General features: G+C 74.1%; 105 protein-coding genes and 5 pseudogenes (1 of these 110 only partly in view). 60 read left to right on the top strand and 50 right to left on the bottom strand.

All coding sequences use genetic code 11. The features are described 5' to 3' along the window. Positions 1-3,217 carry the 3' portion of a bifunctional lysylphosphatidylglycerol synthetase/lysine--tRNA ligase LysX gene (gene lysX, locus ACQKM2_RS03040; RefSeq protein ID WP_427705929.1) on the top strand. It extends 86 nt beyond the left edge of the window, so 3,217 of the gene's 3,303 nt are visible here — the last part of the coding sequence; its start codon lies off the left edge, out of view; it ends in the stop codon at positions 3,215-3,217. A 91-nt stretch (positions 3,218-3,308) separates the two neighbouring features. Next, on the top strand, positions 3,309-4,178 hold the full coding sequence (locus tag ACQKM2_RS03035; protein WP_427705927.1) for a polysaccharide deacetylase family protein: 870 nt from the start codon (positions 3,309-3,311) through the stop codon (positions 4,176-4,178). A gap of 57 nt (positions 4,179-4,235) precedes the next feature. Here the strand turns inward: ACQKM2_RS03035 and ACQKM2_RS03030 are convergent, their stop codons facing one another. Further along, positions 4,236-4,898, bottom strand: coding sequence for a class F sortase (locus ACQKM2_RS03030; protein ID WP_427705925.1), 663 nt, complete (start codon positions 4,896-4,898; stop codon positions 4,236-4,238). A gap of 353 nt (positions 4,899-5,251) precedes the next feature. Here ACQKM2_RS03030 and ACQKM2_RS03025 point away from each other — a divergent pair, with 353 nt between their 5' ends. After that, positions 5,252-5,752 carry a hypothetical protein gene (locus ACQKM2_RS03025; RefSeq protein WP_362464982.1) on the top strand — a complete coding sequence of 167 codons (501 nt, stop codon included), beginning with the start codon at positions 5,252-5,254 and terminating at the stop codon, positions 5,750-5,752. 80 nt (positions 5,753-5,832) lie between these two features. Here the strand turns inward: ACQKM2_RS03025 and ACQKM2_RS03020 are convergent, their stop codons facing one another. The 3 genes from ACQKM2_RS03020 to ACQKM2_RS03010 all read right to left on the bottom strand — a co-directional run bounded on the left by ACQKM2_RS03020 (position 5,833) and on the right by ACQKM2_RS03010 (position 8,175). Beyond that, positions 5,833-6,573 carry a hypothetical protein gene (locus ACQKM2_RS03020; protein WP_427705923.1) on the bottom strand — a complete coding sequence of 247 codons (741 nt, stop codon included), beginning with the start codon at positions 6,571-6,573 and terminating at the stop codon, positions 5,833-5,835. 189 nt (positions 6,574-6,762) lie between these two features. After that, the gene (locus ACQKM2_RS03015; protein ID WP_427705921.1) at positions 6,763-7,533 is read right to left on the bottom strand and encodes a DUF4239 domain-containing protein; all 771 of its coding nucleotides are present in this window, start codon (positions 7,531-7,533) and stop codon (positions 6,763-6,765) included. A 33-nt stretch (positions 7,534-7,566) separates the two neighbouring features. Next, a complete protein-coding gene (locus ACQKM2_RS03010) occupies positions 7,567-8,175 on the bottom strand; it encodes a hypothetical protein (RefSeq protein ID WP_427705919.1) in 609 nt (202 codons plus the stop codon). A gap of 378 nt (positions 8,176-8,553) precedes the next feature. Here ACQKM2_RS03010 and ACQKM2_RS03005 point away from each other — a divergent pair, with 378 nt between their 5' ends. Next, a complete protein-coding gene (locus ACQKM2_RS03005; protein WP_427705917.1) occupies positions 8,554-9,384 on the top strand; it encodes an SAM-dependent methyltransferase in 831 nt (276 codons plus the stop codon). A gap of 194 nt (positions 9,385-9,578) precedes the next feature. Then, positions 9,579-11,747, top strand: a complete 2,169-nt coding sequence (locus ACQKM2_RS03000; RefSeq protein WP_427706283.1) for a putative bifunctional diguanylate cyclase/phosphodiesterase — start codon at positions 9,579-9,581, stop codon at positions 11,745-11,747. Here ACQKM2_RS03000 and ACQKM2_RS02995 read toward each other — a convergent pair. Next, a complete protein-coding gene (locus ACQKM2_RS02995; protein WP_427705915.1) occupies positions 11,678-12,847 on the bottom strand; it encodes an FAD-dependent monooxygenase in 1,170 nt (389 codons plus the stop codon). The genes ACQKM2_RS03000 and ACQKM2_RS02995 overlap by 70 nt on opposite strands. 119 nt (positions 12,848-12,966) lie before the next feature. Here ACQKM2_RS02995 and ACQKM2_RS02990 point away from each other — a divergent pair, with 119 nt between their 5' ends. Next, complete coding sequence (locus ACQKM2_RS02990) at positions 12,967-13,626, top strand: TetR/AcrR family transcriptional regulator (protein WP_427705913.1); 660 nt, start codon at positions 12,967-12,969, stop codon at positions 13,624-13,626. Between the two features lie 51 nt (positions 13,627-13,677). Next, the gene (locus ACQKM2_RS02985) at positions 13,678-14,223 is read left to right on the top strand and encodes a hypothetical protein (protein ID WP_427705911.1); all 546 of its coding nucleotides are present in this window, start codon (positions 13,678-13,680) and stop codon (positions 14,221-14,223) included. A gap of 457 nt (positions 14,224-14,680) precedes the next feature. Here the strand turns inward: ACQKM2_RS02985 and ACQKM2_RS02980 are convergent, their stop codons facing one another. From ACQKM2_RS02980 to ACQKM2_RS02970, 3 genes are all read right to left on the bottom strand, one after another. Next, on the bottom strand, positions 14,681-14,971 hold the full coding sequence (locus ACQKM2_RS02980; RefSeq protein WP_427705909.1) for a DUF1330 domain-containing protein: 291 nt from the start codon (positions 14,969-14,971) through the stop codon (positions 14,681-14,683). Between the two features lie 68 nt (positions 14,972-15,039). Beyond that, on the bottom strand, positions 15,040-15,630 hold the full coding sequence (locus ACQKM2_RS02975) for an SMI1/KNR4 family protein (protein WP_427705907.1): 591 nt from the start codon (positions 15,628-15,630) through the stop codon (positions 15,040-15,042). A 148-nt stretch (positions 15,631-15,778) separates the two neighbouring features. Next, entirely contained in the window at positions 15,779-16,660 is an 882-nt protein-coding gene (locus ACQKM2_RS02970; RefSeq protein ID WP_427705905.1) for a LysR family transcriptional regulator, read from the bottom strand. 95 nt (positions 16,661-16,755) lie between these two features. On the opposite strand from ACQKM2_RS02970, the gene ACQKM2_RS02965 reads away from it, so the two are divergent. The 4 genes from ACQKM2_RS02965 to ACQKM2_RS02950 all read left to right on the top strand — a co-directional run bounded on the left by ACQKM2_RS02965 (position 16,756) and on the right by ACQKM2_RS02950 (position 20,962). Beyond that, positions 16,756-17,460 (top strand): succinate dehydrogenase, encoded by a 705-nt coding sequence (locus ACQKM2_RS02965; RefSeq protein ID WP_427705903.1) that lies wholly within the window; start codon positions 16,756-16,758, stop codon positions 17,458-17,460. Positions 17,461-17,462: 2 nt separating this feature from the next. Next, the gene (locus ACQKM2_RS02960; protein WP_427705901.1) at positions 17,463-19,415 is read left to right on the top strand and encodes a fumarate reductase/succinate dehydrogenase flavoprotein subunit; all 1,953 of its coding nucleotides are present in this window, start codon (positions 17,463-17,465) and stop codon (positions 19,413-19,415) included. Then, positions 19,412-20,152: a succinate dehydrogenase/fumarate reductase iron-sulfur subunit gene (locus tag ACQKM2_RS02955; RefSeq protein ID WP_007267830.1), complete on the top strand. Its 741-nt coding sequence runs from the start codon at positions 19,412-19,414 to the stop codon at positions 20,150-20,152. The genes ACQKM2_RS02960 and ACQKM2_RS02955 overlap by 4 nt, the downstream gene beginning before the upstream one ends. Before the next feature lie 147 nt (positions 20,153-20,299). Beyond that, positions 20,300-20,962, top strand: coding sequence for a hypothetical protein (locus ACQKM2_RS02950; protein ID WP_427705898.1), 663 nt, complete (start codon positions 20,300-20,302; stop codon positions 20,960-20,962). 16 nt (positions 20,963-20,978) lie between these two features. Here the strand turns inward: ACQKM2_RS02950 and ACQKM2_RS02945 are convergent, their stop codons facing one another. Both ACQKM2_RS02945 and ACQKM2_RS02940 read right to left on the bottom strand, forming a co-directional pair. Beyond that, positions 20,979-23,387 (bottom strand): ABC transporter, encoded by a 2,409-nt coding sequence (locus ACQKM2_RS02945; RefSeq protein ID WP_427705896.1) that lies wholly within the window; start codon positions 23,385-23,387, stop codon positions 20,979-20,981. 10 nt (positions 23,388-23,397) lie between these two features. Further along, on the bottom strand, positions 23,398-24,417 hold the full coding sequence (locus ACQKM2_RS02940) for an MsnO8 family LLM class oxidoreductase (protein ID WP_427705894.1): 1,020 nt from the start codon (positions 24,415-24,417) through the stop codon (positions 23,398-23,400). Between the two features lie 88 nt (positions 24,418-24,505). Between ACQKM2_RS02940 and ACQKM2_RS02935 the strand changes: the two genes are divergently transcribed. Then, complete coding sequence (locus ACQKM2_RS02935) at positions 24,506-25,000, top strand: hypothetical protein (protein ID WP_427705892.1); 495 nt, start codon at positions 24,506-24,508, stop codon at positions 24,998-25,000. 61 nt (positions 25,001-25,061) lie between these two features. Here the strand turns inward: ACQKM2_RS02935 and ACQKM2_RS02930 are convergent, their stop codons facing one another. Beyond that, positions 25,062-25,277 (bottom strand): dodecin, encoded by a 216-nt coding sequence (locus ACQKM2_RS02930; RefSeq protein ID WP_042802362.1) that lies wholly within the window; start codon positions 25,275-25,277, stop codon positions 25,062-25,064. Positions 25,278-25,442: 165 nt separating this feature from the next. Here ACQKM2_RS02930 and ACQKM2_RS02925 point away from each other — a divergent pair, with 165 nt between their 5' ends. The 3 genes from ACQKM2_RS02925 to ACQKM2_RS02915 all read left to right on the top strand — a co-directional run bounded on the left by ACQKM2_RS02925 (position 25,443) and on the right by ACQKM2_RS02915 (position 28,643). After that, entirely contained in the window at positions 25,443-26,705 is a 1,263-nt protein-coding gene (locus tag ACQKM2_RS02925; protein ID WP_427705890.1) for an extracellular solute-binding protein, read from the top strand. Positions 26,706-26,871: 166 nt separating this feature from the next. Next, positions 26,872-27,684, top strand: a complete 813-nt coding sequence (locus ACQKM2_RS02920; RefSeq protein WP_427705888.1) for a GNAT family N-acetyltransferase — start codon at positions 26,872-26,874, stop codon at positions 27,682-27,684. Beyond that, positions 27,681-28,643, top strand: a complete 963-nt coding sequence (locus tag ACQKM2_RS02915) for a lysophospholipid acyltransferase family protein (RefSeq protein ID WP_427705886.1) — start codon at positions 27,681-27,683, stop codon at positions 28,641-28,643. The genes ACQKM2_RS02920 and ACQKM2_RS02915 overlap by 4 nt, the downstream gene beginning before the upstream one ends. Here ACQKM2_RS02915 and egtD read toward each other — a convergent pair. The 4 genes from egtD to egtA are packed head-to-tail and all read right to left on the bottom strand — an operon-like array spanning position 28,535 to position 33,022. Next, positions 28,535-29,500 (bottom strand): L-histidine N(alpha)-methyltransferase, encoded by a 966-nt coding sequence (egtD, locus tag ACQKM2_RS02910; RefSeq protein ID WP_427705884.1) that lies wholly within the window; start codon positions 29,498-29,500, stop codon positions 28,535-28,537. The two genes, ACQKM2_RS02915 and egtD, sit on opposite strands and share 109 nt — an antisense overlap. Next, positions 29,497-30,255, bottom strand: a complete 759-nt coding sequence (gene egtC, locus ACQKM2_RS02905; RefSeq protein ID WP_427705882.1) for an ergothioneine biosynthesis protein EgtC — start codon at positions 30,253-30,255, stop codon at positions 29,497-29,499. The genes egtD and egtC overlap by 4 nt, the downstream gene beginning before the upstream one ends. Further along, on the bottom strand, positions 30,255-31,589 hold the full coding sequence (egtB, locus tag ACQKM2_RS02900) for an ergothioneine biosynthesis protein EgtB (RefSeq protein WP_427705880.1): 1,335 nt from the start codon (positions 31,587-31,589) through the stop codon (positions 30,255-30,257). The genes egtC and egtB overlap by 1 nt, the downstream gene beginning before the upstream one ends. Beyond that, complete coding sequence (egtA, locus tag ACQKM2_RS02895; protein ID WP_427705878.1) at positions 31,586-33,022, bottom strand: ergothioneine biosynthesis glutamate--cysteine ligase EgtA; 1,437 nt, start codon at positions 33,020-33,022, stop codon at positions 31,586-31,588. The genes egtB and egtA overlap by 4 nt, the downstream gene beginning before the upstream one ends. A gap of 109 nt (positions 33,023-33,131) precedes the next feature. Here egtA and ACQKM2_RS02890 point away from each other — a divergent pair, with 109 nt between their 5' ends. Beyond that, a complete protein-coding gene (locus ACQKM2_RS02890; RefSeq protein WP_427705876.1) occupies positions 33,132-33,947 on the top strand; it encodes a TIGR02452 family protein in 816 nt (271 codons plus the stop codon). 76 nt (positions 33,948-34,023) lie between these two features. On the opposite strand, the gene ACQKM2_RS02885 is transcribed toward ACQKM2_RS02890, so the two are convergent. The 4 genes from ACQKM2_RS02885 to ACQKM2_RS02870 form a co-directional block, all read right to left on the bottom strand. Next, entirely contained in the window at positions 34,024-34,488 is a 465-nt protein-coding gene (locus tag ACQKM2_RS02885) for a type II toxin-antitoxin system PemK/MazF family toxin (RefSeq protein ID WP_427705874.1), read from the bottom strand. A gap of 47 nt (positions 34,489-34,535) precedes the next feature. After that, positions 34,536-36,773: a substrate-binding domain-containing protein gene (locus tag ACQKM2_RS02880; protein ID WP_427705872.1), complete on the bottom strand. Its 2,238-nt coding sequence runs from the start codon at positions 36,771-36,773 to the stop codon at positions 34,536-34,538. A gap of 80 nt (positions 36,774-36,853) precedes the next feature. Then, positions 36,854-37,672, bottom strand: coding sequence for a class I SAM-dependent methyltransferase (locus ACQKM2_RS02875; RefSeq protein WP_427705870.1), 819 nt, complete (start codon positions 37,670-37,672; stop codon positions 36,854-36,856). Positions 37,673-37,677: 5 nt separating this feature from the next. Further along, positions 37,678-38,109: an ester cyclase gene (locus ACQKM2_RS02870; RefSeq protein ID WP_427705868.1), complete on the bottom strand. Its 432-nt coding sequence runs from the start codon at positions 38,107-38,109 to the stop codon at positions 37,678-37,680. A 200-nt stretch (positions 38,110-38,309) separates the two neighbouring features. On the opposite strand from ACQKM2_RS02870, the gene ACQKM2_RS02865 reads away from it, so the two are divergent. Genes ACQKM2_RS02865 through ACQKM2_RS02855 form a run of 3 tightly spaced genes read left to right on the top strand, consistent with a single transcriptional unit; the run spans position 38,310 to position 39,927 of the window. Then, the gene (locus tag ACQKM2_RS02865; protein WP_427705866.1) at positions 38,310-38,972 is read left to right on the top strand and encodes a GOLPH3/VPS74 family protein; all 663 of its coding nucleotides are present in this window, start codon (positions 38,310-38,312) and stop codon (positions 38,970-38,972) included. 36 nt (positions 38,973-39,008) lie between these two features. Further along, positions 39,009-39,356: a hypothetical protein gene (locus ACQKM2_RS02860; RefSeq protein ID WP_427705864.1), complete on the top strand. Its 348-nt coding sequence runs from the start codon at positions 39,009-39,011 to the stop codon at positions 39,354-39,356. A gap of 7 nt (positions 39,357-39,363) precedes the next feature. Beyond that, the gene (locus ACQKM2_RS02855; protein ID WP_427705862.1) at positions 39,364-39,927 is read left to right on the top strand and encodes a CbrC family protein; all 564 of its coding nucleotides are present in this window, start codon (positions 39,364-39,366) and stop codon (positions 39,925-39,927) included. A gap of 6 nt (positions 39,928-39,933) precedes the next feature. Here the strand turns inward: ACQKM2_RS02855 and ACQKM2_RS02850 are convergent, their stop codons facing one another. Continuing rightward, entirely contained in the window at positions 39,934-40,629 is a 696-nt protein-coding gene (locus ACQKM2_RS02850) for an alpha/beta fold hydrolase (RefSeq protein WP_427705859.1), read from the bottom strand. Positions 40,630-40,671: 42 nt separating this feature from the next. Beyond that, complete coding sequence (locus ACQKM2_RS02845) at positions 40,672-41,916, bottom strand: MFS transporter (RefSeq protein ID WP_427705857.1); 1,245 nt, start codon at positions 41,914-41,916, stop codon at positions 40,672-40,674. Positions 41,917-42,127: 211 nt separating this feature from the next. Here ACQKM2_RS02845 and ACQKM2_RS02840 point away from each other — a divergent pair, with 211 nt between their 5' ends. The 5 genes from ACQKM2_RS02840 (at position 42,128) to ACQKM2_RS02820 (ending at position 48,440) form a co-directional block, all read left to right on the top strand. Further along, the gene (locus ACQKM2_RS02840) at positions 42,128-43,186 is read left to right on the top strand and encodes a LacI family DNA-binding transcriptional regulator (protein WP_427705855.1); all 1,059 of its coding nucleotides are present in this window, start codon (positions 42,128-42,130) and stop codon (positions 43,184-43,186) included. Positions 43,187-43,686: 500 nt separating this feature from the next. Next, a complete protein-coding gene (locus ACQKM2_RS02835) occupies positions 43,687-44,886 on the top strand; it encodes a thiolase family protein (RefSeq protein WP_427705853.1) in 1,200 nt (399 codons plus the stop codon). Positions 44,887-45,046: 160 nt separating this feature from the next. Continuing rightward, on the top strand, positions 45,047-46,486 hold the full coding sequence (locus ACQKM2_RS02830) for an aldehyde dehydrogenase family protein (protein ID WP_427705851.1): 1,440 nt from the start codon (positions 45,047-45,049) through the stop codon (positions 46,484-46,486). Between the two features lie 81 nt (positions 46,487-46,567). Further along, the gene (locus ACQKM2_RS02825) at positions 46,568-46,960 is read left to right on the top strand and encodes a thioredoxin family protein (protein ID WP_427705849.1); all 393 of its coding nucleotides are present in this window, start codon (positions 46,568-46,570) and stop codon (positions 46,958-46,960) included. A 43-nt stretch (positions 46,961-47,003) separates the two neighbouring features. Beyond that, the gene (locus ACQKM2_RS02820; RefSeq protein WP_427705847.1) at positions 47,004-48,440 is read left to right on the top strand and encodes a dihydrolipoyl dehydrogenase family protein; all 1,437 of its coding nucleotides are present in this window, start codon (positions 47,004-47,006) and stop codon (positions 48,438-48,440) included. A 26-nt stretch (positions 48,441-48,466) separates the two neighbouring features. On the opposite strand, the pseudogene ACQKM2_RS02815 reads toward ACQKM2_RS02820, so the two are convergent. Beyond that, positions 48,467-49,099 (bottom strand): annotated as a pseudogene (locus tag ACQKM2_RS02815) (phosphoribosyltransferase); the annotation flags it as partial. Positions 49,100-49,331: 232 nt separating this feature from the next. On the opposite strand from ACQKM2_RS02815, the gene ACQKM2_RS02810 reads away from it, so the two are divergent. Beyond that, positions 49,332-50,096 carry a metallophosphoesterase gene (locus ACQKM2_RS02810; protein WP_427705845.1) on the top strand — a complete coding sequence of 255 codons (765 nt, stop codon included), beginning with the start codon at positions 49,332-49,334 and terminating at the stop codon, positions 50,094-50,096. Here the strand turns inward: ACQKM2_RS02810 and ACQKM2_RS02805 are convergent. From ACQKM2_RS02805 to ACQKM2_RS02780, 6 genes are all read right to left on the bottom strand, one after another. After that, the gene (locus ACQKM2_RS02805; RefSeq protein ID WP_427705843.1) at positions 50,069-50,404 is read right to left on the bottom strand and encodes a DUF2087 domain-containing protein; all 336 of its coding nucleotides are present in this window, start codon (positions 50,402-50,404) and stop codon (positions 50,069-50,071) included. The genes ACQKM2_RS02810 and ACQKM2_RS02805 overlap by 28 nt on opposite strands. Before the next feature lie 94 nt (positions 50,405-50,498). Beyond that, positions 50,499-51,149: a hypothetical protein gene (locus ACQKM2_RS02800; protein WP_427705841.1), complete on the bottom strand. Its 651-nt coding sequence runs from the start codon at positions 51,147-51,149 to the stop codon at positions 50,499-50,501. Beyond that, positions 51,146-51,583 (bottom strand): DUF6114 domain-containing protein, encoded by a 438-nt coding sequence (locus tag ACQKM2_RS02795; RefSeq protein ID WP_362464853.1) that lies wholly within the window; start codon positions 51,581-51,583, stop codon positions 51,146-51,148. Before ACQKM2_RS02795 ends, ACQKM2_RS02800 begins: the two co-directional genes overlap by 4 nt. Further along, entirely contained in the window at positions 51,574-52,242 is a 669-nt protein-coding gene (locus ACQKM2_RS02790) for a DUF6230 family protein (protein ID WP_427705838.1), read from the bottom strand. Before ACQKM2_RS02790 ends, ACQKM2_RS02795 begins: the two co-directional genes overlap by 10 nt. 106 nt (positions 52,243-52,348) lie before the next feature. Continuing rightward, complete coding sequence (locus ACQKM2_RS02785; protein ID WP_427705836.1) at positions 52,349-53,128, bottom strand: MerR family transcriptional regulator; 780 nt, start codon at positions 53,126-53,128, stop codon at positions 52,349-52,351. A gap of 40 nt (positions 53,129-53,168) precedes the next feature. Beyond that, positions 53,169-54,362, bottom strand: a complete 1,194-nt coding sequence (locus ACQKM2_RS02780; protein ID WP_427706281.1) for a methyltransferase — start codon at positions 54,360-54,362, stop codon at positions 53,169-53,171. Positions 54,363-54,486: 124 nt separating this feature from the next. Here ACQKM2_RS02780 and ACQKM2_RS02775 point away from each other — a divergent pair, with 124 nt between their 5' ends. The 3 genes from ACQKM2_RS02775 (at position 54,487) to ACQKM2_RS02765 (ending at position 57,159) form a co-directional block, all read left to right on the top strand. Then, positions 54,487-55,452, top strand: coding sequence for a pirin family protein (locus tag ACQKM2_RS02775; protein WP_427705834.1), 966 nt, complete (start codon positions 54,487-54,489; stop codon positions 55,450-55,452). Between the two features lie 103 nt (positions 55,453-55,555). Beyond that, positions 55,556-56,023: an NUDIX hydrolase gene (locus ACQKM2_RS02770; RefSeq protein ID WP_427705832.1), complete on the top strand. Its 468-nt coding sequence runs from the start codon at positions 55,556-55,558 to the stop codon at positions 56,021-56,023. 230 nt (positions 56,024-56,253) lie between these two features. Then, a complete protein-coding gene (locus ACQKM2_RS02765; protein ID WP_427705830.1) occupies positions 56,254-57,159 on the top strand; it encodes an ABC transporter substrate-binding protein in 906 nt (301 codons plus the stop codon). Between the two features lie 120 nt (positions 57,160-57,279). Here the strand turns inward: ACQKM2_RS02765 and ACQKM2_RS02760 are convergent, their stop codons facing one another. Continuing rightward, positions 57,280-57,516: a hypothetical protein gene (locus ACQKM2_RS02760; RefSeq protein WP_427705828.1), complete on the bottom strand. Its 237-nt coding sequence runs from the start codon at positions 57,514-57,516 to the stop codon at positions 57,280-57,282. A gap of 385 nt (positions 57,517-57,901) precedes the next feature. Between ACQKM2_RS02760 and ACQKM2_RS02755 the strand changes: the two genes are divergently transcribed. Together ACQKM2_RS02755 and ACQKM2_RS02750 are read left to right on the top strand one after the other, a co-directional pair. Continuing rightward, on the top strand, positions 57,902-58,969 hold the full coding sequence (locus ACQKM2_RS02755) for a permease (protein ID WP_427705826.1): 1,068 nt from the start codon (positions 57,902-57,904) through the stop codon (positions 58,967-58,969). Beyond that, positions 58,966-59,799: a TIGR03943 family putative permease subunit gene (locus ACQKM2_RS02750; RefSeq protein WP_427705824.1), complete on the top strand. Its 834-nt coding sequence runs from the start codon at positions 58,966-58,968 to the stop codon at positions 59,797-59,799. Before ACQKM2_RS02755 ends, ACQKM2_RS02750 begins: the two co-directional genes overlap by 4 nt. Before the next feature lie 118 nt (positions 59,800-59,917). On the opposite strand, the gene ACQKM2_RS02745 is transcribed toward ACQKM2_RS02750, so the two are convergent. From ACQKM2_RS02745 to rpmB, 4 genes are all read right to left on the bottom strand, one after another. Continuing rightward, the gene (locus ACQKM2_RS02745; protein WP_427705822.1) at positions 59,918-61,099 is read right to left on the bottom strand and encodes a GTP-binding protein; all 1,182 of its coding nucleotides are present in this window, start codon (positions 61,097-61,099) and stop codon (positions 59,918-59,920) included. Positions 61,100-61,103: 4 nt separating this feature from the next. Further along, positions 61,104-61,274, bottom strand: a complete 171-nt coding sequence (gene rpmF, locus ACQKM2_RS02740; RefSeq protein ID WP_363176294.1) for a 50S ribosomal protein L32 — start codon at positions 61,272-61,274, stop codon at positions 61,104-61,106. A gap of 239 nt (positions 61,275-61,513) precedes the next feature. After that, complete coding sequence (rpsN, locus tag ACQKM2_RS02735; protein ID WP_427705820.1) at positions 61,514-61,819, bottom strand: 30S ribosomal protein S14; 306 nt, start codon at positions 61,817-61,819, stop codon at positions 61,514-61,516. After that, positions 61,819-62,055, bottom strand: a complete 237-nt coding sequence (gene rpmB / locus ACQKM2_RS02730) for a 50S ribosomal protein L28 (protein WP_427705818.1) — start codon at positions 62,053-62,055, stop codon at positions 61,819-61,821. The genes rpsN and rpmB overlap by 1 nt, the downstream gene beginning before the upstream one ends. 67 nt (positions 62,056-62,122) lie before the next feature. Between rpmB and rpmG the strand changes: the two genes are divergently transcribed. From rpmG to rpsR, 4 genes are all read left to right on the top strand, one after another. Next, positions 62,123-62,287: a 50S ribosomal protein L33 gene (gene rpmG, locus ACQKM2_RS02725; protein ID WP_427705816.1), complete on the top strand. Its 165-nt coding sequence runs from the start codon at positions 62,123-62,125 to the stop codon at positions 62,285-62,287. Positions 62,288-62,329: 42 nt separating this feature from the next. Beyond that, entirely contained in the window at positions 62,330-62,575 is a 246-nt protein-coding gene (locus ACQKM2_RS02720) for a type B 50S ribosomal protein L31 (RefSeq protein WP_427705814.1), read from the top strand. Next, complete coding sequence (locus ACQKM2_RS02715; protein ID WP_427705812.1) at positions 62,575-63,726, top strand: CobW family GTP-binding protein; 1,152 nt, start codon at positions 62,575-62,577, stop codon at positions 63,724-63,726. The genes ACQKM2_RS02720 and ACQKM2_RS02715 overlap by 1 nt, the downstream gene beginning before the upstream one ends. Before the next feature lie 71 nt (positions 63,727-63,797). Further along, entirely contained in the window at positions 63,798-64,034 is a 237-nt protein-coding gene (rpsR, locus tag ACQKM2_RS02710) for a 30S ribosomal protein S18 (RefSeq protein ID WP_427705810.1), read from the top strand. Positions 64,035-64,092: 58 nt separating this feature from the next. Here the strand turns inward: rpsR and ACQKM2_RS02705 are convergent, their stop codons facing one another. Continuing rightward, entirely contained in the window at positions 64,093-64,713 is a 621-nt protein-coding gene (locus ACQKM2_RS02705) for a GNAT family N-acetyltransferase (RefSeq protein ID WP_427705808.1), read from the bottom strand. 122 nt (positions 64,714-64,835) lie between these two features. Between ACQKM2_RS02705 and ACQKM2_RS02700 the strand changes: the two genes are divergently transcribed. The 11 genes from ACQKM2_RS02700 (at position 64,836) to ACQKM2_RS02650 (ending at position 76,885) form a co-directional block, all read left to right on the top strand. Then, positions 64,836-66,110 (top strand): ATP-grasp domain-containing protein, encoded by a 1,275-nt coding sequence (locus tag ACQKM2_RS02700; RefSeq protein ID WP_427705806.1) that lies wholly within the window; start codon positions 64,836-64,838, stop codon positions 66,108-66,110. A gap of 35 nt (positions 66,111-66,145) precedes the next feature. Further along, on the top strand, positions 66,146-66,994 hold the full coding sequence (locus ACQKM2_RS02695) for a Rossmann-like domain-containing protein (RefSeq protein ID WP_427706279.1): 849 nt from the start codon (positions 66,146-66,148) through the stop codon (positions 66,992-66,994). After that, complete coding sequence (locus tag ACQKM2_RS02690; RefSeq protein WP_427705804.1) at positions 66,991-68,124, top strand: PLP-dependent cysteine synthase family protein; 1,134 nt, start codon at positions 66,991-66,993, stop codon at positions 68,122-68,124. Before ACQKM2_RS02695 ends, ACQKM2_RS02690 begins: the two co-directional genes overlap by 4 nt. Beyond that, positions 68,121-69,185 carry a dipeptide epimerase gene (locus ACQKM2_RS02685; protein WP_427705802.1) on the top strand — a complete coding sequence of 355 codons (1,065 nt, stop codon included), beginning with the start codon at positions 68,121-68,123 and terminating at the stop codon, positions 69,183-69,185. The genes ACQKM2_RS02690 and ACQKM2_RS02685 overlap by 4 nt, the downstream gene beginning before the upstream one ends. Continuing rightward, the gene (locus ACQKM2_RS02680; RefSeq protein ID WP_427705800.1) at positions 69,182-70,516 is read left to right on the top strand and encodes an MFS transporter; all 1,335 of its coding nucleotides are present in this window, start codon (positions 69,182-69,184) and stop codon (positions 70,514-70,516) included. Before ACQKM2_RS02685 ends, ACQKM2_RS02680 begins: the two co-directional genes overlap by 4 nt. Further along, positions 70,513-71,340 carry a class I SAM-dependent DNA methyltransferase gene (locus ACQKM2_RS02675; protein ID WP_427705798.1) on the top strand — a complete coding sequence of 276 codons (828 nt, stop codon included), beginning with the start codon at positions 70,513-70,515 and terminating at the stop codon, positions 71,338-71,340. The genes ACQKM2_RS02680 and ACQKM2_RS02675 overlap by 4 nt, the downstream gene beginning before the upstream one ends. Next, on the top strand, positions 71,337-72,911 hold the full coding sequence (locus tag ACQKM2_RS02670) for an ABC transporter substrate-binding protein (protein ID WP_427705796.1): 1,575 nt from the start codon (positions 71,337-71,339) through the stop codon (positions 72,909-72,911). Before ACQKM2_RS02675 ends, ACQKM2_RS02670 begins: the two co-directional genes overlap by 4 nt. Beyond that, on the top strand, positions 72,899-73,855 hold the full coding sequence (locus tag ACQKM2_RS02665) for an ABC transporter permease (RefSeq protein WP_427706277.1): 957 nt from the start codon (positions 72,899-72,901) through the stop codon (positions 73,853-73,855). Before ACQKM2_RS02670 ends, ACQKM2_RS02665 begins: the two co-directional genes overlap by 13 nt. After that, complete coding sequence (locus ACQKM2_RS02660; protein ID WP_427705794.1) at positions 73,852-74,667, top strand: ABC transporter permease; 816 nt, start codon at positions 73,852-73,854, stop codon at positions 74,665-74,667. Before ACQKM2_RS02665 ends, ACQKM2_RS02660 begins: the two co-directional genes overlap by 4 nt. After that, positions 74,664-76,073, top strand: a complete 1,410-nt coding sequence (locus tag ACQKM2_RS02655; RefSeq protein ID WP_427705792.1) for an ABC transporter ATP-binding protein — start codon at positions 74,664-74,666, stop codon at positions 76,071-76,073. The genes ACQKM2_RS02660 and ACQKM2_RS02655 overlap by 4 nt, the downstream gene beginning before the upstream one ends. Positions 76,074-76,195: 122 nt before the next feature. Further along, entirely contained in the window at positions 76,196-76,885 is a 690-nt protein-coding gene (locus ACQKM2_RS02650; protein ID WP_427705790.1) for a DUF6445 family protein, read from the top strand. 264 nt (positions 76,886-77,149) lie between these two features. On the opposite strand, the gene ACQKM2_RS02645 is transcribed toward ACQKM2_RS02650, so the two are convergent. The 5 genes and pseudogenes from ACQKM2_RS02645 to ACQKM2_RS02625 form a co-directional block, all read right to left on the bottom strand. After that, positions 77,150-77,710: a hypothetical protein gene (locus tag ACQKM2_RS02645; protein ID WP_427705788.1), complete on the bottom strand. Its 561-nt coding sequence runs from the start codon at positions 77,708-77,710 to the stop codon at positions 77,150-77,152. An 84-nt stretch (positions 77,711-77,794) separates the two neighbouring features. Continuing rightward, entirely contained in the window at positions 77,795-78,586 is a 792-nt protein-coding gene (locus tag ACQKM2_RS02640) for a GNAT family N-acetyltransferase (RefSeq protein ID WP_427705786.1), read from the bottom strand. Positions 78,587-78,916: 330 nt separating this feature from the next. Beyond that, positions 78,917-79,117, bottom strand: a pseudogene (locus ACQKM2_RS02635) (ATP-binding protein); the annotation flags it as partial. Further along, positions 79,078-79,557 (bottom strand): annotated as a pseudogene (locus ACQKM2_RS02630) (response regulator); the annotation flags it as partial. The pseudogenes ACQKM2_RS02635 and ACQKM2_RS02630, both read right to left, overlap by 40 nt. 76 nt (positions 79,558-79,633) lie before the next feature. After that, entirely contained in the window at positions 79,634-83,002 is a 3,369-nt protein-coding gene (locus ACQKM2_RS02625; RefSeq protein ID WP_427705784.1) for an Ig-like domain-containing protein, read from the bottom strand. Between the two features lie 340 nt (positions 83,003-83,342). On the opposite strand from ACQKM2_RS02625, the gene ACQKM2_RS02620 reads away from it, so the two are divergent. Then, entirely contained in the window at positions 83,343-84,410 is a 1,068-nt protein-coding gene (locus ACQKM2_RS02620) for an NAD-dependent epimerase/dehydratase family protein (protein WP_427705782.1), read from the top strand. An 11-nt stretch (positions 84,411-84,421) separates the two neighbouring features. On the opposite strand, the gene ACQKM2_RS02615 is transcribed toward ACQKM2_RS02620, so the two are convergent. Then, complete coding sequence (locus ACQKM2_RS02615; RefSeq protein ID WP_427705780.1) at positions 84,422-85,540, bottom strand: sensor histidine kinase; 1,119 nt, start codon at positions 85,538-85,540, stop codon at positions 84,422-84,424. Then, complete coding sequence (locus tag ACQKM2_RS02610) at positions 85,537-86,313, bottom strand: response regulator transcription factor (protein ID WP_427705778.1); 777 nt, start codon at positions 86,311-86,313, stop codon at positions 85,537-85,539. The genes ACQKM2_RS02615 and ACQKM2_RS02610 overlap by 4 nt, the downstream gene beginning before the upstream one ends. Positions 86,314-86,429: 116 nt before the next feature. Here ACQKM2_RS02610 and ACQKM2_RS02605 point away from each other — a divergent pair, with 116 nt between their 5' ends. Genes ACQKM2_RS02605 through ACQKM2_RS02580 form a run of 6 tightly spaced genes read left to right on the top strand, consistent with a single transcriptional unit; the run spans position 86,430 to position 91,779 of the window. Then, positions 86,430-87,152 (top strand): glycosyltransferase family 2 protein, encoded by a 723-nt coding sequence (locus tag ACQKM2_RS02605; protein ID WP_427705776.1) that lies wholly within the window; start codon positions 86,430-86,432, stop codon positions 87,150-87,152. Then, positions 87,149-87,778 (top strand): TIGR04282 family arsenosugar biosynthesis glycosyltransferase, encoded by a 630-nt coding sequence (locus ACQKM2_RS02600; RefSeq protein ID WP_427705774.1) that lies wholly within the window; start codon positions 87,149-87,151, stop codon positions 87,776-87,778. Before ACQKM2_RS02605 ends, ACQKM2_RS02600 begins: the two co-directional genes overlap by 4 nt. Then, positions 87,775-88,518 (top strand): class I SAM-dependent methyltransferase, encoded by a 744-nt coding sequence (locus ACQKM2_RS02595; protein ID WP_427705772.1) that lies wholly within the window; start codon positions 87,775-87,777, stop codon positions 88,516-88,518. The genes ACQKM2_RS02600 and ACQKM2_RS02595 overlap by 4 nt, the downstream gene beginning before the upstream one ends. After that, positions 88,515-89,960, top strand: coding sequence for a glycosyltransferase 87 family protein (locus ACQKM2_RS02590; RefSeq protein ID WP_427705770.1), 1,446 nt, complete (start codon positions 88,515-88,517; stop codon positions 89,958-89,960). Before ACQKM2_RS02595 ends, ACQKM2_RS02590 begins: the two co-directional genes overlap by 4 nt. A gap of 32 nt (positions 89,961-89,992) precedes the next feature. Then, positions 89,993-91,261 carry a molybdopterin-dependent oxidoreductase gene (locus ACQKM2_RS02585; RefSeq protein WP_427705768.1) on the top strand — a complete coding sequence of 423 codons (1,269 nt, stop codon included), beginning with the start codon at positions 89,993-89,995 and terminating at the stop codon, positions 91,259-91,261. Next, positions 91,225-91,779 carry a hypothetical protein gene (locus ACQKM2_RS02580; RefSeq protein ID WP_427705766.1) on the top strand — a complete coding sequence of 185 codons (555 nt, stop codon included), beginning with the start codon at positions 91,225-91,227 and terminating at the stop codon, positions 91,777-91,779. The genes ACQKM2_RS02585 and ACQKM2_RS02580 overlap by 37 nt, the downstream gene beginning before the upstream one ends. On the opposite strand, the gene ACQKM2_RS02575 is transcribed toward ACQKM2_RS02580, so the two are convergent. The 9 genes and pseudogenes from ACQKM2_RS02575 to ACQKM2_RS02535 form a co-directional block, all read right to left on the bottom strand. Beyond that, positions 91,739-92,929, bottom strand: coding sequence for a cytochrome P450 family protein (locus ACQKM2_RS02575; protein WP_427706275.1), 1,191 nt, complete (start codon positions 92,927-92,929; stop codon positions 91,739-91,741). The genes ACQKM2_RS02580 and ACQKM2_RS02575 overlap by 41 nt on opposite strands. Positions 92,930-93,293: 364 nt before the next feature. After that, a complete protein-coding gene (locus ACQKM2_RS02570; protein WP_427705764.1) occupies positions 93,294-93,905 on the bottom strand; it encodes a TetR/AcrR family transcriptional regulator in 612 nt (203 codons plus the stop codon). A 101-nt stretch (positions 93,906-94,006) separates the two neighbouring features. Beyond that, positions 94,007-94,894, bottom strand: a pseudogene (locus ACQKM2_RS02565) (3-hydroxybutyryl-CoA dehydrogenase); the annotation flags it as partial. A gap of 82 nt (positions 94,895-94,976) precedes the next feature. After that, entirely contained in the window at positions 94,977-96,149 is a 1,173-nt protein-coding gene (locus ACQKM2_RS02560) for an acyl-CoA dehydrogenase family protein (RefSeq protein ID WP_427705762.1), read from the bottom strand. Positions 96,150-96,190: 41 nt separating this feature from the next. Then, positions 96,191-97,366 carry an acyl-CoA dehydrogenase family protein gene (locus ACQKM2_RS02555; RefSeq protein ID WP_427705760.1) on the bottom strand — a complete coding sequence of 392 codons (1,176 nt, stop codon included), beginning with the start codon at positions 97,364-97,366 and terminating at the stop codon, positions 96,191-96,193. Positions 97,367-97,421: 55 nt separating this feature from the next. Next, positions 97,422-99,491 carry an acetate--CoA ligase family protein gene (locus ACQKM2_RS02550; RefSeq protein ID WP_427705758.1) on the bottom strand — a complete coding sequence of 690 codons (2,070 nt, stop codon included), beginning with the start codon at positions 99,489-99,491 and terminating at the stop codon, positions 97,422-97,424. A gap of 1 nt (position 99,492) precedes the next feature. Next, on the bottom strand, positions 99,493-99,684 hold the full coding sequence (locus ACQKM2_RS02545; RefSeq protein ID WP_427705756.1) for a ferredoxin: 192 nt from the start codon (positions 99,682-99,684) through the stop codon (positions 99,493-99,495). Continuing rightward, positions 99,681-101,003, bottom strand: a complete 1,323-nt coding sequence (locus tag ACQKM2_RS02540) for an NADH-ubiquinone oxidoreductase-F iron-sulfur binding region domain-containing protein (RefSeq protein ID WP_427705754.1) — start codon at positions 101,001-101,003, stop codon at positions 99,681-99,683. Before ACQKM2_RS02540 ends, ACQKM2_RS02545 begins: the two co-directional genes overlap by 4 nt. Then, entirely contained in the window at positions 101,000-101,413 is a 414-nt protein-coding gene (locus ACQKM2_RS02535) for a hypothetical protein (RefSeq protein ID WP_427705752.1), read from the bottom strand. The genes ACQKM2_RS02540 and ACQKM2_RS02535 overlap by 4 nt, the downstream gene beginning before the upstream one ends. A gap of 452 nt (positions 101,414-101,865) precedes the next feature. Here ACQKM2_RS02535 and ACQKM2_RS02530 point away from each other — a divergent pair, with 452 nt between their 5' ends. The 8 genes and pseudogenes from ACQKM2_RS02530 to ACQKM2_RS02495 all read left to right on the top strand — a co-directional run. Then, positions 101,866-103,170: an SRPBCC family protein gene (locus ACQKM2_RS02530; protein WP_427705750.1), complete on the top strand. Its 1,305-nt coding sequence runs from the start codon at positions 101,866-101,868 to the stop codon at positions 103,168-103,170. A 129-nt stretch (positions 103,171-103,299) separates the two neighbouring features. Beyond that, positions 103,300-104,430 carry a polyamine ABC transporter substrate-binding protein gene (locus ACQKM2_RS02525; protein ID WP_427705748.1) on the top strand — a complete coding sequence of 377 codons (1,131 nt, stop codon included), beginning with the start codon at positions 103,300-103,302 and terminating at the stop codon, positions 104,428-104,430. A 1-nt stretch (position 104,431) separates the two neighbouring features. Next, positions 104,432-105,313, top strand: coding sequence for an ABC transporter permease (locus ACQKM2_RS02520; protein WP_427705746.1), 882 nt, complete (start codon positions 104,432-104,434; stop codon positions 105,311-105,313). Further along, a complete protein-coding gene (locus ACQKM2_RS02515; RefSeq protein ID WP_427705744.1) occupies positions 105,310-106,155 on the top strand; it encodes an ABC transporter permease in 846 nt (281 codons plus the stop codon). Before ACQKM2_RS02520 ends, ACQKM2_RS02515 begins: the two co-directional genes overlap by 4 nt. A gap of 5 nt (positions 106,156-106,160) precedes the next feature. Next, a complete protein-coding gene (locus tag ACQKM2_RS02510; protein ID WP_427705742.1) occupies positions 106,161-107,285 on the top strand; it encodes an ABC transporter ATP-binding protein in 1,125 nt (374 codons plus the stop codon). Between the two features lie 25 nt (positions 107,286-107,310). Beyond that, positions 107,311-108,642, top strand: coding sequence for a flavin monoamine oxidase family protein (locus ACQKM2_RS02505; protein ID WP_427705740.1), 1,332 nt, complete (start codon positions 107,311-107,313; stop codon positions 108,640-108,642). After that, a complete protein-coding gene (locus ACQKM2_RS02500; RefSeq protein ID WP_427705738.1) occupies positions 108,635-110,038 on the top strand; it encodes an aminobutyraldehyde dehydrogenase in 1,404 nt (467 codons plus the stop codon). The genes ACQKM2_RS02505 and ACQKM2_RS02500 overlap by 8 nt, the downstream gene beginning before the upstream one ends. Before the next feature lie 10 nt (positions 110,039-110,048). Beyond that, a pseudogene (locus ACQKM2_RS02495) lies at positions 110,049-110,133 on the top strand (FABP family protein); the annotation flags it as partial.

The following is a 110,133-nucleotide window of genomic DNA, read 5'->3' as shown; positions in this document are numbered from 1 at the left end:
CCTGGGCCTGGTGTGCGCGCTGCTGGCGCTCTCCCCGACGCTGCGCAGACTGCTGCGGCCCGTGGTGCGCTTCCTCGACGACTTCGTGGTGCCGGTCAGCGAGAACCTCGCGTACGCCGTCTTCCTCTTCCTCCTCGCCGCCGCCCTCGGCACCCGCAAGAAGATCGCCTGGTGGATCGTCGTCACCTATCTGGCCCTGCTGATCCTGGTCGACCTGCTGATCATCGCCGACGGGGACTTCTGGATCGGCGGCCCCTCGATGGTCCTCGCGGTGGCCGCGCTCGGCGTCCTCGTCGCCGCCCGCAAGGAGTTCTACGCGGCCTCGCGCCCCGGCGCCGTCTGGCGGGCGATGCTGGTCCTGGGCCTCGGGCTGCTCGGCGCCGTGTTCCTCGGCTGGGCGCTCGTGGCGCTCTTCCCCGGGACCCTGCCCAAGGGGCAGTGGCTGGACTGGGCCGCCAAGCAGGTCTTCGGCGGGCTGTTCTCCGCCCGGCAGTTCGACGGCCGCCCGCCCCGGCCGCTCTACTTCCTGCTCGGCCTCTTCGGCGCCCTCGCCCTGCTGAACGCGGCCGCCACCCTGTTCCGCTCGCAGCGGCTGACCGCCGCCCTGCACGGGGACGAGGAGCCCCGCATCCGGGCGCTGCTGGGCGCCTACGGACGGGCCGACTCCCTCGGCTACTTCGCCACCCGGCGCGACAAGGCCGTCGTCTTCGCCCCGAACGGCAAGGCCGCCGTCACCTACCGCGTCGAGGCCGGCGTCTGCCTGGCCAGCGGCGACCCGGTGGGCGACCCCGGCGCCTGGACCCCCGCCATCGACGCCTGGCTCGCCGTCGCCCGCCGCTACGGCTGGCAGCCGGCCGTGATGGGCGCCTCCGAGGTCGGGGCGACCGCGTACGCCCGTTCCGGGCTGAGCGCCCTCCAGCTCGGCGACGAGGCCATCCTGCACGTCGCCCACTTCGACCTCGACGGCCGCGACATGAGGGTCACCCGGCAGGCCGTCAACCGGGTCAGGCGGACCGGCGCGACCACCGTCATCCGCCGCCACTCGGCCCTCACCGAGGAGGAGATGCGGACCATCGTCGACCGGGCCGACCGCTGGCGCGACACCGAGACCGAACGCGGCTTCTCCATGGCCCTGGACCGGCTCGGCGACCCCGAGGACGGGGACTGCCTGCTCGTCGAGGCCTTCGACTCGGGCGGCGAGCTGATCGCCCTGCTCTCCTTCGTCCCCTGGGGCCGGGACGGGATCTCCCTCGACCTCATGCGCCGCGACCGCTCCGCCCCCAACGGGGTCATGGAGTTCATGGTGGCCCAGCTGTGCGCGGCCGCCCCCGGCCTCGGCGTGCACCGGATCTCCCTCAACTTCGCCGTGTTCCGCTCCGCCTTCGAGGAGGGCGGGCGGATCGGCGCCGGCCCGGTGCTCAAGCTGTGGCGCAGGCTGCTGCTGTTCTTCTCCCGCTGGTGGCAGCTGGAGGCCCTGTACCGCTCCAACGTCAAGTACGGCCCCGAGTGGTACCCGCGCTTCCTGTGCTACCAGGACGCCGGCTCGCTGGCCCGGGTCAGCCTCGCCTCCGGCATCGCCGAGGGCTTCGTCTCCGTACCCAGCATGCGCAAGCTCTGGGGCAACGGCCACGCCAAGGGTCTCACCGCCCCCGCCAACACCGCCGGGCTGCCCGCCATCGACTCCCTGGGCCTGGACCTCGTCGGCGAGGACGGCGACCGGGCCCCCGCCGAGCGGATGCCCGAACAGGTCCGGGTCCGGCACGCCAAGCTGGAGCGGATCCGGGCCGCCGGAACGGACCCCTACCCGGTCGGGATCCCGCAGCGCACCCACACCGCCGCCGCACTCCGGGCGGCCCACCCCGGCCGCACCCCCGGCGGCCGCAGCGGCGAGCGGGTCACCCTCGCCGGGCGGGTGATGGTCGTCCGCGACCTCGGCGGCGTGGTCTTCGCCGTGCTGCGCGACTGGACCGGCGACGCCCAGCTGATGTTCACCCGCGACGAGTCCGGCCCCGACGTGCTGGACGCCTTCACCTCCCAGGTCGACTTCGGCGACCACGTCCTCGCCACCGGCGAGGTCGGCGCCAGCCGCAGCGGGGAGCCCTCCGTCGTCGTCGGCTCCTGGCAGCTCACCGGCAAGTGCCTGCGCCCCCTGCCGGACAAGCGCAAGGGCCTGGCCGACCCCGAGGCCCGGGTCCGGCGCCGCTACCTCGACCTCGTCGCCAGCCCCGACGCGCGGGACGTCGTACGCGCCCGCTCCAGCGCCGTGCAGGCACTGCGCCAGGGGCTGCTGGACCGCGGCTACCTGGAGGTCGAGACCCCGATGCTCCAGCAGATCCACGGCGGGGCCAACGCCCGGCCGTTCCGCACCCACATCAACGCCTACGACCTCGACCTGTACCTGCGCATCGCCCCCGAGCTGTACCTCAAGCGGCTGTGCGTCGGCGGCATGGAGAAGGTCTTCGAGATGGGCCGCACCTTCCGCAACGAGGGCGTCTCCTACAAGCACAACCCCGAGTTCACGATGCTGGAGGCCTACCAGGCCTTCGCCGACTACGACGTGATGCTCGACCTCACCCGGGAGCTGATCCAGGGCGCCGCCACGGCCGCCTTCGGCTCGCCCGTCGCGCACAAGGCGGGCCCCGACGGCAAGCTCGTCGTCCACGACATCTCCGGGCCCTGGCCGGTCAAGACGATGTACGGGGCCATCGGCGAGGCCCTCGGCGAGGAGGTCGACGCCGACACCGAGGAGCACGTGCTGCGGGTGCTCTGCGACCGGGCGGGCGTACCGCACGGCCCCGACGACACCCGCGGGGACGTGGTCCTGGAGATGTACGAGCGGCTCGTGGAGGAGCGGACGAAGCTGCCCACCTTCTACAAGGACTTCCCGACCGACGTCTCCCCGCTCACCCGGCAGCACCGCAAGGACCCCCGGCTGGCCGAACGCTGGGACCTGGTGGCCTTCGGCACCGAACTGGGCACCGCCTACTCGGAGCTGACCGACCCCGTCGAGCAGCGCCGCCGGCTGACCGCCCAGTCGCTGCTGGCGGCGGGCGGCGACGCCGAGGCGATGGAGCTCGACAACGACTTCCTCGACGCCCTGGAGTACGCGATGCCGCCCACCGGCGGACTCGGCATCGGCGTCGACCGGCTGGTCATGTTCCTCACGGGCCTGACGATCCGCGAGACGCTGCCGTTCCCCCTGGTGCGACAGGGCTGATCAACGGGGTGGCTGGTCCGAGGGGGTGACGGGGGCGGGGCGCGTCCGCGCCTCTCGACATCTCCGGCGATGTCGTTGATACGTAGTAATAATGAAAAATGACGAGCCGACAGTGGGACGACGCGTGCTCCTGCGTACCGCCGTCTTCCTCGGAATCGCCGCCGCCTCCGGACTGCTCAGCGCCGGCGAGGACGGCCCCCGGGGCGGGTCCACGGCCGGCGCCCCCGCGCCCGGCACCCCCGCTCCCGCCCCCGGAGCCCCGGGCCTGCGCCCCGAAGGGCCCCCGGACAAGTCCTACCGGCTGCGGCCCATGACCGCCGAGGCGCCCGCCCGGCCCCCCGCCGCCAAGCCCGCCGTCCGCACCCGGCCCATCCTGGAACTGCCCGCCGGGCCGGACACCGGCAACGCCATGGTGCTCACCTTCGACGACGGCCCCGACCCCCGCTACACCCCCGCCGTCCTCGACACCCTCGCCCGGTACGGGGTCCGGGCGATGTTCTTCGTCTGCGGGGAGATGGCCACCGAGAACCGCGACCTGCTGCGCCGGATGGCCTCCGAGGGCCACGTCATCGGCAACCACACCTGGACGCACCCGCTCATCCCCAGCCTCTCCCGGTCCGCCCTGGAGGCCGAGATCGGACGCACCAGCGAGGTCGTGCAGCAGGCGGTCGGGCAGGCGCCGCTGTGGTTCCGGGCGCCCTACGGAGCGTGGAACCGGGCCGCCTTCGAGATCGGCGCCGACCTCAACATGGAGCCCTTCGCCTGGACCGTGGACACCCTCGACTGGAAGGAGCCCGGGAGCGCCACGATCGTCTCCCGGGTGCTGTCGGGCGCCGGGCCGGGAGTGGTCGTGCTGAACCACGACGCCGGCGGCGACCGTTCGCAGACCGTCAGGGCGCTGGAGGCCTACCTGCCCCAGCTGATCGGGCGCGGCTACCGGATGACGCTGCCGACCCGCTGAGGCCGGCGGCCCGGCCCGCTCCCGCCGGGGGAGCGGGCCGCGCGGCGAACCGCCGCGTCAGCGGGCCGCCACCATCCGGGCGAAGACGACCACGTTGCCGTCGTAGCCCTTGGCCTTGGAGTAGCTGCCGCCGCAGGTGATCACGCGCAGCTCCGGGTGGCCGGTGTCCCCGTACACCCGGGAGCCGGGGAAGGCCTGCTTCGAGAACACCTCCACGCCGTACACCTCGAACACCGCGGTCCGCCCGTCGTAGCGCTCCACCTCGATGCGGCTCCCCGGCTTGAGCGAGCCGAGGCCGTAGAAGACCGCCGGGCCCTGCGCGTTGTCCACGTGGCCCACGATCACCGCGGAGCCCTGCTGGCCCGGCGAGATGCCGTTGAGGTACCAGCCCGCCAGGTTCCGGTCCTGCGGCGGCGGGGCGTCGATCCAGCCCTGCGCGTCCAGCCCGACCGTCATCACCGGCGCGTCCACGTTGATCGTCGGAATCCGGATGCGCTGCACCGACGAGTGCTCCAGCACCTCCAGGTCCGCCGGCGGCCTGGGCGCCTGGGCCGGCAGGTGCTCCGCGCGCGCGACGGCCGCCGCGGCGGCCGGCTGCGGCGGGCCTTCCCCGGCGTCCGCCCCGTTCCTCATCATGGCGAGGCCGCTGAGCATGACCAGCGCGAGCACTCCCCAGGGGGAGCGTCTCCTCGGCCGCTGCTCGTACTCGTCCTCGGTCATGGCTCTCCCTTCCCGACGCGGGGGTCCCGACCCGCGTTCCAGTCCCTCCCCGGTACGCCCTTCTTCACGCACGCTAAGGGTGCACGCCCGGGACGGCGATCGGGGAAGGGCGAACGGGTGGCCTCGTCCGGTCGGGGTGCGCCCATCCAGGTATTCGTCACATAAATGCCTGACGGCTCATGACCTGCGGATCCGTCAGATGATCAGTGCGCGCTTCGGCGTGTCGCTCAACCGGGCGGCCCAAAGGCGGAAATGCGCTGGTTGCGCCGCGCCCCGAGGGTTCGTGATGGGAGGCGTTCTCGTCGATCTGCCCGGGCCACCGCTCCGGGGCGCTTCCCGCTGGAGGTTCCACCATGCGTGTTCTGCGCGCTCTCACCGTGACGGCGGCCGCCTGCGCCGCCATCGGTCTCAGTGCCCCGTTCGCCGCCGCGAACTCGCCGCAGGGCGGCGGCAACGGGCCCAGCAACGTCACCGTCAACCCGTACTCCGTGCACCAGGGCGCCTCGATGCAGGTCAGCGCCTCGGGCTGCGGCCACGGCGGCACGGTCTGGTCGAACGGCAACTTTCCGCAGACCAACCTCTCGGCCGGCTCCATCGGCTTCGCGACCGTCCGGATCTTCAACCACGCCTCGCCCGGCAACCACACGCTGTCCGTCAAGTGCCACGACAACAGCCTGGTCGCCACCCACCGGTTCACGATCCTGCCGGGCAACGGAGCGCAGGGCGGCCTCGGCGGCTCCTTCGGCCCGTCCACCGCCGAGACGGCCATCGGCGCGGGCCTCGTCGGCGCCGCCGCGCTCGGCGCGGGCGCGCACGTGATCCGCCGCCGCCGTCCGGTCGGCTCCCGGGGCTGACGCACCCGCCGGCCGCGGCCACGGTACGCCCCGGGTCCCGGACCCGGGGCGACCGGCCGGCGGTACGGCTGCGGTGCGGGTCAGTGGCCGCGCGACGGGCGGCGCCGGCGCACGGCGTACGCGGTACCGCCCGCGGCGGCGGCGAAGAGCGCGGCACCCACCCCGAGTTCCACGGGGTCCATCCCGGCCACGCTGCCGCCGAGGCCGCCGCGCACGCCGAGTGCGGCCGGGGTGCTGCGCTGGGCCGAGACCGGGGCCGAGGCGCGCGCGGTGGGCGTGATCCGGGCGGCCGGGGCGGTGCGCACGGCCTTGGGAGCGGCCGTGGCCGTGGCCGTGGCGGTGGCGGTGGGGGCGGTGTCTCGCGGCCGGACACCCGTGGTGGGCTCCGCGGCGGGGGTGCGGCGGACGCCCGTGGTGGAGCTGGTGCTGGGCGTCGAGGTCGCGCCGGCGATGGTGAGGTCGGCGGAGCCGTTCTCCCCGTTGCAGGTGAAGGTGACGGAGTACAGGGCTCCGCGGCGGGCGTCCCGGTCCACCGTGACCCGGACGGTCTGGCCGCGCGGGATGCTCACGGTGTCGAAGACGCCGGAGGAGGCGGTGGCGTACGCGGCGTCGCAGTCGCTGACCGACAGGATCACCTGGCCGCCGGGGGCGACCGTGGACGGGATGAGGGCGAAGGCGAAGGAGGTCACGGGCGCGGCCTGGGGCGCCGGGGCCGCGGGCGCAATGCCGGGTGCCATGGCAGCGGGCGCGCAGAACGCGCCGAGCGCGATGAGGGCGCCGGCGCTGAGCAGGGCGGTGGCGGAGCCGCGTATCGCACCCATGGTCGGTCCTCCGGATCCCCGGGGCGCACTCGCGCAGCGTTTGCGCAGGTGGGGGTCGTGCACCTCGTTGTCCGCCACGCTAGGCGCCGGTCCGGTGACCCGCGATCAGGAGCGGGCGAATGGGGCACGGCCGTAGGCCGAACCGGCGACGGGGGGCCCGCTCCCGGTTTCCGGGGAGCGGGCGCCCGTTCAGCTTTTGAGGTCCAGGTGCGGGAACTGGGCGAGGAACGGCTCCGCGGTGGCGGAGATGCCGCGCCCGAAGGGCGAGTCGAAGTCCCAGATGAGGAAGAGCAGGAAGGCGATCAGCGCGCTGAACAGGCCGGCCAGCAGCATCTCGCGGAAGGAACGGCGGATCTGCAGGGTGAAGATCAGGCCCACCGTGACCAGGGCCCCGGCGATCAGCCCGAACCACACGACGCCGGGCATGGTGGCCCCGGCGCTCTGGCCGCGCGCGTTGCGGGCGTCGTCCACGATCGCGACCTGGTCGACCAGCGGCTGGTAGGCCTGGCCCTCGTGGTCGGTCTGCGGCTCGTAGTCGGTGACGTCGCGGCGGATCTTCTCCAGCAGCTCCCCGCTGCGTTCGGTGACGTCCTCGCCGTCGGCCATCCTCTGCCACTCCGTGTCGACCACGTAGGTCACGTACGCGTCGACGTCGGCGCGGATCCGCCCGCGCACCTCGGCCGGGTAGACCTGGGAGCGGACGCTGATCTCGTGCAGGGCCTGCGCCTCCTGGCGCACGTACTCCTGGGCGGCACCGCGGCCCTCCCAGACGCCCGCGATCGCCAGGCCCAGGACGATCGCGTAGATCACCCCGATCATCATCGTCATGTACTCGATGACGTCCGGGGTCTCGTTCGGATCGTCGTCCTCGCCGATCCTGCGGTGGTTGAAGAAGGCGATGGACAGCACCACGGCACAGGCCGCGGCCATCGCGAGGGACAGGACGAGCCATTCCGACAAGATGACTCCCAATCGATGAGCGGTGAACGCGGCCTAGCGCGGGCGCAGCGCGACGATCGCGAGCACGGCGGGGGCGGCGGTCATGAGGGTGAAGGTGACCGGTGAGATGTGGTGCTCCACCGGCTTGCGGGCGGGGGTGTGGTAGCTGGGGCGGGCGACGGGCTTGGGCTTGGGCGCGGGGGCCGGCGCCGGCGGGGGCGGCGGCTCGGGCGCGGGCGGTGGCGGCGCGGGCGCCTTGTACACCCGGGGCGGCGCGGGCGCCGGTGGCGGCTTCGGGGCCGGTTCGGGCGGTGGCGGCGGGGCCGGGGCGGGCCGGGGCGGCTCGGGGGCCGGCTTCGGCGGCGGTGGCGGAGTGGGCTTGGGCGGCGGCGGCTTCGGCGGCGGAGTGGGCGGAGGTGGCGGCGGCGGTGGCGGCGGTGGCGGCTTGGGGGTCGGCTTGGGCGGGCACGGCGGGGGAGGCGGCGGGCAGTCGTGCGCGTGGCCCTTGCCGCGGTGGCCGCAGGTGTGTCCGTTGCCGTGGCCGCCGTGATGTCCGCCACCCAGGCCGGCCCCGCTGCCGCCGCTGCCGGCGTACGCGTACAGCTCGACGAGGGTCCCGCCGTCCGCGGAGCCGACCGTCGCGTAGGCGCAGCTATCGGCCACGGCCGGCGCGGCGGAAAGCGATGCCCACAGCAGGACCGGGACCGCCAGCAGGCGTCTGGCTAAGGCTCTGTTCACCCCGGGAGCATGGGCCCGCGCGCGCCCACGCACGCGAGGCCCGGTATCGGTTCGCCTGATCGGGTGGAGTGTGGAGCGTAGATGTTTGAGCCAGCTCCGGACCGCTTCCAAGTGTTCGCGGTCGAAATCTCACATCGTATTTGTCGGTTTCTTCTTCGCAGGTGGCGGGGTCCGCACGTGCCTTTGGTGTGTGACCAAGAACGGACCGCCAATTTCCGCTTTTGCTCGCCCTGTTGGGAAATGATCAGTACATTCGGCTCGGACAGCAGTCCGACCACGGCACGACGAGGCTTGGAGACCCCGATGGAACGCCCCGCCTGGGCCCCGCCAGGCATCGACATATCGGTGCCCAGTGTGTCCCGCATCTACGATTACTACCTGGGCGGCTCCCACAATTTCGAGGTCGACCGGCAGGCCGCCCGCCGTGCCATGGAGTTCATGCCGGGTCTGCCCAAGATCATGCAGGCGAACCGGGCCTTCATGCGCCGCGCCGTCCGGCACGCCGTGGCCGAGGGCGTCACCCAGTTCCTCGACATCGGCTCCGGCATCCCGACCTTCGGCAACGTCCACGAGATCGCCCGGGCCGCCAGCCCCGAGGCCCGCGTCGTCTACGTGGACCACGACCCGGTGGCCGTCGCCCACAGCCGCGCCGTCCTGGCCGGGGACGACCGCACCGGCATCGTCCCCGCGGACCTGCGCAAGCCGAAGGACATCCTCGGCTCCGCCGAGGTCGGCCGGCTGCTGGACCTGGAACGGCCCGTCGCGCTGCTGCTCGTCGCCGTACTGCACTTCCTGGAGGACACCGACCGGCCGTACGAGGCCGTCGCCGAGCTGCGCGACGCGCTGGCCCCGGGCAGCATGCTGGTCCTCACCCACGCCTCCTACGAGGGCATCCCGCTCACCGAGGAGGTCGCGGGCGGGGCCGTCGGCGTCTACCGCGACATCCGCAACCCGCTCGTCATGCGCAGCCACGAGCAGATCACCGGCTTCTTCGACGGGTTCGAGCTGCTGGAGCCGGGCCTGGTGTCCATGCCCGACTGGCGCCCCGAGAACACCGGGCCCCTCGCGGACGGCGAGGAGCCGGAGGACCCGTACGCCTTCTCGGGCTACGGCGGCGTGGGACGCAAGGCGTGAGACTCCCCGCCCCGACGCCGCCGCCCGCCGGACCGCGCCCGGCCGGCCCCGCCTCCGCGACGCCCGCCCCCGGCACCCCCGGTCCCGGCTCCGCCCCCGCCCCCGCCGGGGCGGGGACCACCGGGCGCCAGGTGCCCCCGCAGGCCGAGCCGGAACCCGCCCCGCAGCCCGGCCCGCACCAGGGCCGGGCGCCGGTGCGTGAACTGCGCAGCGGGCTGGAGGACCGGATCGCCCGCTTCGCCACCATCTGGGGCCGGGCGATCTTCCCCGTCACGGCCACCTCCCTGACCCGCCCCGAGTTCGAGCGGCACCTCGTCCCCCTCACCCGGACCCTGACCGAGGCCCTGCACGCCCGCCCCTTCGACGCGGGCGTCGCCCAGGGCGTGGGCGCCGAGCTCGTCGCCGTGCACTGCACCGATCCCGAGGCGCTCGCCGGCACCCTCGGCGTGGTCGAGTCCTACCTCGTGCTCTACTGCGGGCCCGACGGCGCCGGGACCGAGGGCAGGGAGGAGTACCGCTCCCGCTGCGCCCGGCTCCAGCACGGCATAGCCGCCGGCTTCGCCCGCGCGCTGCGCGAACGCACCCTGCGGGAGCAGGAGGCCATCGCCCGCTCCGCGCTCACCGCCCGGACCGACGCCCAGCAGGCCCTGCACGCCAGCGAGGAGCGCTTCCGGGCGGTCTTCGAGGGCGCGGCCGTCGGCATCGGCATCGCCGACCTCGACGGCAACGTCCTGGAGGTCAACGACACCCTGCTGAAGATGTTCGGCGGCCTGGAAGGCCACGTCCGCAGCCGCAACGTCAGCGAATGGGGCCACCCCGACGACACCCCGCACGTCTGGCGGATGTACGGGGAGCTCGTGCGCGGCGAACGCGAGCACTACCGCGTCGAGAAGCCCTACTACCGCCACGACGGCACCGTGCTGTGGACCAACCTGACGGTGTCCCTGCTGCGCGACGCCGACGGAGTGCCCCAGTACCAGCTGGCCCTGATGGAGGACACCACCGAACGCCGGCTGCTCAACCTCAGGCTGCGCTACGAGGCCACCCACGACGCGCTGACCGGGCTGCCCAACCGCACCCTGTTCTTCGAGCGGCTGGAGAAGGCCCTGGGCGGCGCCCCCGGCAGCCGCTTCGGCCTGTGCTACCTCGACCTGGACGGCTTCAAGACGGTCAACGACAGCCTCGGCCACTCCGCGGGGGACCGGCTCCTCGTCGAGGTCGCCGACCGGCTGCAGAGCTGCGCCACCGGACCGGGCGAGGTCGTGGCCCGGCTCGGCGGCGACGAGTTCGTGGCCCTCACCACCGGCCCCGCCGCCGGCACCGGCGAAGACCCCGGCGAGAAGGTGACCGACCTCGCGGTGCGCATCCTGTCCGCGCTCTCCACCCCCATCCGGCTGGAGGGCCGGGAGCTGTCGGTGCGCGGCAGCATCGGCATCGTCCAGGGCCGCGCGGGGGAGCGCACCCCCGCGGAGGTGCTGCGCAGCGCCGACATCACCATGTACCGGGCCAAGGCGGCGGGAGGCAACCGCTTCGAGTTCGCCGACGCGGAGGCCGACGCCCGCGCCATCACCCGCCACGGCCTGACCAACGCCCTGCCGGCGGCGCTGGAACGCGGCGAGTTCTTCATCGAGTACCAGCCCCTGGTGCACATGCACGACGGCAGCGTGCACGGCGCGGAGGCGCTGGTGCGCTGGTCGCACCCCCAGTACGGGGTGCTCGGCCCGGACCGGTTCATCCCGCTCGCCGAGCGGACCGGGCTGATCGTGCCGCTCGGGCGCTGGGTGCTGGAGGAGTCCGTCCGCCAGGCCCGCAACTGGCAGCGCCAGCACGGCGGGGCCGCCCTGCGCGTCAACGTCAACCTCTCCCCGACCCAGCTCCACCACCCCGGCCTGGTCGCCGACACCGTCCGGGTGCTGGAGGCCTCCGGGCTCGCCCCGGGCGCCCTGTGCCTGGAGGTCACCGAGTCGGCCCTGATCGGGGCCGACGACGAGCTCCTCGAACCGCTGCGCCGGCTCGCCGCGCTCGGCGTGGACATCGCCCTCGACGACTTCGGCACCGGCTACTCGAACCTGGCCAACCTGCGCCGCCTCCCGGTCAGCGTCCTGAAGCTGGACCGCTCCTTCACCCAGGGGATGCAGCAGCAGCCGGCCGACCCCGTCGACGTCAAGATCGTGGAGGGCATCGTCTCGCTGGCCCACAGCCTGGAACTGGCGGTGACCGTGGAAGGGGTGGAGACCGGCGCCCAGGCGGCCCAGCTCCGCGCCCTCGGCTGCGACACCGCCCAGGGCTGGTACTACGCCCGCCCCGGCGCCCCGGACCGGATCCACGCCCTCTCCCTCTCGGACGCGGTCCCCACCCCCTGAGCCGGCCCCCGGCCGGGGCCGGGTCCGGGCGGGGTCAGCCCCAGGCCGGCCTCCGTCCCCCGGCCGGGCTCGCGCACCGCGGCCAGGACCCGCCGGTGCCGCTCGGTGGTGTCGGCCAGTACCCGCGCGGCCGCCGGCAGCCGCTCGGCCTCGTAGACGTCGAGGACCTGCGCACCGGCCTCCCCGGTCAGGGCCGCGCCCAGGGTCCGGCCGAGGGCCATCGCGTCCTGGATCCCGGTGTTCATCCCGAGCCCGCCGGCCACCGAGTGGACGTGGGCCGCGTCCCCGGCGAGGAAGGCGCGGCCCTCGCGCATGCGGGCGGCCATGCGGACGTTGACCCGCCAGGTGGAGAGCCAGTCCGCCCCGGTGAGCCGTATCCCCTCCATCCGGGCGTGCCGGTCGAAGAGCCGCTGGAAGCCCTCCGGCGAGGGCGGCACCGGGTCGCCGCCGGCGTCCCGCTCGGGTGAGGCCTGGAGCTGGAACACCGGCGTCCCGGGTATCGGACAGAGCATCATGGCCCCGCCGTCCGAGGTGAACCACTGGTGCCAGACGTCCCGGCTCAGGGCCGGGGCCGTCACGTCGCCCAGCACCATCGTCTCGGTCTCCTCCGTGGTCCCCTCGAAGGCGATGCCGAGCAGCCCCCGGGTCGTGCTCCGGCCGCCGTCGCAGCCGGCGAGGTACCCGGCGCGGACCGCGCCGCCGTCCGCCAGCCGCGCGGTCACCCCCTCGGGGTCCTGTTCGATCCCGGTGACCCTGGCCCCGTGCTCCACGCGGACCCCGAGGGAGGCGAGGTGTTCGCGGAGGACCTCCTCGATCTGCCACTGCCCCATGAACAGGAGGTCCGCCGGCCGCGTGTCGTTGACGTGCGTGCCGTCGAAGTACTTGCGCAGCACCAGCTCCCGGCCCACCTCGGAGATCCGCCCGAGCACGCCGAGGTCCGCCATCGCGTCGAGGCCGTCCCGGTTGAGGCTCTTGCCGCGGGACTCGCGGTGCGGACCGGGCCGCTGGTCGAGCACCCGGACCGGGATGCCGCGGCGGGCGAGGTCGCAGGCCAGGGTGAGTCCCGTGGGTCCGGAGCCCACGATCAGTACGTCGCTCATCGGAGTGTCCTCTCGTCGGTGCCGAATCGCTCGATGAACCAAGGAAAGCGCGACCCGGGCAAAAAAGCAATCCGGTTACGAAATTAACCTGGTCATTGTTTTCGTGGTACGGTGGGGGCATGGAGAACACCACGGGTTCGCGCACGGGACTGCGCGAGAGCAAGAAGGCGCGTACGCGGCAGCAGTTGGCCGCCACCGCGCTCGAACTCTTCCTGGAACGCGGCTTCGACGCCGTGTCGGTGGCCGACGTCGCCGCCGCGGCCGAGGTGTCCAAGCCCACCCTGTTCCGGTACTTCCCGAGCAAGGAGGACCTGGTCCTCGACCGGTTCGCCGACCACCAGGACGAGGCGGCCCGGATCGTCCGCGACCGGCCGCAGGGCCTGACCCCGGTGCGGGCGGTCCACGAGCACTTCCTGGCGGCCCTCGCCGAGCGGGACCCCATCACCGGGCTCTGCGACCACCCGGACGTGCTCGCCTTCCAGGAGCTGCTCTACTCCACCGCCGGCCTGCAGGCGCGGATCGCCCACTACACGGCCGGCGAGGTGGAAGCGCTCGCTGCCGTCCTGGAGACGGAGGAGGTCCCGCCGTTCACCGCGCGGCTCGCGGCGCTGCACCTGGTGACCGTCCGCCACGAGCTGGGCCGGGACAACTGGCGCCGGATCTCCGCCGGCCAGAGCGCCGACGCGGCCTACCCCGCCGCCGTCGCCGAAGCCGACGGGGCCTTCGCCATGCTGGCCGACGGCCTCGACCGGACCCTCGGGCCGCTCATACCCTCCTGACACCGGCGGACGGAACCGTCGGGAAGCCGGGTCGCGGAGGCAGGTGAGTGCATGGTCGCCAGGTATGTCACCGAACCGGTCGGGGCGTTGGAGCGCCACGGCGAACGGCCCGCCATCGGCGCCGGCGCCGAGGTCCTGCGGTTCCGCGAGGTACTGGACGCTGTGTACCGGCTGGCCGGAGCACTGCACGACGCCGGCGTCCCGCGGGGCACGGGCCCGGCCTGCGTGACGGGCGGCAACCCGCCACAAGCGCTGCTGGTGCGGCTCGCCGCGCACGTGCTGGGCGCGCGGCTGACCCAGGTCGTGCGCGGTCCGGCCGTGCACGGCGTGGAGTTCATCCTGCGGGACTGCCGCCCCGGCCCGGTGGTGCACGACGTCCCGCTGCCGGACACCGGCGCGCCCCGGCTCGGCCTCCACGCACTGCTCGCGGCGGCGGCCGCCGCCTGCCGCCGCCTGGGCCGGGTGTCCACGTACCTGACGCCCCGATGCTCTACCGGCTGCTGGACGACCCGCCGACCGCCGCGGGGATCCCGGGCCTGGAGGCCGTCTCGTACGGCGCCTCGCCCGTCCTCCCCGGGCGCCTGCGCGAGGCCGTGACCCGGTGGGGCGTGCGGTGGCGGCAGGGCTACGGGATGAACGAGGCCGCGGTGATCTGCCGGCTCACCCCCGACGACCACGACGCGGCGGTGGCCGGCCGCCCCGAGCTGCTGGCATCGGCACGGCTGCCGCCGCGGCCTGCGACCTCGTGGAGCGGGACCTGGCCCCGGCCCACCGCCCGACCGCCGTGTTCTGGGAACGGGAGATCCCCCTGACCGGCCGCGGCAAACCCGACAAACGACTCCTGCGCCGACGCGCGGCGGCCGGGCCGCCGGGACCGGCCCCCGCCGGGGTGATCCGGCCCGGTGCAGGCCGACGAGGACACCGCACGGGACGTGATCCCACCGGTTCGACGAGGTCGGCCGGACGGGGAAGCGGACGGCCCGGCCCGGAGCGTGATGCCGGGCTCAACCCCATGGGGCTTCAGCCGCCGCGACCACACCGCCCCGCGACGCGCTTACAGCCCCTGGACGATCAGCCGCTTGCTGTCGGTGTTGCGGATGCGCAGCGGAGCGATCGCCCGGTACTCCGGCGAATCGTTCCACGCCCGCGCGGCAGCCACGTCCGGGAACTCCACGAGCACGATCTGCCCGGGCTCCCAGCCGCCCTCCACGACCTCGACGTCGCCGCCCCGGGCGAGGTACCTGCCACCGTAGGGCTCCAACGTCGCGGCGACCTGGGAGCGGTACTCGGCCAGTTCCTCGGGGTCACCGGTCAGTTGCACATCGGCGATCAGATAAGCAGTCATGGGACCGACCCTATCCAGGACGGGCAGCGCCGTGATCACCAACCCGGCGAACGTTCACGGTCAGGGCGTCAGGCGTCCGGGAACCAGGAGCGGCCCGCCGCCCAGTGGGCCGCCCAGCCCGTGAAGCCGGGGGTGCCGGGCAGCACGGCGTCGGGGGAGTCCGGGCCGAAGGGCATGGCGCCCTCGCCCGCGATCTGCCAGACGTGGCCGCGCTGCGGGCCGGTGACGACCAGGTGCCAGTACATGCCGCAGCCGTCGGTGCCCAGCAGCAACGAGCCGTGGTCGAAGACCGGGTCCGTCAGGGCCTCGAACTCCTCCTCCGACATTTCGGCCTCGTCGTCCTCCGCCTCCCACAGCCATGCCGCCGTGAGCGGGAAGGGTTCGGCGAGCAGGCGTTCGGGGCGGCCGGAGCCCCAGTCCGGGGGCGTCTGGGCGAGCGGCAGCAGGCCGTAGTACGGCGGTCCGGCGCGCAGCCCGTCGCAGATCTCCGCCACGAACGTGCGGTAGGGCTCCGGCAGCACGATGCCGTGCTCCGCCTCGAAGGACCGCACCGCCTCCCAGCCGGCCGGCGCCGCGGCTCCGGGACGGGAAAGGAAGATCTCCCGGAGGGCGGCGAGCTCCGCGGGATCGGCAGTTTCCGTGTTCATGCCGGCCATCATGCAAGAGCCGCGAGACGGGCCGGGCTCCCGGCCCCGGCCCCGGTCCGCTCCCGGCCCCGGCCCCGGTCCGCTCCCGGCCCCGGCCCCGGTCCGCTCCCGGCCCCGGTCCGGCCCCGGTCCGCTCCCGGCCCCCGCCCCGCCGGGTCGCTCAGTCGCCGACCAGCATGCGCTTCAGTTCGCGCGCCGCCCGCGGGGGCGCCACGTCCGTGCGGTGGGCCAGGGCGATGGTGCGGCGCAGCGGGGAGCCCGCGAGGCGGGTGGCGCGCAGGCCCGGTCCGGCGTGGTCCACGACCATGGCCGGGACCACCGCGATGCCCAGCCCGGCCCGGACGAAGCCTAGGACCGCGTCCATCTCCCCGCCCTCCACCGTGAACACCGGTTCGAACCCGGCGGCCCGGCACGCCGCAACCGTCAGGTCCCGCAGGTCGTAGCCGTGGCGGAACATCACCATCGGCTCCCCGCGCAGATCGGCGATGGCCGGCTCCCCGCCGCCCGCCGGGGGCGGGAGGTCCGCGGACGAGACCACCACCAGGTCCTCCGTCAGCAGCTCCACCGTGGTCAGGGAGGGGGCCGACGGGGGCAGCGGCAGCGCGATCAGGGCCAGGTCCAGCACCCCGCGCGCGAGTTCCCGTACGAGGTCCAGCGACCCGCTCTCCTCGATCAGCAGCTCGATACCCGGGTGCGCCGTGTGGAAGGCCCGCAGCACCCCCGGCAGCAGGCCGGTGCACACGCTCGGGGTCGCCCCCAGACGCACCCGGCCGCGCCGCAGCTGTGCCAGCTCCTGCACCTCCAGCCGCGCCGTGTCCGCGTCCGCGAGGATCCGCCGCGCCAGCGGCAGCAGCGCCTCGCCCGCGTCCGTCAGCGCGATGTTCCCCCGCGCCCGGCTGAACAGTTCGGCGCCCAGCTCCCGTTCGAGCGCCTTGATCTGCTGGGACAGCGAAGGCTGTGCCACGTGCTCCCGCTCGGCGGCGCGCGTGAAGTGCCGGGTCTCGGCGACGGCCACGAAATAGACCAGCTGCTGGAACTGCATGCCTCCAGGCTACCGCCATCCATAGGCGCTGACTATCGCGATCAGCTCCACCATGTCTTGGACCTCTCGGGACCTTGGTCCTTACCGTCGACGGCATGGCTCTGGCAACGCGGACGGATCGACGGCCGTCCACCACGCGCACGCTCTGGGACTCCACCGTCGGCAAGAAGTCCGTGATGGCCGCATCAGGCCTGGTGATGCTCGGCTACCTCGTCGTGCACATGCTCGGCAACCTGAAGATCTTCTTCGGGGCGGACGAGTTCAACGGCTACGCCCACTGGCTGCGCACCCTCGGTGCCCCCTTCCTGCACCACGAGTGGGCCCTGTGGATCGTCCGCGTCGTCCTGGTCGCCGCCGTCGTCGCCCACGCCGTCTGCGCCTACCAGCTCAGCCGCCGCGACATCAGGGCCCGACCGGTCAAGTACGCCCGCAAGCGCCGCCGCGCGAGCTACGCCACCCGCACCATGCGCTGGGGCGGCGTCATCCTCGGCCTCTTCATCGTCTGGCACCTCCTCGACCTGACCACCCTCACCGTCAACGAGCGGGCCTGGGCCGGCCACCCCTACGAGAACGTCCTCTCGACCTTCTCCACCTGGTACGGCAACACGATCTACATCGTGGCCATGGCAGCCCTCGGACTGCACGTCCGGCACGGATTCTGGAGCGCCGCCCAGACCCTCGGCGCGGGCAACGCCCGGCGCGACCGTGCCCTGAAGTCCCTGGCCAACGGGCTGGCCCTCGCCCTCTTCGCGGGCTTCGTGTCCGTCCCCGTCGCCGTCATGACCGGAGTCGTGAGCTGACCATGAGCACCGAGTACGCCGCCTACACCACAGGCGACCCCATCGCCGACACCAAGGCCCCCGACGGCCCCATCGCCGAACGCTGGGACCGCCGCCGCTTCGAGGCGAAGCTGGTCAACCCGGCCAACCGCCGCAAGCACACCGTGATCGTCGTCGGCACCGGCCTGGCGGGCGGTGCCGCCGGCGCGACCCTCGCCGAGCAGGGCTACCACGTGGTCCAGTTCTGCTTCAGCGACTCCCCGCGCCGCGCCCACTCCATCGCCGCCCAGGGCGGCATCAACGCCGCCAAGAACTACCGCAACGACGGGGACTCCGTACACCGGCTCTTCTACGACACCGTCAAGGGCGGCGACTTCCGCGCCCGCGAGTCCAACGTCCACCGCCTCGCCCAGATCTCCGTGGAGATCATCGACCAGTGCGTGGCCCAGGGCGTCCCCTTCGCCCGCGAGTACGGCGGCCTCCTCGACACCCGCTCCTTCGGCGGCGTCCAGGTCTCCCGCACCTTCTACGCCCGCGGCCAGACCGGCCAGCAGCTGCTGCTCGGCGCCTACCAGGCGCTGTCCCGGCAGATCGCCGCCGGCAACGTCGAGCTGCACGCCCGCACCGAGATGCTCGACCTGATCACCGTCGACGGGGTGGCCCGCGGCATCGTCGCCCGCGACCTGGTCACCGGCAGCATCGACACGTACTACGCCGACGCCGTGGTCCTGGCCAGCGGCGGCTACGGCAACGTCTTCTACCTCTCCACCAACGCCATGAACTCCAACGCGACCGCCGTGTGGCGGGCGCACCGGCGCGGCGCGTACTTCGCCAACCCCTGCTTCACCCAGATCCACCCCACCTGCATCCCGCGCACCGGCGACCACCAGTCCAAGCTCACCCTGATGAGCGAGTCCCTGCGCAACGACGGCCGCATCTGGGTCCCGAAGGCCAAGGGCGACACCCGCCCCGCCGCCGAGATCCCCGAAGCCGAGCGGGACTACTACCTGGAGCGGATCTACCCCTCCTTCGGCAACCTCGTCCCCCGCGACATCGCCTCCCGCGCCGCGAAGAACGTCTGCGACGAGGGCCGCGGCGTCGGCCCCGGCGGCCAGGGCGTCTACCTCGACTTCGCCGACGCCATCCGCCGCATGGGCCGCGACAAGGTCGCCGAGAAGTACGGCAACCTCTTCGAGATGTACGCGCGGATCACCGCGGAGGACCCGTACGAGGTCCCGATGCGGATCTACCCGGCCGTCCACTACACGATGGGCGGACTGTGGGTCGACTACGACCTCCAGACCACCGTCCCCGGCCTGTTCGCGATCGGCGAGGCCAACTTCTCCGACCACGGCGCCAACCGCCTCGGCGCCTCCGCCCTGATGCAGGGCCTCGGCGACGGCTACTTCGTGCTCCCCTCCACCATCAACGACTACCTCGCCCGCCACCCCCACCCGGAACCGGTCGACGACAGCCACCCGGAGGCGGCCGCCGCGGTCCGCGAGACCCGCGACTGCCTCGCCAAGCTGCTCGCCGTCGACGGCGACCGCACGCCCGACTCCTTCCACCGCGAGATCGGCGAACTCATGTGGGAGTACTGCGGCATGTCCCGCACCGAGGAGGGCCTGCGCAAGGCACTCGCCCGGATCCCCGAGATCCGCGAGGAGTTCTGGCGCCGCATCAAGGTCCCCGGCAGCGGGGAGGAGTTCAACCAGTCGCTGGAGAAGGCCAACCGCATCGTCGACTACCTGGAGCTCGCCGAGCTGATGTGCCTCGACGCCCTCCACCGCGCCGAGTCCTGCGGCGGCCACTTCCGCGAGGAGTCCCAGACCCCGGACGGCGAAGCCGCCCGCCGCGACGAGGAGTTCGGCTACGCCGCCGCCTGGGAGTACCAGGGCACCGGCACCGCCCCCGTCCTGCACAAGGAAGACCTCGTCTTCGAGTACGTCCACCCCACCCAGCGGAGCTACGCATGAAGCTCACCCTGCGCGTCTGGCGCCAGCAGAACCCCGACGCCCCCGGCGCCATGGCCTCCTACGAGGTCGACGGCATATCGAAGGACATGTCCTTCCTGGAGATGCTCGACACCCTCAACGAGGACCTCATCCTGCGCGGCGAGGACCCGGTCGCCTTCGACCACGACTGCCGCGAGGGCATCTGCGGCGCGTGCAGCCTCGTCATCAACGGCGACGCCCACGGCCCCGAACGCACCACCACCTGCCAGCTCCACATGCGCTCCTTCGCCGACGGCGACACCATCGACGTCGAACCGTGGCGGGCCTCGGCCTTCCCCGTGGTCAAGGACCTCGTCGTGGACCGCAGCGCCTTCGACCGGATCATCCAGGCCGGCGGCTACATCACCGCCCCGACCGGCTCCGCCCCCGAGGCGCACGCTACCGCCGTGCCCAAGCCGGCCGCCGACTCCGCCTTCGAACACGCCGAGTGCATCGGCTGCGGCGCCTGCGTCGCGGCCTGCCCCAACGGCTCCGCGATGCTGTTCACCTCCGCCAAGATCAACCACCTGAACGTGCTCCCGCAGGGCTCGCCCGAGCGCGAGACACGGGTGCTGGACATGGTGGCGCGGATGGACGACGAGGGCTTCGGCGGCTGCACCCTGACCGGCGAATGCGCCACCGCCTGCCCCAAGGGCATCCCGCTCCCGTCGATCGCCGCGATGAACAAGGAGTGGCTCCGAGCCCTGCGCAAGGCCTGACCCGCGAACACCCCCCTGCACCCCCGCACCCCCGTACGGGCCGCCCTGGGCCGATCGGCTGACCCGATCCGCCGACCGGGCGCTCGTACGGGCCGTACGCCGCGCCGCGCCCCGGCCCCATCCGGTGCGTGGGGTTCAGTGGACCCCATGCCCCACGCCCCCGCCGGGTCCGGACCGCGCCGCCGCACCGCGCTGGCCGCCGCCCTCGCCTGCCTGGCCGCGGCCGGCTGCACGGCCGAGGACACCGCCACCCGCAGGAGGACGCCCACCCCCGCCCCAGGCCGGCCCGCCGACAAGGACGCCCTCGTCATGGTGATCCGGCACGCGGAGAAGCCCTTCGCCGGAGCCACCGGCGAGGACGACGAGGGCAACGAGGACCCCGGCTTCCTCGCCGGCCGGGGCCGCCGCCGCGCGGACGAGCTGCCCCGGCTCTTCGGCCCGGCCCACAGCGCCCGGCTGCCCCGGCCCGCCGCGCTGTTCGCGACCGGCGGGCCGCGATCCGCCCCCGCCCGGTCCAGGCAGACCCTGGCGCCCCTGGCCGCCGCCCTGCGGGTCCCCGTACGCTCGCAGTTCGCGCTCGGTGCCGAAGCAGGCCTGGCCCGGGCCGTACTGGAGGCCCGGACGCCCGTACTCGTCTGCTGGGAGGCCGCCGGGATCCCCCGCCTGGTCCACGCCCTCGGCGCGCACCACGTCATCGGCGTCCCCGCCGCCTGGCCCGACCGCTACGACCTCGTCTGGACGCTCACCCGTACGCGCGGCCAGTGGGCCTTCCGCGAACTCCCGCAGGAACTGCTGCCCGGCGACGCCTGAGCCGCCGGGGCGGCGGCTACAGCCCCAGAGCCCGCGCCAGGTAGGGGGCCGTACGGGAGTCCGGGGACGCGGCCACCGCCGACGGCGGGCCCGCGGCCGTGATCCGGCCGCCTTCCGTCCCGCCGCCCGGACCCAGGTCCACGACCCAGTCCGCGCCCGCCACCACCTCCATGTCGTGCTCCACGACCACCACCGAGTGCCCCGCGTCCACCAGCCCGTGCAACTGCCGCAGCAGCACCCGCACATCGGCCGGGTGCAGCCCCGTCGTCGGCTCGTCCAGCAGGTACAGGGTGTGGTCGCGGCGCAGCCGCTGCAGCTCCGTCGCCAGCTTGATGCGCTGCGCCTCGCCGCCCGACAGCTCCGTCGCGGGCTGCCCCAGCCGCAGGTAGCCCAGCCCGATCTCCTCCAGCGCCCGCAGGCTGCGCGCCGCCGCCGGGACCTCCGCGAAGAACCCGGCCGCCGCCTCCACGGTCAGGCCCAGCACCTCCGCGATGGTCAGCCCCGCGTAACGCACCTCCAGCGTCTCGGCGTTGTACCGGGCCCCCGCGCAATCCGGGCACGGGGCGTACGTACTGGGCAGGAACAGCAGCTCCACCGAGACGAAGCCCTCGCCCTGGCAGGTCTCGCAGCGCCCGCCCGGCACGTTGAAGGAGAACCGGCCCGCCTTCCAGCCGCGCGCCCGCGCCTCGGGGGCCGCCGTGAACAGCTTGCGCACCACGTCGAACAGGCCCGTGTACGTGGCCAGGTTCGAGCGCGGGGTCCGCCCGATCGGCTTCTGGTCCACCTCCACCAACCGCCGCACCGGAAAGCCCGGTTCGGCCAGCCGTCCCGCGACCTCGCCCGCCAGCACCTGCCCCACCAGCGTGGACTTCCCCGAACCGGACACCCCCGTCACCGCCGTGAACACCCCGAGCGGGAACTCCACGTCCACACCCCGCAGGTTGTGCCGCTCCACGCCCGACAGCCGGATCCCGCCGGAGGCCGCGCGCGGGGTCCTCCCGCCGCCGGACGCCGGCGGCGCGAACAGGTGCCGCGCCGTCGCCGACTCCGCGACGGCCGCCAGCTCCGCCGGAGGCCCGCTGTACAGCACCCGCCCGCCGTGCTCCCCGGCCAGCGGCCCCACGTCCACCACCCAGTCGGCGCGGCGCACCACGTCCAGGTGGTGCTCCACGACGAAGACGGTGTTCCCGGCCCGCTTCAACCGTTCCAGCACGCCGAGCAGCGCCTCGGTGTCCGCCGGATGCAGCCCCGCCGACGGTTCGTCCAGTACGTACACCACCCCGAACAGCCCCGACCGCAGCTGGGTGGCCAGCCGCAGCCGCTGGAGCTCGCCCGCCGACAGGCTCGGCGCGGTCCGGTCCAGGCTCAGGTAGCCGAGCCCGAGCTCCGCCACCGGAGCGATCCGCGCCCGCAGGTCCCCGGCCAGCACCCGCGCCGCCCCGTCCGCCGCCGGCGCGGCGGCCAGTACGCCGTCCAGGTCGCCCAGCGCCAGGGCCGCCAGCTCCGCGATCGTGCGGCCCGCGAAGGTCACCGCCAGCGCCTCCGGCCGCAGCCTGCGCCCCTCGCACACGGGGCACGGGGCATCGGTGAGGAACTTCTCCGCGCGCGCCCGCAGCGTGGCGCTCCTGGTGTCGGAGAACGTCCGCATCACGTAGCGGTGGGCGCTCGTGTACGTGCCCTGGTAGGGCCGTTGGATCCGGTCGGCCTCCCGCACCGGGTGCACGGTGACCACCGGCTGCTCCTCGGTGAACAGGATCCACTCGCGGTCCTCGGCCGGCAGCTCCCGCCAGGGCCGGTCCACGTCGTGGCCGAGCACGTCGAGGATGTCGCGCAGGTTCTTGCCCTGCCAGGCGCCCGGCCAGGCCGCGATGGCTCCTTGACGGATCGACAGGCCCGGGTCCGGGACGAGGAGTTCCTCGCTGGTGCGGTGGATCCGGCCCAGTCCGTGGCAGGACGGGCAGGCGCCCGCGGCCGTGTTGGGGGAGAAGGCGTCCGAGTCGAGCCGCTCCGCGCCCGGCGGATAGGTGCCGGCCCGCGAGTACAGCATCCGCAGGGAGTTGGAGAGCATCGTCACCGTCCCCACCGAGGACCGCGACCCCGGGGCGGACCGGCGCTGCTCCAGGGAGACCGCGGGCGGCAGCCCGGTCACCGAGTCCACCTTCGGGGCGCCGATCTGGTGGATCAGCCGGCGCGCGTAGGGGGCCACGGACTCGAAGTACCGGCGCTGCGCCTCGGCGTAGAGGGTGCCGAAGGCCAGGGAGCTCTTCCCGGAGCCGGAGACCCCGGTGAAGACGGTCAGGGTGTCGCGCGGGATGTCCACGTTGACCCCGCGCAGGTTGTGCTCCCGGGCACCGCGTACCCGTACGCAGGGATCGGGGGCGTCCGGCCGGCCGGGCTCGGCGGGGGTGTCGGGGGAGTGGTGCATTCGCCCCAGTTTAGAGCCCCGGGCCCCGGGGCTCGCCCCGGCTCAGCCCGGTGATCCGGGCCAGCCGGGTGAAGGAGTCCAGCAGGGCCGTGCGGTCGTACGTGGAGGTGGTGACCAGCAGCTCGTCCGCCCCGGTGGCCTCGGCGGCCCCGGCCAGGGCGGCGGCCACCTGCTCCTCCGTGCCGGCGATGTGCCCGGACAGGGCGCCCTCGTACAGCTCCCGCTCCTTCGTGGTCATCTCCAGCGCCGCGACCTCCTCCGCCGGGAGCAGGGGCGGGAAGCTGCCCCGGGTCCGGGAGCGGGCCAGCGCCCAGGCCTCGGGGAGCAGGATCCGCCGGGCGGCCTCCTCGGTGGCGGCGACCGCGACCGTCCCGGACACCACCACGTACGGCTGCGCCGCCCACGGGGACGGCCGGAACTCCTCGCGGTACCGGCGCACCGCCTCCGCCACCCTGGTGCGGCCCCGCAGGTCGCCGACCACCACCGGGAGCCCGGCCCGGGCGGCGATCCCCGCGCCCTCGCCGGTGGCCAGGACGAACGGCGGGATCCGCAGCCCCTCGGCGGGCCGGGCGTGCACCTCGGGGTGGGCGCGCTGGGTGCCGTCGATCCAGCCGAGCAGCTCGGCCAGCTGCTCCTCGAATCGGTCGGCGTCGGCGGTGTCCCGGCCCAGGGCGCGGCGGATGCCGCCGGTGAAGCCGACGGAACGGCCGAGGCCCATGTCGATCCGGCCGGGGAAGAGGGCCTCCAGGACGCCGAACTGCTCCGCGACGACGAGGGGTTGGTGGTTGGGCAGCATCACGCCGCCGGTGCCGACCCGGATCCGCCGGGTGGCGGCGGCCACGGCGGCGGCGAGCACGGTGGGCGCGGAGCCGGCGACGCCGGGCACGCTGTGGTGCTCCGACACCCAGAAGCGGTGGTAGCCCAGCCCGTCCGCCGCGCGGGCCAGTTCCACGGTGTCGCGCAGGGCCTCGGGGGCGGGGTGCCCCTCGCGGGTGCGGGACCGGTCGAGGATCGAGACTTTTCGGATCACACCCGTCTCAACGCGCGGCGGCGGCGGTGATTCCCCGGCCCGGGGGGTGTGCCGTCCGGTTGTCGTACCGGACGCCTAGGCTGCGGGCATGACACAGACCCCGTCCCGCCCTCCGCTGGCCGTCTTCGACATCGACAACACCCTTGCGGACACCGGTCACCGCCAGCACTTCCTGGAGGGCCGCCCCCGCGACTGGGCGGGGTTCTTCGGCGCGGCGCCGGCCGATCCGCCGCTGGCCCGGGGCGTGGCGCTGGCGGTGGAGAGTGCGGCCGACTGCGAGGTGGCGTACCTGACCGGGCGGCCCGAGCGGTGCCGCGCCGACACCGAGGACTGGCTGGCCCGGCACGGGCTGCCGGAGGGCCGGGTGTGGATGCGCGGCGACCAGGACCGGCGGCCGGCCCGGCTGACGAAGCTGGAGGTGCTCCGGCGCATCGCCCGGGGGCGCGAGGTGCGGGTGCTGGTCGACGACGACGAACTCGTCTGCGAGGCCGCGCGTGCGGCCGGGTTCCGGGTGCGGCTGGCGGACTGGGCGGCGGACGCGCCGGAGCTCAAGCAGGCGCAGGAGGGCGAGGGCCGCACCTGACGGCCCGCCGGCCCCGCGTGCCCGCTCGCGCCCGTCCGCCCGCCGTCGTGCTTGCCGTTCCTCAGTCCTCGCCGTCGAGGCGGAAGCCCACCTTCAGTCCGACCTGGTAGTGCGCGACCTGCCCGTTCTCGATGTGTCCGCGCATCTGCGTGACCTCGAACCAGTCCAGGTTGCGCAGGGTCTGCCCCGCGCGGGCGATCCCGTTCCGGATGGCCTGATCGATGCCCTCGTGGGAGGTGCCGACGATCTCGGTCACCCGGTAGGTGTGGTTGGACATGGGGGTCTCCCGCCAGTCGTCGCTGTTGCCTTGTTCCACGGTGCCCCAGTAAGCCCCGGTCCGCGAACTATGCGTGAACAATCCCGGGCGAAAGGGGGTTGACCCGTCCATTGGTCTATGCCAATTTCAAGCCATCTGAGATCCATCCCCAGAAGGTGACCCCTCGTGAAGATGCGCTTCCTCGCCGTGTGCACGGCCCTCGCGGCCGCGACCGCCCTGACCGGCTGCGGCCAGTCGACGGGATCCGACGGAGGCTCCGACAAGGTGACCCTGTGGCTGATGAAGGGCAGCGCCTCCGAGGACTTCGTCAAGAAGTTCACCGCCGACTTCGAGAAGCAGCACCCCGGCATCGACCTGGAAGTGAAGATCCAGGAGTGGAAGGGGATCGGCGACAAGGTCAACGCCGTCCTCGGCGGCAAGTCCAAGGACCGTGCCGACGTCATCGAGGTCGGCAACACCCAGGTCGCCCAGTACGTCGAGACCGGCGGCGTCTCCGAGGTCACCCTCGAAGGCCTGCGCGAATGGGGCAGCAAGGACTGGCTCAAGGGCCTCTCCGACCCGGGAAGCGTCAACGGCGCCCAGTACGGCGTCCCCTGGTACGCCGCCAACCGGGTGGTGATCTACAACAAGGACCTGTTCGCGGCGGCCGGGATCAAGACCCCGCCCAGGAGCCGCCAGGACTGGATCGCCGCCACCCAGAAGCTCGACAAGGGCGACCAGCAGGGCATCTACCTGCCCGGCCAGAACTGGTACGTCCTCGCCGGGTTCGTCTGGGACGAGGGCGGCGACCTCGCCGTCGAGACCGGCGGCCAGTGGGTCGGCGCCCTCGACGACGAGAAGGCCCTCGCCGGAATGGACTTCTACAAGCAGCTCCAGTCCCTCGGCGACGGCCCCAAGGGCGGCGACGAGGAGACGCCCCCGCAGTCCGAGGTCTTCGCCCGCGGGCAGGTCGCCCAGATCATCGCCACCCCCGGCCAGGTCGCCCAGATCGAGGCCGCCAACCCGGCCCTCAAGGGCAAGCTCGGCTTCTTCCCCATCCCCGGCAAGACCGCCGACAAGGCAGGCGCCGTCTTCACCGGCGGATCCGACCTGATCATCCCCGAGAAGACCGCCCACCGGGCCCGCGCCGTGGACGTGATCACCGCCCTGGTCAGCGAGAAGTGGCAGACCGAACTCGCCCGCACCATGAGCTACGTCCCCAACAAGACCACCCTCGCCCGCGTGGTCGACGGCAACGACGGCGCCGCCGCCATGGCGCCCGGCGCCGCCCAGGGCCGCGCCACCCCGAAGTCCGCGCGCTGGGCCGAGGTCGAGGCCGACAACCCGATCAAGCCCTACATGACGGCCGTGCTCAGCGGCCAGGACCCCCGCCAGGCGGCGAAGGCGGCCTCCGACACCATGAGCCGGGTCCTCAACTCCGACCGCTGACCCCCGCGGGCAGGGGACCCGCCGCGGCGCCGACCGCCGAGTTCAGCCTCCGCACATCCGGGGTCCGCCGGTCGGTCATGTCGAATCCAGCCGGTCACGGAAGAAGTAGAGGAGCCGGGCCCGCCACCTGCGGACCCGGCTCCCCGTGCCCGGATCAGGAGCAGCCATGACCATCGCCCCCCTGTCCCCGTCCCCCCTCGCACACCCAGCCCCGGCCGCCGCCCCCACGGCTCCCGCCGCGGCGCCCACCGCCCCCCGCTACACCGTCCGCCTCGCCCGCGACGAGGACGAGGTCCGCGCCGCCCAGCGGCTGCGCCACCAGGTCTTCGCCGGAGAGCTCGGCGCCCGCCTCGACGGCCCCGAGCCCGGCCTGGACGCCGACGCCTTCGACGCGTACTGCGATCACCTCCTGGTCCTCGACGAGGAGACCGGCCAGGTCGTCGGCACCTACCGGCTGCTGCCGCCGGAGCGGGCCGCCATCGCCGGCCGCCTCTACTCCGAGGGCGAGTTCGACCTCTCCGCCCTCGCCCCGATCCGCCCCGACCTGGTCGAGGTCGGCCGGTCCTGCGTCCACCCCGACCACCGCAACGGCGCCGTCATCGCCCTGATCTGGGCCGGCCTGGCCCGCTACATGGAGCGGACCGGCCACAACTGGCTCGCCGGGTGCTGCTCGATACCGCTGGCCGACGGCGGGGTGCTGGCCGCCGCCACCCGCGAGACCGTCCTCACCCGCAACCTCGCCCCGCAGGAGTACCGCGTCACCCCGCACCTGCCCTGGAGCCCCGGAGGGATCACCGTCCCCGGCCGCACGGAGCTGCCGCCCCTGCTGCGCGGCTACATCCGCCTCGGCGCCTGGGTCTGCGGGGAGCCCGCCTTCGACGCCGAGTTCGGCTGCGCCGACCTCTACGTGCTGCTCTCCCTGCGCCGGACCAACCCGCGCTACCTGAACCACTTCCTCTCGCTCGCCCCGGGCGCATGAACACCTGGCTGCCCACCTCGCCCTGTACCCCCGGGGCCTGCGCGCACCAGCCGGGGAAGCCCGCCGGCGCGGTCCGGGCGGTGCTGCGGCTCGCCACCGCCCTCGCCCTGGTCCTGCTCGCCGTCCCGGCCGCCCCGCCGGTCCGGCTGCTGCCAGCCAGGCCCCGGCACGCCCTGGTCCGGGCCTGGTCCGCCGCGCTCGTCCGGTCCATGGGGATACGGATCACCGTGCACGGCACCCCGGGCCCGGCCGGGGGCAGCCTGGTCGTCGCCAACCACATCTCCTGGCTGGACGTCCCGCTCGTCGCCGCCGTCCTGCCCAGCCGGATGCTGGCCAAGAGCGAGATCGGCGCCTGGCCGGTGATCGGCCCGCTCGCCGCCCGGGCGGGCACCCTGTTCATCGAACGCGACCGGATCCGGTGCCTGCCCCGCACGGTCGCGGCCCTCGCCGGCGCGATGCTGGCCGGGGACCGGGTCACCGTCTTCCCCGAGGGCTCCACCTGGTGCGGGCGCGCCCAGGGGCCCTTCCGGCGGGCCGCGTTCCAGTCGGCGCTGGACGCACGGGTACCCGTACAGCCCCTGCGGATCGCGTACCGGCTGGCGGACGGATCGCTCGCCGGGGCGCCCGCCTTCGTCGGGGACGACCCGCTGACCGCCTCCCTGTGGCGGATCGCCCGGGCGCGCGGGGTGCGGGCCGAGGTGCGGCTGCTGCCGCGCATCCCGCCGGGCCGCCACGCCGACCGCCGCGTGCTGGCGGCGGCCGCGCGGGAGGCCGTACTCGGCACCACCGGGCGGGAACTGCCGCTGCTGACCGGCATACCCGGGCAGCAGCGGCCCGGCGGGGAGCCGGATCAGCCCTCGGCCACCGACAGGGACAGCGCGAAGCGGCCCGCCGCGTCCGTCCACCAGTGCGTCAGTTCGAGCCCGGCTTCCGCCAGTTCCTTGCGCACCCCGTCCTGACGGAACTTCGCGGAGACCTCCGTCAGGATGTCCTCGCCCGCCTCGAACGGAACCAGCAGGTCCAGCGCCCGGACCTTGACCGTCACCGCCTGCCGGGCCCGCAGGCGCATCTCGATCCACTCGTGCTCCCGGTTCCACACCGCCACGTGGTCGAAGTCGGCGGTGTGGAAGTCCGCGCCCAGCTCGCGGTCGATGACCGCCAGCACGTTCTTGTTGAACTCGGCCGTCACCCCCCGCGCGTCGTCGTACGCGGCCACCAGCACGGCCTCGTCCTTCACCAGGTCGGTGCCGAGCAGCAGCGCGTCCCCGGGCGACAGCATCGCCCGTACGGACGCCAGGAACACCGCCCGCTCCGGCGGCAGCAGGTTGCCGATCGTGCCGCCCAGGAACACCACCAGCCGGGGCCCCTCGGAGTCCGGCAGGTGCAGCGGCTTCGTGAAGTCGGCCAGCAGTGCGTGCACCCGCAGGCCCGGATGCCGCGCCGGCAGCGGCTCGCCCGCCCCGACGAGGGCGCTCTCGCTGACGTCCACCGGCACGTACGTCCGCAGCGCCGGCATCGCCTCGATCAGGTGCCGGGTCTTCTCCGAGGAGCCGGAGCCCAGCTCCACCAGGGTGCGCGCCCCGCTCACCGCGGCGATCTCCCCGGCCCGCTCCAGCAGGATCTCCCGCTCGGCGCGGGTCGGGTAGTACTCCGGCAGCCGGGTGATCTCCTCGAAGAGTTCACTGCCCCGGGCGTCGTAGAACCACTTCGGCGGCAGCTCCTTCGGGAAGCGGGTCAGGCCGCCCTGGACGTCGGCGCGCAGCGCCTTGTCGGCGGCGTGCTCGTCCAGGGTCCGGGTCAACTGGAAATCGCTCACGGGGAGGTCTCCTTGAGGGGGGTCAGGGCGACCCGCGTGCGGGTGGCGGTCAGCAGGGTCCGGTCGGGCACCTCGCACCAGCGGGCGTCGTCGTCGTGCGGCTCGGACGCCACGACCACGCGCCCCGCCGCCGGATCGGCCAGGTACCACAGGGAGTCGCCCCAGGCGGTCGCCGCGATCGTGGCGCCGTCGGTCAGCAGCAGGTTCAGCCGGGAGCCCGGGGCCGCCGCGGACAGCTCGCGGACCGGCTCCGCCAGGGCGGTGCCCATGTCGTCGCCCTCCCGCAGCCGGCGCAGCACCAGCGCCCAGACCAGCGCCGAATCCGTGCGCGCCGCCAGCTGGAGCAGCTCCCGCGGCGGCAGGGCGGCGGCGAGCGGACCCGCCGCGTCGGGCCAGTCCCGCACGGCCCCGTTGTGGCTGAACAGCCACGGCCCCGAGGCGAAGGGCGCCGCGGCGGCCTCCCCGTCGGCGCCCGGCAGCGTGGCGTCGCGCACGGCCGCCAGGAACGCGGCGCTGCGCACCACGCGGGCGAGGTCGGCGAAGGTGAGGTCGCCCCAGACCGGCCCGGCGCGCCGGTAGCGGGCCGGGGCCGGGTCGCCCTCGGCGTACCAGCCGACGCCGAAGCCGTCCGCGTTGACGGTGCCGAACCGCTGGCGGCGCGGCTGCCAGGACTGGCGGACCAGGGAGTGCTCGGGCTCGCTCAGCAGCCGCTCCAGCGCCACGGCCGGACCCAGATAGGCGAGATGACGGCACATCAGACGTCCCTCGCGGTGCGGAAGCCGGAGAAGATCTGCCGCCGCACCGGCAGGTCCCAGTTGCGGAACGTGCCCCGGCAGGCCACCGGGTCCACGGCGAAGGAGCCGCCGCGCAGCACCTTGTGCGCCGGGCCGAAGAACACCTCCGAGTACTCCCGGTAGGGGAAGGCGCGGAAGCCCGGGTAGGGCAGGAAGTCCGAGGACGTCCACTCCCACACGTCGCCGATCAGCTGGCGCACCCCCAGCGGGGAGGTCCCGGCCGGGTAGCCGCCCGCCGCGGAGGGGCGCAGGTGGCGCTGGCCCAGGTTGGCGTGGGCGGGGGTGGGGTCGGCGTCGCCCCAGGGGTAGCGGCGGGAGCGGCCGGAGGCCGGGTCGTGGCGGGCGGCCTTCTCCCACTCCGCCTCGGTGGGCAGCCGTCGGCCCGCCCAGCGGGCGTACGCGTCTGCCTCGTACCAGCTGACGTGCAGAACCGGTTCTTCATCGGGTACGGGCTCGGTCACCCCGAAGCGGCGGCGCAGCCACTGGCCGCCCTCGCGGTGCCAGAACAGCGGGGCCCCGATGTCGTGCGCCCGGATCTGCTCCCAGCCCTCGGGGGCCCACCAGCGGCGTTCCCGGTAGCCGCCGTCCGCGATGAAGGCCTGGTAGGCGGTGTTGGTCACCGGGACCGTGTCGATCCGGAAGGACGCCACCTCCCGCACGTGCGCGGGCCGTTCGTTGTCCAGCGCCCAGGGCTCGGTGGAGGTGCCCATGGTGAACGGGCCCGCCGGGACGAGGACTTCCGCCGCCGGCGGCGGCGGCCCCTGCGGCGGGTCCGGGTCCGGGGCGGCCAGCACCGGGGCGCCGGCCCGCAGCTGATGGGTGATCAGCATCGTCTCGTCGTGCTGCTGTTCGTGCTGGGCGATCATCCCGAACACGAAGCCCTCGTCGAGCAGGGCCGTGCCCTCCAGCGGAGTGCTCTCCAGCAGGGCGAAGACGCGGCCGCGCACCTCGGCCGCGTACCGGCGGGCCGCCTCCGGACCCAGCAGGGGCAGCTTCGGCCGCTCGGAGCGGGGATGCTCGAAGGCGTCGTAGAGGGAGTTGATCTCCGGGTGCATGGACTCCCGGCCGGCCACCCGGCCGAGCAGCCACAGCTCCTCCTGGTTCCCGATGTGCGCCAGGTCCCAGACCAGCGGGGACATCAGGGGGGAGTGCTGCGCGGTCAGGTCCTGGTCGCTCACCGCGTCGGTCAGCACCGCGGTACGGGCGCGGGCGGCGGTGAGGGCGGCCGCGGCGCGCTCGCGCAGCAGCTCGGGGTGGATCCCGGGGTGGATTCCCGGGCGGGTCTCGGAGGTCACGGGCGGGGTCCCTTCGCGGCGGTGGGCCGGCGCCGGTGTTCCCCCGCGCCGGGTCCGGCGGTGGCGGTCGCGGTGGCGCGGGCCTTGACGGCCCGGCCCGCGGCTCCGGCTCTGCCGCCGGCCCCGGATTCGGCTCCGGATTCGGCTTCGGCGTCGTCGGCCGGGCAGCGCCCGCGCCGCACGTAGCGCTCCTCGAAGGCGCCCACCGCGTCCTGGACCTCGCTGCCCGCCCCGAGCCGGGGCAGCGCCTCGGCCGCCGCCCGGAAGCACACGGCGGCGGCCGTGCGCAGCTCCGGATCCGCGAGCCCCGACCGGGCGGCGGTCCGCCACAGGGGGTTGCGCGGCGCGCACTGGGATCCGTACGCGTCGGCCAGCGCCTTCACCGCCCGGTAGGCGGTCTCGGCCGCCCCGGGGTCGTCGAAGAGCGCGTGCACGAGCGCGACCGGGACCAGCCAGCCGTCCTCGCCCGGCTGCGCGTCGATCATCCGCAGCTCCAGGTGGCCGCGCGGCCGGACGGGCGGGAAGAGGGTGGTGAGGTGGTACTCCAGGTCCTCGGCGGTGGGCCGCCGCCCGGCGCCCGTACGCGGTCCCGTACGCGGCTCCGTGCGCAGCCAGTCGCGGAAGCTCAGCCCGCTCGGCACCGTCCAGGGGCCGTTACCGGGCGCGCGCACGCACATCACCTCGGTGTCCAGCGCGTGCCGGACCCAGCCGGCCCGGGGCTCGGCCGCCGGCGGGGGGGCGAGCGCGCGCCGCGGGTCGATGTCGCTCCAGATGCCCTGCCGGGCGCACCGCCAGCCCCGGTAGGGGCCGTCGCGGCGGCCGGGGGAGTTGGCGAAGACGGCGACGAGGACGGCGCCCAGCAGGTGGGCGAGGTGCCAGCGCCGCCCGTGGCCGAGCGGGCCGGGCTCCTCGTGGCCGGCGTCCACGCACACCTGCACGGAGGCGGTGGAGCGCATCATGGCGCGCCCGGCGGGGCCGGTCCGGTCGAAGTAGGTCTCCATCGCGTCGTAGCGCGGGCTGGCCAGCAGCCGGTCGAGCGGTGTCCGGGGGTCCTGGCCGAGGCCGCGCAGGACGAGGCCCTGGCCGTGCAGGGCGCCGCGGACGGCGGTGAGGTCGGCCCGCAGGCCGTCCAGGCAGGCGGTGAGGGAGTCGGCGGGGGCCGAGCTGAGTTCCAGCTGGCCGCCGGGCTCGACGGTGAGCCGGGAGTTCAGGGGCAGTGCGCGGGCGGCCGCGTGGGCGGCGGTCAGCCTCTCGGGGGGCAGCGGCAGCCAGGGCCGCTCGGCGTCCAGGACGAGCCATTCGAGCTCGGCACCGAGCAGGCGCGGCGGTCCGGTCTTGAAGCAGATGCCGCGGACGAGGTCCTCGGCGGCCGCTTCGGTCAGGGGGTCGTCCTCGGCGATACGGGCGGATGGAGCGGGCGAGTTCTCGGGCATGACCGGAACCTCGTCTCCTGTCGTCGGCCGTGATGTCACCCGTGCCCTACCCCTCATCGGAGCGCTAATTCCTTTGCCGTCCGGGGTCGCCGGGGCCGAGGATTGCGGTGTGAGCAGCAGATTGCGCGAGATCGCGCGGGAGAACGCACTGATCGCGGCGTCCGGGGAGTACCGGACGCGGTCGGGGCGGCGGGTCTCCCTCGCCGCCGACCTGGCGGAAGCCAAGGCCGGAACCAGGATATACGGGCCGAAGCAGGCCATACCGGGCAAGGAGCCCGTCGGGGGAGGCCGCGAGACGGTCTTCGAGGTCACCGGGGAGAGCAGCACCGTCGCCGCGCGCCGCCTCGCGGGGGAGGGCGGCGTGGCGGTCCTCAACTTCGCCTCGGCCCGCAATCCCGGGGGCGGGTACGTCCGCGGGGCCAAGGCCCAGGAGGAGGCGCTGTGCCGCGCCTCGGCCCTGTACGAGACCCTGCTGGAGGCCCCCGAGTACTACGAGGTCCACCGCGCGGGGAAGAGCACCTTCTACACCGACCGGGTGATTCACTCCCCCGGGGTACCGGTTTTCCGCGACGACCGGGGCGAACTGCTGGACACCCCGTTCCGGGCCGGGTTCCTCACCTCCCCCGCCCCGAACGCGGGAACCATCCTCCGCCAGGAGCCGGGGCGCGCCCACGAGATCCCGGCCGCCCTGGCCCGGCGCGCCGGGCTGGTCCTGGAGGTGGCCGCACTGCACGGGTACCGGCGGCTGGTGCTGGGCGCGTGGGGGTGCGGGGTGTTCCGCAACGACCCGGCGCAGGTGGCGGAGGCCTTCCGGGCGGCCCTGACCGGCCGGTTCGCGGGGACCTTCGAACGGGTCGCGTTCGGGATCCTGGACCGCGACCCCCGCACCCGCGAGACCTTCGCCGCGGCCTTCGCCGTCCGCTGACGGCCACGGAGGATGCCGGCCGCACCCGATGCCGGCCGGACCCCCGATGCCGGCCGGGGCGGGGCGGGGCGGGCGGCTACTGCCAGCCGTAGAGGTCGCGCAGCCGGTCCACCACCAGGCGGAAGCGGGGCAGGTCCAGCGCGCAGGCCTCGCGGCGCATGCCCGACTCGTGGACCCGCAGCACCCGGTCCAGGTCCACCCAGGACTCCCGGCCCGCGCCGTCCCAGGGGCCCGAGCCGATCGCCACCCACTCCCGGTCGTGGTCGTGCCGCTTGCTGGAGAGCTGCACGGCGAGCAGCGTCCTCCCGCCCGCCTCCCGCGCGACCACCAGCACCGGGCGGTCCTTGCCCCGCCCGTCGTTCTCCTCGTACGGGACCCAGGTCCACACGATCTCCCCCGGGTCCGGATCGCCGTCCGGGTCGGGGGCGTACTCGGTGCGGACCGGGCCGATGGCGCGCGGATCGGCCTCGGTGGTGGCGGTCAGGCCGTCCCGGCCGGGCTGCTCGACGTGGCTGCTGCCGTGGTGTGAGAGTGCCGTCATTTCGCGGAGATTACTAGGGTTCGAGGGCTCGTTCTCCGCCCCGGCGCTCAGCCGAGCGTGGCGAGGTTCTCGCGGACCTTCTGCGCGAGCGCCGCCGGCAGCGCCCCGTAGCCGTTCTCGGCGGCAGCGCGCTGCTCCTGCTCGGACACGGCGGAGATGAGGAAGGGGCGGTACCGGGCCAGGGTCTCGCCGTTGTTGCCCCGGTCGCACACCACGGCGTACGCGAGCTGGACGATCGGGTAGGCGCCCGCCGCCTTGGTCCCGTAGTCCAGCTGCACGGTGAGGTCCGCCCCGGTGCCGGTGACTCGGCCGCTCTCCACGGCCTTGGCGGCCGAGTCCGCGCCGACGGCGGCCGCTTCGGGCGCGCCCGTCGCGATCCGGACGGTGGTCAGGCCCGCGGCCTCGCCGCCGGGACGGGTGAAGGAGACGGAGCCGGCGGTCTGCTTGACCGTCCGGGCCACGGCGCTGGTGGCCACGCCGGGCCCGTTGCCGACGGCCGTCAGAGAGGACTGGGGGATGCTCCCCCAGCCGGTGGGCACGACGGCCGAGAGGTACTGGGTGAAGGTCAGGGTCGTGGTGGACTCGTCGGTCGGGGTGACCACCTGGATCTCCGTGTCGGGCAGGAGCCGGCCCGGGTTGACCGCGGCGATCTCCGCGTGGTTCCAGCGGGTGATCTGGCCGTGGAAGATCCGGGCGAGGGCGGGCGCGTCCAGGGTGAGCGCGTCCACCCCGGGCAGGTTGACGACGACGGCCACGGGCAGCACACCGAGCGGCAGCTGGACCGGCTTCCCGCCGGGGCAGCGGGTACTGGCGGACTCGGCCTGGGCCGGCGTCAGGAGCCGGTCGACCACGGCGAAGTCGGCCGAGCCGTCCTTGAACTGCTGGATCCCGGCGCCGGTGCCGGTGGCCGCGTAGTTCGTCCGGGCGTTGGGGCAGGCCGCCTGGTAGTCGGCCACCCAGCGGTCCATGGCCACCTTGACGGAACTGGCCCCGGCAGCGTTGACGGCCCCGTCGGGCCCGCAGACCGGCGTGTCGGGCCGGGGGGTCGACCCGCCGGAGCCGGCGGAGCGGCCCCCCTTGCCGTCGCCCATCATCCCCTTCACCACTGGCACCGCCGCGACCCCGAGCGCCAGTACGACGCCCACGGCCACCGCGATCCCAAGGCGCCGGTTGCGCCGCTTGACCCGGAGCCCCTCGGCCTTGCGCATCGCGTGGACGCGTTCCTGCCGGGAGTCCGGCACCGCGGGCTGCGGCTGCGGCTGCGGCTCCGGCTCGACGGACGGCGGGGGCCCGAAGACGCCTTCCGGCGCCCGGTACGCGTCCGCCACCGGGGTCTGGGCGGGCTCGTCCGGCACGGTTGGGAACGCTGCGGCTGCGGCTGCGGCTGCGGCTGCGGCTGCGGCTGCGGCCGGGGGCGGCGGTGGCGCGGGGTCCGGTGTGCGGTCGGGACCCGGTACGCCGGCCGGGGTCACCGGGGCCGGGCCGGCGGCCAGGAGGGTGAGGAGGCCGGGGACCGTGGGGCGGTCGTCGGGGTCCTTGGCGAGGCAGGACTCCACCAGCGGCAGCAGTTCCGGGGGCAGGCCCGTCAGGTCCGGGTCCTCGTAGACCACCCGGAAACCCACGGCGTGGGAGTGGTCGCCGTCGAACGGGCCGTGGCCGGTGGCGGCGTGGACCAGGACCGAGCCCAGCGCGAACACGTCCGAGGCCGGGCCCACTTCGCCGCGCCGGAACTGCTCCGGCGCCATGAATCGCGGCGTGCCGACCACCACCCCGGTCCCGGTCAGCGCCGTCGCGTCGGCCCCGTCCACGGCCCGCGCGATGCCGAAGTCGATGACCCGGGGCCCGTCCTGCGCGAGCAGCACGTTGTGGGGCTTGAGGTCCCGGTGCACCAGCCCCACCCGGTGGATGTCCCGCAGCGCCTCCGCCAGCCCGGCCGCCAGCAGCCACACCTCGGCCGCCGGCAACGGGCCCCGTCCGTACACCCGTTCAGCCAGTGAGGGCCCCGTCACGAACAGGGTGGCGAGCCACGGCGCCTCCGCGTCGGCGTCCGCGTCCACCACCGGCGCGGTGAACGCCCCGCTGACCTGCCGGGCGGCCGTGACCTCACGGCGGAACCGCCGCCGGAACGCGGGGTCACCGGCCAGCTCGGGCCGGATGACCTTCACGGCGACCTGCCGACCGGACAGGGACCGCGCGCGGAAGACCACGCCCATCCCGCCCTCGCCGAGCCTGCCCTCCAGCCGGTAGCCGCCGACCGTGCGCGGATCACCGTCCCGCAGCGTCACGTTGCCAACCCCCGCCATCCCCACCGACTGCCGTACGGACCGGGATCAGGGTAGCCCCGGCGTTCGGCTTGACATGGGCTTCAGCGGACCCGGGCGAGGAAGAGGTCGCTGAAGTGCTCCATGGCGATGCCGCCACCGTGCGCCTCCAGGACCCGGGCGGTGTCCGCGAGGACCGCCTCCCGCCGGTCGGGGGAGAGGACGCGGTAGCGGGAGAGCGAGGCCAGGTAGCCCAGGTAGCGCTCGGTGTCGTAGCGGAGCTCCTGGCGGTGGCGGACGCCGCGCACGTCGGTGAAACGGCCGTCGCGGCGGCACTCCTCCTCGGGCCAGCCCGGGAGCCCCGCCCAGTTCCCGGCCTCGTCGCCGTACGAGGACGCCGGCTCGCCGTGCGGGGTGCCGGACATGCCGTGGCAGGCATCCACCTCCGCCAGGGCGGCGTGCACCCCGGGATCGCGCACCCCCTGCGGGTTCCAGAACAGGGCCACCGCCCCGCCGGGCGCGAGCGCGGCGTGGGCCAGGTCCCAGCGCCGCCCGGGGTCCACCCAGTGCCAGGACGCGGCGGCCAGCAGCAGCCCGAACCGCCGCCCGCCCGGATGCCACTCCTCGAACCCGCCCACGTGGACGCGGACGCCCGGGAAGCGGGCGGTGTTGCGCCGCAGCAGCGCGGCCATCCGCGGGTCGGGCTCGACGCACACGAGCGGCGTGCCCAGCTCGGCGAACGGCACCGTGGCCTTGCCGGTGCCGGCTCCGACCTCCAGCGCCGTCCGGCCGCCCAGCTCCGCGTAGGCCAGGACGTCCGCCACCAGGGCGTCCGCGTATCCCGGGCGCGCGGCGTCGTAGACCTCGGCCACCTCGCCGAAGACCTGGGCGCGCGCCATGTCGACGTGCTCCGGACCGGTCATGCGCGTCAGCCCGCGTCCGGCCAGGCCCAGCCCAGCTGGACGAACAGGCCGAGCCGGTCACTGACGGCGCGGATCTGCGAGATCCGGCCCCCGGCCAGCGTGAACAGCCAGATGGCCTCGATCTCGAAGTTCCGGCCGGTCGGCTCCGGCATGCGGGGGTGCGCGCCGCCGTGGGTGCCGGACTGGAGGACGCGGGCGACGACGCGGTCGTCCTCCGCCACGAGTTCCTGCACGCGGACGGTCAGCGGGTCGAACGCGTCGAGCTGCTGTCGCAGTCCGTCGAAGGCCGCTCCGGGGACGTCGGCCTCACCGTGGATGATCTGGTTGTGGTCCACGACGTCCGGCGCCATGAACCGGCCCAGGTCCTCGGACCGTCGCTCGCTCACGGCCTGGAAGAACCCCAGTACCGCCTGCTTGTTGTGCTGCTGCACGTCCATTGCCGCGTACTCCCCCTCGGAATCCCGGTCAAGATCCACTCGATCGGCTCGCCGTGAGCATAGGCGGGCCGGGTATGAGGGTGGTCAAGCCACCGTCAACCCGCACCCAAGAAGCCGGGAGGGCCGTGCGGGAACTCCTGCCGGTCGTCCGGCGTCTCACCTGTCGAGAGGACGATCACGGAGCGTGCGGGGGTAGCGGTATGGCGATCACACTGGCGGAGGAGATCGTGCTGCTCTCGCTGGACGACGAGTCCGGCTCCGCGCAGCAGCGGCAGGCGGCGGGCTGGGCCGTCGCCGGAGGGTTCCTGCTCGAACTGGTCCTGGCCGAACGGGTCTCCGTCAACGGCGAGGCGGTCGTCGTGACGGACCCCAGCCCGACCGGAGAGCCGCTCCTCGACGGTCGCGCGGAGCTGATCGGGACCTGGCTGCGGGGACGCGGACGGCACCGTCCGACGGACTGGCTGACGAGGGACCAGCCCAGGGCCGTCACCGCGGCCGTGGAGCGGCTGTGCGAGCGCGGGGTGATCGTGGAGGAGAAGCGCAAGGTGCTCGGGATGTTCCCGGTGCGCCGCTACCCCGAAGCGGACGGCACGGTCGAACGCGAGCTGCGCGCCCGCCTCGCCGCCGTCGTGCTGGAGGGCGCGGAGCCGGACACCCGGACGGCCGGCCTCATCGCACTGATCCACTCCGCGAAGCTGCACGGCCTGGCCTTCCCCGACGGCCCGCGCAAGGCGGTGGAAGCGCGGATGGCGGAGATATCCGACGGCCAGTGGGCGGCCGAGAGCGTCCGCACCGCGATCCGCGACACGCAGGCGGCGATGACCGCGGTCACGGTGGTGACGACGACCACGATCCTCATCTGAGACCGGGGCGGCAGGCCCAGGCCCGACGAGGCGGTGGTGGAGCAGACCCGCGCGCACGCGGAGGGCGCCAGCTGGTACGCGGTGGAGGACCTGGCCCACCTCCTGGCCGGAGCCGGCCGCCCGGAGGAAGCCGCGGCCCTCCTGGAGCCGGACCGCCTGCGGCACCGCCAGGAACTCGCCGAGCTCCTGGCGGACCTGGGCCGCCCGCAGGAAGCCGTCACCCTCCTGCGCACCCCCCTCCCCGAAGTCCCCCCGCCGACCCCCCCCGGGGCTACGACGACCACCCGCCGTTCTAGGCGGAGTCCTGCCGGAGGCAGCGGTCCGGGCGCTCCCGCCGCTCGCGGGGGAGCCCGCTCCTCGGGGCTCCGCTGCCGGTCGGCATGATGGTTCCGTGGCAGAGCCGACCTTCCGTTACCACCCCGACCCGCTGGCCAGCGGGTCCGCGGTGCCCGCCGACCATGTCTGCAGTGTCTGCGGCATGCCTCGACGGATCCGCTATCGAGGCCCCGTCTACGGAGGGCAACCTGACTCCCTCTGCCTGCACTGCATCCACTCCGGGGCGGCGTCACGCGCCCTGGGCGTCACAGGCGGCGGCGATGACGGCTTCGAGTCGCCCGCCGTGTTCAGCGATGCCCTTGACGTACCCGACGACGTGCCGCTGTCCGTCGTCGAAGAGATCACCCGGCGCACCCCCGGCTTCTCCGGCTGGCAGCAGGAGTCCTGGCTGTACCACTGCGGGGACGGGGCGGCCTTTCTCGGCCCCGCCGGATACCGCGAGCTGGAGGCCTGGCCGGAGGCACTGGCCGTGCTCCGCGAGGACCGCCGGCGTCACGGCTGGGCGCCGCCGGAGACCGAGCGGTTCCTGCGGGGCCTGGACCGGGCCGGGGAGCCGACCGCCTACCTCTTCCGCTGTCTGCACTGCGGCGCGGCCCTGGCGTCCTGGGACATCGGCTGAGGAGCGTCAGACCCAGCCCTCCAGCGAGGCCATGAAGCCCTCGAAGTCGTCGCGGTGGATGGTGTGGCCGGCGCCGGGGACCGTGCGGACCTCGAAGCCGCGGGCCTCCAGCAGCGCGGAGTGCTCCGGCAGGACGACGGAGCTCGGGTCGGCGAGCTGGACGAGGGAGGGGACCAGCGGGGCCGCCGGGAGGAGGTCCCGGCCGAGGAGCGGTACGAGGCCCAGTGCGGTGGCCTCGTCCCACAGGGCCAGGGTCTCCCGCTCGACGTCCACGTCCGCCTCCTCCCAGCGCGGGTTCATCGCCCGGATCCGCTCCCGGTCCGCCGCCTTGAAGCCGGCGAGGGCCTCCGGGCCGAAGCCCGGCTCCGGCGGAGCCAGGTGCCAGGCCGGGTCCGAGTACACGGCACGGGCCGGCCGCAGCCGGTCCACGGCCAGGGAGAGGGCCAGGCCGCCCAGCGAGTGGCCGAGGGCCAGCTCCGCGCCGGCCGGCAGCGTCTCGACGAGGTCGGCGGCGAACAGCCCGGGGCCGTAATCGCCCCGCCCGCTGGCGCCGTGGCCGCGCAGGTCCACCGCGATCACGCGGTAGCCGAGCCCGGCGAGGGCGGGCCCGACCCGGCGCCAGGTGCGGTGGTCGGCCATGATGCCGTGGATCAGCAGGGCCAGGCGGTCGCCCTCGCCCCAGGTACGGGTGTGCAGTCGCACGGTGGTGACGCTCCTTCCGGGACCTTCGTCCCACACGACGGGTCAGCGGACGCCGCGGATCGGGCGTACCGCCAGCGCCCCCGCCACCGCCAGCACGGCGGCGACGACGAACAGCGCGGTGTAGCCGCCGCTCACCGAGACGACGACGGAGGCGACGAACGGGGCGACGATCTGCGGACCGGCGTTCGCGATGTTGAGCACGCCCATGTCGCGCGCCGCGTCCTCGGCCGTCGGCAGGACCATCGTCACCAGCGCCGTGTCCACGGCCATGTAGCTGCCGAACGCCAGCCCGTTGACCACGGAGAAGGCCAGCATCGCCGTCCAGCTCGCCGACACGGCCGGGATGACGAGCGCGACCGCCGACAGCAGCGCCGAGGCCCCCACGAACAGCTTGCGCCGGTCCAGCCGGTCCGACAGCCAGCCGCCCGCCACCGTGGAGAAGACCATCGCGACGCTGGTCAGCGGCATCAGCAGGGCCACCGCCGCCTCCGGTTCCATCCCGTCGGGCAGCACGGTGTGGTCCTGGAGGATGTACAGCTGGTACCCGCTCACCGCGAAGTAGCCGAGCACGAGCAGCGCCCGCCCGATGAACGCCCAGCGGAAGTCGTGGTCGCGCAGGGCCCCGGTGAAGGCGGCGAGCTGGGCCCGCAGGGGCAGCGGGGCACGCGCCGGGAGCCGCTGCTCACGGGTGCAGGCGGTGAACACGACCGCCGTGCCCGCCACGATCGCGCCGAAAACGAGGTAACCGGTACGGAAGTCGTCCGAGAACGCCGCCCCGGCCAGCGCACCCAGCACCGACCCGAAGGGCAGGCCGAGTCCGACCGCCGCCGAGGCCTTGCCGCGGGCGCTCACCGGCACCCGGTCGGGGACGACGGAGGTGATGGCGGCCTGGTAGACGTTCATCACGGCCTGGCCGAGGCACCAGGCGATGGTGATCAGCAGGATCGTGTCGGCCAGGCCCAGCAGCAGCATCGCCGGCACCGCCGCGAGCCCGCCGCCGAGGATCCACGGGTTGCGCCGTCCGGTGCGGTCGGACAGGGCACCCGCGACGGGGTTGAACACGGTCGCGAAGACCGCGGAAACCCCCGCGATCAGGCCGAAGTTGGCGACCTTGTCGGCGGGGTCCACGCGCTCCACCTGGAGCGCGAGCAGGATGCCGGCGACGCCGATGTAGAGCGCGTACATCGCGGTGTTGCCGAGCAGCAGCAGCGGCAGCAGCCCGCGGCCGGGGGAGGGTCTGTCGGAGGTGGCGGCGGCGGTGCCGGTGCCGTGGGAGGAAAGAGCCATGGTGCCCTCCTGGGCAGGGGTGGAGGGGTGCGCGCCGCCCCGTCGCGGGTGGCGGGGTGCGACGGGGTGCGAGGGGGCGGCGGCACGTCTGGGAGGGGGCCGGCGAAGAGTGGGTTACACGTGTCACTGAAACGTGTAAGCACTGTCTAGCATCCGTTTCCGGCCAACCGCTAGCCCCCGTGCGCAATCGGTCTGGAAAGATGCCCGGGCCATGTCTGACTCACCGAACCCGCCGGGCCGGCGCACCCCGTCCGCCCCGCCCGCCCCGCCCGCGGCGGCACCCGTGCCGACCAGCGCCGACGTCGCCCGCCTGGCGGGCGTCTCGCGCGCGACGGTCTCGTACGTCCTGAACAACGCGGAAGCCGTACGCATCAGCGAGCCGACGCGGCGCCGGGTGCGCGAGGCCGCCGAGGAACTGGGCTACGTACCGCACGCCGCCGCCCGCAGCCTGCGCGCCGGGCACACCCGCATCGTGCTGCTGCCCACCTCGCACGTGCCGGCCGGGCCGCTCTACAGCAACTTCCTGAGCGAACTCCAATGGGCCCTGCGCCGCCGGGACTACACCGTGGTCCAGTACGGCAGCCTCGGCCTCACCGGCGACGAGGCCGCCCGCGCCTGGGCCGAACTGCGGCCCGTGGCGGTGATCTCCCTCGGGGAGACCGCCCTGTCCCCGCAGAACGTCGCCACCCTCAAACGGGCCGGAGCGCGCGCGGTCATCACGATGGGCCCCGACACGGTCCCGGGCGCGCACGCCCTCGTGATGGACCAGGCGGAGGTGGGCGCCCGCGCCGCCGCGCACCTGGTGGAACGCGGCCGCCGCCGGATCGGGGTGGTCGTGCCGCGGGAGGACGGCCTGGAACTGTTCTCCGCACCGAGGCTGGCGGGCGCCGAATCGGTGGCGGGCGCGGAGGTCGTACGGGCACTGCCGATGGCCTACACGGAGGAGTCGGCGGCGGCGCTGGCCGCGCGGTGGGGGGAACTGGGGCTGGACGGGGTGTTCGCGTACAACGACGAGTACGCGATGCTGCTGATGCGGGCCCTGCAGGACGCGGGGGTGCGGATCCCCGGGGACGCGGCGGTGATCGGCGCGGACGACCTGCTCATCGGGCGGCTGCTGCGGCCGAGGCTGAGCACGGTGCGGATCGAGATGCCGACGGGGGAGCGGTTGGCGGGGCTGGTGGACGCGGCGGTGCGGGATCCTTCGGAGATCACGCAGCGGCACGACCTGATGGCGGCGACCGCGATCCCCCGCGACTCCACCGCGCCCTGACACACCGCCCGCCCCACCAGGCCCTGGCGGGCCATGCCCGGTCCACGCGCGGTGCGCACCAATCGGCCGCCGGCGGGCCACGCCACGTCCGCGCGCCGCTCGGCCGCCGGCGGCCTCACAGGCTTCGCGCCGCTGCGCCGGACTCCGTCCGTCGGGGCCGGGGCGGGGCCGGTTCGGGTGGCCGGGGCCGGTGAGGCGTCTGCGGGTCGGCGGGCCGCTGCGCGGGGCGAGGTCCCCTGCCCTCCCCCAGACTCCGTCCGGGGGGACCCCCACTTCCACCGTTCCTCCCCCAGCCACCGCTGGGAGGTGCCCCCAGGCGAGGCTGAACATCGCCGACCCCGGCCCCACGCCACCGCCCGCCCAGGGTCACCGTTGACACATCCCGACGCCTCGGCGGAGACTGCGGGCGCGCCCCACCGGGCGTGCCCGGGGGTGGTTCCGGTGTCGACGCCGGCAGCCGGGCCGCCGCCGACCGTACGGAGCCGCCCAGGAGAGCTGCCATGAGCATCCGCACCGTCCGCGACGTCTACGTCGTCGACGCCGTCCGCACCCCGATCGGCAAGTTCGGCGGAGCCCTCGCCGGGGCCCGCCCCGACGACCTCGCCGCGCACGTCGTGCGCGCGCTCGTGGACCGGACGCCCGACCTCGACCCCGCCCGCATCGACGACGTCGTCTTCGGCGACGCCAACGGCGCCGGCGAGGACAACCGCGACGTCGCCCGCATGGCGGTGCTGCTCGCCGGGCTGCCGGTCACCGTCCCCGGCGTGACCGTCAACCGGCTCTGCGGTTCGGGGCTCGAAGCCGTCGTCCAGGCGGCCCGCGCGATCGCGCTCGGCGACGCCTCCGTCGCCATCGCCGGCGGCGTCGAGTCGATGTCCCGCGCCCCCTGGGTGGTGCAGAAGCCCGAGCGCGCCTTCCCCGCCGGGCACCAGCAGATGTGGTCCACCACCCTCGGCTGGCGCATGACCAACCCCCGGATGCCCGCCGAGTGGACGGTCTCCCTCGGCGAGGGTGCCGAACTCGTCGCCGAGAAGCACGGCATCACCCGCGAGGCGCAGGACGCCTTCGCCCTGGAGAGCCACCGCAAGGCCGCGGCCGCCTGGGCGGACGGGCTGTACGACGGCGAGGTCGTGCCGTTCCCGGGAGCGGACCTGGCCCGCGACGAGTGCATCCGCGAGGGTTCCACCCCCGAGGCGCTGGCCCGCCTCAAGCCGGCGTTCCGGACGGACGGTTCGGGTACCGTCACGGCCGCCAACGCCTCCCCCCTCAACGACGGCGCCGCCGCGCTGCTGCTCACCGACGAGGAGGGGCTGGCCGCGACGGGCCGGGAGCCGCTCGCCCGGATCAGCGCCTCCGCCGTCACCGGTATCGAGCCGCAGCTGTTCGGCCTCGGCCCGGTCGACGCCGTGGAGCGGGCACTCGGCAAGGCGGGCCGGTCCCTCTCCGACCTGACGGCCTTCGAGCTGAACGAGGCCTTCGCCGCGCAGGCGCTGGGCTGTCTCGCGGCCTGGCCGGAGCTGGACCCCGCGGTGGTGAACCCGCGCGGCGGTGCCATCGCCATCGGCCACCCGCTCGGCGCCTCCGGTGCCCGGCTGGCCGGCTCGGTGGCGCACCAGCTGGCGGCGGCCGGTTCCGGCACCGGCATGGCGGCGCTGTGCATCGGTGTCGGCCAGGGCATCGCCCTGGTGCTGGAGCGGTAACGGCCGCACACCGCCCCACGGGACCCCGTCGATCGTTTCCGGTCACGGGGTTCCGCCAACTGCCCAATAACTGAACAGAGATGACGCCCCCGGTCTGGCACGATGGCGCCTGCTGCCGCCCCCCGAACGCCCGCCCACCCCCACCCGGAGGCCCCGCGCCATGCCGCTGCTCGATCCGACCCTCTGGCAGGACGGACCCACGCTCACCGGCGGTACCGCCCCGGTCGTCGAACCCGCCACCGGCCGTACCCTCGCCACGGTCGACCTCGCCGCCCCCGCCGACGTCGCCGAGGCGGCCGTACGGGCCCGGGCCGCGCAGCTCGACTGGGCGCGCGCCACCCACCTGGAGCGGGCGGCCGTACTGCGCCGTGCCGGGGACCTGTTCGCGGCCCACGCGGACGAGCTGCGCGAGTGGCTGGTCCGGGAGTCGGGCTCCATACCCGGCAAGGCCGACTTCGAACTGCACGTCGCCGCCCAGGAGTGCTACGAGGCCGCGGCGCTCGCCTCCCGCCCGGCCGGGCAGGTGCTGCAGAGCGAGGCGCCCCGGCTCTCCTTCACCCGCCGGGTCCCGGCCGGGGTGGTCGGGGTGGTGGCGCCGTTCAACGCCCCGCTGATCCTCTCCATCCGCTCCGTCGCCCCCGCCCTCGCCCTCGGCAACGCGGTCCTGCTCAAGCCCGACCGCCGGACCGCCGTCGGTGGCGGGCTCTCCCTGGCCGCCGTGTTCGCGGCGGCCGGACTGCCGGCCGGGCTGCTGCACGTGCTGCCGGGCGGGGCCGACACGGGCGCCGCCGTGGTCAAGGACCCGCTGGTGCGCGTGGTCTCGTTCACCGGGTCCACCGCGGCCGGCCGGGCCGTCGGGGAGCTGGCGGGCCGTCACCTCAAGCGCGCGCACCTGGAGTTGGGCGGCAACTCGGCGCTGATCGTGCTCGCCGACGCCGACGTCGAGGCTGCCGTCGCGCAGGCCTCCTGGGGCTCCTTCTTCCACCAGGGCCAGATCTGCATGACCGCCGGGCGCCACCTCGTGCACACCTCCCTCTACGACGAGTACGTGGAGCGGCTCGCCGCCCGCGCCGAGGCCCTCGCCGTCGGCGACCCCTTCCGCGAGCGCGTCCACCTGGGCCCGCTGCTCGACCGGACGCAGCTGGAGCGGGTCCACGGCCTGGTGGAGGCCAGCGTCGAGCAGGGCGCCAAGCTCGTCGCGGGCGGCACCCACCAGGGGCTCTTCTACCGGCCGACGGTGCTCGCCGGCGTGGCCGACGACACCCCCGCCTACGCGGAGGAGGTCTTCGGCCCGGTGGCGCCCGTACGCTCCTTCGCGACCGAGGACGAGGCGGTGGAGCTGGCCTCGGCGGGCCCGTACGGGCTCTCCCTGGGCATCGTCACCGCCGACGCGGGGCACGGCCTGGAGCTGGCGGGCCGCATCCCGACCGGGATCGCGCACGTCAACGACCAGACGGTGAACGACGAGGCGGTGGCCCCCTTCGGCGGTGTCGGCGCCTCCGGCACGGGCGCCCGGTTCGGCGGGGAGGCCAACCTCGACGCCTTCACCGAACTGCGCTGGACCACGGCCCGCACGACGGCACCCGGCCACCCCTTCTAGCGGTTCCCGCGCGGTCGCGGAATGCGGCGGGGCGGCCGGTCGTTCCTTCAGGACACCCGCAATACAGGAGGTCTGGAAACCGTGGCTACTGTCGAGCTCACCAAGGAGAACTTCGACGAGACGGTCAGCGAGAACCCGTTCGTGCTGATCGACTTCTGGGCCGGCTGGTGCCGCCCCTGCCTCCAGTTCGCGCCGGTCTACGAGAAGGCCGCGGAGGCCAATCCCGACCTGGTCTTCGCCAAGGTGGACACCGAGGCCCAGCAGGAGCTGGCCGCGGCCTTCCAGATCACCTCGATCCCCACGCTGATGATCGTCCGTGACCAGGTCGCCATCTTCGCGCAGCCCGGAGCGCTGCCGGAGGCCGCCCTCACGGACCTGATCGGGCAGGCCCGCGCGCTCGACATGGACGAGGTCCGGGCGAAGATCGCCGCCGACCAGGCCGAGGGCAGCGCCTCCGGCACGCCGGGGGCCTGAGCTTGCCGGACGCGGCCCGGCCGCTGCGGGGACACTGGACCGCATGACCGAAGCCGTGGAGTACGACGTCGTGGTGCTCGGCGGGGGGCCGGCCGGCGAGAACATCGTCGACCGGACCCGCGCCGCCGGGCTGAGCACGGCCCTGGTGGAGAGCGAGCTCGTCGGCGGGGAGTGCTCGTACTGGGCCTGCATCCCCAGCAAGGCCCTGCTGCGCCCGGCCCTCGCCCGTGCGGACGCCCGCCGCGTGCCGGGGCTCGCGGACGCCGTCCGGGGGCCGCTCGACACCGAGGCCGTCTTCGCGCACCGCGACTACTGGACGGGCCACTGGAAGGACGACGGCCAGGCCGACTGGCTCGACTCCGTCGGAGCCCACCTCTACCGGGGCCACGGCCGCCTCTACGGCATCCGCAAGGTGGCCGTGACCAGCCCGGAGGGCGTGCACCACGTGCTCTCGGCCCGGCACGCGGTCGTCGTCGCCACCGGCAGCCGGGCCGTGCTCCCGGACCTGCCGGGCCTGGCCGGCGCCGGGGCGTGGACCAGCCGCGAGGCCACCTCCGCCCGGGAGGTGCCCGGCCGGCTGCTGATCGTCGGCGGTTCGGTGGTGGCCGCCGAGATGGCCACCGCCTGGCAGGCCCTCGGCTCGCGGGTCACGGTGCTGGTGCGCGGCTCGGGGCTGCTGCCCCGGATGGAGCCCTTCGCCGGGGAACTGGTCGCCGAAGCCCTGACCGGGGCCGGCGCGGTGGTCCGTACCGGGGTGGCGGTGGAGGCGGTCGTACGGGACGGCCCGGCCGGCCCCGTCACGGTGGTCCTGGAGGGCGGCGAGCTGCTGGAGGGCGACGAGCTCCTGATGGCGACCGGCCGGGCGCCCCGTACCGAGGACATCGGGCTGGACACGGTGGGGCTGGCGCCCGGGGACTGGATCGGGGTCGACGAGAGCTGCCGGGTCGCCGGCCACGAGTGGCTCTACGCCGTCGGGGACGTCAACCACCGGGCGCTCCTGACCCACCAGGGGAAGTACCAGGCCCGGATCGCCGGGGCCGCCATCGTCGCCCGGGCCGCCGGGCCGGGCGCCCCGGCCCCGGACACCGGCCGCTGGGGCGCGCACGCGGCGACCGCCGACACCGGGGCCCTGCCGCAGGCCGTCTTCACCGAGCCGGAGGCGGCGGCGGTCGGCCCCACCCTCGCCGAGGCGGAACGGGCGGGCCACCGGGTCCGCGCCGTCGACGTCGACCTCGGCAAGGTGTCCGGCGCGGGCCTGTACGCCGACGGCTACCGGGGCCGGGCCCGCATGGTCGTGGACCTCGACCGGCAGGTGCTGCTGGGCGCCACCTTCGTCGGCCCGGGCGCCGCCGAGCTGCTGCACGCGGCGACCGTGGCCGTGGCGGGGGAGGTGCCGATCGACCGGCTGTGGCACGCGGTCCCCGCCTTCCCCACCATCAGCGAGGTCTGGCTGCGCCTCCTGGAGGCCTACCGGGGCTGACCCCCGGTGCTCCCGTTCCCGCGCCTGGCCGCGGCCGCGGCGAGCACGGCCACGACCTCCTCGTCGGGGGTCTGGGAGAAGTCCCGGTACCACTCGCCGACCGCGCGGAACGCGGGCGGCGCCGACAGGCACACCACCTCGTCCGCCGCCCCGCGCAGCCGCACCACGGCCTCCGGCGGGGCGACCGGAACGGCCAGCACCACCCGCGCCGCACCCGCGGCGCGCGCGATCTCGCAGGCGGCCGCCGCCGTGGCGCCCGTGGCGATCCCGTCGTCGACCACGACCGCGGTCCGGCCGTCGAGCGGCACCCGCGCCCGGCCCTCGCGGAACCGGTGCGCCCGCCGCTCCAGCTCGGCCTCCTCCTCGCGCTCGACCTCGGCCAGTTCCCGCTCCGAGGCGCGGCTGTGGCGGGCGACGTCCTCGTTGACGACCCGTACCCCGCCCTCGCCGATGGCGCCGAAGGCCAGCTCGCGGTGGTGCGGCACGCCGAGTTTGCGGACGACGATCACGTCGAGGTCGGCGCCCAGCGCCCGCGCCACCTCGAAGGCCACGGGCACTCCGCCCCGCGGCAGCCCCAGGACGACGGGGTCCTCGCCCCGCAGGTGGCGCAGCGCGTCCGCGAGACGCCGTCCCGCGTCCGCACGGTCGGTGAAGATCACAGCGGCTCACCCCGTTCCGGGCGTCCCCTTCGAACGAACCCCATCCCGGGGCCGTCCGCAACCGGAGCCGGACCGGGGGCCGGCGGGGCGTACGGGGGGCGTACGGGTGCCCACCCGCCGATGATCACGTCGGATAGGTTGAACGCGGTTGAACCCAGCCCGCCCGGCGGCACGGTGACCGGTCGTCACCTTCCGCGCCGGGTCCGGACCGGCGACGAAGGAGCCACCGCCCGTGATCGTGATAGCCCACCTCAGTGACGTCCACCTCGACGGCGGCCCCCGGGCCGCCGAGCGCACCCGCGCCGTGCTGGACTACCTGGACGGCCTCCCGTACGACCTCGCCGCGGTCCTGGTCAGCGGGGACATCACCGACAACGGGACCCCCGGCGAGTACGAGGAGGCCCGCAAGCTGCTGACCTCGCGGCACCCGCTGGTGATCTGCCCCGGCAACCACGACGAGCGCCTCGCCTTCCGGCGGGGCCTGCTGGGCGAGGAGGAGCCCTCCGCCGCCCCGGTCGACCAGGTGCTGCGGGGCGAGGGCTTCGTCCTGGCGGTGTGCGACTCCTCCGTCCCGGGGGAGCACCACGGGTACCTGGAGGACTCCACCCTGGAGTGGCTGGACGGCGTCCTGACCGGGACCCCGCGGGAGGTGCCCGTCCTCGTCGCCTTCCACCACCCGCCGGTCGAGCTGCACACCCCGTACGTGGACGACATCCGGCAGTTCGGCGAGGAGCGCCTGGAGGCGCTGGCCCTGCGCCACCCCCACCTGCGCGCCTTCCTGTGCGGGCACGCCCACACGGCGGCGGCGAGCACCTTCGCGGGCCGCCCGCTGCTGGTGGCGCCCGGGGTGGTGTCCACCCTGAGGCTGCCGTGGGAGGAGCAGACGGACCCCGGCCACCACGTCCACCTGGACGAGCCGCCGGCCGTCGCCTTCCACGTGCTGGGCGGGGACGGGCGGCTGACGACGCACTACCGGGTGGTCGTCGCCCGGCGGTAGCTGCTGCCGTCGCGGGTCCGGGTGAGCAGGCCCGAGGTGATCAGGTAGCGGCGCAGGGCGGAGCAGTCCTCGTGCACGGTCCGCAGCGCGTCGTTCACCTCGGGCTCCGAGTACTCCCGGTCCGCGGCGAACAGGGTCTCGCTCAGGTGCTCCAGCAGCTGTTCGCGCCGGGCGGCCTTGCGCGGGATGGCGACGAGACGCCCGCCGGAGAAGAGGTCGGCTACCCCGCGCGGCTCCCGCCGGTCGGTGCTGTGTCGAGCGGTGCTGGTGCTGGTGCTGGTGCTGTGGGTATGGGAGCTCTGTGACATGCCCAGAGCTTCACCCGCACCCTTCGGGCCGTGCAACGCGTTTTCCCCGCTCCCCGGGACGGCCCGGGGAGCGGGGGACGCGGAGCGGGAGCCGTCAGGAGGTGACGGTGATCTGCTGGGACGGGTCGGTGGTGTCGGTGACCTTGTAGACGGCGTTGAAGGTGGACGTGGTCGCGCTCGTCGGGCAGCCGAAGCCGCCGGTGACGGTCACGGGGACGGTCGCGTTGGTGAAGGTCAGGGCCGACGGGGCGCCGTTCGTCCAGCTGCCCGGGGCGCTGGCGGCCCCGCCGGGCGCGGCGGTGACGGTGCAGGAGGCCAGGCCCGAGGTCTGCACCACGAGCCCGCCGGCCGGAACCGTCATGGTCGCCGTGATCGGGGAGCCGTTCTGCATGGACACCGCCCAGGACCCGCTGGTGGTCACCGTCGCGCTGACGCCCGGCATGCTGGTCGTACAGGAGCTGTAGGTCGGCGGGGAGATGGGCGAGGAGACGGGACCCGCCGGGTTCTGGTTGCCGGGGGCGGCCGGCACCGAGCCGGTGGAGACGGAGACCGTGCAGGTCACCGTGACCGAACCGGCCTTGAGGGTGGCCTTCCCGCTGAGGGCGGCCTTGAAGGCGTGCCCGGCCGGGGTGACGGTGGTCGACCCGGCCGCCGGTAACGGCGCGGCGGTGGCGGTGGCGGAGGCCGCCGTGAGTGCGGCCGCGGCGGCCAGGCCGAGGGCGAACGCGGTGCGCGTACGGCTCATGGCTGTGCTCCTTGGGGATCGGGGTGCGGAGTGGGGGAGTTCCCGGCGGGGGAGGGCCGGGCGGGGGCGGCGGAGCCCCCGGCGCGCGGGGCGGCGTACGGCTGCCAGGCGAACATCAGCCCGCCGCCCAGGATGCCGAGCAGGGTGCCGATCAGGAACCCGCCGAGGTTCGACATGACCAGCGCGGCGGTGGCGACGAGCGTGGTGAGGATCCCGGCGAGGGTGCGCTGTGCGGGGGAGAACCAGCCGGTGAGACCGAGGACGATCATGACGACGCCCATCAGGACGGACGGGATGCCCGCCACCCCCTGCTGGAGCATGATCTTCAGCGGGGCCAGCGGCAGCACGCTGATCCACGCCCCGGCCAGGACGGCGAAGAGCCCGCCCCAGAAGGGCCTGCCGCGCCGCCACCGCCGCCAGCGGCTCAGAAGCATTCCTTCTTGCCCTTGCTGATGCTCATGCTCAGCCCGGAGAGCTTGAAGGTGCCGGCGTTGGTCGCCCACGCCGTCTGCTGGAGACTGCTGATGCTGACCTTGTCCGCCTGCTGGGCGAACAGGTCCTGCATGCCCTGGGCCTCCGCCGGACCCTTGTCGAGGGTGGAGGCGTCGCGCCCGATCTCGATGTTCGTGAACTCGGCGTCGCCGGCGAGCTGGGTGGCGTCCACGAACAGGTTGGAGGCCTCGACGGGGGTCTTCCCGCCGGCCGTCAGGTTGAGCGAGATGTCCCCGATGACGGGGAGGCTGGTGACCACCGACTGGCAGAGGTCGTGCAGCTTGGCCTCCCTGATGGCGGTGACCGCCACCGGGATCAGCTCCTGGCGGGCGTTGACGTCGACGCTGCCGTACTGGGCGAAGCCCTCGCCCTCCAGGCTCTTCGCCGACACCTTGAACTGCTGCCCCGACACCGCGAAGGAGGCGGCGAGCGCACCCTGGGCGAGGGCGATGCCGAGACCGGCGGTGACGGCGACGGCGGGGGCGGTCAGGAGGACGAACCTGCGCCAGCGGACCCGGCCGCCGTCTCTGACGAGCTCTTCGCCGGGCGGCTCGGCACCGGAGCCGGGCCCGGATTCGGATAAGTTCGGTGAGTCTGCCATGAGATGTTCCTTATCTCGGCTGTGCACCTTTGTTACCGACGAGTTGAATGTAAGAGTGCCAATGGTGGTTGGCAAGGTTGTGCGAGAGCACCCTTTAGGCCGACTCCTACTGCTCCGTACGCAGCAGTTCGGCGACCTCCGCCTCCACCCGCCGGCCCATCGCCCGGGCGAACTCCGTGGCCACCACCTCGCCGGCCACCGGCCGCAGCGCCGCCACCGCCTCGCGGACATGATCCAGCTGACTGGCCGAAAGTCGCCCCAGCCCCTCCGCGCCGATCACATGCCGCCGGAACAGGCCCACGAACCGGTCCGCCAGCGCCGCCGCCTGGACCTGTACGAAGTCCCCCGCGTCCAGGATGTCCCCGAGCGGCACCCCCTGCCGCACCAGCGCCACCGTCGCCTCCAGCAGCCGCCGGCTCGGATACGTGACCCGCTCCCCGTCCAGGCGTACGTAGCCCAGCTCGGCCGCCCGCCGGGTGTGTTCGGCCGTCGCCCCCGGGCCGAACAGCTCGCGCAGCTCGGCCCGGGTCATCGTCACCGGCTCCTCCTGCACCCAGTCCCGGGTCATCTCCCGCTCCAGGCCCAGGAGTTGCGACAACCCGCCGCCGCGCTCCCAGGCGGCCAGCAGCTCGCCGATGCCGTTGACCGTGTACCCGCGCCCCAGCAGGTCGCTGATCAGGCGCAGCCGGGTCAGGTGGTCGTCGGAGTACCAGGCGATCCGGCCCTCGCGGCGCGGCGGGGGCAGCAGCCCGCGCTCCTGGTAGTAGCGCAGGTTGCGCACCTTGACCCCGGCCGCGCGGGCCACGTCCTCCCGGCGGTAGCGCCGCTCCTCGCCGGCGGCCTCCGCCATGTCCTCCGTACCGTCCGTCTGCGCCTCGGTGCTCACGCGGCCGAGTGTAGGACCTACCGGCGGGTGTACCGGCAGGTCACATGGGGCGGGGCCGCGACTCGCGCTTGACCGCCCGCAGCACCACGAACTTCGGCTCGCTCGCGGCGACTTCACAGTTGCCGAAGAGCCGCTTGAGGTGCGTGTGGTAGCCCATGTGCCGGTTGGCGACCACCCACAGCTCCCCGCCCGTCCGCAGCGCCTTGCGGGACTGCGCGAACATGCGCAGCGCCGTCGCGTCGGTCGTCGCCTGGTGGGAGTGGAACGGCGGGTTGTTGAGGACGAGGTCCACCGAGGAGGGCGCCAGCATGGCCACCCCGTCGCCGACGAGGAACTCCGCCGTCCGCCGGCCCGGCCGGACGTTGGCCTCGTACGTCGCCCGCGCCGAGGCGACCGCCTGGTACGACTCGTCGGTGAAGACCACCTCGGCGTCCGGGTCCGCCACCTGCACGGCCGTGCCGACGACGCCGTTCCCGCAGCCCAGGTCCACGACCCGGGCGCCGTCGGTGTTGGTCGGGATGCTCTGGAGGAAGAAGCGGGTGCCGACGTCCAGGCGGTCCGCGCAGAAGATCCCGGCGTGGTTGACCGTGGCCAGCCCGGCCCCCGACCCGCCGTCCTCGTCGACCGTGTACGTCACCGGCCACGGCGAGGGACCGGCGGCGCCGAGCAGCGCCGGGTCGGGGGTGCAGAAGATCAGCCGGGCCTTCTTCTCCGCCAGAGAGGTGCGGGTCGGCCCGAGGACCTTCTCGAAGAGGTTCAGCGTCGAGGTGTGGATCTCCTTGACCATGCCGGTGCCCACCACCACCGTGCCCTCGTGCACGTGCGGGGCCAGCCGGTGCAGCTGGTCCTCCAGCAGCGCCAGGCTCTTGGGGACCCGGACGAGGAGTACGTCGATCCGTGCGGGCGGCGCGTCCCGCGTGGTCAGCAGGGTCACCGTGGACTTGGAGGTGCCGATCCCGGCCCGGTCCAGGTTCGCCTCGGTCGCGGCGCGGGCCAGCGAGGAGTCGGTGATCTGGGCGGGACGGTACGCGGCCAGGGCCGTGGTCAGCGCCCCCCAGCGGTCGCCGACGACCGTGATCTGCCCGGCACCGGCCAGGTCGACCGGGCCGCGCTCGCCGGTACCCGCGTCGAGGTGGTGCAGCAGATACTCGTCGGCGGCGTCCCAGGCGCGGAGCCGGTCGCGGGGGTCGGCGGGGAAGCGGGTGAGTTCGTAGGAGCCGAAAGGCGTGGTCAGGCGGTTCATATTGGCACCCAGGCTAGCCGAGGCGGCCCCGGACCCGTGCCCGGCCGCACCCGCGCCCCGACATTCCACGCGAAGGAGCGGTGCCGGCCCCCCGCCGCGCCACTAAGTTGTGCGCATGAGCAATCTCGATCGCCAGCCCGCTCTCTCCGCCTGCGGCGGCCGCGGCTTCGTCGTGGCCGAGCCGGTGCGCGAGCTCCTCAGCCCGCGCACGGTCAAGCTGGGGGAATCCACCGAGGTCCGCCGTCTCCTGCCGAACCTGGGCCGCCGCATGGTGGGCGCCTGGTGCTTCGTCGACCACTACGGCCCGGACGACATCGCCGACGAACCCGGCATGCAGGTCGCCCCGCACCCGCACGCCGGCCTCCAGACCGTGAGCTGGCTGCACGACGGCGAGGTGCTGCACCGCGACAGCACGGGCAGCCTCGCCACGATCCGCCCGCGCGAGCTGGGCCTGATGACCTCCGGCCGGGGCATCAGCCACTCCGAGGAGAGCCCCCGCCCGCACGCCCGGTTCCTGCACGGCGCCCAGCTGTGGGTGGCCCTCCCCGACGCCCACCGCGACGTCGCCCCGCACTTCCAGCACCACGCCGACCTGCCCCGGGTGACGGCCCCCGGCCTGGATGCGACGGTCATCCTGGGCACCCTGGACACGGCGACCTCCCCGGGCACCGCGTACACCCCCATCGTCGGCGCGGACCTCGCCCTGGCCGCCGGCACCGAGACCCGCCTCCCCCTGAACCCGGACTTCGAGTACGCGGTCCTCTCCATGTCGGGCGAGGCCCACGTGGACGGCGTCCCGGTCCTCCCCGGCTCGATGCTCTACCTGGGCTGCGGCCGCACCGAACTCCCGCTCCGCGCCGCCTCGGACGCGGGCCTGATGCTGCTGGGAGGGGAGCCGTTCGAGGAGGAGATCGTGATGTTCTGGAACTGGATCGGCCGCTCCCACGAGGAGATCGCCCAGGCCCGCGAGGACTGGATGAACGGGACCCGCTTCGGCGAGGTAAAGGGCTACGACGGCCCCCCGATTCCGGCCCCGGAGCTCCCGCCGACGCACCTGAAGGCGCGTGGACGGGTGCGCTGACCTGCGCATCCCCAGGGTCATTCCGGCTTCCCGATTGACCGGGCAGGACCTCTTGCCCGTGCTGATCAAGCGTGCCGAGAGCCAGGGAAGGAGAGAGGCCGAAATGAAGGAACGCGTCCGCGCCGTTCTCGTCACCGCTGACGACACGATGCTGGTCATCCGCCGCACCAAGCCCGACGTCCCCGAGTACTGGGTGCTCCCCGGCGGCGGCGTCGACCCCGGCGACGAGTCCCGGGAGGCCGCCCTCCACCGGGAGATCCACGAGGAGATCGCGGGGAAGGCAGACATCGTCCGGCTCCTGCACACCATGGAGTCCGACGACGAGCGCCAGCTCTTCTACCTCGCCCGCATCGCGACCTGGTCCTTCGAGGACCGCACCGGTCCCGAGTTCAGGGCCGAGGGCCGCGGCGAATACGCGCTGGAGCAGATCCCGCTGACCGTGGAAGGGCTCGACGGCATCGACCTCAAGCCCGAAGAGATCGCGAACGTCCTGCGGGGCGCCATCAGCGCCGGCAGCCTTCGGGCTGGGCCCCCGAGAGCGGGCCGGGGTCTGCGACCGGGGCAGTCGTAGCCGCGGTTTCCCCGGCTCCCACGCCGAGGAACCCGCTCGGCCGGCGGTCTGGGACTTGTCCGGCCGATCCTGAGCAGAAGCGGGCGTCTCGACTTGGCCGTCCGGCCCGCGCGTGATCGTCGGCGAGTCTTTCGCACACCACGCCGACTACGGCGACCTCGGTCCCGCAGGAGTCGATCATGTCCCATTCTTTCCTTGACGTTCCGAACGCCGAGGGAAAGAAGGAACCGATGAGCGACCTGCCCCCACTGGCCGAGAAGGACACATACAAGGTCGGCTTCGCGCAGGTCGAGGCCAACAACCCGTGGCGCATCGCGCAGACCGAGAGCATGAGGGCAGAGGCCGCGAAGCTCGGCTACCAGCTCGTCTACACCGATGCGCAGAGTTCGGCGGCGAAGCAGGTCTCCGACATGAACTCCTTGATCGCGCAGGGCGTCGACCTGATCTTCCTGTCGCCGCGCGAGGAGAAGCCGCTGATCCCGGCCGTCAGGGCTGCCAAGGACGCCGGCATCCCGGTGGTGCTCCTCGACCGGAGCGTGGACTCGGCCCTGGCCAAGCCCGGGGTCGACTATGTGACCTTCATCGGCTCCGACTTCGTCATGCAGGGCCGACGCGTGGGCGAGTGGCTGGCGAAGAACGCGAAGGACAAGAAGAAGATCATCCAGATCGAGGGGACCACGGGCTCCTCGCCGGCGGCGGACCGCAAGAAGGGCTTCGACGACGCCGTCAAGGCCGCCGGCGGCTTCGAGATCGTGGCCTCCCAGTCGGGAGACTTCTCGCGCGACAAGGGCTGCCAGGTGGCCGAAGCGCTCCTCAAGGCACACCCGGGCGCCCAGCTGATCTACGCCCACAACGACGAGATGGCCTTCGGGGCCATCGCCGCTCTCGAATCCGTCGGCAAGATCCCCGGCAGGGACGTCCTCGTCCTGTCTGTCGACGGCGGCAAGGAGGCTGTCGACGCGATCAGCAAGGGCAAGCTGGCCGCAGCCGTCGAATGCAACCCCCGCTTCGGTCCCATCGCTTTCGAGACGCTGAAGCGGTACGCGGCCGGCGATCGGGTCGCATCGTGGGTGAAGGTCACCGACAAGTTCTTCGACGCGGGCAACGCCGCCGCCGAGGTCGCCGGCGCCTACTAGGACTTGTCCGGCCGCTCGCATGACGAACGTGGCCGTGCTTTCTCCGGCCGCCAACTCCCCGCCCGTCGGCGGGGCGGCAGCGGCATGCACAACCGACGGGCCCGCAGCGCGCCGTCCGGGTCAGTGCCCCTCGCGGACTTCGAAGACGCCGCTGTCCCAGTACACGGACGGCTCCTCGGCATCGCTCGGCCAGTCGCTCTGCAGATGGCGGCGGCCGTGTCCCAGGGCCCCTACCCGGTGCGGGCTCAACCGCCCCGCCACCAGGTCGTCCGCCTCGGCGTCCGTGATCGGCAGCACGGTGCGGTACTGCGCGTCCTGCGAGGCGACCCCGTCGACGTACTCGGTGAACACGCTCACGAAGGCCTGCGAGCACAGGCCGCACCGCTGAACAGAGACGATGAAATGCGAGTCGTCCCGAATCATCCTCTCGAGCCGAACCCCGTCGCGGCTGCGGTGGTGCGCCCGTGCCACCGCAGCGTCCTCGGCGCAGCACGCCAGGCACCCGAAACCCGCACGGTCACTACCGTCTTGCGAACCCATGGAGCCCCACCCCTTAGCCGTCCCTGACCGGCCCCCACCGTAACAACCCACAGTGAGGCCCGGCCGCCCCCGACCTCGACCCGTGCCCGTCCTGCTCAAGCCGTCGAACGGTAGATGAATATGATTGTCGTGAGCTAGTCTGTGTCCGCTCGTGCCGGGCCGCCTCCGGTCGGGCTGGGCGCGTTCTGCCGCGCGCCGGAGGATGAAGAGCGAGGGGCGCGGCGTGGTCGAGGGCTCGGCGAGTGCGGCGACGGCACCACCACCTGCTTGTGACCCGCACGGCGACGGGGACGGCTCGGGGCGACGGCGCCGGGCGGCGACCGGCGCGGTCGGCCCGGCCCTGATCGGGGCCGCGGTGGTCGCGGTGCTCGCCGGACCGTGGCTGGAGCGGCGTTTCGGGCTTGCGGCGTTCGAGGCGTGGCGCACGCTGCTGGTGGCCATCGTCATGCAGGGCGTGCCGTTCCTCGTTCTCGGCACCGTCGTCTCGGCGGCCATCGGCGCGTTCGTGCCCGCCCGGGTCTTCTCCAGGATCCTGCCCCGCAACCCCGTCCTCGCCGTTCCGATGGCCGGTGCCGCCGGAGTGGTGCTGCCCGGGTGCGAGTGTGCCTCGGTGCCGGTCGCGGGCAGCCTGATGCGGCGGGGTGTGGCTCCTGCGGCGGCCCTGACGTTCCTGCTCGCCGCGCCCGCCGTCAACCCGGTGGTGCTCGTCTCGACGGCGATCGCGTTCCCCGGCAAGCCCGAGATGGTGGCCGCGCGGTTCGGGGCCTCGCTCGTCACCGCAGTCGCCATGGGCTGGCTGTGGATCCGGTGGGGACGCGACGAGTGGCTGCGGCTCCCGAAGGGGCCTGCGGAGCACGCGCCCGGAGCGGGCCGGCCGGAGGTCTTCCGGCGCGGGCTGCAGCACGACTTCCTGCAGGCGGGCGGCTTCCTGGTGGTCGGCGCCATGGCCGCGGCGACCTTCGACGTCCTCGTACCGCCGTCCGTCCTGGAGACCTTCTCCGGTGCTCCATGGCTGGGCGTCCTCGTGGCGGCGCTGCTCGCGGTGCTCCTGTCGGTGTGCTCGGAGGCGGACGCGTTCGTCGCGTCCTCGTTCGCCGGCTTCTCGCCCACCGCCCGCCTCGCCTTCATGGTGGTGGGCCCCATGGTCGACATGAAGCTGATCGCCCTGCAGTCGGGGGCGTTCGGACGGGCGTTCGCGGTGCGGTTCTGCGCCGGCACGTTCGTCGTGGCGATCCTGTGCTGCGTACTCGTGGGAGGCGTACTGCTGTGAACGCACGACCCCCCGCCCGCACGGCACGGCCGGGCCTGATGAGCGGACTCGGTTCGCCCTTCCTGCTGGTCCTGACCGGCTCGGGCCTGCTGCACACCACCCTGCGCAGCGACGTGTACCTCCGGTACGTGAAGGAAGGGCTGCGGCCGTACCTCGTCGCGTCCGGATTCCTGCTGGCCGCCCTGGGCTTCGCGGGGCTCGCGGTCGAGCTGGTGCGGCGCCTGCGGGAGCTGCCGGACGACGACACGGAAGGGCACGACGGATACGAGGACGGACACGAGGACGGACACGAGGACGGCCACGGGCATGGCCACGGGCATGGCCACGGGGGTGCCGCGCACGTCGCCTGGCTCCTGGCCGCACCCGCCCTCACCCTGATGTTCCTCGCCCCGCCGGCGCTCGGCTCGTACACGGCCTCGCGGGACGGGGCCGCGTCCGGCGTCGAGCAGAGCGCCTACGCGGAACTGGCGGACGCGCCGGTCACACCCATGGCCCTGGAGGAGTTCATCGGACGCTCCGTGCACGCGCCGAAGACCCTGGACGGCCGCGAGGTCCGGCTGCTGGGGTTCGTCTCCGCCGGCAAGAGCCCGGACACCTGGTACCTCAACCGCCTGAAGCTCAGCTGCTGCGCGGCCGACGCCCGGACCCTGCACGTGGAGATGCGCGGCGTGAAGGCACCCGGCAACGACACCTGGGTGGAGGTCACGGGCGTCTGGCGGGCCGGGCACGTCCCCGTCGAGGACCCCGTCCCGGCCCTGGAGGTCGGTGTCCTGAAGCCCGTCGGGCAACCGCGCAACCCCTACCACGACGCGCCGCCCGCGGACGGCTGAGTCTTCGACCGGGGCCTGCCGCGCCTCCTCGTCCGCCGCGGCCCGGCGGATGCCGGCCGTTCCAGGAGGGGCCGGGCCGGGCGGTGCCGTGGCTGCGACCACCGCCCGGCCCGGAGTCTCAGGCTGCCGCCGTCGCAGGTACGGCGGCGTGCTCGTGCTCGCAGGCGTCGTCGATGCCGTACGTCTCCCACTCCGGGAACTCGTCCTCGGCCGGCACCGGTTCGCCCGGGCTGAGCAGGCACGCTTCGAGTGCGGCCCGAAGCGCCTCGGTGCGCAGGCCGGTGCCGATGAAGACCAGTTCCTGGCCCTGGGTGGTGTCCGGGCCGCGGGCCCCCGAGGGCTCGAACCGGGCGACCGCGCCGGCCTGGGACCAGAGGCCGGTCACCTCGGGACGGCCGGCGAGCCAGAAGAAGCCCTTGGAGCGCAGGACGCGCCCGAAGGTGCCGCTGTCGAGGCCCTTGGTGACGAAGGTCCAGAGCCTGCCGGGGTGGAAGGCCGCGTCTGCGCGGAACACGAGTGAGGAGATGCCGTACTCCTCGGTCTCCGGGACGTGGTCCCCGTTGAGCTCCTTGACCCAGCCCGGGGCCTGCTGGGCCCGTTCCACGTCGAACAGTCCGGTGCCCAGTACCTGTTCGAGCGCCACGTGGCCGCGTACGGCGGGCACGATCCGGGCCCCGGGATTGAGTCGGGAGAGGGTGGCGCGCAGTCGCGCGGCGTCGCCCGGCCCGACCAGGTCCAGCTTGTTGAGGACGATGACGTCCGCGAACTCCACCTGGTCCATGAGGAGATCGCTGACGGTCCGCTCGTCGTCCTCGTACTGGTCGAGGCCGCGCTCCACGAGTTCGTCCCCGCCGGCGAGTTCCCGCAGGAAGTTCGACGCGTCGACGACGGTGACCATGGTGTCGAGGCGGGCCAGGTCGCCGAGGGTGGCGCCGTCGTCCCGGGGGAAGGAGAAGGTCGCGGCGACCGGCATCGGCTCGGAGATGCCGCTGGACTCGATGAGCAGGTAGTCGAAGCGGCCTTCGCGTGCGAGCCGGTCGACCTCCTCCAGCAGGTCGTCGCGCAGGGTGCAGCAGATGCACCCGTTGGTCATCTCGACCAGCCGCTCCTCGGTGCGGGAGAGCGCAGCCTCGCCACCGCGTACGAGCGCGGCGTCGATGTTGACCTCGCTCATGTCGTTGACGATCACCGCGACCCGCAGGCCCTCGCGGTTGCTGAGCACGTGGTTGAGCAGGGTGGTCTTGCCCGCACCGAGGAATCCGGAGAGCACCGTCACCGGCAGGCGGTCGTACGAAGCCACGCGATCAGCCTTCGGGGCGGATGAGGCCGCGTTCGTACGCCTTCACCAGCCGCTGGGGGACCTGGTGGACAGAGCCGTCGACGGTGATCGGCACCAGCTGGGGCGTGGTCGCCTTCCACTGGGCGCGGCGGTGGCGGGTGTTGCTGCGGGACATCTTCCGCTTGGGGACGGCCATGGTGGGACTCCTCGGTCGTGGGGCTGACTCGGAAAGGCTATATGAAAATGGGTCCCATTATCAATTCTGGGGCGCCGTCGGCCCTTCGGAGGTGTACGCGTGCGGCCCTCTCGGAGCCTCCCTCGCTTGCCTGTTGAGGTGCCGCACGCGCACGGAGCGCCCCCCTGACCCTTAATGGCAATTAACTTCAACAACTGCTCGCGGGGTGGTGGATGGGTGGAGCTCGGTCCGGGTGTCGCCTACCAGGACGACTTCACCACTCCCGGCAGGAAGCCCGCGTGCGCCTGCTGCCGGGCCCGCACGCGCGAGAGCCCGAACTTGCGCAGGTAGCCGCGCGGGCGCCCGTCCGCGCTGTCGCGGTTGCGTACTCGGGTGGCGCTGGCGTTGCGCGGTTGCCGGCGCAGCTCCGTGAGGGCGGCCTCCCGTTCGGCCGCGGTGGCGGACGGGCGGCGGATGACTTCCTTGAGTTCGGCCCGCCGGGCGGCGTACCGGGCGACGATCTCCTTGCGCTTCTCGTTCTGCGCGATCTTGCTCTTCTTCGCCATCAGGCCCTCCCTCCCCGCGCGCGGATCCGGGCCACGGCGGCCTCGACGCCGATCGCGTCCACCGTCTTGATCGCCCTGGCGCTCAGCGTCAGGCGGACGTGCCGCCCCTCGCTCGCCAGCCAGTAGCGCTTGCGCTGGATGTTCGGGTCGAAGCGGCGCGAGGTGCGCCGGTGCGAGTGGGAGATGTTGTTGCCGAAGCCGGGCTTGGCGCCGGTCAGTTGGCAGTGGGCAGACATGGGTCCTGCTCCTTCTCTGGACGGGTCCCCTTGTTGGTAATGGAAACCATTGCCATATAGTAGCGTCATGGCACGCAACGAGATCCGCCCCGTCATCAAGCTCCGCTCCACCGCGGGCACCGGGTTCACCTACGTCACCCGCAAGAACCGCCGCAACGACCCCGACCGGCTGATGCTGCGCAAGTACGACCCCGTCGTGCGCAGGCACGTCGATTTCCGCGAAGAGCGCTGATCACCCGAACGTCGCGCCCCCACCCGTCGAAAGGCCCATGCCATGAAGCCCGGAATCCACCCTGCCTACGCGCCCGTCGTCTTCCGCGACTCCGCCTCCGGCACCGCGTTCCTCACCCGCTCCACGATGACCAGTGACAAGACCGTCGACTGGGAGGACGGCAACACCTACCCCGTCGTGGACGTGGAGATCTCCTCCGCGAGCCACCCCTTCTACACGGGGACCGCCCGCGTCCTCGACACCGCCGGCCGCGTCGAGAAGTTCCAGCGCCGCTACGGAGCCGGCTGATGGCCCGCGACCACCAGCTCCCCGTCGTGATCGTCGCCGGCCTCCACGCAGACGCGCGGAAGGAGGTCGTCGAGCGGCTCCTGGGGACCGTTCCGGGCAGTGTGGCGCTGCACCACGACCTGGCGGCCGCATCCGACGGCACCGTGCTCCGCCTGATCCGCGATGCCGACGGCAGCGTCTCCAGCGGTGAGACACCCTTGGTCAACGACTGCGCGTGCTGCGCGCTGCGCGAGGACCTGGTCCCGGAACTCGAGCGGATGGCGGACGGCGGCCTGACCCGTCTCGCGGTGGTCGAGCTGTGGGACTCGGTCGAACCGAAGGCCATGGCGGAGGTCATCGCCGGGCACGGCGGCGACCGCCTGGCCCTGACGGGCGTGATCACCGCCGTGGACCCCGCGCTCGTCCTGCCCTACCTCGCCAACGGCGACGACCTCGCCGAGGCCGGTCTCGCCGCAGCCCCCACCGACCAGCGGACCGTCGGCGACACCTGGGCCCGTCAGCTGGAGTACGCGCCCGTACTCGCCGTCGTCGAAAGCGACGGGGCCGACGACGAGGACCGCGCCCTGCTCGCGCAGCTGCACCCCACCGCGCGTCGGGTGCCGGCCGGCTCCACCGAACTCGCCCGGGCGGCATTCGCCGGCTTCGACATCGAGGCCGCGGCGGCCGCCCAGCACCCCGCGTGCGCGCTCCTGCCCCAGGAAGCCGACGAGGCCGGCGTCACCACGTTCGTCTGGCGCCGCAGACGGCCGTTCCATCCCGAACGCCTCTACCGGGCACTCGAAGACCTGTGCTGCGCCGCCGCCCGCAGCCGCGGCCGTTTCTGGCTCGCCGACCGCCCCGACACACTGCTCGCCTGGGACGCGGCCGGCGGGGCGCTCTGCGTGGAGAGCGCCGGGCCGTGGCTGGCGTCCCTGCCCGACGCGGCCTGGGACATGGTCCCGCCCATGCGCCGGGCGGCAGCCGCGCTCGACTGGCACCCGGACCACGGCGACTGCTGCCAGCACCTCGTCTTCACCTCCCCCGGCCTGGACCGGGACGGGCTGGAACAACTCCTCGACTCCTGCCTGCTGACGGACGCGGAGTACGAAGCGGGGCGCGAAGCCTGGAAGCACCTGCCCGCCGCCTTCGACTCCCTCCTCGACGCCGCCTGACACCCGCACACGCCTGATCGCGGCCCGAACGGGGCCGTAACCGAACCATTCCTGCAAGGAGAAGCCGTCCCATGGCCCGACGCCCCCACCCCGGCAAGCCCGTGAAGTCCCGGCCCAACCCGCTCGACGCGGCCGAGATCACCTACATCGACTACAAGGACACCGACCTGCTGCGGAAGTTCATCTCCGACCGCGGAAAGATCCGGAGCCGACGCGTCACCCGGGTGACGGCCCAGCAGCAGCGGGCCCTCGCCACCGCCATCAAGAACGCGCGTGAGATGGCGCTGCTGCCGTACGCCGGCCGCTGACGCCGTCGTGGGCAACTCCGCCCGCCTGGTCACCCCCCCCGCACCTGCCGGCGACGGGTCACATGACCGCGGCCGTTTCGAGGCCGTGTCCCGTCCGCGGCGCGGAGCCGGTTTCCGCTGAGAGGAGCGGCATCTCGAAGTGGACGGTGCCGAATCCGCCGTGCTCACCGGTGGAGCGGGCGTCGAACACTTCGGTGGCCATGCTGCGCCAGAAGCCCTCCGCCCCGGGGATGTCCACGTTGGTGTGCAGGTAGATGCGCTCGTAGCCCGGCACGGCCGCGGCGAACGCGCAGGCGGTCCGCACCATGACGCGGGCCAATCCGTGTCTCCGGTGCTCAGGACGTACGTACACGCGCAGCAGCTGCGCGGTCCGCCCCGAGGGGTAGCGCTCGACGAGGCTTCGCGGGTGCGGCGGGTGGGCGGGGCCGCGCGAATGGAGCGCCGTGGTGCCCACCACCTCCCCGTCATCGCGCACGGCCACGACCAGGGTGTGGCGCGGCTGCCGCACGTACGTGCCCTCGAGGTCGACGACGTCGGGGTGCCAGTCCGGCACGTATCCGTAGCCGAACTCCCGGTAGAAGGTGTCCAGCATGACGCTCCGGGCGCCGGGCAGGTCCTCGCTCCCCGCGTGCCGCACCGTGTACGGCCCGACCCTCTGATCTCGCGTCAGCTCTTTCATCGCGCTCCGCCTCTCATGCTCCGGGGCCGCAGGCTATCGGAAAACCGTCGTATTGGAAATGAAAACGATTTCCTATAACGTCTGCGTCGCACAGAGCCGACGGCAGTCTGGGAGGAAGTCCGGTGGGACATCTGCTGGTGATCGAAAGCTGGGTGGGGTCGATGAGCAGGCTGCTGCCCAGGGCCATCCGCGAAGACGGGCACGAGTTCACCTTCGTCACCCGCGACCTGCACCACTACCTGCGCCCGGCCCCTGCGGGCGAGGGGCCGCACCCGCTGCTCACGGCGCGCAACGTCCTCACGGCGGACACCAACGACACGGCCGCCCTCCTGGAGCGGATCGAGGGCCTGCACGCAGTGCTCGGCTTCGACGGGGTGGTCTCCTCGTGCGACTACTACCTGCCGGCCGTCGCGCACACCGCCCGGCGGCTCGGCCTGCCAGGGCCGTCCCCGGAGGCCGTCGAGGCGGCTTGCCGCAAGGACCTGACGCGCCGTGCGCTCGCTGAAGCCGGCGTCCCCGGACCGCGATTCGCGCTCTGCGAAGGGGCCGCGGAGGCAGCGGTCGCCGCTCGTGAGATCGGGTACCCACTCGTCGTGAAGCCGGTGGACCTGTGTGCGGGGATGCTGGTCCGCTCTGTGCGCGACGAGGGCGAGCTGGAGCTCGCCTGCCAGGCGCTGGCCGAGTTCCCCGTCAACGCGCGCGGTCAGGACCGTGCCCCGGTCATCCTGCTCGAAGAGCTGCTGCACGGCCCCGAAGTCAGCGTCGAGACCGTCTCCTTCGGCGGTGCCACGCACGTCGTGGGGGTCACCGACAAGAGCATCGGCGGTGCACCCGCCTTCATCGAGACAGGCCACATGTTCCCGGCCGGCATCGAGGAGGTCCTGGCGGCGGAGGCCGCCGAGACCGCGCTGCGGGCGGTCAAGGCGCTGGGTCTGGACCAGGTGGTCTGCCACACCGAGATCAAACTGACGCCCGAAGGCCCCCGGGTCGTCGAGGTCAACCCCCGCCCGGCCGGCAACCGCATCACCGAACTGGTCCGCCACGTCACGGGCGTCGATCTCGCCACCGCTTGCGTGGACGTGGCCCTCGGGCGCGTGCCCGACCTCGCTCCGCGACCGACCGGCGTGCGCAGCGCCGCCATCTCCTTCCTGTTGCCCGATACCGACGGCGTTCTCGCCGGCATCGAGGGGGCGGAGGCCGTACGAGCCCGGCCGGAGGTGCTGGAGCTGACCCTCGCCGAACCCGGCCGCACCGTGCGGGCGGCCACCAGCAACAACGAGTACCTCGGCCATGTGATGACCGCAGACACCGAGGGCTGCGGTGCCCGCGTGGCCGCCGAGCGGCTGCTCGCCGGCCTGCGTCCCCGTTACGAACCCTCCCCGGTGGTGCTCGCGTGACGCTGCCGACCCTGCACACACCTGAAACGATCCCGGTGGGCGAGCGCTCGCCGGCCGATCCCGCCGTCCGGACCGTCGACCAGCTCTTCGACGCGGTGCTGGCCGGGGCGTACGGTCCCGACCCTGTCGGCGACAGGATCTCGCTCGCGTTCACCACCGCCCAGGCCGTGCGCCACGAAGGGCGCAGCGGCGGTTACCGCAACGAGGTGCTCAGCCTGCGGCTGGACGCGGCCGTCGGCTCCTGCGCGGTCGAGCCCGGGGCGCTGCCCGGAGGAGCCCTCGACGACTGCGTGGGCGCCACCGTCTCCGACCTTCTCGGTCATCCGCTGCTGCCCGTGCGGATCGCGGCGCTGGACGCCTACCTGGCCCGCGTACGGCCGCATACGCCGGACAACGGCGCCCGCCCGTACGCCCTGCCGGCCGGCAGTTCACTGAGCCGTTCGCGGGCCCGGGCCCGGGCCGTCGTCGACCTGCTGCCCGCCGGCCTGTCCCCGTCGGGTGAGCACCGCCCGGTCCTGGTGGTCGGTGTGGTCAACTCGCTGTTGGAGCAGCTTCGCGCGCGGGGCCTCGACTACCTGCCGTGCGACCTCAAGGGCGGCACCACGGAGTGGGGTGAACCCGTCCTCACCGACACGGCCGCGCACCTGGAACGCTGCGGCGCCGTCCTGGCCTCCGGCATGACCCTGGGCAACGGCTCCTTCCAGAGCCTGCTCGACCACGCCGCCGGGAGCGGGAAGCCCCTGGTGATGTTCGCGCAGACCGGCAGCGCCGTCCTGCCCCGATTCCTCGGGGCCGGGGTGAGCGCCGTGTCCGCCGAGCCGTACCCGTTCTTCTGGCTCGACGGCGGTCCCGGGGTCATCCACCGTTACGGAGGCCGGCCGTGACCCTCGCTCCGCTCGTGCACCGGGCGCACGTCGCTGCCGCCAACCCCGATCTGCTGCCCCTGCTGGGGCGCACTCCTGTGGCCCGCATCCAGACCGGCCTGCCCCACCCCCACCCCGGTTTCTGGGCCAAGCTCGAATGCCTCAGTGCCGGCGGGATGAAGGCACGCTCGGCGATGTCCATGCTCACCGGTGCCCGCAGGCGCGGCGAGCTGCGCCCCGGCGCCCCGGTCGTGGAGTCCACGTCCGGCACGATGGGCATGGGGCTGGCCTTCGCCGGACAGGCACTCGGCCACCCGGTCATCCTCGTGGGCGATACCGAACTCGAACCCTCCATGAGGCAGCTGCTGCGCACCTACGGCGCCCGCCTGGAGCTCGTGGACCGCCCGGCTGCGCAGGGCGGATGGCAGGCCGCGCGCATCAACCGCCTGCGCGAGGTCCTGGCCGGCACCGAGAACGCCTACTGGCCCGACCAGTACAACAACCCGGACAATCCGGCGGGTTACCTCTCCATGGCCGGCGAACTGATCGGCCAGCTCGACCACCTGGACGTGCTGGTGTGCAGTGTGGGCACGGGGGGGCACAGCGCCGGACTGGTTGGACCGCTGCGCCGCCGCTGGCCCCGGATGAAGGTCATCGGGGTCGACTCGGTCGGCTCCGCGATCTTCGGGCAGCCCGCGAGGCCCCGCCTGATGCGCGGACTCGGCAGCAGCATCCACCCCCGCAACGTCCGTCACGGGGCCTTCGACGAGGTGCACTGGGTGGGCGCCGCCGAGGCCGTGGACGCCTGCCGCCGACTCGCCCGCGGCAGCTTCGTCAGCGGCGGCTGGAGCACCGGCGCCGTCGCCTTGGTTTCCGCTTGGGCCGCCAGGGCCGAGCCCGGCGCCATCGTCGCGACCGTCTTCCCCGACGGCCCGCACCGTTACCTCGGGACCGTCTATGACGACGACTTCTGCCGCGCCCACGGACTGACCGACACGGCCCCGGCCACCCGCCCGCTGGAGATCCGCCACCCGTACGCGGCGGAGGCTCTCGGCTGGACCCGCTGCCGGACGGTCGTCGATCCCGCCGTCACCACCCCCGGTGCCCACGTCTGCTCCGCCCGTGTTCCGGCCCCCGGAGGTTCCGTATGAGACTCACCTGGCACACCGCCCCGCTGGAACTGGCGGAGCCGCTGCGCATCTCGCGCTCCGTGATGGCCCGCCGCGACGCGGTGTGGGTCCGCCTGGAGCACGGCGGGCTGCGCGGCTGGGGGGAGGCCGTCAGCAGCGTGTACCTCGGACTGCCCACCGAGCGCATCCTCCGCGCCCTGGGCGCCGTGCGCGAGGCGGTGGAGCGCCTGCCTGACCCGGAGACCGCCTGGGCCGAACTCGCGCCTGCGGGCCCCGTGGGCGCGGACCTGCCCGCAGGGGTCCTCGCCGCCGTCGAGTCGGCCGTACTGGACCTCGTCGGCAAGCGGGCCGGTGAACCCGTGCACCAACTGCTCGGCAGTCCTCTGCCGCCCTCTGCGGCTACGGCACGCACCATCGGAATCGTCGCGCCCGCCGCCGCTGCCGCCCAGGCAGGCCGGCTCGCCCGTGCCGGTTTCAGCGTGTTGAAGGTCAAGGCCGGATCGCCCGACCCGGCCGAGGACCTGGCCCGGGTCGAGGCCGTTCATGCAGGAGCGCCCGCCGTGGACCTGCTGCTGGACCCCAACGGTGCGTGGACCGAGGAGCAGGCCCACGCGCTGTTGCCCCGTTTCGCGGCCCTCGGTGTCACCGCCGTGGAGCAGCCGATCGCCGCGGGCCGGCCCGAGGCGCTGGCCCGGGTCGCCATCGCCTCCCCGATCCCGGTGATCGCCGACGAGGACGCGGTCTCCTACGAGGACGCCGCGGCCCTCGCCGGGCGCGTCCACGGGGTCAACGTGAAGCTCGCCAAGTGCGGGGGCGTACGCGCCGCGTTGCGGATCCACGCGGCGCTGGCCGGCAGTGGCACCGACCTCATGCTCGGCTGCCTCGCCGCCAGTTCGCTCGGCATCGCGCCCGCCGTCCACCTGGTCGGCCGGGCCCGCTGGGTCGACCTCGACGGGCACCTGCTCCTCGCCGACGACCCGTGGACCGGGATCGGCGGCTCCGACGGCACCGTACGCCCCGCACCGCGCGGAGGCCTCGGAGTGCTGCCCCTCGCCGGCATACCCGTGGGTGCCGCACGATGAGAACCCTCGCCGCGGTGAGCGGTTTCCCGCCGGCCGTGCGGCTCCTGCTCGTCAACCAGCTCGGCGTCAACCTCGGCTTCTACCTGCTCATCCCGTACCTGGCCACGCACCTCACCGACGACCTCGGATTGTCGGCGGCGGTGGCGGGCCTGGTCCTGGGCCTGCGCAACCTGAGCCAGCAGGGGCTGTTCCTGATCGGGGGCTCGGCCGCCGACCGCCTCGGCGCCCGCGGCGTTATCATCGCGGGCTGCGGCCTGCGCACCCTCGGCTTCGCGCTCTTCGCCCTGGGCGACGCACTGCCCGTGCTGATCGCCGCATCCGTGCTGAGCGGACTGGCCGGTGCCCTGTTCAACCCGGCAGTACGGACCTACGTCGCCCAGGAGGCCGGGGACCGCAAGGCCGAGGCGTTCGCGCTGTTCAACGTGTTCGCCACGGCCGGGGCACTGCTCGGGCCGCTGCTGGGGAGCCTGCTGCTGTTCGGCGGCTTCCGGGCGGCGGCGCTCACCGCGGCGGGCGTGTTCGCGCTGCTCACCCTCGCGCAGGCGATGGTGCTGCCCGCCCGGGTCGTGCCGCGTCCCACCGGCTCCGTCCTCGGCGACTGGCGGGAGGTTGCAGGCAACCGGCGCTTCGTGGCCTTCGCTCTGGCCATGGTCGGCATGTACGGCATGGAGAGCCAGCTCTACCTCCTGCTGCCGCATGCCGCGCGGCAGGCCACCGGCCGGGCGGGGGCGGTCGGACTGATCTTCGTCGTCGGGACACTCGCCAATCTCGCGCTCCAGCTGCGCCTCACCCGAAGGCTCGCCGGGCGGAGCGGCGGCCGCGGCCGGTGGATCGCCGCCGGGCTCACCGTCAGCGCGCTCGGCTTCATGCCTCCGGTGCTGGTCGCGGGAGCCGAGGGGACGCGCCCGGTGCTGCTGTTGCCCGTCCTGGTCGGCGTGCTGCTCCTGTACCTCGGGTTGATGACCGCGCAGCCGTTCGCCATGGAGCTCATCCCCTCCTTCGGCCGTACGGAGCTCACCGGCACCTTCTACGGCTTGTTCTACGCCGTGTCCGGAGTGGCCGCCGCGGCCACCGGTGCGGGGGTCGGGTGGGCCATGGACGCCGCCACCCACCGCGGCCCGGTCTGGCTTCCGTACGCCTGCTGCACGGCCCTCGGTCTCACCTCGGCGGCGGCCGTCGCCCTCCTGCACCGGCACCGGGCCCTGCCCCGGCTTCCTGCCCCACCAGCCGCATCCGCCGGCCCGGATTCCCCGGCCCCCGAGGACCCGTGCCCATCCCCGGACGCGATGTCCGCCACCCCCGACCCCCGCCCCCTGAGCGAGACCAGATGAACACCGGCAACCTCCTCACCGACCACCCCGAGCTCTACGAAGAGCGCTTCCCCGACCACGAACGTCTCGCAGCACGCTGGGCCGAGGACGCCCTGCGCCGTCATGATGCGGGATCCCGGGTCCTGGACCTCGGCTGCGGTACCGGCCGCGACGCGGCCTGGCTCCATCACCAGGCCGGACGGCAGGTCACCGGCGTCGACACCGCCGAGGCCATGCTCGCCCACGCGCGCCGCCGTCACCCCGGCCCGGACTACCACCGCGCCGACATGCGCGCCTTCGACCTCGGCCGCACCTTCGACGCCGTCCTCTGCCTGGACAGCGCCCTGCTCTACTGCCACACCAACGACGACCTCGCCTCCTGCCTCACTGCCGTCCGCCGCCACCTCACCCCCGGCGGACTGCTCATCGCGGAGATGCGCAACGGGGCCTTCTTCCTCGGCAACACCGAACTCCTCGACGGATCTCGCACCACCTCATTCGACCGGCGCGGCACCACGTACACCTCCCACACCACCCTGTGGATCGACCACGGCGCCCAACTCCTGCGCCGCCGCCGCACCTGGACCGCCGACGACGGGTCGGCACCAGAGGAGCAGCAGTCCGCCTGGCGGCTGCTGTTCCCCCAGGAACTGCGGTACTTCCTCACCACCGCCGGCTTCGAGGTCATCGACCTGTACGACCGCCCCGGGCCGCGCACCGAGCCGCCGTGGAGCGAAGGCGACTCCCCGCACGGGACCACGAGTTCCGACCGCCTGCACCTCGTCGCCCGGCTCAGTCCCCAGAACCACCCCCAGCGCAACAGCAACGGAGACAGCACACCGTGAACAACCGCCGCTCCGGCCTCGCCCGCCGAGGCTTCCTCCTCGCCACGGCCACGGCCACCGCCGCCGCCCTCACCGCAGGCTGCTCCGCCGACACCGGCAAGACCACCGACTCCAAGAACGCCGCCGAGTCCGGCACCCCCAAGCGCGGCGGCACCCTGCGCGCCGCCTTCGCGGGCGGCGGGGCGAACGAGACGCTCGACCCGCACGCCGCCAACCTGTTCGTGGACGCCGCCCGCGCCAAGGCCATGTACGACAAGCTCGCCGACTTCGGCGCCGACCTCGCGCCCGTGCCGCGGCTCGCCGAGCGCTGGGAGCCGGGCGGGGCCCTCGACACCTGGAAGATCACCCTGCGCAAGGCGTCCTTCCACGACGGCCGCCCGGTCACCGCCGAGGACGTCCTCTACAGCTACCGCCGGATCGCCGACCCCAAGGGCACCTTCCGCGCCAAGGCCTCCCTGGAACCCATCGACCTCGCCGCCAGCCGTGCCCTGGACGTGTCCACCGTCGAGTTCAAGCTGAAGCGTCCCTACGCCGAATTCCCCAACGTCTTTGCCGCGTTCGGCGCCTACATCGTCCCCAAGGACACCACCTCCTTCGACAAGCCCGTCGGCTCCGGACCCTTCACCTTCGGCTCCTTCACCCCCGGCAAGTCCCTGGTCGTCAAGCGCAACGACGCCTACTGGGAGGGCGCGCCGCACCTCGACGAGGTCGAGTTCGTCGTCGCCACCGAGGAATCGGCCCGTACGAGCGCCCTGCTCGGCGGCCAGGTCCAGTACGCCCACGAGCTCAGCCCCGCCACCGCCCGCACCCACGAGGGCAAGGGGAAGATCGGGATCGTCCGGCTGCCCGGCAGCTCCATGCAGGGCTTCGTGATGAAGACCGACCGGCCGCCGTTCAACGACAAGCGGGTCCGGCAGGCCTTCTTCCTCATCGCCGACCGCAAGGAGCTGGTCGACGGAGCCCTCTCCGGCGCCGGCGAGGTCGGCAACGACCTCTTCGGCAAGGGCTACCAGTACTATGCCTCCGACCTGCCGCAGCGTACCCAGGACCTCGACCGGGCCCGCGCCCTCCTCAAGGAGGCCGGCGCGGAGAACCTCAAGGTCACCCTGGACACCGCCCCCGCCGCCACCGGTTTCGTCGAGGCCGCCGGCATCTTCAAGGAGCAGGCCGCCAAGGCCGGCGTCACCGTCGAGGTCAAGGTCGGCAACAAGGACACGTACTGGAAGGACATCCTCGACAACGGGACTTTCGCGTCCTACCGGTCCGGGTCCATGCCCATCGAGTCCCACATCTCGCAGCGGCTGCTCACCGGATCCACCACCAACGCCACCAAATGGCAGCAGAAGGACTTCGACGACCTCTACCAGCAGGCCCAGTCCACCCGCGACGAAAAGGAGCGGGCGGCCCTCTACGAGCGGATGCAGCGCCGCCTGCACGACGAAGGCGGCTTCCTGATCTGGGGCTTCGCCGACTGGATCGTCGCCACCGCGCCCGGCGTGCACGGGGTCTCGAAACAGGCCCCCGCCAACACCCTCGACTGGGCCCGCTTCGACAAGCTCTGGCTCGCGTGACCCGGCACCTGAACTGGGTCGGCCGCCGTCTGCTCCTCGGTCTGGGGCAGACGGCGGCCGTCGTCCTGTTCGTCTTCGTCCTCACCGAGTCACTGCCCGGCGACGCGGCGGTCGCCCTGGCCGGCGACCAGCCGGACCCCGAACGCATCGCCCGGATCCGCGCGGCCCTGGACCTGGACCGGCCCGCCGCCGAACGCTTCCTGGACTGGGCCGGCGGACTCGTCCAGGGCGACCTCGGCACCTCGCTCGTGAGCGGACGGCCGGTCTCCGGCTACCTGACCGGCGGTCTCGCCACCACTGTGACACTCGCCTGCGCCACCCTCCTCGTACTGCTGCCGCTGTCAGCCGGGCTCGGCGTGCTGTGCGCCCGCCGCGAGGGCGGCCTCGTGGACCGGACCCTCAGCGCGCTGACCCTGGCCGTGCACTCCGTACCCGAATTCGCCTTCGGCGTGCTGCTGGCCACCCTGTTCGGGCTCTGGCTGGGCTGGCTGCCGCCCACCGCTGTCGGCGCCGACCCGCTCACCGAGCCGGCCGTGCTGGTCCTGCCCGTCCTCGTACTCGTCGCGCGGCCCGTATGCACCATCAGCCGCCTGGTCCGCGCCGGGATGATCGACGCGATGGCCTCGCCGTACGTCGCCCAGGCCCTGCGCTACGGCGTCAGCGGCGCCCGAGTCCGCTGGACCCACGCCCTGCCCAACGCCCTCGCCCCGGCCGCCCAGCAGCTGGCCCGGACCTGCGACTGGCTGCTCAGCGGAGTGATCGTCGTCGAAGCTCTCTTCGTCATTCCCGGACTGGGAACCGTACTCATCGACGCCGTCACCGCCCGCGACGTGCCCGTCGTCCAGGGCATGGCTGTCATCTTCGGAGTGGTCACCGTCCTGGCCAACCTGGGAGCCGACCTCGTCGCCCGCCGCTTCGCCCCCCGCGCGGAGGCGGTCGCGTGAGACGCCATGCCTCCAGGTACGCCCTCGCCGTCAGTCTCATCGCCCTCCCGCTGCTGCTGGCCGCCCTCGGACCGCTGCTCGCCGGACCGGCCGGACCGCGCTCGGTCTCCTTCGAATCGGGCGTCGGACACTGGCTGGGCACCGACTTCTCCGGCCGGGACGTCCTGCGGCAGATCCTGCTCGGCGGCCGCTCCGTCGTCCTCGTGGCACTCGCGGCCACCGGACTCGCCTACCTGGTCGCCGTCCCGCTCGGACTGACAGCCGCGCTGACCCGCCGCACCTGGCTGGAGGAAACCCTCATGCGGCCCCTCGACGTTCTGATCGCCGTCCCGTCGCTCCTCCTGGTACTGCTGGTGGCTTCGACCCTGACGCCGGGGCCGACCGGGCTGGCCGCCCTGGTCGGACTGGCCGCCGTACCCGACGCCACCCGCGTAGTCCACGCGGCGGCGGCCGAGATCGCCGCCCGGCCCGCCGTCGAGGCCCTGCGGATGCAGGGCGAATCCTGGTGGCGCACGGCCTTCGGCTACGTCGCCCGTTCCATGCGCCGAACCCTCGCCGCCGACGCGGGGATCCGGCTGACCGGAGCCCTGTACCTGGTGGCCACGGCCGCCTTCCTCGGGATCGGCGTCCAGCCGGACGCCGCCGACTGGGCGGTCATGGTGGACCGCAACCGCACCGGCCTGTTCCTGCAGCCGTGGGCCGTGGTGGTGCCCGCCCTGCTCATCGCGGCCCTGTCGACGGGCACCAACCTGCTCTTCGACGCCGCCCTGCACACACCGGCCCAGGCCGCGAGGAAAGGAGGCCGGGGATGAAGCCGGTCGCGGAAGTCGAAGGACTGCGCGTGGAACTGGCCGGCACCACGCTCGTCGACGGCGTGAGCCTCACGGCCCGCGCCGGACGCATCACGGCCCTCGTCGGCCCCTCGGGCAGCGGGAAGACCACCACCGGACGCGCCCTCCTCGGAGAGTTCCCCGCCGGCGCCCGCGTATACGGTCGTGTCGACACCCCGGGGCCCGGCTCCGTCGGCTACGTACCCCAGCACCCGGCCGCCGTCCTCAACCCCGCCCGACACGCCGGGGCCCTGTTGCAGGACATCGCCGCCCGACAGGGCGGGACGCGTCGTGAGATCCGCGACCGGGTGGAGCACGCCCTGCGCCGGGCTCAGCTGCCCGACGCGGAGATGGTGCTGCGCCGCTACCCCCACCAGCTCTCCGGCGGCCAACAGCAGCGGGTCGTCATCGCCCAGGCACTGCTGCTCGGAGCCAAGGTGATCGTCGCCGACGAACCCACCACCGGCCAAGACCCGGACACCAAGCAGGGCATCGTCAAGGCCCTGGCCGAGGTTGCCCATCAGGGAATCGCCCTGGTCCTGCTGAGCCACGACCGGGACGCCATGAGGGAGTTGGCCGACGAGGCGGTCCTGCTGCGGGACGGCCGGGTCGTGGACCGGGGCCCCGTGGACGAGGTCCTGCCCGCCCCCGCGCGGCTCGTGCTCCCGAACCCGCGAGCCGCCGTCGGGCCCGCTGTCGCCGCCCGGATCGCGGTACGGGAGCTGACCGCCCGGCACCGCACGGCACAGGGCACCGTCCCGGTGCTCCACGGCGTCACGCTGTCGGTGGCGCCGGGGGAGTGCCTCGCCGTGACCGGCCGATCCGGCAGCGGCAAGACCACGCTGGGCCGGTGCCTGGCCGGCCTGCACTCCGCGTACGACGGTGCGGCCCTGCTCGACGGGGACCCGCTGCCGCGCAGCCTCCGCTCCCGCACACGCCGTGAACTGGCCTCCGTCCAGTACGTGTTCCAGGACCCCAGGGCGGCCTTCGACGAACACCGGCCGGTCCTCGACCAGGTCGCCCGCACGGCGGTCCGCCTGCGCGGCGCCGACCGCGACACCGCACGCCGGACGGCCGCACGGACCTTGGGGGAGCTGGGCCTGGCCGAGGAACTGACCCTGCGCCCTCCCGGAGCGCTGTCCGGCGGCGAACTCCAACGGGCGGCCCTGGCCCGGGCCCTGCTGGCCGAGCCCGAGGTCCTGGTGTGCGACGAGATCACCTCCGGCCTCGACGCGGCCACCCGTGACGCCATCCTCACCCGCCTGGCCGTACTCCGGGAACGGAACGCCCTCAGCCTGGTGTTCATCACCCACGACGGAGCAGCCGCCGAAGCCCTGGCCGACCGAATCGCGGTCCTCGACACCGGCCGATTGGTCACCTGCCGGTAGCCGACGGATACGATCCGCGTGCGGGCTCTTCGACGGGACCACATGCCCCCATGACGAGGTCTTGCCGCAGTCTTGGCGGCGCTTTGGCGCGTGGCGCCCTCCCCGGCGCTAGCGTTCCCGTCATGCCGTCTCTGCCGTCACACCCCCCACGCCACGGCAGGCTCCGGGTTCTGCCGTACCGCAAGCCGACGCGCGGCCGGGACTACTGGATCCTGGACGACGTCCTGCCCGACCCCGATGCCGTACGGGCCCGCGTGCTGGAGCGGGACGACTGGGTGGAGGGATACCCCCACAGGCCCGAGCCGTGGCCGGGGCTGCGCACGATGCCCGGTCTGGAACCGGCGGAGCTCGCTCACGTGGAGAAGCTGGTGTGCAGGACCGTCGGAGCCCGGAAGGTCTGGGCCGTGGACCCGGCCGGAGGCGGCACCCTCAACCACAACTGCGTCCAGGTCGTCGGCAAGGACGAATGCGCACCGCGCCCGCACACCGACTCCCGGAGCGTGTGCCGCTACGCGGCGGTGCTGTACCTCAGCCCGGACCTGCCCAAAGACTGCGGCACCAGCTTCCACCGCCAGAACCTGCCCGGCGGCGTCCTCGGCGGCAACCAGGTGCTCGCCCCGCACAACAACCTGGTCGACGCACTCGGCACCCGCTTCGTGCCGGAGGACTCCTTCACCGAGGACCTGCGCGTCCCGCCCCGCTACAACCGACTGCTGCTGTACTCGGCCAACCTCATCCACACCGCGACCAGTTACGCCGGCAGCACCTTGGAGGACAAGCGGATGACTGCCGTCTTCTTCTGGATGGTCTAGCGTCCTCCTTCGTCCGAAGACCAGGGACATCCAGGCGTTCGTACGGGGCGACTACCGCCGACGCCGCCCAGGAGCCCGGCCTCGCCGCCGGCACCTCCGTGGTCGCTCTGATCAAGGCCACCGAGATCTCCCGCGCCGCTGCCTGATCCACCCCCATTCGCCGCCGCTCCACCCGCGACGAGAGGCCCGTCCCCCGGGGGGTGAGCGTCACCCCCGGGGGACGGTGATGACCGCCTTCAGGCATGCGCGGCATCGCCGGAGCGGTCACCGCCAGCCGGAGACCTTGAAGACGCCGTGGGCCGTCTCGCGGTCGATGCGCTGCGCCAGCCGGCGCAGGGCGGTCGTGCCGCGCCGGAGGGTGCCGCGCCGGATCGATGTGCGGCTGTCCGCATCGAGGACGTGCCACATCGCCGGGTTGCGGGTCAGGACCGTCGGATCGATCTCGACCCGGCTTCCCCGCGTGTCCTGGAGGACCAGCCGCTGTGCCACCCCGTCGCACCAGCGGACCGAGACGAGGGAGTCGGTACGGACCGTGCCCGTCGTCAGCATCCCGCGGGCGCTCAACCGTCCCGGGCGGACGGAGACCCGCCGCGGCAGCATGATCGCGAAGACGAGGAAGGCCAGGCCGCTCCACAGGAGGCCGCGCGTCACGTCGAGCCTTCCGGAAGCGGCGTCCACCACGAACAGGGCCGTGAGCAGGAGGGACGCGACGCCGATCGCCGAGCGCAGCTCTGCGGCCCAGTGGACGTCGTGCGTCCAGGGGCCGGCAGGCTCCGCCGAGGTGCCCTGTGCTCCCGGCGCGGCAGATGTGAAACGTCGTCCCATACGAGCGACGTTAGGCCCGGCCGTGGCCCCGTGGTCGGACCCTGACGCACCTCTGATGTGTCGGCAACGCCATGTTGACGGGGTTCACACAGGAACCGGGGTCGCCCGCAGGGCCTGTGCCAGGGCCCGGCCGGTGGCGTGGTGGACGTATTCGCGGGTCAGCCGGAACCCGGCCGTCCAGGCCAGTAGCCGGCTGGGCCGGTTGTCGCGCGAGCAGCACCAGCTCGCGGTGTGCCCCCGGGCCTTGATGTCGGCCGTCAGGCCGGCGACGCAGGCCAGGGCGAGGCGTTCGCGGCGGCGGTCGGGCACGGTGACGACCGCGATGTCCTCGTAGCCGCTGCCGAGGAAGTAGGTGCAGGCGACGGAGAGGAGCCGGCCCTTGGCGAGAGCACCCCAGGCATGGCCGGAGGCCGCGAGCCCGGCGGGTCCGCCCCAGCTGGCGTGGACCCAGGCGTTCTCGGAGCGGAGGCCGGCGAGCGCCGGTCCGTCCGCGGGCGTCAGCCGCCGCACCGTCACGCCGCGCGGCGGCCGGGGGAGGGACACCGGCACCTCGGCCCGGTGGACGTACAGCATCCGTTCCCAGGGGACGACCCGTTGGAAGGCGGAGCCGAGGGCCGGCCAGAGCCGCGGCGGCGTCTCGACGCAGTGGTCCGCGAACCGGGCCAGGGCGTACGGCGCGAGCGCTCCGGGGTCGCCGCGCAGCAGCACGTGGCCCGCGCAGCTGACGGCGAGGACCCGGGGCCGGTCGGGGCGGTCGGCCCACCAGCGGCCGGTGCCCGTGGTCAGCACGTGCTCGGGGAGGGCGCCGAGGCCGGGGGAGCCGGTGGGGAACCAACGGCTGAGGGTGGGAACGTGCTGCGGACCGATTTCGATCACGAATCGTCTCCAGGTGGTGCGCGGGTTCTCCGACCGGGGCGCGGACGGTGGGGACCGCGCGCTCCCGCGGACGCCAGGACGGGCGGGGAGCGCGGGCAGCGGCGGAAGCGGCCGCCCGCGGTGAGGGTGGGGCGGGCGGCCGCGGACCGGGCGGTGCGTCAGGGCACCGGCAGGTGAGCAGGGCGCGGGGCCGGGGGCACCGTATGCGGTGGCCGGTCGTCGTGGCGCAGACCGCTGTTCACACGACCCATCCAACTGCCCTGCGGGGGCTCCGCTCAAGACGGACGGTCAGTCCTTGACACAGCTCTGACGCCCCCGTCCGATGTCAGGTCACCGTGGACGTGGGAGCTCCGGTGACACCGGAGGAGTGCCGCCCGCCATGGGGAGGGTGAGGACCATGGTGAGGCCGCCGCCCGGGGTGTCCTCGGCGGTGAGGGTGCCTCCGATGGCCTCGGTGAAGCCGCGGGCGACGGCGAGGCCGAGGCCGACTCCGGCGCCGCGCGGGGCGTCGCCGTGGCGCTGGAAGGGTAGACGCGCAGGTAGTTGGTGTTCTCCCGGTAGGTCGGGCCCCAGACCTCCAGCAGCAGCCGGCTCTGGGTGATCAGGCGACCGGGGTGGGTGAGGAGGATCTCCAGCAGGTGCCATTCGGTCGGCGTCAGGCGCACGGTGCGTTCGCCCCGGTACACCTTCTTCGCGACCAGGTCGACGGTGAACTCGTCGGTGGTGACGATCGGCACCTCATCGGCCTGCGACGCGCCGGCCGGCTCCTGTCTGCGGGCGGCCGCCCGCAGCCTGGCGAGGAGCTCGTCCATGCTGAACGGTTTCGTCACGTAGTCGTCGGCGCCCGCGTCAAGCGCCCGGATCTTGTCTTCCGACGTGTGTCGGGCGGACAGCACCAGGATGGGCACGCGGCTCCACCCGCGAACGCCCTTGATCACCTCGACGCCGTCCATGTCGGGCAGCCCGAGGTCGCACCCACGCCGGCTGACCGACGGCGTAGGACCGAATCCGGCTCCGCGACGAAGTCGCGGAGCCGGCGGACACTGCCTAGCCCTTGTCCTCGTCCTTGTGCTTGCCCTCCTTCAGCGTGACGGCCTCCGTGTCGGTGAAGTCGATGCGCGTCTTGGCCCGCGTCGTGTGCGGGTAGGCGACGAGGACCGAGCCCGAGCCCGACTCGCCGTCGGACTCCTGCTTCAGCAGGCCCTCGGGCGAGCCGGCGCGGACGATCAGCTCGTCACCCTTCTCCGGCCGCACGTGGGACGGGTCGCCGCCGTCGACCGAGATGTTGGCGCTGACGGAGTCATTGACGAGGAAGTCGACGGTGTCCTTGCCGCCGCGGGCGAGGACGCCGATCCGCTCGGTCTGTGCCGTGGTGATCCGCAGGCCGAGCAGGGCCACGAGCGGCTCCGGCTTGCGGACCAGCGGCAGGGATTCGACGTGGAGCGTGGTGAACGTGTCCACCACACCGCGGATCCGGTCGCCCCGGGTGGTGCCCACGATGGTGACTTCGTCGTCTCCGCCGTCGGTGCTGATTCCCACGTCACCGGTGACGTTGTAGAAGTTCAGCACTTGCGCGGAGTCCCCGCGCGTCAGCCGGCCGCTGTTGACACTGAGCGGGGTGAAGGTGAGCCGGTCGTCACCCGTGCCGCCCGTGACGGCCGCGCCGTGCCCGTTCGCGTCCAGGTTGACCACGGGGATCCCCTGGATGCCGACGAAACCGCCCGGGATGCCCGGGTAGCCCGTGACCTGGCCCTGGGCGACGTCGACCAGCACGTCCGTCGTGGCACCGGCGAGGCTGAGCGAGTGGTGCGCGATGGTCACCGGGAGGGCGGGGGAGGCCGGGCTCACGTTGCCGGCGAGGTCCTCCAGGAGGATGTCGGCCTCGTACCGGCCGTCGCGCAGAGCGGAGCTGACGACCTCGTACTCACCGGCCGGGGTGACGGTGTCCTTGCCGACCACGGCCGTGCCGCCGTCGGCCGGGGTGGCCCGGAGCCGGACCAGCGCGTTCGGCTCGACCGACCAGCCCTGGAACGCGGGCTTGACGATGGTGGTGATGTTGTCGATGTCGCTGCCCGCGCTGTCGCTGGAGGCCAGCAGGTCGGGCGCGGCGGCCGGCCGGGCCGGCGCGGTCGTGTCCAGGGTGATCACGAGTGCGTGCGCGCTCTCCGCGCCCGAGCCGGTGACGTGGGCGGTGCCGGCGACCCGGGGGTCGTCGGACGGGTCGACGACGATCACCTCGGCGGTGATCTGGTTCTCGCCCTCCCGCAGGACCGGGTCCAGGCGGATCTGGTACAGCCCCGGCTTGTTCGCCGGGTCGACCGGGGTGGCGAAGCCGACGCGCTCCCCGTCGCGCTCCACGGCCACCTTGTAGCCGGGGGCGTCGTCGGTGAGGGCGGGCGTGGCGTTCTCCGGGGACAGCGTGATGCCGGCCGCGCGCAGCTCGGCGTCGTTCACGCGCAGGAAGAGGTCCGGTCCGACGGTCCTGGTGATGTCGTCGTTGTCGGAGCGGCCCGAGTCGGACTGCTGCTTGAGGTCCAGGGCGAACGGCTCGGGGGCCGCGCGGTTGACGACGACGAGGTCGTACGTGCCCTGCGGAGGGTCGGTCGGTGAGGCGTCTCCGGGCCGCGTCGGGTCGGTCACGCCGGCGGCGCTGACCACGACGTAGTACTGCTCGTCCTGGACGACCGGGATCGCGAGCCGGCCGGTGGAGGTGCCGGCGCGGGTGGTGACGGTGCCGGTGGCCACGCGGTTGCCGAACTTGTCGTACGCGCGCACCGCGAGCGGGGCGATCACCTCGTTGAAGCGGATCTCGGTGGTGAGGTGGCCGGTGTGGCGGGGCGTGATCCGGAAGAAGTCCACGTCGGTCGCGGTGTGCAGGGTGAGTCCGCGCCGGTTGAACTGCTCGTTCGAGCCGAGGTCGGCGGCCACGGCGTGGTCGATCGACTCGTTGGGCTCGTGGCCGTCGGGGAAGGCTCCGAGCGTGGAGAACACGTCGAAGTAGGTGTCCTGGGCGCCCGCGGAGGGGGTGGTGGGCGTCGGCGGGGTGGCGTTGCCGGTCCAGGACGCGTAGGCGATCCCGTCCACCGTCCACACACCGTTGTACTCGCCGATCCGGAGCGTCTGGCGGGTCTCGCCGGCGACGACGGTGCCGCAGCCGGCGACGTTTCCGAAGCGGCACGGGGCGTTGCGGTCGGGGTCGAAGGGGGCGTCGCTGATGCGGAAGTCCTGCGCCCAGGTCTGGCCGCCGTCCCGGCTGGCGGTGCCGTACAGCTCCAGCAGGAAGTTGTCGGCGCCGTTCGGTCCGGTGCCGCCGTTGCGCCGGCCGCTGCGGTTGTCGTACCAGGTGACTACGGCGTTGCCGTCCTGGTCGATGTGGGCGTTGGGCATGACGGCGAAGGTCTGGCCCGGCCCGTGGTCGACGCGGCTCCGGCTGAAGTTCAGGCCGTTGTCCGTGGAGCGGGCGATGACGACGTCGGCGTCGTCGCCGTCCCCGTAGTTGTTGTTCGGGTCGTCATTGGCGACGACGTAGACGTTCCCGGCCCGGGCCGGGTCGGGCAGGATGTACGGCTGCACGCTGCCCTGCAGCCAGAAGTCGGTTCCGGGGATCTCGGTGGTCGCGTCGTTCTGCCGGTTGCAGGTGACACTGGCCTCGCCCGCCCCGAAGGGCACGGTGCGCTGGCGGGGAGTGCCGACGGCGAAGTCGGCACCGCCGGAGCCGTCCCGGATCAGCTGGATGGTGCCCGCCGTTCCGTCGCCCGCGCAGGTGTCGGTGTGGTAGGCGACGTAGAGGTCGCCGTTCTGCGCCACGGCCGCGTGCGAGGGCCAGACGAACCCCTCGCCCGCCTGGGAGACGGACGCCGGCGTGGACCACATCGTGCCGCCGTTCGTGGACCGTGAGAACAGGATCCGCGAACCGCCGGCGGCGGGGAGTTCCGTCCAGACGATGTAGAGGTTGCCCACGTACGGGCTGGTGGGGTTGGCATCGACCACCAGCCACGGCTTGTCGTGGTCGATGTTGCCGTTCCCGCTCACCTGGACGGGTGTGTAGGTCTGCGTCCCGGTCGTCGTGGTGTCGTTGATCCGGCCGACGCCGACCCCGAGCCGGGCGGGCGTCGGGTTGGTGTTCAGGCCGCCGCGCGACAGGTGCGTGACGAAGAGGCGGCCGTCGGCGTCGAAGGTGAGGACCGGGTCGCCGTTGCAGGGGGTGACGGTCGACGTCCGGGTGATCGGGAAGCCGTCCCGGCCGTAGTTGAGGTCGATGCGGACGGTGCACCCCGACATGACGGCGACCTGTCCGGGCCTTCGCGGATTGGCGGTGGCGTTGTGCGGCTCGTTGTTGCCGGTGCCGATCCTCCGGTCGTCGCCCGCCCACGCCGGGGAGGCCGCGGGGCCGAGGATCACGAGCGACTGCAGCACGAGGAGAATGGTGCCGGCGATGGTGAAGGCACGCTTCCGTAGGTGATGGCTCAGCATGCGTCCCGCTCTCTTGCTCTGTACATCCCTCTCCTTCCAGCCCGACGGCCGCACCTGACCTGCGACTCCGCGCGCTGTTCGGGAGGACTGTGGCAGCGGGGCGTCCGCGCGGCCGGGCGTCCGGCACTGCGTCACGGGAATTCACCGGGTTCCCTTGAAGAACCACCCGACCGGAGCAAGTCGAAGGGGCGAGGTCCGCGCCGACCCGGGGGAGGGTGACGGAAGTCTTACGGCGCGGTGCGGGAGCCGTCGTCCGGGGGGCCGGTTCCGTAGCGTGCCGGGCATGCGAGTACTCGTCACAGGAGGAGCCGGGTTCATCGGCTCGCACGTCGTCGCCGTCCTGGCCGCCGGGGGACACACGCCGGTCGTGCTGGACGCGCTGTTGCCCGCCGCCCATCCGCGGGCCCCCGAGCCGCCGGACGCCGAGTTCGTCCGGGGCGACGTCCGGGACGCGCGGGCGGTGGGGAGCGCGCTGCGCGGCGTGGACGCCGTGTGTCACCAGGCCGCCATTGTGGGGCTGGGGAAGGACTTCGCGGACGCGCCGGAGTACGTCGCCTGCAACGACCTGGGGACGGCGGTGCTGCTGGCCGCCATGGCCCGGGCCGGGGTGCGGAGGTTCGTGCAGGCGGGGTCGATGGTGGTGTACGGGGAGGGGCGGTACGATTGCCCCGCGCACGGGGTGGTGCGGCCGGGGCCGCGGGCGGCCGCGGACCTGGAGGCGGGCCGGTTCGAGCCCCGCTGCCCGCGCTGCGGGGACGGGCTCGCCCCGGGGCTGGTGGCCGAGGACGCGCCGGCGGACCCGCGGAACGTGTACGCGACCACCAAGCTCGCGCAGGAGCACCTGGCCGCCGCCTGGGCGCGGTCGACCGGCGGTACGGCCGTGTCGCTGCGGTACCACAACGTGTACGGGCCGGGCATGCCGCGGGACACCCCGTACGCGGGTGTCGCCTCCTTCTTCCGGTCCGCCCTGGCCCGGGGCGAGGCCCCGCGGGTGTTCGAAGACGGCGCGCAGCGGCGGGACTTCGTGCACGTCCGGGACGTGGCCCGGGCGAACGCGGCCGTCCTGGCGGGCCTCGAAGGCCTGCCGGCCGGCGGGCACACCGCGTACAACGTCGGCAGCGGCGACCCGCACACCGTGGGGGAGATGGCCGCCGCGCTCGCCGCGGAGCACGGCGGCCCGGCGCCCGTGGTCACGGGGGAGTTCCGGCTGGGCGACGTGCGGCACATCACGGCGGACTCCTCCCGGCTGCGGCGCGAGCTGGGCTGGCGTCCCGAGGTCGGGTTCGCGCGGGGCATGGCCGAGTTCGCGCGGGCCGGGCAGCGGGCCTCCGCCGGGGCCGGGCAGCGGTAGCGGCGGCCCGGTCAGGTGTTCGCGGCGGCCAGCGGCAGGGTGACCTCGAAGCGGCAGCCGCCGGGCACGTTGTGGACCCGGGCCCGCCCGGCGTGGGCCTCGACGATGCCCCGTACGATCGCCAGCCCGAGCCCGGCGCCGGCGGGGGGCGTACGGGCGGAGCTGCCGCGCCAGCCGGTGTCGAAGACCTTGGGCAGGTCCTCCTCGGGGATGCCGCCGCAGCCGTCGGTGACCGACAGCACCGCGGTGTCCTCGTGCCGGTCGACGCGCACCGCCACGGTGCCGTCGGCGGGGGTGTGGCGGATGGCGTTGACGAGCAGGTTGGTCAGGACCCGGGTCATCTCCTTGCCGTCCACCTCGACCGGGACGTGGGCGATGTCCCCGCCGCACAGCCGCACCCCCCGCTCGCGGGCCAGCGGGTCGGCGCCGAGGAGGGCGTCGGCCGCCAGGTCCCGGAACGAGACGCGGCTCGGAGTCAGCTCCAGGGCCCCGGCGTGGATGCGGGAGAGCTCGAAGAGGTCGCCGACCATGGTGCCGAGGCGTTCGACCTCGGTGCGGATCTGCCGGTGGTAGCGGGCGGGGTCGGCGGCGACCCCGTCCTCCAGGGCCTCGGCCATGGCCCGCAGTCCGGCCAGCGGGGTGCGCAGGTCGTGGGAGATCCAGGCGACGAGCTCGCGGCGGGAGGACTCCAGGGCGTTCTCGCGCTCCCGGGAGGCCGCGAGCCGGGCACTGGTGGCGGCCAGCTCCCGGGTGACGGCGGCCAGTTCCGCGGTGGCCCGGGCCGGGGGTGCGGCGAAGCCGCCGCCGTCACCGAAGTCCCTGGCCGCACGGGCGAGGTCGCGGCCGCGGGCCACCACCCAGCGGCCGAGCAGCAGCGCGGTGGCCAGCGACACGACGGCGGCCATGGCGGCCACGAGGGTGACGACGCTCAGGTCGTGGGGGGAGAGGAACATCGCCCAGGCCACGGCGAGGGTGCCGGCGAGCATGGCGGCGACGGCGACCGCGGCGACGACGGCCAGGGAGACGGCGACCGACCGGTGCCGCAGCAGGCGCAGCGCGACCGCGCCGAGCAGGCCGGCGCAGGCCGCGCCCCCGAACGCGAAGGCCGCCATCAGCAGGACGTCCTTCACCGGGGTCCCTCCTCCCCGGCCGGGCCGACGCCCGGGCCGACGCCCGCCTCGGAGCCCGCGTCGAAGCGGTACCCCACGCCCCAGACGGTCCGGATGAGCCGGGGCGCGGCCGGGTCGTCCTCGATCTTGGCGCGCAGGCGCCGTACGTGGACGGTCACGGTGGACAGGTCGCCGAAGTCCCAGCCCCACACGTCCCGCATCAGCTCCTCCCGCCCGTGGGCCCGGCCGGGACGGGTGAGGAAGTGCGCCAGGAGGTCGAACTCCCGCAGGGTGAGCGTGAGCTCCCGCCCGTTCCTGTCGGCCCGGCGGGTCCGCGGGTCCAGCCGGATCCCCGCCCCGGTCAGCAGCCCCCGCCCGGCGGGCTCCGGCGCCGCGGCCCGGCTGCGGCGCAGGACGGACTCGACGCGCAGGACCAGCTCGCGCGGGCTGAAGGGCTTCGTGACGTAGTCGTCCGCGCCGAGCTCCAGCCCGGCGATCCGGTCGTCCTCGTCGCCGCGCGCCGTCAGCATGATCACCGGGACGGGGCGCTCGGCACGCAGCCGCCGGCACACCTCCAGCCCGTCGATCCCGGGCAGCATGAGGTCGAGGACGACCAGGTCCGGGGCGTACCGGGCGGCGGCGTCGAGGGCGGCGGGGCCGTCGGCGGCGTGACCGACGTCGTGGCCGGCCCGGCGCAGGTAGCCGGTGACGACCTCGGCGACGGTCGGGTCGTCGTCGACGACGAGGACCCGGGCGGGCGGGGAGGGCGGGTGCGTGCTCGTGGCCGTGCTCATGACGGAGAGCCTCCCACCGCGGGCCCCCTCCCGTCTGCGGCGGCCCGTCCCCGGACGGCAGGCGTCCGCGTTTCGTAAGGAGTCGATGTCCGCTATGTCCCCGGGGAATTCCTACGGTGGCAGTCGTGACCGAAGACTCCGTGGACGTCGTCCTGCCCTGCCTGAACGAGGCCGGGGCCCTGCCCTGGGTACTCGCCCGCATCCCCGCCGGCTGGCGGGCCCTGGTCGTGGACAACGGGTCCACCGACGGCTCCGCCGACCTCGCCCGCTCCCTCGGCGCCACCGTCGTCCAGGAGGCCCGGCGCGGCTTCGGCGCCGCCTGCCACGCCGGACTCCTGGCCGCGGAGGCCGAGTACGTCTGCTTCTGCGACTGCGACGCCTCCCTCGACCCCGGCCTGCTGAGCGGATTCGTCCGGGCGGTCGCCGCCGGCGAGGCCGACCTCGTGCTCGGCCGCCGCCGCCCCCGGGGCCGGGGCGCCTGGCCGGCGCACGCCCGGGCCGGCAACCTCGCCCTCTCCCGGATGCTGCGCCGCCGCACCGGCCTGCGCCTGCACGACCTCGGCCCGCTGCGGGCGATGCGCCGCGAGGACCTCCTGTGCCTGGAACTGACCGACCGGCGTTCCGGCTACCCCCTGCAGATGGTCGTGCGCGCCGCCGACGCCGGCTGGCGGGTGCGCGAGCAGGACGTGCCCTACCTGCCGCGCAGCGGCAAGTCCAAGGTCACCGGCACCTGGCGGGGCACCTGGCAGGCGGTCCGCGACATGCGCGCGGTGCTCGCCGAGCCGCCGTACGCCCCCGCGGGAGCCGCCCGCACCGAGCGGTCCGGGGGCGCGAGGTGACCAGCCTGCTCGTGATCGCCAAAGCGCCCGTGCCCGGCCGGGTCAAGACCCGGCTCACCCCGCCCTTCACCCCCCGGCAGGCGGCGGCCCTGGCCGAGGCCGCGCTCGCCGACACCCTGGCCGCCGCCCGGGCCACCCCGGCCGACCGGCACGTCCTGGTCCTGGACGGCGCCCCGGGGCCGTGGCTGCCGCCCGGCTTCGAGGTCGTGCCGCAGAGCGGCGGGGGCCTCGACGAACGGCTCGCGGCCGCGTTCGCAGGCTGTACCGGCCCGGCGCTGCTGATCGGCATGGACACCCCGCAGGCCACCCCCGCGCACCTGGCGCCCGCGCTGGCCTTCGACGCGTACGACGCCTGGTTCGGCCCGGCCGCCGACGGCGGCTTCTGGGCCCTGGGCCTGGCGGCGCCGGACCCGGCCCTGCTCCTCGGCGTCCCCATGTCCGCGCCCGACACCGGGGCGGTGCAGTACCGGCGGCTGCGCGCGGCCGGGCTGCGCACCGGGCTGCTGCCCCGGCTCCGCGACGTGGACACCGCCGCCGACGCCGCCGAGGTGGCCGCCCTCGCACCGGCCGGCCGGTTCGCCGCGTGCCACCGGCGGCTCAGTGCCCGTACGGCGGTGGCCCGATGACCGCCCCCGCCACCTCCACGCCCCCCTCCGCGCCGGCGCCGGCGTCCCGCGCCGGGTCCGGCCCGGCATGGCGGGCCGACCCCTACGCCCTGGCCCTGCGCACCGGCCGGGGCCCCCTCTTCCTGCGCAGGCCGGACGGCTGGCTGCTGCCCCTGGACGTCGAACGGTGGTGCGCCGGGACCGACGCCGCCGACGAGAGCGTGCTCGCCCGCTGCCACGGCGCCGTCCTCGACATCGGCTGCGGCCCGGGCCGGCTCGTCGCGGCGCTGGCCGGACGCGGCCACCGCGCGCTGGGCATCGACGTGACCCCCGCCGCCGTGACCCGGACCGCGCGCCGCGGCGGAACGGCCCTGTGCCGTTCCGTCTTCGACCCCCTGCCCGGCGAACGCCGCTGGGACACCGCCCTGCTGATCGACGGCAACATCGGCATCGGCGGAGACCCCGCCGCGCTCCTGGAGCGCACCGCGGAGCTGCTCGCCCCCGGCGGCCGCCTGGTCGCCGAGGCCGCGCCCGTCGAGGTGGACGAGCGGTGCGAGGTGCGCCTCGACGACGGCCGCGGCACGCTCGGCACCCCCTTCCCGTGGGCCCGGACGGGCATCCGGGCGCTGCTGGGCCACGCGGAGGCCGCCGGCTGGCGCACCGTCCGCAGCTGGACGCTGGCCGGCCGGCCCTTCGCCGAACTCGTCCCCGGGCCACGGCGCGCCGCCGCGGCCCCCGCCCCCGCCGGAGCCGCGCCGTGACCCGGCCGCCCACGCCCCTCCCGCGCGCCACCGTCCTTTCCCGCGCCGCCGCCGTCCCGCGCGCCACCGCCGCCACCGCCGTCCTGCTGACCGCCCTGGCCGGCGTGCTCGTCCTCACCGTGCGCGAGGACGGCTACTTCGCCGACCCGGCCGGCCTGTCCTGGCTGTACGCCGCCTGCTGGGCGCTGTTCGCGGCGGCCGTGTGGTCCCTGCGCCGGGTACCCGCCCGGCACGTCACCGCCCTCGTCCTCGCCGGCGGCGCCGCCGTCGCCCTGACGGGCCTCGCCGCCCCGCCCCGCACCAGCACCGACTCGTTCCGCTACGCCTGGGACGGGCGCGTACAGGCGGCGGGCATCTCCCCCTACGACCACGCCCCGGCCGACACAGCCCTGCTGCCGTACCGCGACGACTGGCTGTTCCCCACCGGCACGGCGTGCGGCGGACCGGACCTCGCCCCGGTGTCCGAGGGCGTCTGCACCCGCATCAACCGCCCCCGGGTGCACACCGTCTACCCCCCGGCCGGCGAGCTGTACTTCCTCCTCGTCCACGCCCTCTCACCCGACGGGGTCCGCCACAAGGCCCTCCAGACGGGCGGCGCCCTCCTCGCCGTCACCACCACCCCGGTGCTGCTGCGCGTCCTGCGCCGCCGCGGCGACCCCCGCACCGCGGCCTACTGGGCCTGGTGCCCGGCGGTCGCCGTCGAAGCCGTCAACAACGCCCACGCCGACGTCCTCGCCGTCCTGCTGTCCGTCTTCGCCCTGGGCCTGACGGTCCGCCACCGGGCCCGGGGCGGCGCCGTGCTCGGCCTGGCCGTCGCGGTCAAGCTCCTGCCGGCCGTCCTGGTCCCCGGCGCGCTGTCCGGCGTACGCCGCGCCCGTGACGCCGCCGCCACCCTGCTCCCCGCCGCCGCGGTGCTCACCGTCCTGTACCTGCCGTACGTCCTGCTCTCCCACTCCTCCGTGCTGGGCTACCTCGGCGGCTACGCCGACGAAGAGGGCTACCAGGACGCCTCCGCCGGCAACCGCTACGCCCTCCTGCGCCTGCTGCTCCCCGACTCCTGGGCCGTGCCCGCCGTCATCGCGGGCATGCTCGCCGTCAGCCTGTACGTGATGCGGCGGGGCGACCCCGGGCGGCCGTGGAGCGGAGCCCTCCTGGTCACCGGGACCGCCTTCCTCCTGACCACCCCCGGCTACTCCTGGTACGCCCTCCTGCTGATCGCCCTCGTGGCGCTCGACGGGCGCTGGGAGTGGCTCGGCGTCGCGGTCGCGGGCGCGGCCGCCTACCTGACGGGCCGGGTCGTCCCGTACGCGGGCACGGCCGTGTACGCCGCCGCCGCGCTGGCCGTCCTCTGCGGCTGGGCGGCGCGCCGGCGGCCCCCCGGGCGGAGCCGCACCCCCGACCGCACGACCGGCACGCCCTCCCCGGCGGAGGAGGCCCGGTGAACCCGCGAACGCACGACCCGAGGAGGCACCCCGTGGAAGCGAAGACCGGCGGAGCACGCACCCCCGGGGGCCCGTTCCGCCCGGAGTTCTGGCGCAGCCCGCTGCGCGGCCCCTGGCTGACCGCGGCGTTCGGGATCGTCCTGCTCTTCGGCATCACGGTCCTGTTCGTCACCGGCCTGCTGTCGTACGCCGCGTACGAGCCGGACCTCGCGGCGGTCAACGACCAGACCCCCGGCAAGGGATGGCTCGGCTTCTACCTCTTCTCCTGGCCGACCTCCCCCTACTGGCTCTACCGGGTCACCCAGGGCGTGCACGTCACCCTGGGCGTGGTGCTCGTGCCCGTCCTCCTGGCGAAGCTGTGGTCGGTGATCCCGAAGCTCTTCTCCTGGCCCCCGGTGCGGTCGCCCGCCCAGGCCGCCGAGCGGCTCTCGCTGCTCCTGCTGGTGGGCGGGGCCGGGTTCGAGTTCGCCACGGGCATCCTCAACACCCAGCTCAAGTACGTCTTCCCGGGCTCCTTCTACACGCTCCACTTCTACGGGGCCTGGGTGTTCACCGGCGCCTTCGCGGTCCACGTGGCGTTCCGGCTGGGACGGGCCGTGCGGGCGCTGCGCGCCGGGCCGCGGCAGCCGGACCCGGCCGGCGAGGAGGCGGCCGGCCTGGTGTCGCCCCGCCCGGCCGCCCCGACGATCTCCCGGCGGGGCGCGCTGGGCATGGTCGGGCTGGGCGCGTTCGCGCTGTTCGCCGTGACGGCGGGGCAGAGCGCGGGCGGGTGGCTGCGCCGGACGGCGCTGCTGGCGCCGCACGGACAGGAACCGGGCTCCGGCCCCAACGGCTTCCAGATCAACAAGACGGCCGCCTCCGTGGGCATCCGCCCCAGCGACACCGGTCCGGCCTGGCGGCTGACCGTGCGGGGTGCGGGCCGCCAGGTCGACCTCACCTACGACCGGCTGCTCGGCCTGCCGCAGAACGAGGCGCTGCTGCCCATCGCCTGCGTGGAGGGCTGGTCGACCGCGGACCAGCACTGGAGCGGTGTCCGCCTGACCGAACTGGCCGCGCTCGTGGGCCTGGGCGCGCACCCCGGGCAGGTCCTCGTCGAGTCCGTCCAGCGGGGCGGTTCGTTCGGCTCGGTCGTGCTGAGCGGCAGCCAGGTCCGCGACGCGCGCTCGCTGCTGGCCGTCCGGGTCAACGGGGCGGTCCTGTCCCGCGACCACGGCTACCCGGCCCGGGTGATCGTCCCCGGCGCCCCCGGGGTCCACAACACAAAATGGGTCACCCGCCTGACCTTCGGGGAGCCTTCGTGAAGCCGCCGGCCGCCGACTCCGCCACGACCCCCTTCCGGCACCGCTACGGGGCGTCCCCGCTCCACCTGCTGCTCGTCCTCGTCTCCTTCGCCCTGGCCTGCTACGCGGGACTGCGCCTGCTCGAAGGGGACCCCCTCGGGGTGGCCCTGTGGTTCGTCGGGGCCGCGCTCCTGCACGACCTCGTCCTGCTGCCCCTGTACGCGGCCGCCGACCTGGCCGTCCAGCGGATCCTGGGGCGCGGGGCCCGGGAAGGGGCGCGCACGCCCCGGGCCGGCGTGAACCACGTCCGGGTGCCGGCCTTCGTCTCCGGGGTCCTGCTGCTCGTGTACTGGCCGCTGGTCCTCGGGGAGGTCGGCCACTACACGGTCACCACCGGCCTGCCGTCCGACGTGTTCCTGGGGCGGTGGCTGCTGATCACGGCCGGCCTGTTCGCCGCCTCGGGGGCCGTCCTCGCCGTGCGGCTGTGGACCGGGCGGGTCAGCCGAGGACGAGGGGGAGGGCGGCCAGACCCCGGGTGAGGCGGGTCCGGCGCCAGGCCAGGGACTCCGGGGGGACGGCCAGACGGGTCTTCGGGAAGCGGGTCAGGAGGGCGCGCAGGGCGGTCTCCGCCTCGGCCCGGGCCAGGGGGGCGCCCGGGCAGCGGTGGATGCCGTGGCCGAAGGAGAGGTGGGCGCCGGCGTCGCGGTCGAGGTCCAGGCGGTCCGGGGCGGGGAAGACGGACGGGTCGCGGTTGGCGGCTCCGGGGGCGATGAGGACCGGGTGGCCGGCCGGGACGGCGGTCCCGCCGATGCTCAGGTCCTGCGTGCTGTGGCGGAAGGTGGCCACGCCCACCGGGGAGTCGTGGCGCAGGAGTTCGTCGAGGGCGCCGGGGATCAGGTCCGGGTCCCGGCACAGCCGGTCGAACGCCTCCGGGTGCCGGAGCAGGGCCAGGACGGCGTTGCCGATGAAGTGGGTGGTGGTCTCGTGCCCGGCCACCAGGAGGAGGGCGGCCAGGGAGACGGCCTCGTCCCGGTCGAGGCCGCCCTCGTCGCAGTCGCGGAGGAAGGAGTGGAGCGGGCCGTCCCCGGGGGTGGCGCGGGCCCGGTCCAGAAGTGCGGTGAGGTGGCCGCCGATGAGGTGCGAGGCCGCGTCGACGCGGGCGGTGTCCATGGCGTCGAAGAGGTCGTGGGACCACTCGGCGAGGCTCGCGCGGTCGGCTCCGGGCACGCCGAGCAGTTCGCAGACGACGGTGACCGGGAGGGGGACGGCCAGGCCGGCCACCAGGTCGATCTCCGCGCCCGGCAGCCATCCGGACGTGAGGTCGTCCACGACCCGGGTGATGAACGGGCGCAGGCCGCGGACGCGGCCGGTGGTGAACAGGGGGGTCGCCACCCGGCGGAGGCGGGTGTGGACGGGCGGGTCGCTCGACAGCATGGTGCGGGAGACGGCCGGGTGCAGGTCGCGGTCCGAGGGCCGTCCGGCGAAGAACCGGGCCGTGTCCTTGGACAGGCGGGGGTCGGTGAACGCCTCCCGGGCCTCGGCGTGGCCGGTGACCAGGTACGCGTGGTGGCCGCCGGAACCGGTGGGGATCCGCTGGACGGGGCACTCCCGGCGCAGCCGGTCGTAGGCCGGGTAGGGGTCGGCGAAGAACCGCGGGTCGCGCAGCGGGTCCTGCCGGGGGGCGGTCACGAGGCGGCGCCCGCGCGCCCGGCCGCCGGACGGCGCACCCGGGCGGCCGCCGCGGGAAGGTCTCCCCGGCGGGAGGGCCTCGCACGAGGCGCGCAGCTGCTCAAGGTCCATGTCCTCACTCTGGTGACGCCGGAACGCGCCCCATGCTGGCACGCCCGCGGCGCCCCGGGCGAAGCACGGCCACCGGGGGACGTGCCGGGCCGGTTCGGGTTCGAGTTCCACGGGGGTGGGCCCGGCCGGTGATCCGGGCCGCCCGGCGTACCGGGCCCGGGGCGCGCTATGGTGGTGTGCGAGGCCCCGCGTCATCCCCCGTGCGCGGGGCCTCACTTGCCGCCGCGCGGGACCCCGCGCCCCGGCCGGACGGTCAGACTTCGGGGAAGTCCTCCGGGACGCCCAGCGCCGGGGCGATCGTGCGCCAGATCACCGCGCGGGCCGTGGCCAGGTCCACCCGCGGGTCGTCGAGCATCAGCCGGATGCCCAGCCCGTCGCACAGCGCCAGCACCAGCGTGCTCACACCGGCCACGTCGCAGTCGGTGAACTCCCCCGACGCGATGCCCCGTTCCACCGCGCCGCCCACCCACGCGTGCAGCTGGTCGTACAGGTCGACGGCCAGGTGACGGGCCGTCGCGTCGCGCTGGGCCCGCACCCACAGCTCCTGCCAGAGCTTCCAGTCCTGGCGCAGCTCCTCGTCCGTCGGCAGCATGCTCCGCAGGATCCGGGCCAGCGCGACGGACGCCGGGACCGGACCCGCGTCGGCCTCGGTGTCCTTGCCGGTCTGGGCGAAGGAGTGCGTCATCGCCTCGGCGAAGAGCTTCTCCCGCGTGTCGAAGTGGTAGTGCAGCAGGGCCTTCGAGACGCCGGCGTGCTCGGCGACCTTGCGCATGCTGATGCTCTCGAAGCCGATGTCCGCGATGACCTCGCACGCGGCCGTGAGGATCCGCTCACGTGTCTCGATCGCGCGCTCGGCCTTGGTCACGTCGGCTGCTCCCCGTGTCGGCGCCCGTGGACCGGGCGGGCCCGCCCGGCTGACCGGGTCGGCACACCACCATCCTCGCTCATCACGCGGCCCCCCGGACCGCCGTAGACGTGGAAGCCCCTGCCCGTCTTGCGGCCCAGCCGGCCCGCCTCGACCATCCGGGCGAGCAGCGGCGGCGGGGAGTACTGCGGCTCCCGGTACTCCGCGTACATCGACCGCGCGATGGCCTGCACCGTGTCCAGGCCGATCAGGTCGGCCAGCGCCAGCGGCCCCATCGGGTGGGCGCACCCCAGGGTCATGCCCCGGTCGATGTCCTCGGCCGAGGCCCTGCCGCCCTCGGCCATGCGCACGGCCGCCAGCAGGTACGGCACGAGCAGCGCGTTCACGACGAACCCGGCGCGGTCCCGCGCGCGGACCACCTCCTTGCCCAGGACCACGGAGGCGAAGGCGTGCGCACGCCGGACCGTCTCCTCGCCCGTGAGCAGCGACGGCACCAGCTCGACCAGCGGGAGCACCGGCACCGGGTTGAAGAAGTGCAGGCCGACGACCCGTTCCGGCCGCGAGACGGCGGCGGCCAGCCGGATCACGGGGAGCGAGGAGGTGTTCGTCGCCAGGACGGCGTCCGGGCGCTCCACCACCTCGTCGAGCCGGGCGAACACCTCCAGCTTGGCCCGTTCGTCCTCGGCGACCGCCTCGACGACGAGGTCCCGGTCGGCCAGCCGGGTCAGGTCCGTGGTCACCGTCAGCCGGGCGGCCGCGGCGTCCCGTTCGGCGGCGGTGAGCCTGCCGGACGCCGTGGCGCGCCCGAGGGAGCGGCCGACCCGCTCCAGGCCGGCGGCCGCGGCCGTACTGCTCGTCTCCACGACGACGACGTCGAGTCCGGCGCGGGCGCAGACCTCGGCGATGCCGGATCCCATCAGCCCGCAGCCCACGACCCCGACCCGTTCGACACCGGAAGCGGCCCCGGCATCGATGTGGACACTGCTCATCCGTGCGTTCTCCCTCCACTGGCTCCGTCTGGTGGTGCCGGGGCGGTGCGGACCGTGCCGTCCGCACCGCCCCGGCAGGGGGTCAGCCGGCCGACGGCATCCGCAGGACGCCAGTGCCGCGCTTGACGAGCTCGCCCGCGATGATCAGGCGCTGGATCTCGGAGGTGCCCTCCCAGATCCGGTCGACGCGCAGCTCCCGGTAGAGGCGCTCGACCGGGTACGAGCGGTCGTAGCCGCGGCCCCCGAAGATCTGCACGCACCGGTCGACGACCCGGCCCGAGGCCTCGCTCGCCGCCAGCTTGGCGATGGCGGCCTTCGCGTGCAGCGTCTTGCGGTCGGTCCCGCCCTGGTCGGCCTCCCAGGCGACCTGGTGGGTGTAGGCGCGGTTGACGGCGATGTCGACGGCGCAGTCGGCGAGCATGCCCTGCACGAGCTGGAAGTCGGCGATGGGGGAGCCGAACTGCCGCCGCTCCACCGCCCAGTCCCGGGCCAGCTCCAGGGCCCGCTCCGCCGCCCCGATCGTCCGGGCGGCGATCATCAGCCGCTCCTCCGTGAACCAGGAGCGGGTGATGTCGTAGCCCTGGCCCACCTCGCCGAGCACCGCCCCGTCCGGGACGAAGACCTCGGTGAAGGTGAACTCGGGGTGCTCGTAGACGAAGGTGTGCATCCAGCGCGGCACCCGAGTCATCTCGACGCCGGTCGTGTCCTTGTCGACGAGGAACAGGGTCGGCGCGCGCTCCTCCCCGGCCGCGGCCAGCACGATCATGAAGTCGGCGTGGTCGCCGACGGTCACGAACCACTTCTCGCCGTTCAGCACCCAGCCGCCGTCGGTCCGCGTCGCCGTCGTCCGCAGGTTCTGCGGATCGGAGCCCGCCTCGGGCTCCGACACCGCGTAGCAGTCCCGGCGCCGGCCCCGGATCACGGGGACGAGGTAGCGCTCGCGCTGCTCCGGCGTGCAGTGGGACAGGGCGTTGGCCGGCCGCCACACCATGTCCCACAGCGCCCCGGTGAGCCGGCCGAGCTCGGCCTGGACCGTGACCTGCTCCAGCACGGTGAGGCCCGCGCCGCCCCACTCGGCCGGCATGTTGACGGCCTGGAGCCCGCTGTCGAGGACCGCGTCGCGGATCTCGGCGTGGGCGTGCGGCGGCAGCCCGTTGTTCTCCTCGCAGTCGGTCTCGTACTTCATGATGAAGTCGGTGAGCGCGCGTGCCGCGCCGCGGAGCTCTTCCTGGCGGGGGGTGAGGCGGAAGTCCATGTCTGTCCTTCGGGTTCGGGGCGGGGGTGCCGTGGTCTTCGTCAGGAGGAGGCGGGGAGGGCCAGGGCCCGGGTGCCGCGCTTGACCAGCTCGTTGGCGACGATCAGGCGCTGGATCTCGGAGGTGCCCTCCCAGATCCGGTCGACGCGCAGCTCCCGGTACATCCGCTCGACGGGGTACGTGCGGTCGTAGCCGCGGCCGCCGAAGATCTGCACGCACCGGTCGATCACCCGGCCCGCGGCCTCGCTCGCCGCGAGCTTCGCCGTCGACGCCTTCGCGTGCAGCGTCTTGCGGTCGGTCTCCGGCCGGTCGGCCTCCCAGGCGACCTGGTGGGTGTAGGCGCGGTTGACGGCGATGTCGACGGCGCAGTCGGCGAGCATGCCCTGCACGAGCTGGAAGTCGGCGATGGGGGAGCCGAACTGCCGCCGCTCCACCGCCCAGTCCCGGGCCAGCTCCAGGGCCCGTTCGGCGGCGCCGACCGTCCGGGCGGCGATCATCAGCCGCTCGTCGGTGAACCACTCCTTCGTCAGCTCGTAGCCGTTGCCGACCCCGCCGAGCACGTCCTCGTCCGGGACGAACACGTCGGTGAAGGTGAACTCCGGGTGCCCGTTCACCGCGGAGTGCATGAACCGGGGGACCCGCGTCATCTCGACCCCGGGCGCCTGCTTGTCGACGAAGAACAGCGTCGCCGCCCGCTCCGGCCCGGCGTCGGCCTGCACCAGCAGGAAGTCCGCGATGTCGCCGCAGGTCACGAACCACTTCTCGCCGTTCAGCAGCCAGCCGCCGGCGGTACGGACGGCCGTGCTCGTGCCCGAACCGGGGTCGGAGCCCGCACCGGGCTCGGTCACCGCGAACGCGTCGAACCGCTCGCCCCGGATGACCGGCAGCAGGTACTTCTCCCGCTGCGCCTCCGTGCCGTACGCCAGCACGTTCGCCGGCCGCCAGGGGATGTCCCACAGGCAGTTGGTGGCCTTGCCGAACTCCTCCTCCACGATGACCTGGTCCAGCAGGGACAGGCCGGCGCCGCCCCATTCGGCCGGCATGTTGATCGCGTAGACCCCGGCGTCGATGGCGGCGCGGGTCAGGTCCCGGACCGTGGCGGCGGGCAGCGGGCCGCCCGCCTCCTCGGCCTGGTCCTCGTACCTCATCAGGAGCTTCGCGTAGGCGGCGGCGCGCGCCTTCAGGCCGGCCTGTTCGGGGGTGTAGCGGAAGTCCATGGTCCTCTTGCTCTCCTTCGGGTGACGGGGAAGCGGGTACGGGTCTCGGCGGGCCTCAGCCCAGGACGGCCCGGGCGTCCAGGGCCAGTGCGCCGCGCGGGCTCACCAGCAGCGGGTTGACCTCCAGTTCGGCGATCTCCGGATGGGCGGCGGCGACCTCGGTGATCCGCTCGATCACGGCGGCCGCGGCGGCCACGTCCACCGCCGGCCGGCCGCGCACGCCGTCCAGCAGGGCGCCGGCCCGCAGCCCCCGCAGGAGCCGCTCGGCCCGGGCGGCCGGTACGGGCGCCAGCGCGAACGCCACGTCGCGCAGGGTCTCGGTGAGCACGCCGCCCAGCCCGACCATGGCCACCGGCCCGAACCGCGGGTCCCGGTTCACCCCGACGATCAGCTCGACGCCGTCGGAGAGGTCGGCCATCGCCTCCACCGAGTGGGCGGCGGAACCGAGCCGGGCGCGCATCGCGCGGTACGCGGCCAGCAGCGCGGCCGGGTCGGGCAGGCCGAGGGCCACCCCGCCCGCGTCGGACTTGTGCAGCAGGTGCAGCGCCTTGAGCACGTACGGGCCCTCGAACTCCCCGGCCGCGGCCAGCAGCCCGGCCTCGTCGAGGACCTCGCGGGCCGCGGGGAACGGCACCCCCGCGGCGGCCAGCAGCGCCCGCACCCCGTGGTACCCGGGGTCGCCCAGCGGGACGGCCGGGGCGGGCAGCGGCGCGACCCCGGGCACGGGCCCGGCCGCCCGGCCGGTGACCGCCGCCAGCGCGCGGGCCGCGTCCTCGGTGGCGGAGAACACCGGCACCCCGGCCTCGGCCAGCACCCGGCAGCTCGGCGAGTGCGGGTACATCGACTGCACCACGAACGGCTTCGGGGCCGCCGCGAGGTGCCGGGTGATCTCCTTGGCGGCCCGGGTCTCGCCCTCCGCCAGGACGGAGCCGCCGGCCGGGCCGCCGCCGAGGCCGCCCTCGGAGGCCGCGTAACCGCCGAAGTACCCGGTCATCAGCACGGCGTCGACCTCCTCGGCGGCGAGGAGCCGCCCGGCCGCGTCGGCGTACGACAGCGGCCGCTGCTCGCCCATCCCGGCGAGGTCCACGGGGTTGCCGGTGGAGGACTGCTCCCACAGCACGGCCCGCAGCCGGTCCTGGGTGCCCGCGCCGAGCTCCGGTACGCCGAGCCCGGCGTCCTCGGCCGCGTCGGCGGCGATCGCGCCGTGGCCGCCGCCGTCGGTGAGGACCGCCGTACGCCGGCCCGGCGTACGGGCCCCCGAGCCCAGGGCCGCCAGGACCACGGTCATCTCCCTCGGCGTGCGCACGAGTTCGATGCCCGCGTCGCGGCAGGCGGCCGCGACCACGTCGGCCGAGGTGGTCAGCGCCCCGGTGTGCGAGCGGGCGCTGCGCGCGGAGGCGGTGCCCCGGCCGGCGGTGAGCAGCACCACCGGTTTGCCCGCCGCGGCGGCGGCGGCCGCGAAGGCCCGGCCGTCGCCGAAGTCCTCGGCGTACACGGCGATGGCCGCCGTGGCCTGGTGGCGGGCGCAGTCCGTGACGAGGTCGACGAGGGTGACGTCGGCCTGGTTGCCGAGGGAGACGAACCGGGAGAAGCCCAGGCCGTGCGGTTCGCCGCGGAGCTGGAGTTCGAGCGCGAGGTTGCCGCTCTGGCTGAGCAGGGCGACGCCGCCGGGGGCGAAGCGGTCCGAGGCGAGGTACAGCTCGGTGGTGTTGTCGGCGATGCCCAGGCAGTTGGGCCCGACGAGGACCGCGCCGGCGGCCCGTACCCGGTCGGCGACCGCCCGCTGCCGGGCCAGGCCCGCGGGTCCCGCCTCGGCGAAGCCGGCGGTGATGGCGACGATCGCCTTCGCCCCGCAGGACAGGGCCTCGTCGACGGCGGCCTCGAAGCCGGCGCCGGGCACGGAGACCACCACCAGTTCGACGGGTTCGCCGATCTCGGTCAGGGAGGTGGCGGCGGTGCGCCCGAGGACGGTGCCGCCGCGCCGGTTGACCAGGTGGACGGGCCGCCGGCCGGGGGCGCGCAGGGCCTGGGAGGCCACGGCGTGGCCGTACTTGGCGGGGTCGTCGCTGGCGCCGACGACGGCGACGGAGCGGGGGTCGAAGAGGGCGGTCAGGTCGCGGGCCACGTCAGCCCTCCACGCGGAGCGCGGAGTTGGGGCAGCTGTCGGCGCAGGCGCGGGCGGCCTGCTCGGCGCCGGCGGGGACGTCGACGGCGATGATCCGCGCGTAGCCCCATTCGTCGAGTTCGACCAGCTCGGGTGCGGGTTCCTGGCACAGTCCGTACCCCTGGCAGCGGGTGGAGTCCAGCAGGAGTTTCACGGCGTTCCTTTCAGCACGGGCAGCGGGATGTCGGTGGGGCCGGCGGGCACCCGGGCCCGGACGGGGTGCGGGGCGGCGGTCTCAGGTACCGGCACGGTGAGGCGGCGGCCGTCCGGGGGCGCGGTCTCCGCGCAGCCGGGGCAGGGGGCGGTGAGATGGGCGCGGACGGGGCCGGGGAAGGCGCGGAGCAGGCTGCCCGCGAGGCCGGCGGCGGCGTCGAGCAGTCCGCAGGCGCCGCGCCCGGGCAGGCCCCGCGCCCAGCGGTGCAGGCTGTCCGCGGTGTCCGGGCCCGCGGTGCCGGCGGCGAGGGCGCTCAGGGCGCCCGCGACCGCCGCGGTGCCGGTGACGCAGACCCCGCACTGCCGGGCGCTCTCGTCCGCGAGGTGGGCGGCCGCGTCGGCGGCGGCGGCGACGGGGCACTCCCGGGGGCCGAGGAAGCGGACGGCTCCGCAGCCGAGGGCGGTGCCGGCGGCGGCGAGGGCGTCCGGTTCGAGGGGGAGGCCGAGGGCGCCGGCGCCGACGAGGCCGCCGAACAGCCCGCCCATCAGGGCTCCGGCCGCGTCCGGGGCGCCGTACCGCCGGGCCAGCGCGCGCAGCGGGGTTCCGTAGGGGACCTCGGTGAGTACGGGCGGGGCGCCCGCGCCGGAGAGGGTGACCAGGGTGCCGCGGGCGATGGCCTCGCGCAGGCGGGGCCGGGCGGCGGTGAGCGCGATCCGGGCGAGCGTCTCGACGTTGGAGACCAGGGTCGGCGCCCCGCCCACGCCGCGTTCGTACGGGCGGGGCGGTTTGGCGGTGGGCAGCGCGGGCCCGCCGTCGATCCTGCGGACCACCGCCGTCTCCTCGCCGGCGACGTACGCGTGGCCGGTCTCGACCACCTCGACGGGCAGCGGCGGCGGGTGTTCGGCGAGGGCCGCGCGTACGCCCGCGCCCGCCACCGGGTCCGAGAGGTACACGTAGCCGCGTACGGCGCCGGTGACGGCGGCGGCCCGGGCGAGGCCGTCGAGCACCAGGTGCGGCCGGGCCCGCAGCAGCCAGCGGTCCTTGGCGGAACCGGGCTCCCCCTCCTCGCCGTTGGCCACGACGACGGGGGCGCCGCCCCGGTCGCGTACGGAGCGGAGTTTGACGGCGGCGGGGAAGGCGGCCCCGCCGCGGCCGCGCAGTCCGGAGGCGGTGAGGTGGGCGAGGAGTTCCTCCGGGCCGGTGCCGGTGCCGTAGCCGCCGGCGGCGCGGTAGGCGCCGGCGTCCTCCGGGCGGTGCGGGGCGGCCCCGAGGACGGTGCCGGGCGGCGGCAGCGCCGTCGGGAGGCGGATCGCGGTCATCGGCCGGCTCCTTGCGTGGTGTGGGTGCGCAGGGCCCGTACGGCGCCCTCCAGGGCGGTGCGGTCCCGTGCGGTGCGGCCGTATCCCGGTCCCGGGAGGCCGATGAGCATGCGGTGGTGGTCGAGGACGACCTCGCCGGCGAGCAGGGCGGCGGCGGGGTCGCCCGCCCGGGAGCCGGCGGCCACCGAGGTCACCAGGTCGGTGACCTCGGCGAGGTAGCGCAGCCAGCCCTGCCGGGTGCCGCGCAGCACCAGGCGCTCGACGCGGTGCCGCTCGGCGTCCGCCAGGTCCTGCTCGCGCGCCGGGGGAGTGCCGGGCGAGGAGGCCCGCAGGGCGGCGACCGCCGTGGGGAGTTCTCGTTCCGGTTCGGGGGTGAGCCCGAGCCAGTCCAGACGCCGACGACCGCTCATGCGTGCCTCCGGGAGGTGGGGGTGCCGTCCGCCGGCCGACGCCGGGTGGTGCGAGCCGTGGCGCGGAGTGCGACGGCTCGCCGCGGGGACGCCGGTCGGCGTGCGGCGGGGATCGGGATCGCGGGGGTGGGGCCCGGGCAGGTCCGGGCGGGCCGCGCGGTGGCCTTCCGCACCCCCGGTGACCAGGGCGAATGCGGAACAAAGGGCGCGAGGCGACAGGAAAGCGCGTTTGCTGACCGATCGGTCAGGCAAGAATCACGCTAGCTGACCGATCGGTCAGTGAACAAGTCTTGACCCGGCGGAAACGAGCCAGCAATCTGACTGTCCAATCGGTCAGCCCGGCCCCGGCTTCCCGCCCCGGCCGCCTGTCCCGGTCCGGCTCGCCCCGCCCGCAACGCCCCGCCATCGAACGCCGGCACCCATCGCCGCACGCCGGCACGGAGGAGTCCCCGATGCACTCCAGAGCCCCCGACACCCGCGTCCCGCACACCCCGCCGGCCGCCGACACCCGCGTCCCGCACACCCCGCCGGCCGCCGGCACCCCCGCCCCGCATACGCCGCCGCAGGCAGAGGGCACCCCCGCCCCGCATACGCCGCCGCAGGCAGAGGGCACCCCCGCCCCGCACGCGCCGCAGGCAGACGGCACACCCGGCCCCGCGCTCCCGGCGCGCTACTACACCGACCCCGCGACCGCCGCCGCCGAGACGCGCCACGTCTTCGCCCGGTCCTGGCAGCTCGTCTGCCACGAATCCGACCTGCCCGGCCCCGGAGCCCGCCTCGCGGCCACCGTCGCCGACCGCGAGGTCATCGTCGTCCGTACCGAGGACGGCGGCCTCGCCGCCCACCTCAACGTCTGCCGGCACCGCGGCACCCGCCTGGTCACCGCCCCCGAACCGGACGGCAAGGCCATCCGCTGCCCGTACCACGGCTGGACGTACCGCCTCGACGGAAGCCTCGTCGGCGCCCCCGAAGCCCGCCAGATCCCCTGCCTGGACAAGCCGCGGCTCGGCCTGTTCCCGGCCGCCGTCGAGTCCTTCCTCGGCTTCGTCTTCGTCAACCTCGACGTCGACGCCGAACCGCTGGCCAAGAGCTGCGCCGGCCTCGCGGACGCGGTCGGCCACTACGCCGGGGCCGACCTCGTGCCGGTCGGCCGCGCCCGCATCCACGACCTGGCCGGAGCCGAGGTCCAGCACGCCAACTGGAAGGTGGCGGTCGACAACTACCTGGAGGGCTACCACGTCCCCGTGGCCCACCCCGGCCTGATGCGGCTGCTCGACTACCAGGGCTACACCTGCGAGATCGAGCAGAACTACGCCCTCTTCGCCTCCCCGCTGCGCGACAAGCCCTCCTCCAACTGGGCCGAACGCCTCTACCAGCGCATCGCCGCCCCCATGCCCGGCCTCGCCGAGGCCGACCGCCGGACCTGGCGCTACGCGGTCATCTACCCCAACACCCTCATCGACTTCTACCCCGACCACGTGCTCGCCTGGACGGCCGTCCCCACGGCCGTCGACCGCGTCGCCGTCCCCGGCGCCTTCTACACCCGCCGCGGCACCGGCCTGCGCACCCGCCTCGCCCGCCGCCTCAACATCCACATCGGGTGGATCACCAACGACGAGGACGCCGAGCTCGTCGCCCGCGTGCAGAAGGGCCTCTCCACCCCCGGGTTCGAGCCCGGACCGCTCTCCCGCCGCGAATCGGCGGTCGCCTGGTTCGCCGGCCGCATCCGGGCCGACCTCGACGGCACCGGCCAGTAGCCCGCACCCGCCCCGGCCCCGCCGCCCCGCCGCACCCCGCCCGCGCGCCCGGCGCCCACCCCACGACCGAGCCCCCCACGGCCCACGCTCGTTCCCGCCGTCCCCCTGCGGCCCTACGGAGAGGACCCCATGTCCCCCGAGGCACTCCCCACGTCCAGACGCTCCTTCCTCCGCGCCGGCACCGCCGCCGCCCTCGCCCTCGCCGCCTCCGGCTGCGGCTTCTCCTCCGCCGACGACCCCGCCGGCCAGGAGGCCGCCCGGGCACCCATCGACGTCAAGGTCGACGGCGACCTCGTCTACTTCAACTGGGCGGACTTCGTCGACCCCACCGTCTTCGAGGGCTTCCAGAAGGAGTACGGCGTCAAGGTCGTCCAGTCGAACTACGACTCCATGGAAGGCATGGCGGCCAAGCTCAACGCCGGCAACCGCTACGACATCGTCTTCCCCACCGCGAAATGGGCCCAGCGGCTCGCCGCCGGCGGCCGGCTGCGCACCATCGACCACACCCGGCTCCGCGGCGCCGACGCCGTCTTCGGCGGCTACGGGTACTTCAACGACCCCTGGTACGACCCCCGGTCCGCGCACACCGTCCCCTTCACCATGTACAAGACGGGCATCGGCTGGCGCAGGGACCGCCTCGGCGACCTCACCGGCTCCTGGGACGACCTGTGGAACGCCGGCGCCAAGGGCAAGGTCTTCGTCCTCGACGACCGCGACGAGGTCCTGGGCCTCGGCGCGCTCAAGCTCGGCCTGCCCCTCACCACCGGCGACCGGGACCAGCTCACCCGCGTCACCGACACCCTCCGCTCGCTCCGCCCCCACCTGCGCGGCTTCTCCAGCGACAGCTACAACAACCTGCTCAACGGCAACGCCGACATGACCCAGGCGTGGAGCGGCGACATGGCCGCCATGCTCGCCCAGGCCGAGGACCCGAAGGTCTTCGGCTTCGAAGTCGCCCGCGAGGGCGCCCCCGTCAACTCCGACTGCTACGCGATCCCCGCCAACGCCCGGCACCCCGGCACCGCGATGCTCTTCATCGACTACATGCTCCGCCCGGAGAACGTGAAGAAGAACATCGAGTACATCGGCTACCCGATGCCGGTCCGCGGCACCGAGGACACCTACGCGGCCCTCGTCGAGCCGTTCCCGCAGTGCGTGGTCACCACCGAGGACCTCAAGGCGGACCTCTTCTTCCGCAACGGCGACCCGCACGGCGAACAGGCCCGCGACGCCGCCTGGACCGAGGTGAAGGCAGGCTGACATGGCACGAAGCAACCGCTCCGGGCCCACCCGGACCACGCCGCGCCTGTGGACCTGGCTGCTGCTCCCGGGCACCCTCTGGATGACCGGCTTCCTCCTCGCCTCCCTCCTCCTGGTGGCCACCCTCGCGCTCGGCACCACCGACCCGCTCGGCAACCCGCGCTTCGGACTCAACCCCGGCAACCTGACCGCCCTGGCCGACCCGGCGTACCGCACCGTCCTGCTGCGCTCCCTCGGCTACGCGCTGGTCACCTGCCTCGTCTGCCTCGCCGTGGCCTACCCGGTCGCCTACACCATCGCCCTGCACGGCGGCCGCTTCAAGAACCTGCTGATCGCCGCGATCGTCGTCCCGTTCTTCGCCAACTACCTGGTCCGCATGTACGGCTGGTCCGTCGTGCTCTCCGACGACGGGCCCCTCCTGAAGGCCCTGCGCGCCGCCGGGCTCGCCGACGGCGGCACGAGGATCCTGCAGACCGGCGCCGGCGTCATCGCCGGACTCGTCTACGGATTCGTCGTCTTCATGATCATCCCGCTGTACGCGGCGATGGAGCGCATGGACACCTCGCTCATCGAGGCCGGACGCGACCTGTACGGCGGCCCCCTGCGGACCTTCCTCTTCGTCACCGTCCCCGCCACCCGGCAGGGCGCGGCCGCCGGATGCGTCCTCGTCTTCCTGCCCGCCATGGGCGACTTCGTCAGCGCCCAGCTCATGGGAGGCCCCGACCAGCTCATGATCGGCAACCTGATCCAGGACAAGTTCTTCCAGGGCCAGAACTGGCCCCTCGGATCGGCCCTCACCATGCTCCTGATGGCGGTCCTGTTCCTCGGCATGCTCGGCTACCTGCGGCGCGCCCGCAAGGACGAGGCGGAGGCCGCCCGATGAACACCGCCGCACCCCGCAGGCGCCGCCGGCGCGGCGCCGAACGCCGGCCCCGCTTCGCCATCGCCGTCACCGCCGTCTTCTTCGCCCTCCTCTACCTCCCCGTCGCCGTCGTCGTCCTGTTCTCCTTCAACGCGCAGAAGTCCCTCACCGTCTTCCACGGCGCGAGCCTGCGCTGGTACGCGGCCCTCGCCCACGACCACGTCCTGCTCGACTCCCTCGGCATGAGCCTCAAGGTGTCCCTCGTCGCCATGGCCGGCTCGCTCGTCCTCGGCGTGACCCTGGCCCTGGGCCTCGTACGCAGCCGGGGCAGGCTCGGCTCCCTCGCCGGCCTGGTCATGCTCGTCCCGCTGATCACCCCGGAGATCGTCACCGGCGTCGCGGCCATGCTGCTCTTCAAGGGCCTCGGCATCACCCTGTCCACCACCACCGTGATGCTCGCCGAGATCACCTTCTCCATCTCCTACGTGACGGTCATCCTCCGCTCCCGCGTCGCCGCCCTCAACCCCGAGGTGGAGGAAGCCGCCATGGACCTCGGCGCCACCCGCGGCCAGGCCCTGCGCCTGGTCACCCTGCCCGCACTCCTCCCCAGCATCCTCGCCTCCGCGGTGCTGGTCTTCGCCCTCGTCTTCGACGACTTCGTCCTCGCCTACTTCACCACCGGCGTCGACCCGCAGCCGCTGTCCGTCCGCATCTACTCGGCGATCCGCTTCGGCGTCCAGCCCACCATCAACGCCGTCGGCACGCTGATGCTGGCCGGATCCATCGGCCTGATCGTCCTCGCCCTCGCCATCCCGCGCCTCTTCGGGCGCCGCGGCGGCCTCGACCTCCTCTCCGGGAAGTGATCCGCATGCCCCCGACCGACGCGCCCCCGCCGCCCGTCCCGCCCACCCCCGTACGGCCGGCGCCCGCCGTCCGGCTCGACCGCGTCAGCAAGCGGTACGCCGCCGGCCACGACACCTACGCCGTCCGCGAGGTCGAACTCGACATAGCCCAGGGCGAGTTCTTCTCCCTCCTCGGCCCCTCGGGCTGCGGCAAGACCACCCTGCTGCGCATGATCGGAGGCTTCACCGACCCCACCGACGGCAGCGTCCTGCTCGACGGCCAGGACGTCACCGGCCTCCCGCCCGACCGGCGCAACGTCAACACCGTCTTCCAGAGCTACGCCCTCTTCGAGCACCTCAGCCTCGCCGACAACGTGGCCTTCGGCCTCAAGCGCAAGGGCGTTCCCCGCGCCGAGATACGCACCCGCGTCGCCGACATGCTCGACCTCGTCCAGCTCGCCCACCTGGCGGGCCGCAAGCCCGCCACCCTCTCCGGCGGCCAGAAGCAGCGCGTCGCCCTCGCCCGGGCCCTCGTCAACCGCCCCCAGGTGCTGCTGCTGGACGAGCCGCTCGCCGCCCTCGACCTGAAGCTCCGCCGCCACATGCAGGTCGAACTCAAGCAGATCCAGCGCGAGGTCGGCATCACCTTCGTCTTCGTCACCCACGACCAGGACGAGGCCCTGACCATGTCGGACCGCCTCGCCGTCATGAACGAGGGCCGCGTCGAACAGTGCGGCACCCCCGAGGACGTCTACGAGCGCCCCGCCACCACCTTCACCGCCTCCTTCATGGGCACCTCCAACCTCGTCCCCGGCACCTACCGCGACGGCCGGGTCACCCTCGACGACGGCCCCGAACTGCCCGTCGGCCACCGCGCGTCCGTCCCCGACGGCAGTCGCGTCAACCTCTCGATCCGCCCAGAGAAGATCTGGCTGTCCGACCTGGAACCCGGCATGGCCCGCGCCGCCGGAGTCGTCCGCGAGACCGTCTACAGCGGCCCGACCACCACCTACCTCATCGAACTGGCCCCCGGGGTCACCGTCTCCGTCCTGGAGCAGAACACCGTCCGCTCCCGCATGGAGGACCGCTGGAGCGGCGGCGAACGCGTCGAGATCGGCTGGAAGCCCGAACACTGCCTCGTCCTGGACTGAACGCCCCGACCGGAGGACCACCCCCATGAACCACGACGTCATCGTGCTCGGCGCCGGCCTCGCCGGCCTCGCCGCCGCACGCGACCTCGCCGCCGGCGGAGCCGACGTCCTCGTCGTCGAGGCCCGCGACCGGGTCGGCGGACGCGTCGAACAGACCGCACTCCCCGACGGCCGGCTCGTCCAGCTCGGCGGCGAGGTCGTCGGCCGCGCCCACACCGCGTACACCGCCCTCGTCGCCGAACTCGGCCTCACCCTGACCCCCAGCTACGTCGCCGAACCCGGAGCCCTCACCCGCGCCACGCCCGAAGGGGTCTCGGCGGGCGAACCGCCCCACTGGTTCGGCCCCGGCGACGACGCCCTCCACCGCAAGACCACCGCCGCCTTCCGCGCCCTCGCCGCCACCGTCGACCCGGACGACCCCTGGACCCACCCCGACGCCACCGCCCTCGACCGGCTCTCCGTCGGCGACTGGCTGCGCGCCCAGGGAGCAGGCCCGGCCGTCGTCCGGCTCTGGGAGATCGGACAGCTCGCCCTCGCCGACGGCTCCTGCGAACGCACCTCGCTCCTCGCCGCCCTGCGCAAGCACGCCGCCGTGCCCGTACCCGACGACGCCGGCCCCGACGCCTACGACTACGAGGCCTGGGAGGGCCTGAGGGTCGCCGAGGGCTCCGCCACCGTCGCCCTGCGCATGGCCGCCTCCCTCGGCGGACGCGTCCGCACCGGCTCACCCGTCACGGCCGTCACCGTACGCCGGCCCGGCCGCAGCACCGTACGGCTGGCCGGCGGCGAGACCCTCACCGCCGCAGCCGTCGTCAGCGCCCTGCCCGTCGGCCCGCTCCGCGACGTGGACGTCACCGGAGTCTCCGACGGCCGCCTCGCCTCCCTGCACCGCCAACGCCAGGCCCTCGCCGCCAAGTTCACCGCCGCGTACGAGCGCCCGTTCTGGCGCGACCGCGGCCGCAGCGGGCTCTGCGAATCCGAAGGGGTCCTCGGCAGCACCTGGCCGCAGGGCGAAGGGGTCCTCTCCGCCCTCGTACCGCCCGAGCGGCTCGGCGTACTCCTCGGCATCCCCGCCCCGCTGCGCGCCCCCGAACTCCTCACCGAGATCGCCCGCCTCTACGGCGAACCCGCCCTCCACCCCCTCGCCACCCACATCCGCCTCTGGGGCACCGACCCCTGGACCCAGGGCTACGTCACCCAGTGGACCCCCGGCGACGTCACCGCCGTCGGCCCCCGCCACGGCACCCACGAACCGCCCTTCTACGTCTGCGGATCCGACCAGTGGGCGGCCGGCTACATGGAAGGCGCCGTACGCACCGGACGCGCCGCCGCCGAGGAGGCCCTGCGCCGTGGCTGACACCCCGCCGCTCAACCACATCGCCGGCACCGACCGGCCCGCCGCCTCCGGCGCGACCACCGAGCTGACCGACCCCGCCACCGGCCGCGTCCACGGCCGCGCCCCGCGCTCCGGCCCGGCCGACGTCGACGCCGCCTGCGCGGCGGCCACGGCGGCGTACGCGCACTGGTCCACGACCACCCCGGCCGAACGCCAGCGCGCCCTGCTGGGCATCGCCGACGCCGTCGAGGAACACGCCGAGGCCTTCACCGCCGCCGAGACCGGCGACACCGGCAAACCCCGCCACCAGTTCAGCACCGGGGAACTGCCCGCGATCACCGACACCCTGCGCTTCTTCGCCGGAGCCGCGCGCAACCTCCCGGGACCCGCGGCCGCCGAGTACACCGAGGGCCGCACCTCGCTGCTGCGCCGGGAACCCGTCGGGGTGTGCGCCCAGATCACCCCGTGGAACTACCCCCTGATGATGGCGGTGTGGAAGCTCGCCCCGGCCGTCGCCGCCGGCAACACCACCGTCCTCAAGCCCGCCGACACCACCCCCTCCTCGACCGCCCTGCTCGCCCGCGTCGCGGCCGCACACCTGCCCCCGGGCGTGTTCAACGTGGTCTGCGGCGACCGCGACACCGGCCGCCTGCTCACCGCCCACCCCGACGTCGCCCTCGTCGCGGTCACGGGCAGCGTACGGGCGGGCCGCCAGGTCGCGGCCGCGGCGGCCGCCGGCCTCAAACGGGTCCACCTCGAACTCGGCGGCAACGCCCCGGTCATCGTCCACGAGGACGCCGACCCGGAGGCGACCGCCGCGGCCCTCGCCCCCGTCGCCTACTACAACGCCGGCCAGGACTGCACCGCCCCCACCCGCTTCCTCGTCCACCGCCGCGTCCACGACGCCTTCCTCACGGCCCTCGCGGCCCACGCGGCGAAGCTGCGGCCGGGCACCGACTACGGCCCCCTCAACAACCCCGCCCAGCTGGCCGCGGTCCGGGGCTTCCTGGAGCGGCTGCCGGAGCACGCCGCGATCGTGACCGGCGGCGGCCGCCCGCCCGGGCCGGGCTTCTTCCACGAACCCACCGTCGTCGCGAACGTCCGGCAGGACGACGAGATCGTGCAGGAGGAGGTCTTCGGCCCCGTCGTGACCGTGCAGTCCTTCTCGGACGAGGAGGAGGCACTGCGCCTGGCCGACGGCGTCCGCCACGGCCTGGCCGCCAGCGTGTGGACGACCGACCACGACCGGGCCATGCGCGCGACCCGCTCCCTGCGCACCGGCATCGTCTGGGTGAACACCCACGGCACCACGGTCTCCGAAATGCCCCACGGCGGCACCGGCCAGTCGGGCTACGGCAGCGACCTCTCGATGGCGGGCCTCCTCGACTACACCCGGGTCAAACACGTGATGCTCTGAGCCCGTCCGGCTGAACCCGGGCCTCGTCCCCCTCGCCTTCCTCCTCGGCACCTGGGAAGGCGCAGGCGTGTTCGACTTCCCCGGCGAGGAGAAGT

The organism is Streptomyces sp. NPDC004126, assembly GCF_050275515.1.
In the GTDB taxonomy this organism is placed as follows: domain Bacteria; phylum Actinomycetota; class Actinomycetes; order Streptomycetales; family Streptomycetaceae; genus Streptomyces.
Note: the sequence above shows the minus strand (reverse complement) of the source record. Positions and strands in the feature narration are given on the sequence as shown.

What these genes read in the sequence shown, in the direction of transcription:
- ACQKM2_RS03025 (WP_362464982.1), top strand. Translation starts at nt 5,252, where the DNA reads ATGCGTGTTCTGCGCGCTCTCACCGTGACGGCGGCCGCCTGCGCCGCC.
- ACQKM2_RS02715 (WP_427705812.1), top strand. Translation starts at nt 62,575, where the DNA reads ATGGCCCGCGACCACCAGCTCCCCGTCGTGATCGTCGCCGGCCTCCAC.
- ACQKM2_RS02945 (WP_427705896.1), bottom strand. Translation starts at nt 23,387, where the DNA reads ATGCACCACTCCCCCGACACCCCCGCCGAGCCCGGCCGGCCGGACGCC.
- ACQKM2_RS02775 (WP_427705834.1), top strand. Translation starts at nt 54,487, where the DNA reads ATGAGCAATCTCGATCGCCAGCCCGCTCTCTCCGCCTGCGGCGGCCGC.
- ACQKM2_RS02535 (WP_427705752.1), bottom strand. Translation starts at nt 101,413, where the DNA reads ATGAGCGGTCGTCGGCGTCTGGACTGGCTCGGGCTCACCCCCGAACCG.
- ACQKM2_RS02885 (WP_427705874.1), bottom strand. Translation starts at nt 34,488, where the DNA reads ATGACGGCACTCTCACACCACGGCAGCAGCCACGTCGAGCAGCCCGGC.
- ACQKM2_RS02795 (WP_362464853.1), bottom strand. Translation starts at nt 51,583, where the DNA reads ATGCTTCTGAGCCGCTGGCGGCGGTGGCGGCGCGGCAGGCCCTTCTGG.
- ACQKM2_RS02540 (WP_427705754.1), bottom strand. Translation starts at nt 101,003, where the DNA reads ATGACCGCGATCCGCCTCCCGACGGCGCTGCCGCCGCCCGGCACCGTC.
- ACQKM2_RS02875 (WP_427705870.1), bottom strand. Translation starts at nt 37,672, where the DNA reads ATGACCGGTCCGGAGCACGTCGACATGGCGCGCGCCCAGGTCTTCGGC.
- ACQKM2_RS02845 (WP_427705857.1), bottom strand. Translation starts at nt 41,916, where the DNA reads ATGGCTCTTTCCTCCCACGGCACCGGCACCGCCGCCGCCACCTCCGAC.
- rpmG (WP_427705816.1), top strand. Translation starts at nt 62,123, where the DNA reads ATGGCACGCAACGAGATCCGCCCCGTCATCAAGCTCCGCTCCACCGCG.
- ACQKM2_RS02720 (WP_427705814.1), top strand. Translation starts at nt 62,330, where the DNA reads ATGAAGCCCGGAATCCACCCTGCCTACGCGCCCGTCGTCTTCCGCGAC.
- ACQKM2_RS02915 (WP_427705886.1), top strand. Translation starts at nt 27,681, where the DNA reads ATGAACACCTGGCTGCCCACCTCGCCCTGTACCCCCGGGGCCTGCGCG.
- ACQKM2_RS02800 (WP_427705841.1), bottom strand. Translation starts at nt 51,149, where the DNA reads ATGAGCCGTACGCGCACCGCGTTCGCCCTCGGCCTGGCCGCCGCGGCC.
- ACQKM2_RS02705 (WP_427705808.1), bottom strand. Translation starts at nt 64,713, where the DNA reads ATGAAAGAGCTGACGCGAGATCAGAGGGTCGGGCCGTACACGGTGCGG.
- ACQKM2_RS02680 (WP_427705800.1), top strand. Translation starts at nt 69,182, where the DNA reads ATGAGAACCCTCGCCGCGGTGAGCGGTTTCCCGCCGGCCGTGCGGCTC.
- ACQKM2_RS02935 (WP_427705892.1), top strand. Translation starts at nt 24,506, where the DNA reads ATGACACAGACCCCGTCCCGCCCTCCGCTGGCCGTCTTCGACATCGAC.
- ACQKM2_RS02790 (WP_427705838.1), bottom strand. Translation starts at nt 52,242, where the DNA reads ATGGCAGACTCACCGAACTTATCCGAATCCGGGCCCGGCTCCGGTGCC.
- ACQKM2_RS02610 (WP_427705778.1), bottom strand. Translation starts at nt 86,313, where the DNA reads ATGAGCACGGCCACGAGCACGCACCCGCCCTCCCCGCCCGCCCGGGTC.
- ACQKM2_RS02835 (WP_427705853.1), top strand. Translation starts at nt 43,687, where the DNA reads ATGAGCATCCGCACCGTCCGCGACGTCTACGTCGTCGACGCCGTCCGC.
- ACQKM2_RS02865 (WP_427705866.1), top strand. Translation starts at nt 38,310, where the DNA reads ATGGCGATCACACTGGCGGAGGAGATCGTGCTGCTCTCGCTGGACGAC.
- ACQKM2_RS02840 (WP_427705855.1), top strand. Translation starts at nt 42,128, where the DNA reads ATGTCTGACTCACCGAACCCGCCGGGCCGGCGCACCCCGTCCGCCCCG.
- rpmB (WP_427705818.1), bottom strand. Translation starts at nt 62,055, where the DNA reads ATGTCTGCCCACTGCCAACTGACCGGCGCCAAGCCCGGCTTCGGCAAC.
- ACQKM2_RS02685 (WP_427705802.1), top strand. Translation starts at nt 68,121, where the DNA reads ATGAGACTCACCTGGCACACCGCCCCGCTGGAACTGGCGGAGCCGCTG.
- ACQKM2_RS02675 (WP_427705798.1), top strand. Translation starts at nt 70,513, where the DNA reads ATGAACACCGGCAACCTCCTCACCGACCACCCCGAGCTCTACGAAGAG.
- ACQKM2_RS02980 (WP_427705909.1), bottom strand. Translation starts at nt 14,971, where the DNA reads ATGACTGCTTATCTGATCGCCGATGTGCAACTGACCGGTGACCCCGAG.
- ACQKM2_RS02655 (WP_427705792.1), top strand. Translation starts at nt 74,664, where the DNA reads ATGAAGCCGGTCGCGGAAGTCGAAGGACTGCGCGTGGAACTGGCCGGC.
- egtC (WP_427705882.1), bottom strand. Translation starts at nt 30,255, where the DNA reads ATGTGCCGTCATCTCGCCTATCTGGGTCCGGCCGTGGCGCTGGAGCGG.
- ACQKM2_RS02990 (WP_427705913.1), top strand. Translation starts at nt 12,967, where the DNA reads ATGGAGAACACCACGGGTTCGCGCACGGGACTGCGCGAGAGCAAGAAG.
- ACQKM2_RS02830 (WP_427705851.1), top strand. Translation starts at nt 45,047, where the DNA reads ATGCCGCTGCTCGATCCGACCCTCTGGCAGGACGGACCCACGCTCACC.
- ACQKM2_RS02520 (WP_427705746.1), top strand. Translation starts at nt 104,432, where the DNA reads ATGGCACGAAGCAACCGCTCCGGGCCCACCCGGACCACGCCGCGCCTG.
- ACQKM2_RS02650 (WP_427705790.1), top strand. Translation starts at nt 76,196, where the DNA reads ATGCCGTCTCTGCCGTCACACCCCCCACGCCACGGCAGGCTCCGGGTT.
- ACQKM2_RS03005 (WP_427705917.1), top strand. Translation starts at nt 8,554, where the DNA reads ATGGAACGCCCCGCCTGGGCCCCGCCAGGCATCGACATATCGGTGCCC.
- rpsN (WP_427705820.1), bottom strand. Translation starts at nt 61,819, where the DNA reads ATGGCGAAGAAGAGCAAGATCGCGCAGAACGAGAAGCGCAAGGAGATC.
- ACQKM2_RS03035 (WP_427705927.1), top strand. Translation starts at nt 3,309, where the DNA reads ATGAAAAATGACGAGCCGACAGTGGGACGACGCGTGCTCCTGCGTACC.
- ACQKM2_RS02620 (WP_427705782.1), top strand. Translation starts at nt 83,343, where the DNA reads ATGCGAGTACTCGTCACAGGAGGAGCCGGGTTCATCGGCTCGCACGTC.
- ACQKM2_RS02870 (WP_427705868.1), bottom strand. Translation starts at nt 38,109, where the DNA reads ATGGACGTGCAGCAGCACAACAAGCAGGCGGTACTGGGGTTCTTCCAG.
- ACQKM2_RS02515 (WP_427705744.1), top strand. Translation starts at nt 105,310, where the DNA reads ATGAACACCGCCGCACCCCGCAGGCGCCGCCGGCGCGGCGCCGAACGC.
- ACQKM2_RS02955 (WP_007267830.1), top strand. Translation starts at nt 19,412, where the DNA reads ATGAAGCTCACCCTGCGCGTCTGGCGCCAGCAGAACCCCGACGCCCCC.
- ACQKM2_RS02560 (WP_427705762.1), bottom strand. Translation starts at nt 96,149, where the DNA reads ATGGACTTCCGCCTCACCCCCCGCCAGGAAGAGCTCCGCGGCGCGGCA.
- egtA (WP_427705878.1), bottom strand. Translation starts at nt 33,022, where the DNA reads ATGCCCGAGAACTCGCCCGCTCCATCCGCCCGTATCGCCGAGGACGAC.
- ACQKM2_RS02960 (WP_427705901.1), top strand. Translation starts at nt 17,463, where the DNA reads ATGAGCACCGAGTACGCCGCCTACACCACAGGCGACCCCATCGCCGAC.
- ACQKM2_RS02920 (WP_427705888.1), top strand. Translation starts at nt 26,872, where the DNA reads ATGACCATCGCCCCCCTGTCCCCGTCCCCCCTCGCACACCCAGCCCCG.
- ACQKM2_RS02950 (WP_427705898.1), top strand. Translation starts at nt 20,300, where the DNA reads ATGCCCCACGCCCCCGCCGGGTCCGGACCGCGCCGCCGCACCGCGCTG.
- ACQKM2_RS02770 (WP_427705832.1), top strand. Translation starts at nt 55,556, where the DNA reads ATGAAGGAACGCGTCCGCGCCGTTCTCGTCACCGCTGACGACACGATG.
- ACQKM2_RS02525 (WP_427705748.1), top strand. Translation starts at nt 103,300, where the DNA reads ATGTCCCCCGAGGCACTCCCCACGTCCAGACGCTCCTTCCTCCGCGCC.
- ACQKM2_RS02530 (WP_427705750.1), top strand. Translation starts at nt 101,866, where the DNA reads ATGCACTCCAGAGCCCCCGACACCCGCGTCCCGCACACCCCGCCGGCC.
- ACQKM2_RS02510 (WP_427705742.1), top strand. Translation starts at nt 106,161, where the DNA reads ATGCCCCCGACCGACGCGCCCCCGCCGCCCGTCCCGCCCACCCCCGTA.
- ACQKM2_RS02970 (WP_427705905.1), bottom strand. Translation starts at nt 16,660, where the DNA reads ATGCAGTTCCAGCAGCTGGTCTATTTCGTGGCCGTCGCCGAGACCCGG.
- ACQKM2_RS02975 (WP_427705907.1), bottom strand. Translation starts at nt 15,630, where the DNA reads ATGATGGCCGGCATGAACACGGAAACTGCCGATCCCGCGGAGCTCGCC.
- ACQKM2_RS02965 (WP_427705903.1), top strand. Translation starts at nt 16,756, where the DNA reads ATGGCTCTGGCAACGCGGACGGATCGACGGCCGTCCACCACGCGCACG.
- ACQKM2_RS02985 (WP_427705911.1), top strand. Translation starts at nt 13,678, where the DNA reads ATGGTCGCCAGGTATGTCACCGAACCGGTCGGGGCGTTGGAGCGCCAC.
- ACQKM2_RS03030 (WP_427705925.1), bottom strand. Translation starts at nt 4,898, where the DNA reads ATGACCGAGGACGAGTACGAGCAGCGGCCGAGGAGACGCTCCCCCTGG.
- ACQKM2_RS02505 (WP_427705740.1), top strand. Translation starts at nt 107,311, where the DNA reads ATGAACCACGACGTCATCGTGCTCGGCGCCGGCCTCGCCGGCCTCGCC.
- ACQKM2_RS02755 (WP_427705826.1), top strand. Translation starts at nt 57,902, where the DNA reads ATGAAGAGCGAGGGGCGCGGCGTGGTCGAGGGCTCGGCGAGTGCGGCG.
- rpsR (WP_427705810.1), top strand. Translation starts at nt 63,798, where the DNA reads ATGGCCCGACGCCCCCACCCCGGCAAGCCCGTGAAGTCCCGGCCCAAC.
- ACQKM2_RS02805 (WP_427705843.1), bottom strand. Translation starts at nt 50,404, where the DNA reads ATGTCACAGAGCTCCCATACCCACAGCACCAGCACCAGCACCAGCACC.
- ACQKM2_RS02580 (WP_427705766.1), top strand. Translation starts at nt 91,225, where the DNA reads ATGGGTCACCCGCCTGACCTTCGGGGAGCCTTCGTGAAGCCGCCGGCC.
- ACQKM2_RS02765 (WP_427705830.1), top strand. Translation starts at nt 56,254, where the DNA reads ATGAGCGACCTGCCCCCACTGGCCGAGAAGGACACATACAAGGTCGGC.
- ACQKM2_RS02645 (WP_427705788.1), bottom strand. Translation starts at nt 77,710, where the DNA reads ATGGGACGACGTTTCACATCTGCCGCGCCGGGAGCACAGGGCACCTCG.
- rpmF (WP_363176294.1), bottom strand. Translation starts at nt 61,274, where the DNA reads ATGGCCGTCCCCAAGCGGAAGATGTCCCGCAGCAACACCCGCCACCGC.
- ACQKM2_RS02995 (WP_427705915.1), bottom strand. Translation starts at nt 12,847, where the DNA reads ATGAGCGACGTACTGATCGTGGGCTCCGGACCCACGGGACTCACCCTG.
- ACQKM2_RS02555 (WP_427705760.1), bottom strand. Translation starts at nt 97,366, where the DNA reads ATGGACTTCCGCTACACCCCCGAACAGGCCGGCCTGAAGGCGCGCGCC.
- ACQKM2_RS02820 (WP_427705847.1), top strand. Translation starts at nt 47,004, where the DNA reads ATGACCGAAGCCGTGGAGTACGACGTCGTGGTGCTCGGCGGGGGGCCG.
- ACQKM2_RS03020 (WP_427705923.1), bottom strand. Translation starts at nt 6,573, where the DNA reads ATGGGTGCGATACGCGGCTCCGCCACCGCCCTGCTCAGCGCCGGCGCC.
- ACQKM2_RS02930 (WP_042802362.1), bottom strand. Translation starts at nt 25,277, where the DNA reads ATGTCCAACCACACCTACCGGGTGACCGAGATCGTCGGCACCTCCCAC.
- ACQKM2_RS02595 (WP_427705772.1), top strand. Translation starts at nt 87,775, where the DNA reads ATGACCGCCCCCGCCACCTCCACGCCCCCCTCCGCGCCGGCGCCGGCG.